We start from the raw sequence: 109345 nt of genomic DNA, 5'->3' as shown, positions 1-109345 counted from the left end.
GCGTGATTGGCTGCAATTGCTGAGCTTTGAGATCGAAGCCGTGCAATTTGGCTGTTATCGTCCTGCCACGCAAAGTGCGCAGTGGCTGAGCCGCTGGCAGTTTATGGAAAGTGTGGGTCACCGTTGCTGGCCAGTGCTGGGTGGTGTGTATTGCGTGGTTGCGGTCAAGCGTGTGCCGGGCACGCGGATGATGAGCCCCAGCTGGCGCAATCGCAGCGCGCCTGCAGGCATGAAAGCACCGGTAACCAATAAGCAGCCGCCAGATACCATCTGGCGCAACAAGGAAAAAAATTGAATCAAGTTGTGATCTACACCGATGGTGCCTGCAAGGGCAACCCCGGCCCTGGCGGCTGGGGCGCATTGCTGCAGGCCGGATCGGCACAGAAAGAATTATTTGGCGGCGAACTGGGCACTACCAACAACCGCATGGAATTGATGGCAGTGATTCAGGCGCTGGCCGCCCTCAAGCGCCCATGCGACGTGGTGCTTTACCTTGATAGCCAGTACGTGCGCAAAGGCATTACCGAGTGGATTCATGGCTGGAAGGCCAAGGGCTGGGTGACGGCGTCCAAAGAACCCGTGAAGAACGCCGATTTGTGGAAGCAGCTGGATGCACTGGTGCAGGGTAGCGGCCACCGCATTGACTGGCGCTGGGTCAAGGGCCATGCTGGCGACCCCGGCAATGAGCATGCCGACTCGCTGGCCAACAAGGGCGTGGAGCTTGCGCTGAAAAATGGTTGACAGGAGTGATGAGCCAGGCGGATGTGCCATCTGCGCTGGCTTGTGCTGAATTGGCTGACTCAAGCGAGAGACACCCAGCAAAGGCGGCCCCACGGCAAAGCCACTCACAGGGGGTTCAACGACCTCAGGGGATGATTTGAGCCAGTGCTTCAGCGATCTGTTGTTCTGACTGGGGTCGTACCACTCGCGCTACTTCTTTGCCGTCGCGCAGGAAGATCAGCGTAGGCCAGAGTTTGATGCGGTAGCTGCGGCCCAGCGGGCGGCCTGGGCCGTCTTCCACCTTGATGTGCGGCAGGTCGGGGTGGGCCGCCAGAGCAGCCTGCAGCAGAGGCTGAGCGCCCTGGCAATGGCCGCACCAGGGTGTGCCAAATTCCAGCAAGTTCGCACCCTTGAGTGCATCGATGGCCTGCCTTGTGGGTTCTGTGGCCCAGTGGGTGGCTTGGTATGACATGAAGTCTCTTCCTGAAGTGATCGTGGGCGTAATTTGGAGAGGCTAGCGAGTCTGATCTTTAGATCAGGCCCTGCAAAAGCAGAACGTTGACGCTTTCTCCGGGCTGCACATCGCCGCACGCATCGCTTAGCACGATGATGCAGTTGGCCGCTACCATGGAGCTGAGTACGCCCGATCCCTGAGGGCCGGTAGTGCGTACCGTGGCCTGTCCCTGCACATTGAGCTCAATCACGCCGCGCAGATATTCGGTGCGGCCGGGGCGCTTGCGCAGGCGCTCGCTGCTGATGGCCTGCAACTGCGGCACAGGCTCAGCGCGCTCACCGGCCAGGAGAGCCAGCGCCGGACGCACAAACATCAAAAAGCTGACCATGGCGGCCACCGGATTGCCAGGCAGACCCAGCAGCACGGCGGGGCGCAGAGTCGATGTATTACTGCTCTGCTTTTGAGAGCTTCTTGCGCTTATCTTGCCTGCGTCAAAGGCTGATTTTTCGGATAAATTGGCAGCAGCTGGAGTGAGCAGGCCCACTGCCAGTGGCCGGCCGGGGCGCATGGCGATGTGCCAGAACTCCACGCACCCCATGCTCTGTAGCATGGCGCGGGTGTGGTCGGCCTCGCCAGCGCTGATGCCGCCGCTGGTCAGCACCACATCGGCCAGCGATGAGGCTTGGCTCAGGCGCTCTTGCAATGCGGCAGGCTCATCGGGGATGGCTCCAAGATCAAGCACCTTGGCGCCCATGCGGCGCAGCAGCGCCTGCAGGCTGAAACGGTTGCTGTCGTAGATTGCGCCTTCTCGCGGTGCGTCGCCGGGGCTCAGTAGCTCATCGCCGGTTGAAAAATAGGCCACGCACAGGCGGCGGCGCACGCTGACTTGGCCCAGTCCAAGACTGGCCAGCAGGCCTAAAGCGGCGGGCGTGAGGCGCTGACCCGCGGGCAGAGCGACTGAGTCTTGCTGCAAATCTTCACCGCGCAGGCGGCGGTTGGCACCGGCGCGCACAGTGCTGGCATCCAGTTCAATCAAGGCATCGCCGGCCGTCACCTGCTCATGCGGTACGACAGTATCCAGCCCGGCAGGCATGACAGCTCCGGTCATGATTTTTACGCATTCACCTGCTGCCAGATGGCCATGGCAGGGCGCACCGGCCAGCGCTGTGCCCACGACGCGCAGAGTGAGGTGCTGGTCGGGCTGGGCATTTTTCAGCTCGCTGCCTGCAAAGGCATAGCCGTCCATGGCGCTGTTGTCGTGGGGCGGTACGTTGACGGGGCAGATTACATCGGCTGCCAGCACGCGGTCCAGCGCGTCGGGCAGGGCCACGGTTTCTACTTCGGCGACAGCGCCCAGCGGTTGCAGCAACGTCTGCAGTTTCTGGTGCACCTGTGTGGTGGTCAGCGTCTGGGCGTTGGCGGTGGCGGCAGGTTGAAAAATCGCGGTCATAGCAGCATCCAAAGAAAAAACCTCATAGCGGGTGCCGCCATGGGGCTGTCACCGTACTTTACGCGTTTGGCTTGCGGGCTAAGGGTTCCGGGCTTGTGCGCCTGCAGCGACTTGCTCCAGATCATGCAACTGGGCCAATGTGTTGGCGTTGGTAAAGGCCTGTTCATCACCGGGGCGGTCAAACATGGCTTTCGCGCAGTGGTGCTTGATGGTCCATGCGTCAATTTTGCGGCCACCGCTGGTGATGAAGGCTTCAAGGCTGTGTTTGAGGCTGGCCCTGATCAGGCAGAACACGGGCTGGGCACGCAGCTCGGGCGACTGGCCGGGCTGGGTGCGTTCGCTATCTCCATTGTCCCAGCCGTGGGCGATGATGATTTCGGTGCTCGCATCCCCGTGCGCAGCAATCATCTTTGCGGCCAGATCCATCGGGAACAAGGGAGTGTCACAAGGCACGCACAGCAGCCAAGGTGTCTGGCACTGGGCAAGACCTGCCATAAAGCCTGCCAGTGGGCCTGGGTAGTCGGGCAGGGCATCGGCACAGACCTTGGCGTTCAGCGGCTGGCCCAGTGCGGCGTATTGATCGGTATTGCGGTTAGCGTTGATGAGCAGGGCGCCGACCTGCGGTGCCAGGCGCTGCAGCGCATGCAGCGCCAGTGGCAGGCCTTGAAAGGGCTGCAAGCCTTTGTCCACACCGCCCATGCGCGCACCGCGCCCACCGGCCAATATGCAGCCGGTGATCTGGTCAGCGGTGATGGGTGAATCAGCCACCGATGTAGCTCATTTCGATGCGACGGCCGCTGCTGGCGGGCGTTGCATCGGGTGGCATTTCGCTTCTCATCTGTGAGTAGCGGTCATCGCGCTGCTGCCAGATGGGGGCAATGGCTGCCGCAATTTCGGCATTGCTGGCACCGCTGCGCAGCAGGCTGCGCAAGTCCCAGCCCTGGCTGGCAAACAGGCACAGGTACAGCTTGCCTTCGGTGGACAGGCGTGCGCGGTTGCAGTCGCCGCAAAAAGCGTGGGTCACGCTGCTGATGACGCCCACTTCGCCCAGTTGAGGGTCGTGCTGGCCAGCAGCATCCGCATAACCCCAGCGTACGGCGGTTTCGCCTCGCGAGCTGGGCTCCAGCGGGATCAATGGCAACTCAGTGCGCAGGCGGGCGATGACGTCATCGGACGGCAGCACCTCATTCATGCGCCAGCCGTTCGTGGCACCCACATCCATGTATTCGATAAAACGCAGCGTCACGCCTGTGCCACGGAAGTGGCGGGCCATGGGCAGAATCTGATCATCGTTGGTGCCGCGTTTGACGACCATGTTGACCTTGATGTCCGAAAGGCCCACGGCGCGCGCCGCTTCAATGCCTTCAAGCACATCGGCCACAGGAAAGTCCACATCGTTCATGCGGCGGAAGACTTCGTCGTTCAGCCCATCGAGGCTGACGGTGACGCGGTTCAGGCCAGCATCTTTCAAGGCCTGTGCCTTGCGCGCCAGCAGCGATGCGTTGGTGGTCAGCGTCAGATCAAGCGGCTGGCCATCGGGTGTGCGCAGCTCGGCCAGTTGGGCGATGAGCACTTCGAGGTTCTTGCGCAGCAGTGGCTCGCCGCCGGTCAGGCGCAGTTTGCGCACGCCGTGCTGCACAAACAGCTGTGCCAGGCGCGTAATTTCCTCAAAGCTCAGCAGGGAGCTGTGGGGGAGGTACTGGTAGTTTTTATCAAAAACCTCCTTGGGCATGCAGTAGTTGCAGCGGAAGTTGCAGCGGTCGGTGACGCTGATGCGCAGGTCGCGCAAAGGCCGTCCCCATTGGTCTTGCAGCAACCCGGTGGGGGCTTGCAAGACGCTGGGGACGACAGCGCTGCGGGAAGCCGCACGCTCATCGACCAAGGGAATCACTCGTTCTGCCATGGGGTTGATTGTGCCGCAAGCGCGATGTCCGGGCCGCCAGCGGGCTTGTTGTGGGTCATCAAATTTGATAGCTGGTTGCGCTTGATGGCATTGCGAGTCAGCCTTGTTTGATATTTTCCTGGGGCTGCTGCGTCAGCGGCTTCCAGCCCTTGAACTCGGGGTAAAACTCGGCCACGCCGGGGCCGTTGAAATCCCAGCCAAGGCACTGGCCCAGGTGGCGCGGCGGCTCGCCAGAGTCGTTGGTGTTGAACTGGTTGAGCACGGTGTGGAAGGCGGGCGTGGCCATGTTGAACAGCAACTCGCGCAGGTGGGTACAGCCAGCCACGCCGCCCAGATTGTCTGCAATGGCGCGGCGCCAGCCGCGGGCGATGCAGCAGCCCACCATTTTTTGCATGGATTTTGTGGCTTCGGGGCAGTGGCCCAGCGGGTGGTCGTCCATGACGGCTTCTATGCCATGCACGACCATGTCGGCGTCAATGGTCAGGCGAATCCACATATGGTGAATCGGCTTGCCGGCAGGCACTTTGCGGTGGCCATGCAGTTCGATGTCATAAGTCTTCTGGTCGACCATTTCGGCCTCTATATCCCACATGCCGTCATGACGGGTGTAGCCCCGGTATTTGACGTCGCGCATATGAATGGGCAGTGGCTTGCGATTGGCACTGGGGGACAGGGGCATGGGGGTATCCGTTGTAATGGCAGGCGATAACGGATGGGTGTTCTGTCTATAGCTCTATCGCCCGCGATGATTTTTGAATGAACGCCGTGGGGGCGTTGTTTTCATTATCAAAGAGATAGCAGGCTTGTCCAGCAAGAAGCGGACAGCGGGCGAAATGAGGGTAAGAAACAGGGCGCTGACAGGGCTTGGCGTCAGCGCGCTTTCAGCAACCTGTTCTGCAATTGGCACTGGTTCGCCCTGTCAGAGCGGCGGCCTTGAGAGCGGGGAGATCCAGCACCTCCAGCTTGCCGCGTCTCAGTTGCAGCCAGCCTGCCAGTTGCAGCTCTTGCAGGATCTGGTTGGTGGTCTGGCGCGACAGGCCCAGCATGCGGGCCAGTTGCTCTTGCGATACGGCCAGCTCGCGGTGGGTGCGGGTGCTGTCTGCCCATTGTTCGTGGCCCATGGCCATTTGCACCAGTCTGCAAATGACGCGCTGGGGGGCGGGTAGCACGGTCTGCTCTTCGAGCGCTATCAAGCTGGCGCGCAGCTTGTGCGTCAGCAGCAAGGCCATGGGGTGCCAGTGCTGGGGGTTGGCATCCAGCCATTCGCGTAGCGGCGCTATAGGAATTTGCAGCAGGGCACAGGCGGTATTGGCGCAGGCGTCATGGGTACGGGGCGCGCCATCAAACAAGGCAATTTCGCCCAGCCAACTGGGCGCTTCGATCAAGGTGAGCAGGGCGGTGCGGGTGTTTTCCTGCAGCGCGGCGGTGCCTGAGATGCTGAGCGAGCCGCGTGCAACGGCATACAGGCCACAGGGCGCATCACCCCGGCGAAACAGCCATTCACCGGGCGACAGCAGGCGGGGTTGGGCCATGTGCTGCATGTGCGCTGCCAGCTCTGGCGGCAGACCGCGAAACCAGCGCCCGGCCTGCACGATGGCCCAGAGGTCGTTCGTGCCCACATGCTCAAAGCTGCGCTTGCGCGCCGGCGGTGCGGGGGCCAGGGCGGGCTTGGGCGATGGTATGAGGTCTTGTGTCGGCGGCATGACAGACTGCAAGGTTGATACTGCGTCACCATGCTCGGACAAGCGACCAGGAGATACAGCGATGAAAACCCTAATCGATCAGTTGTCCAACTACGCCGATTACCACCGCGACCCGCGCAATATCGTCACCCATTACATCGGTGTGCCTATGATCATGCTGGCCGTGGTCATCTTGCTGGCCCGGCTGCAATGGGGTGAGCTGGCCGGGGTGCCGCTGTCGCTGGCCTTGCTGGGGGCCGTAGCCGCTGCGGTTTATTACTGCATGCTGGATATGCGCTATGGCCTGTTCATGGCAGCGCTGCTGGCCGCCATGCTGGCCCTGGCCACGCCGATTGCGGCGCAGTCCACCACGCTATGGCTGGCGTGGGGTGTGGGACTGTTTGCGGTGGGCTGGGTGATTCAGTTCATCGGTCATTACTACGAAGGCCGCAAGCCCGCGTTTTTTGACGATGTGATGGGCCTCATCGTCGGCCCGTTGTTCGTGGTTGCCGAGCTGGGTTTTGCTCTGGGCCTGCGCAAGTCGGTACAGAACGCTGTGGAGCTGCGCAGCGGCCCGGTGCGCCGCAGGCAATCAGTTCACGCTTGATTGACTATGATTTGTATAGCTGCTTGCGTATACGAATATTGGGCTTGATGCAGTTTTTCTTGAAATTGGCGGGATCTGCACATGGTGATGCCGCTCTAAGCCCCGCATCTTTCAAACATGTAATGCCCGCGTTAGGGTCATGCGCCTAGAATTACGGGGTGGCCCGCAGGCGCTGACGCTTCATCAGCCCCGACGGGGCTTTTTTGTATTACTTCCTCCCAACCATCATGTCTCTGAACAATGTGACCCCCGGCTCCAAGACTCCTGACGTCTTCAACGTCATCATCGAAATCTCGGCCAACTCCGCTCCCGTGAAGTACGAAGTGGACAAGGAAACCGGCTGCCTGTTTGTGGATCGTTTCATGGGCACAGCCATGCACTACCCCGTGAACTACGGTTATGTGCCCAAGACTCTGGCTGGCGACGGTGACCCAGTGGACGTCCTGGTCATGACTCCCTTCCCCCTGCCTGCCGGTGTGGTCGTGGCTTGCCGCGCCATCGGTATCCTGCACATGGAAGACGAAGGCGGCGTCGACGGCAAGGTGCTGGCTGTGCCTACACAAAAGCTGCTGCCCAGCTACGACAAGATCAACCACCTGAGCGACATTCACGATCTGGTGCTGCAGCAAATCTCGCACTTCTTCGAGCACTACAAGGACCTGGAAAAGGGCAAGTGGGTCAAGGTTCTAGGCTGGAAGGGCGTGGACGAGGCACACAAGGAAATCGTTGACGGCATCGCCGCATACAAGGGTTAATCCAAAGCAGTAAAGGCTCTCTAACCTTTACGCGCAGCAGGCTTTGACCTGAGTCGCCGATACAATTTGAAACGCACCTGGTAGCAAACGCCGGGTGCGTTTTTTATTGCCTGAATCGGCAGACACGAGGGGATCGCATGAGTTGGAAGATTTCGGACTGGCGCGTGGGAACCAAGCTGGGTATCAGCTTTCTGACGCTGGTATTTTTCTCTGCCCTTCTGGGGTTTGTGGCCTGGCTTCAGCTGACCAATATTCATTCTGCGGGGCGCGCCATCTCAGAAGTGGCCTTGCCCAGCGTATACAACGCGGCCTCCATGCGCTCTGAGTACAACCGGTTGCGCCGCCATGAGGCCGGTATCTCAACCGCACGTACGCTGGTCGAGCTCGAAGGCTACGAGCAGCAGGTTCAGCAGCGCCTAAAGACGATTGCAGAACAGGAAAAAATCATAGCCAGCCTGATTGACAGCGATGTGCTGCGCCAAGCCTACAGCAGCTATCAGGCTAGTAAGGCGGAGTTTTTGAAGCTGCACGAGCAATTGCTGGCGCAGGCCCGCGATGGCGACTACAGCACCGTAGAAAGCCAGGCCGCCATGGGCGATGAGCTGGGCTTGTTCTTCGCAGGCCAGTCTGAACAGGCATTCGGCCAACTGGCCGAGAGCACGGGCAAGTTCATGAATCTGCAGCTGGAGAGCGCCGCCAGCGCCCAGCAGGCCGAAAAATCCAGCTTTGAGTTGGCCCGCTATTGGCTGCTGGGCACGCTGGCGCTGGTGGTGTTGATTGCTGCTGCGGTGGGCATTGCCATGACGCGAGCCATCACCACCCCGGTTGCGAAGGCCGTAGAGCTGGCCCAGGCCGTGGCCGCAGGCCAGCTGGGCATGGAGGTGCACAGCGAGCGCCGCGATGAAATGGGTTTGCTGCTCAATGCGCTGGAGGAGATGCGCCGCCAGCTGGCATCGGTGGTGCAGGACGTGCGTGGCAACGCCCATGGCGTGGCCCTGGCATCCAGTGAAATTGCGCAGGGTAATGCGGACTTGTCTGCTCGAACCGAGAGCCAGGCCAGTGCTTTGGAGGAAACAGCGGCATCCATGGAGCAACTGGGTTCCACCGTGCGCCAGAACGCCGACAACGCACAGACAGCCAACCAGATGGCCAAGAATGCATCCGATGTTGCCGGCCGTGGCGGCGCAGTCGTGGCGCAGGTGGTGGACACCATGAAGGGCATCAACGACAGCAGTCACCAGATTGCCGACATCATCGGCGTCATCGACTCTATCGCCTTCCAGACCAATATTCTGGCGCTGAACGCAGCGGTGGAAGCCGCCCGCGCGGGTGAGCAAGGCCGTGGTTTTGCCGTGGTGGCTGGCGAGGTGCGTACTCTGGCGCAGCGCAGCGCTGAGGCTGCCAAAGAAATCAAGCAGCTCATCAATGCCAGTGTGGAGCGCGTAGAGCAGGGCTCACAGCTGGTGGATAAAGCCGGCACCACCATGGCCGAGATCGTCAGCGCCATTGGCCGTGTGACCGACATCATGGGCGAGATCAGCGCTGCCAGTCGTGAGCAAAGCCAGGGCGTTGCGCAGGTGGGCGAGGCGGTCACACAGATGGACCAGGCCACGCAGCAAAATGCGGCACTGGTGGAAGAAAGCGCTGCGGCCGCCGACTCCCTGCAACGCCAAGCCAAGGCTCTGGTGGATTCTGTAGCGATCTTTCAGCTAGGCCAGCAGGCGCATGGCTTTGCTGGCGCTGCGCTGAAAACCAAGGCAGAACAGGCTGCAAAGGTCAGCTTCGCTACCTCTTCTCAAGCGCGAGCCGTTCCTGCGCCGCAGCGCACAAGCGTCAAAACGGCCCAGACCGCTCAGCCGGCTTTGACGAATGATCAGAATTGGGAGCAGTTCTGATGCGCGGCCCGAGTGCGGGCTGATCCATTCGCCTCTGTAAAAAGCCCCGGCAATGCTTGCGCAGCCGGGGCTTTTTACATGGTTTCTGACTTGGCTTGTTGATGTGCATCAAGAAAGTGAATAACTTCGCTTTTTTAAGACACTGTGCTGGGTAACAAGGCAGAGAATCGCGCCGGCTGTTTGACCGTGTTTACGAGCTGTCGATCACATGAATGTAGGAACTCTCTTACCTGTGCGTAGTCATTTCTAGCTATGCAAAAACACGCGACTGGAAACAATTAAAAACAAATTAGACTGTTTCAGGATTGTTTCCAGGTCGATGCGGCCTGACTGAAGATTTTTAGTTGCGTACAAGGAAGAGGCTAATTCTCTTTGTGTGTGCGCCAAAACATAAAAAAGTGGTTATCAAAACTTAACCGAAAGAGAGCGGTGCAATATATGAAGAGCATCAAAATTTCCACGCGCATTCTGGGCACTTTCGGGGTTCTGCTCGTGCTGCTGCTGGCCGTGGTTTCAATGGCACTGCTGCAGCTGGGCTCCATGCGCTCCAGTGCGGAAACAATCACCGGCAATGCGCTGCCGAGCGTGGAGGTGATCAACACCCTCAATACCGATCTGGCGCGTACGCGCCTGCTGGAGCTGCGGCATGTCAATAATGACGAGCCTGCCTATATGGCTCAGGTGGAAACCCAGTTTGAGCAGTTGCAAAAGCATCTGGCCCAGGCGAAAAAGCTCTACGAGCCCTTGATTATTACCAATCAGGAGCGCGAGCTATACACCCAGTTTCTGCACGAGCGTGAGCGCTATGTAGAGGCAAACAAGCAGCTGTTCGACGTTTCGCGACGTGGAGACAAAGAGCAGGCCAAGCAACTGCTGGGTGGTGAGTCTCTCAAGCTCTACGACGAATCAACGGCCACTCTGCAAAAACTCATTCAGTTCAACAGCGATGTGGCCAGGAACGAAACGCGCGCTTCGGAGACGGTTTACGACCGCGCCGTGACCATGCTTGCCGTCGCTGCCGTCATTGCAGTGCTGGTGGCGGTCGGCGCAGGTCTATGGCTGGTGCGCTCCATTCGCACACCGCTGCAGCAGGCAGTTCAGGCGGCTGACCGTGTGGCCAACGGTGATCTGAGCGGAGCCATTCATGTGGAGCGCCAGGATGAAACCGGCCAGCTGCTCAATGCGCTGGAACGCATGCAGAACAGCCTGGTGCAGACCGTGCGCAGTGTGCGCCAGAATGCAGAAGGCGTGGCATCGGCCAGCTCGCAAATTGCATCGGGCAATGCCGATCTTTCCAGTCGTACTGAAGAGCAGGCCAGCGCGCTGGAAGAAACTGCGGCGTCCATGGAGCAACTGGGCTCCACCGTGCGCCAGAACGCCGATAACGCCCGTGCAGCCAACCAGATGGCGGTGAATGCTTCGCAAGTGGCTGCCCAAGGCGGAGCGGTGGTGGCTGAAGTGGTTGAGACCATGAAGGGCATCAACAACAGCAGCCATCAGATTGCAGACATCATCTCGGTCATCGACTCCATCGCTTTCCAGACCAATATTCTGGCGCTGAACGCAGCGGTTGAAGCCGCCCGCGCCGGTGAGCAAGGCCGCGGCTTTGCCGTGGTAGCCGGCGAGGTGCGTACGCTGGCCCAGCGCAGCGCCGAGGCCGCCAAGGAGATCAAGGGGCTGATTACGACCAGCGTGCAGCGTGTGGAGCAAGGCACCCAGTTGGTGGACAAGGCAGGCACCACCATGGCGGACATTGTTTCGGCTATTCGCCGCGTGACGGACTTGATGGCCGAGATCAGCGCCGCCAGCCAGGAGCAAAGCCAGGGCGTGGCTCAGGTGGGCGAGGCAGTCACGCAGATGGATCAGACCACGCAGCAAAATGCCGCTCTGGTCGAGGAAAGCGCTGCCGCCGCTGGTGCGCTGCGCAAGCAGGCACAAGATCTGGTGCAGGCTGTGGCCGTGTTCCAGCTGCCCGCCAGCGCCATGTATGAGCAGGCTGCCAAGGTGACGGCGCGTGCGGCGGCCACTTCCGCTGCGGCCTCGGGCACTCACTCACGCCTGGCGTCCACTCCCCGTGTGGGGGCTCGCCCTGCACCCATACAAACCGCCCCCCAGTCTTTGATGGGCAGAGCGGCCACTGAATCGGCTTCCAATCGCAATCAGCGCAAATCGTCGCTCAACGAAGATGATTGGGAAACTTTCTGAATGTCTCCTAAGGTCTGAACTTTAAGGTCGCTGCAAGGCGACCTTTTTTTGATGCCCGTGGGGGCGCAGACATTGCCTGAAATCACGCTTTGCGCAGAGGGCTGTGTGTCTTGAGGTCTTGCACATAGTCGGCCATGCCTTCGCCTTCGCGCTGCAAAAAGCGGGCGATGGCATCGGCAAAAGCCGGGTGGGCCACCCAGTGGGCACTGGGCGTTTCTATCGGCAGCAGGGCGCGGGCCATCTTGTGCTCACCCTGCGCGCCGCCTTCAAAGCGCGTAATGCCGTTGGCAATACACCATTCAATGGGCTGGTAGTAGCAGGCTTCAAAGTGCAGACTGTCCACGCGCTGCAGTGCGCCCCAGTAGCGGCCATAGGCCACTCTGTTATTGATAGCTGTTTGCGCATTATCTGCATCGTTAATTGAATGGTTTGATGCTGAAGTTGTTGCACTACTGGCGCTGACAGCTATCAAACTTGAGGCAATGGCTTGGCCTTCGTACTCGGCAACAAACATCACCCAGTTCTCAGGCATGGCACCCGCCATGGCTTCAAAAAATGCGGGCGACAGATAGGGGGCGTTGCCATGCTCCAGATAAGTGCGCTCGTAGCAGCGGTAGAAAAAATTCCAGTCCTCCGTGCTGATGTTGTCGCCCTCCATGACTCTGAAGCTCACGCCGGCATCGCGCACCTTGCGGCGTTCTTGCCGAATTTTTTTGCGCTTTTCCTGATTGAGCGAGGCCAGGAAGTCGTCAAAGTCACGCCAGACAATGCTTTCTCTGGAGGCCGTATTTGTCAATTCTTCGGGGCGCGTGGAGGCCTTGTTCGTCCAGTGAAACTGCACCGTGCTGCGCTGCATCCAGCCTGCTGCGGTGCAGGCAGCCAGGTCATCCGTATCTCCAAACAGCAGGTGCAGTGATGACAGTTGCAGTGACTCTGCCCATTCCTGTATGGCCTGCACCAGCGCCACGCGCAGCGCCTGCGTGCGCGCCAGCAGGCGCGAGCCGGGTGCGGGCGTAAAAGGCACGGCCATCACTGCCTTGGGGTAGTAGGGCAGGCCATGCTGCTCGTAAGCGCGGGCCCAGGCCCAGTCAAAAACATACTCGCCGTAAGAATGGGTCTTGATGTAGAGGGGGCAGGCGGCCAGTAATTCGCCTTGATCCCAGATGGTGATGACCCGGATGACCCAGCCCGTTTCAGGCGTGGCGCTGCCGCTTTGCTCCATCGCGGCCAGGTATTCGTGCCGCATGAAAGGTGTGGGCGTGGACTGAGAGGCCAGCAGCGCATTCCAGTTTTGTGCGTCCAGCTGCTGCACGCTGGTGAGCACGCGAGTGATAATTGTGTTTTCGGCCATGCCCTGATTGTCGCGGGCGCCGGTAGCCTCACCGCCTAGCTTGCTTTTCATGACGCTTTCTATCTGCTGTGCCCAACGCAATTTTGTCGTGGGTGACCTCTCTGGCAATGTCCAGAAAATCATTGCCACCGCTGCTGAAGCTTATGCCAACGGTGCCCGCCTGTTGCTGACTCCCGAGCTGGCTCTGTGCGGCTATGCGGCTGAAGACCTTTATTTGCGCCCCGCCTTCCTTGATGCCTGTGATGCGGCGCTGCTAGAACTGCAGGCGGCCAGCGCCCAATGGCCGGGTCTGGCGCTGGTCATCGGTCACCCGCTGCGTGATGGGGGCCAACTGTTCAACGCTGCCAGCGTGCTGCGTGATGGTCAGCAGATTGCCCATTATTTCAAGCAGCTGCTGCCTAATTTTGGTGTGTTTGACGAGCAGCGCTACTTCTCCGCAGGCAATACGCCTTGCGTGGTGGATGTCGCGGGCATTCAGGTTGGCTTGCTGATTTGCGAAGACGCCTGGCATGTCGGCCCGGCTCAAGCTGCCGTGGCCGCTGGCGCGCAGTTGCTGGTGGTCATCAATGCATCGCCATTCCACAGCGGAAAACCGGCTGAACGCGAGGCAGTGATTGCGCAACGTGCTATTGAAAATGCGGTGCCTGTCGTGTATTCCCACTTGGTGGGGGGGCAAGACGAGATTGTTTTTGACGGTTGCTCGTTTGCCGTAGAAGCCAATGGCCAACTGGCCGCACGCGCTGCGGCTTTTGAAGAAGACTTGCCACTGTTGGCTGCCCACCTGGTGGACGGCCGTGTCAGCCTGATGGGCGAAGTCAAACCATCGCTCAGCCATCACCACGCTTTGTGGTCGGCGCTGGTGCTGGCCGTGCGCGACTATGTGGGAAAGAATCGCTTTCCCGGTGCGCTCATTGGCCTGTCGGGCGGTATGGATTCGGCGCTGGTGCTGTCTATTGCGGTAGATGCGCTGGGCGCGGACAAGGTGCGCACGGTGATGATGCCTTCGCCCTACACCGCCGACATCAGCTGGCTGGATGCCCGTGAAATGTCTGAGCGTGTGGGCGTGCAGCACGAAGAAATTGATATTGCGCCGCAGTTCGAGACCTTCAAGGCCGCGCTGGCCAACACATTTGCGGGCCGTGCTGAAGACACGACCGAAGAAAACCTGCAGGCACGCATTCGCGGCACGCTGCTCATGGCCATGAGCAACAAGTTTGGCCATATGGTGCTGACTACGGGCAACAAGAGCGAAATGTCGACTGGCTATTGCACGCTGTATGGCGATATGGCTGGCGGTTTTGCTGCCATCAAGGATGTGCTCAAGACCGAAGTTTTTGCGCTGGCGCGCTGGCGCAATGCCCATGACCCGTTTGGCACAGGGCTCGATCCCATTCCTGATCGCATCATTACGCGCCCTCCCAGCGCCGAGTTGCGCCCGGACCAGAAAGATCAGGACAGCCTGCCTGACTACGAGGTGCTGGACGCCATCGTTACGCACTACATGGAAAATAATGAGAGCGTAAGCTCCATCGTGGCCAAGGGTTTTGCAGCCGCTGATGTGGAGCGCGTCACGCGTCTGATACAAATCAATGAACACAAGCGTCGCCAGGCACCCGTCGGTCCACGTGTAACGGTGCGCAGTTTTGGCAAAGACTGGCGCTACCCGATAACCAACAAATTCCGTGCCTGAGGCCAAGCCTCTGGCGCGTTGCCGATTTCAATCTATTGAGGAGTAAGCCCCATGAAAATGATTACCGCCGTCATCAAGCCTTTCAAACTTGAGGAAGTGCGCGAGGCCTTGGCCGAGTGTGGGGTGAATGGTCTGACCGTGACAGAAGTCAAGGGTTTTGGCCGCCAGAAAGGCCACACCGAGCTGTACCGCGGTGCAGAGTATGTGGTGGACTTTCTGCCCAAAGTGAAGATTGAAGTTGTTGTGAAGGACGAAGATGTGGACCGCTGCGTGGATGCCATCGTCAGCGTGGCACGCACAGGCAAGATTGGTGACGGCAAGATCTTCATCACTCCCGTGGAGCGCGTGGTGCGCATTCGCACCGGTGAGCTGGACGACACCGCTGTCTAAGCAGCCATGCCGCCCACCCAGCAAAAAGCCAGACCTTGAGTCTGGCTTTTTTGTTCAGGGTCGTTAAAGAGGGCGAGAGCTAATCATAGAGGTGGCCTCTAAGGTGAATCACCGCGCAGCCAAGGCTGTCGTCTTCCTCGGGCCAGCAGCATAGCCGTTCAGGGGTTAAATGACCGAACGCAGCGGCGGCGTATCTAGTCGATTGCCCGCGTTCTGCACCAGATTTTGTAGCAGTGCGTCTGTGTCAGAGCTGGTCTCGATGAGTCCCATCTGCCATTCACCCATAAATTCGTTGCTGACGCAGGACTGCAGAAATTGCAGCATGCTGTCGTAGTAGCCATCCACGTTGAGGATGCCGATGGGCTTGTCGTGATAGCCCAGCTGGCGCCAGGTCCAGACTTCAAACAGCTCTTCAAAGGTACCAATACCGCCAGGCAGGGCCACAAAGACATCGCTGCGCTCGGCCATCATGGCCTTGCGCTCGTGCATGTTCTTGACGACATGCAGCTCGTCGCAGGCCTGATTGGCCAGTTCTTTATTGACCAAGGCCTGAGGAATGATGCCGATCACACGGCCGCCTGCCTGCTGCGTAGCTTCAGCCACTACGCCCATCAGGCCGCTGCGCCCGCCGCCATAGACAAGCTGACCGCCGCGCTCGCCAATCCAGCGGCCGACGGCTTTGGCGACTTCGGTAAATTGAGGGTTGGTACCGGGGCGCGAGCCGCAGTACACGCAGATGGAGAAAGCTGGAGTAGTCATGCGATAAATCGGTGATAAATGGCGGCAGCCCAGACGGCGCCGCAAAGGCATAGCGACAATAAGACAGCGGCGCTGCCCATGTCTTTGGCTTTTTTGGACAGCTCATGCCACTCGGGGCCAATGCGGTCAATGGCGGCTTCAATGCCGGTGTTGAGCAGCTCGACGATGAGAACCAGTGTGACTGTTGCGGCCAGCAGGGCGACCTGCTCCCAGCTTGTGCCCAGCCAGAAGGCCGCAGGAATCATGATAAAAGCGCAGATAGCCTCTTGCTGAAAGGCTTTTTCGTGCCAGCCTGCCTTGAGGCCCTCCAGCGAATAGGCGCCTGCATGCAGCACGCGAGAAAGGCCGGTGCGGCTTTTCTGGGGATTGACGGGGTCGGGTGTTGAAGAGGTCATGCGGAACAATATCAGCGGATGCGTTTAGGTGCGGGGGCTTGATGCACCAGCTGGGTGCCAGCCCAGGCGTCATGCCAAAACTGTTTTTTAGGGTGAAAGCGGCTGAGCAGAGCCCAGATCAGAATCCAGCCCAGCATTAGCACCATTACTTCAAGAGGCGGAAGGCCGAAGGGATAGAGCACCGCCAGAGGCGGCAGCCACCACATCCAGCTGGCGGCATAGCGCAGCAGGGCGCGGGTCTGGGTCAGAGGGCGGCCTTGTGCATCCGCCACGCGGATATGCCAGGTCTTCATGGCCAGCGTCTGGCCCTTGCTCCAGAACCAGACAAAGTAAATGCCCAGCACCACCATCATGAAAGCTTGCAGCAAGTGGCGGTTGTCGAGTGCGTTACGGGTCTGGGACAGCGTGCTGAACAGATAGCCTGCAATAAACACCACGCCAAACAGCAGCATGCCTTCATAAAGCCAGCAAGCCATTCTGCGGCGAAGGCTGGGAGCTATGAAATCAGGAGTGTTTGAGGGTGTTGAGCTGCCATCATCAATCGAAATATCTTGCTGCATGAAGGCATTGTAGGTGGCGACTCAGCGACCTTGATGCTCTGATTGCTGCATCAGCGCTAGATCAGTGCAAGTCTTGAGCTGGCGCATCCAGCGGCGGCAGCGTGATGGGCGTGGCGCGTGGAATATCCACCGGCGCGGTCTCCACAATGATGGAGGGCGTGCGCACAGGGTGCGTTTCCACCATCGCGGGTGTGGCAGGTACGGCTGGCGGCGGGTGATGAATGGTGGCTGGAGGAATCTTGGGCAGATTCGGCACCGTATTGGGCGTGGCTGTGGCTGCAGGAATGCGCGCCAGCTTCTTGGGTGCCACGGGCTTGATAGCCGGGGCGGCTGTCACCACTTTGGGCGCGGCGCGGGAAGCAAGCAAGCGCTTTTCTTCATCACTCAGGGCTTGATAAGCTTCCCACTGTGCCTGCTTGTCTGTCGCCAGTCGGTTGGTGATAGCAAAGTTCAGGCGCGCCTGATTGCGCTGAGCTGCGCTCAGGCCAGACCATGATTCCATACGGTCGCGCAATTTTTCCTGCTCGCGCTCGCTGAGCTTGTCAAAACCATCAGCCAGCGCAATCCAGCGGCGCTTTTGTACCGAACCAACCATAGGCCAGCGCTCTTCCAGCGGCGAAAGCACTTGACGCTGATGGCTGCTGAGTTCTGCCCAGCGCGGGCCAGAGGCTTGTGCCGTGGCTCGCTGGCGCATGGATGGATCCACGTGCATGGTCTTGGATGCAGCCATGGTCGCAGGTGGCACAGCACTTGGAGCGAGTCTGACTTGCTGCACCACATTGCATCCTGTCCAGGATAGAGTCATCAACAACACCGCCGCCATGACGGCGGCGGTGTTGTTAGGACTCAGGATGGAGCGCTTTTCAGTAGGCATCAATGCAGGGTGCGGCGGGCTGTTTAGTGTTCTGAGGCGGAGGCTGAAGTCTTGAGGTACTGAATAAAGCCCGGATCCGCGTATGCAGCGGGTGGCAAGTCGTCAGTCAGCAAAGCGGTATCGACTGCGGTGACTTCGCTCAGCATACTTTGTTCAGTGTCTGCGTTGTAAATCACCAAGCCGACAATCAGCGCAAACACAGGGATGGCAGAGATCAGTGCGCGCCACCAGCCAGCGCCTTCACTGGGGCTGCCCATGGTCATGGTGCTGCCCTGGGAAGATGCTGCAGCACTGGTTTGCGCGTGCAGCACTGTCGCTTCGCGGCGGCGTTCAGAGACGGCACGCTCGCGCGAAGCACGCAGGCGCTCGGTCACTTCGTAGGGGAGTAAAGCCTCGCCTTCACTCAAACGGGCCGTGATATGACGGGCGAAGCGGTCGGCAGCCTGTTCTTGCAGGAATGTGGGCGCGGATTTCATAACTCGATTCCTTTGGCCTTGAGTGCCTTGCTCAATGTTTGGATGGCGCGGAAGCAATGTGTTTTAACACTACCTTCAGAGCAGCCCATGGCTGCAGCGGTCTCCGCAACATCCATCTCTTCCCAATAACGCATGAGGAATGCTTCGCGTTGACGCGTTGGAAGCTCTTGTATTTCTTTTTCGATACTTTGCAGCGTCTGCTTGCGCTCAGTCAGGCTTTCCACATTGTGGGCAGCGGCCTCGTCGGCATTGGTGGCGTAGGTCTCCAGCCAGTCAAAGCCACCGTCATCGTCTGATGAGGATTCCAGATCACTGAAATGTGTGAAAAGGGCTTTTTGCGTCTTCTGGCGCCTGAACCAGTCTAGCGTGCTGTTCGAGAGAATGCGCTGGAACAGCATGGGCAGCTCATTGATTGGCTTGTCCCCATAGTGCTGGGACAGCTTGAGCATGCTGTCCTGCACGATATCCAGGGCGGCCTCCTCATCGCGGACGTGAAAATAGCTGCGCTTGAATGCGCGCTTTTCTACGCCTTTGAGGAATGCAGACAGTTCTTGTTCTGTGGCCAAGAGAGAGTAACCCTGGAAAAAATCGGGGGAGTGCCCGTGGGAAAGCTGTCGATTATCGCATCCACTGATGTTTTTTTGTGTACTGCATTTGAAGGTCTTGTTGCAGTGCGATAATGTTCTCAACTTAAAGAAGCAAACGGATCACGGTCCGGCGTACACACAAACGCCCATGGCTTGTGGTCTTAAGTCCTAAACCGGCCTCACAAGGGCTTCAGGCTAAGGGCACCGAAGGTTTTTCGTTAGAGAAATTCACAAAGGTTGATCATGGAAATCTCCAAAGCCGAGCTGGCCTCTGCAGCCGCAGCATCGTCCCCCAAGGGCGCCCAGGAATTGATGGGCTCCGAAATCCTCATCAAGTCTCTTCAGGCTGAAGGTGTTAAGCACCTGTGGGGTTACCCAGGCGGGGCAGTTCTCTATATTTACGACGCGCTGTACAAGCAAGACAGCATTCAGCATGTGCTGGTGCGCCATGAGCAGGCCGCTGTGCACGCTGCCGATGGCTTTGCACGTGCAACCGGTGAAGTGGGCGTGGCGCTGGTGACATCCGGCCCCGGCCTGACTAATGCGGTCACCGGCATTGCTACAGCGTATACGGACTCCATCCCCATGGTGGTGGTGGCCGGTCAGACTTCGACCAACTACATTGGTACCGACGCCTTCCAGGAATGCGACACCGTGGGCATTACGCGTCCCATCGTCAAGCACAACTTCCTGGTCAAGGACGTTCGCGATCTGGCCGAGACCATGAAGAAGGCCTTCCACATCGCCCGCACTGGCCGTCCCGGCCCCGTGGTGGTGGATATTCCAAAAGACGTGTCCTTCAAGAAGGCGCTGTACACGGGCTATCCTGAAAAAGTGGAAATGCGCTCGTACAACCCCGTCAAAAAGGGTCATGCAGGCCAGATTCGCAAGGCACTGCAACTGCTGCTGACGGCAAAGCGTCCCTATATCTATACCGGTGGCGGTGTGTTGCTGGGCAATGCAACGAATGAGCTGCGCACGCTGGTCGACATGCTGGGCTACCCCATCACCAGCACCTTGATGGGTCTGGGCGCATATCCAGCCAGTGACAAGAAATTCCTCGGCATGCTTGGCATGCACGGCACCATTGAAGCCAACAACGCTATGCAAAATAGCGATGTGCTGCTGGCTGTAGGTGCCCGCTTTGACGACCGCGTGATTGGCAACCCCAAGCACTTCATGTCGGTAGAGCGCAAGATCATCCATATCGACGTGGATCCCTCCTCCATCTCCAAGCGAGTGAAGGTGGATGTGCCTATCGTGGGCGATGTCAAGGATGTGCTGGTCGAGTTGATCGCCATGCTGCGCGAATCTGCTCAGCGCCCCGACGAAGGTGCTCTGAGCCAGTGGTGGAGCAGCATCGAAGGCTGGCGCAGCCGCGATTGCCTGGCCTACGACATGTCCAACCCCGACGTGATCAAACCCCAGTACGTGGTCGACACGCTGTGGAAGATGACCAAGGATGCGGACACTTATGTGACTTCTGACGTCGGCCAGCACCAGATGTGGGCTGCCCAGTACTACCGCTTTGATGAACCCCGTCGCTGGATCAACTCTGGCGGTCTGGGCACCATGGGTGTGGGTCTGCCTTACGCCATGGGCATCAAGCTAGCCAAGCCTGACTCTGAAGTGTTCTGTATCACGGGCGAAGGCTCGATTCAGATGAACATTCAGGAGCTGGCCACCTGCAAGCAGTACAACACGCCGGTGGTGATCTGTGCGCTGAACAACCGCTTCTTGGGCATGGTGCGCCAGTGGCAGGAAATTGAGTACTCGGGCCGCTACTCCAGCAGCTACATGGACTCCCTGCCTGACTTTGTGAAGCTGGCTGAAGCCTATGGCCACCGCGGCCTGCTGATCGAAAAGCCTGCGGATGTGGAAGGCGCGCTGCGCGAGGCGCGTCGTATCGTGCGTGAAGAGAGCAAGACCGTCTTCCTCGACTTCCGCACCGATCCCACCGAAAACGTGTTCCCCATGGTGCAGGCTGGCCGTGGTATCACGGAAATGCTGCTGGGCGCCGACGATCTGTAATGCGTGAGCCGGTTTTGAATGAAATCGGCCTCTAGCCATTAACTATCAAGCGCAAGCAGCTATATTTTAAATAGCGTTTTTTTGACGAATCTATTGCTCGCCGAGCCTGGTACTTACCGGTGTCAGGGGAGGGCGACGAAAAGAGGAATCTGGGTATGAAACACATTATTGCCGTCCTGCTCGAAAACGAGCCCGGAGCACTGTCGCGCGTCGTGGGCCTGTTCTCGGCCCGTGGCTACAACATCGAATCTCTGACTGTGGCGCCGACGGAAGACCCGTCACTGTCGCGCATGACCATACTGACCACGGGTTCAGATGATGTGATTGAGCAAATCACAAAGCACCTGAATCGCCTGATTGAAGTGGTTAAAGTGGTGGACCTGACAGAGGGTTCTTACACCGAGCGTGAGCTGATGATGGTCAAGGTGAGAGCTGTGGGCAAGGAGCGCGAAGAAATGAAGCGCATGGCCGACATCTTCCGCGGGCGCATCATTGACGTGACCGAAAAGAGCTACACCGTAGAGCTGACCGGTGACCAGTCCAAGAACGACGCCTTCCTGCAAGCGATTGACCGTACTGCCATTTTGGAGACAGTGCGTACAGGTGCTTCGGGTATTGGCCGCGGCGAACGCATTCTGCGTGTCTAATTGACCCTTTTTCGAACCTGTTCAAACCTTTTAAACCCCCTCAAGATAAGAGACCTGGAGCCGACATGAAAGTTTTCTACGACAAAGACTGTGACCTGAGCCTGATCAAGGGAAAGACCATTGCCATCATTGGTTACGGTAGCCAAGGCCACGCACATGCACAAAATCTGAACGACAGCGGCGTGAAGGTCGTGGTTGGTCTGCGCAAGGGTGGCGCTTCGTGGGACAAGGTTGGCAAGGCCGGCCTGACTGTCATGGAAGTCAACGACGCCGTGAAGGCTGCTGACGTGGTCATGATGTTGTTGCCTGACGAAAACATCCCTGATGTTTACAACAACAACGTCGCTCCCAACATCAAGGCTGGCGCTGTGCTGGCTTTTGCCCACGGCTTCAACGTGCATTACAACCAGGTCGTGCCCCGCGCTGACGTGGACGTGATCATGGTCGCCCCCAAGGGCCCTGGCCACACCGTGCGTTCCGAGTACCTGAAGGGCGGCGGCGTGCCTTCCCTGATCGCTGTGTACCAGGATGTGTCCGGCAAGGCTCGTGACATCGCTCTGTCCTACGCTTCTGCCAATGGCGGCGGCAAGGGTGGCATCATCGAAACCAACTTCAAGGAAGAAACCGAGACTGACCTGTTCGGCGAACAGGCTGTGCTGTGCGGTGGCGCCGTTGAACTGGTGAAGATGGGCTTCGAAACCCTGACCGAAGCTGGTTACGCTCCTGAAATGGCTTACTTCGAGTGCCTGCATGAGCTGAAGCTGATCGTTGATCTGATGTATGAAGGCGGTATCGCCAACATGAACTACTCCATCTCGAACAACGCCGAGTATGGTGAGTACGTGACAGGTACCGAAGTCATCAACGACAAGTCCCGCGAAGCCATGCGCAACGCCCTGAAGCGCATCCAGAGCGGTGAATACGCCAAGATGTTCATCAGCGAAGGTCGCCTGAACTACCCATCGATGACTGCACGTCGTCGCCAGAACGCTGAGCACGCCATCGAGCAAGTGGGCGGCCAGCTGCGCGCCATGATGCCTTGGATCTCCAAGAACAAGCTGGTTGATCAAACCCGCAACTAATGCACGCGAGTCATTCAGCGAAAGCTGGATGACCTTGTGCCAGCAAGAGGCCACCGTTTAGGTGGCCTTTTTCATTCTGGGCGCAGTGTGTGCGGCGGGTACACTGGGGGCAGGGCATTGCTATGATGGTTTTGCTTGAAATACTATGGTTTTAATAGCTGCATGCGCATGACATGCAAGCACTGGAGGTCTGTTTAATGCAAAACAGCAATGATTCTGCCGACGCAGGCGGCGCTCAGCGCAAGATGCGCAAAGGCATTTATGTGCTGCCCAATTTGTTCACGCTGGCAGCGCTGTTTGGAGGTTTTTACTCCATCGTCATGGCCATGAACAACAAGTTCGAACTGGCGGCTGTGGGCGTTTTTTGCGCCATGGTGCTCGACAGTCTGGACGGTCGCGTGGCCCGCATGACGCACACGCAAAGTGCCTTTGGCGAGCAGATGGATTCGCTGTCGGATATGGTTTCTTTTGGCGCGGCTCCCGCACTGATTGCCTACGAATGGGCGCTGCGCCCGCTGGGTCGCTGGGGCTGGCTAGCCGCTTTTGTGTACTGTGCCTGCGCTGCACTGCGTCTGGCCCGTTTCAATGTGAACACGGCCGTTGTTGATAAGCGTTACTTTCAGGGCATGCCTTCGCCTGCGGCGGCGGCCTTGGTGGCAGGTTTTATCTGGCTGACCAGTGCCTTGCTGGTGTCTCACCGCGATGTGCCAATTTTTGGCGATGTGATGTCTTGGTTTGGTGGCTACGCCACAGACCGAGCTGATCTGTCCTGGATCATGTTTGCCATCACGCTGTTTGCGGGCCTGACCATGGTCACCAATATTCCGTATTACAGCTTCAAGGACATTGGCGGTGCCAAGAGCATGCCTTTTGTCTCGCTGGTGGTCGTGGCATTGCTGATGGCGCTGGTGAGCATCGAGCCTGCAACCATGCTGTTCCTGGTGTTCGTCGGCTACTCGATCTCTGGCTATGTGATCTACGTCTGGCGCCGCGCCAAGGGCGAGCATGTGAGCATTGTGTCCACATCAAAAGATGAGCCCGACGAGCGTGGGCTGCACGACGATTGATGCAGTTGCACAAAAAGTGCTGGCATTGTCAACTTTTCCTGTGTTAAAGTCATTCGCATGAAAAACCTGTCGCTAGCTCTACTACTAATGTCCATCGGGCAGAGAAAGTAGCGCGCGCGTACAAACACACCTACTTCACGGCCCGTAGCTTCAGCGACGGGCCGTTTTTGTTTTTGGGCGTCGCTGGAGCTGGGTTTAAATTCTTCTAATTCGACAAAAGAGACTCACCATGTTGCAAAACCCTTCCACCAAATACCGCGCCTTCGCCCCTGTTCGTTTGACCGACCGCACCTGGCCCGATGCAGTTATCACCAAGCCCCCGGTATGGTGCAGTGTGGATTTGCGTGATGGCAATCAGGCCCTGATTGAGCCGATGGACATTGAGCGCAAGGTGCAGATGTTTGAGCAACTGGTGAAGATCGGCTTCAAGGAAATTGAAGTGGGCTTCCCTTCCGCATCGCAGGTCGAGTTTGACTTCATGCGCAAGCTCATCGAAGAAAACCGCATTCCCGATGACGTAACAGTCCAAGTGCTGACACAGGCGCGTGAGCACCTGATCCGCCGCACCTTTGAAGCCTTGCAAGGCGTGCCCCGTGCGATTGTTCATCTCTACAACGCAACCGCCCCTGTGATGCGTCGTGTGGTCCTGAACATGAGCGAAGACGAGATTGTGGCGCTGGCTGCCACTAATGCCCAGATGTTCAAGGATATCGCTGCGCAGAACCCTGGCACCAAGTGGACCTTCCAGTACTCGCCCGAAATGTATTCAGATACCGAGCTGGAATTCTCCAAGCGCGTGATTGATGCGGTGACCGATGTGTGGCAGCCCACACCCGAGAACAAGTGCATCATCAACTTGCCCACCACGGTGGAGCACTCCACCCCCAATATCTTTGCCGACATGGTGGAGTGGACGCACCGTAATATCAAGCGCCGCGACAGCGTGGTGATCTCGGTTCACCCCCACAACGATCGCGGCACAGGCACGGCGGCTGCCGAGCTGTCTTTGATGGCCGGTGCTGACCGTCTGGAAGGCTGTTTATTTGGTAACGGCGAGCGTACCGGTAACCTCGATGTGGTGAACGTTGCCCTCAATATGTATATCCAGGGCGTGAACCCCGGTCTGGACTTCTCCAATATCGATGAAATCCGCGCAACGGTTGAGCATTGCAACCAGTTGCCCGTGCATCCTCGCCACCCTTACGTGGGTGACTTGGTCTACACCTCCTTCTCTGGCTCTCATCAGGACGCCATCAAGAAGGCATTCGCCGCTCACAAGGATGGCGATATTTGGGATATGCCTTATTTGCCTATCGATCCCAAGGATCTGGGTCGTAGCTATGAGGCCGTGATTCGCGTCAACAGCCAGTCGGGCAAGGGCGGTATTGCCTATCTGCTCGAAAGCGAATATGGCTTGCAATTGCCCCGCCGCCTGCAGATCGAATTCAGCCAGGTGGTCCAGCGCGAGATGGATGCTAGCGGAAAGGAATTGTCTGCAGCGGCTCTGTGGGAGCTGTTCCAGCGCGAATATGGCGTCAACACTGTCAAGGCACCTCAGTACCGCCTGAGTGAAGCTGATGGCGTGGTCAGCATGAGCGCCGAAATTGAAGTGGAAGGCCTGAAGTATTTTTTGGAGAGCGAAGGTACGGGCCCCATTGATGCCTTTGTACAGGCCTTGTCGGCTGCAGTGGGGCGCAACGTGCGCGTGCTGAACTACTCTGAGCACGCCATTGGCGAAGGAGCGAACGCCAAGGCCATTGCCTATGTAGAGCTGCGCGTCGACGACAGCCAAGTTTGCTACGGTGTTGGGGTGGATGCCAATATCGTCTCTGCCTCACTTCGCGCCATTATTTCGGGAGTGCAACGTGTCCCAGTCGCCGCTGAAGAAGCGGTCGCTGCCTAAAAGACCTGTGAGCCGGTGCCGCCAAAAGCGCACCGGCTTTTTTATCGGCAATCCTCCAATAAAAACCGGCGTTATCCGCGCCACAACCCAGAGAGTCCCCACCATGTCCGATCAGCTCATTATTTTTGACACCACCTTGCGTGACGGCGAGCAGTCGCCCGGTGCTTCGATGACGCGCGATGAAAAGCTGCGCATTGCCCGCCAACTTGAACGACTGAAGGTGGACGTGATCGAGGCAGGGTTTGCGGCAGCCTCCAATGGAGATTTCGAATCCATCCAGACGATTGCCCGCAGCATCAAGGATTCGACCATCTGCTCGCTCTCTCGCGCTAATGATCGCGATATTGCGCGGGCTGCCGAAGCATTGAAGGATGCAAACCGTGGCCGTATCCACACCTTTATTGCGACCAGTCCACTGCACATGGAAAAAAAGCTGCGCATGACGCCCGAGCAGGTGCTGGAGCAGGCCAAGCAAGCCGTGCGTTTTGGGCGCAACCTGATGGATGACATCGAGTTCAGCGCCGAAGACGGCTACCGCAGTGAGCCCGACTTTTTGGCCCGCGTGATTGAAGCGGTCATCAACGAAGGTGCAACGACCATCAACGTGCCCGATACCGTGGGCTATGCCATTCCTGAGCTGTATGGCGAGTTCATCCGCAATCTGCGCGAGCGCGTGCCCAATAGCGACAAGGCTGTGTGGTCCGTGCACTGCCACAACGATCTGGGTATGGCTGTGGCCAATTCGCTGGCTGGTGTGAAGATCGGCGGCGCACGCCAGATTGAGTGCACTATCAATGGCCTGGGTGAGCGCGCAGGTAACTGCTCACTTGAGGAGGTCGTCATGGCCATCAAGACCCGCAAGGATTACTTTGGACTGGATGTGAATATCGACACCCAGCACATCGTGGCGGCCAGTCGACTGGTCAGCCAGACCACAGGTTTTATCGTGCAGCCCAACAAGGCGGTGGTGGGGGCCAATGCGTTTGCTCATGCCTCTGGCATTCACCAGGACGGTGTGCTCAAGGCGCGTGACACCTATGAAATCATGCGGGCTGAAGATGTGGGCTGGGCCGCCAACAAAATAGTGCTGGGCAAGCTCAGCGGCCGTAACGCCTTCAAGCAGCGCCTGCAGGAACTGGGTGTGGAGCTGGATAGCGAAGCCGCTATCAATCAGGCTTTCACACGCTTCAAGGAGTTGGCCGATCGCAAGAGCGAAATTTTTGACGAAGACATTCTGGCGCTGGTCAATGTCGATGGTGGTCAGGGTCAGGAGAGCCAGTTTCAGTTCATCTCGCTGGCTCAGCAAAGCGAAACAGGTGAGCGCCCACATGCGTCAGTTGTGTTCAGCAATGCAGGTCAGGAAATCAAGGCCAGCTCTGAGGGCAATGGTCCGGTCGATGCCTCATTCAAGGCCATCGAGTCTGAGGTCAAGAGCGGAGCCGAGATGGTGCTCTATTCCGTCAATGCCATCAGCGGCTCTACTGAGAGCCAGGGCGAAGTAACAGTGCGTTTGCAACGCAATGGCCGGGTGGTCAATGGTGTGGGTGCAGATCCCGATATTGTGGTCGCGTCTGCCAAGGCTTATCTGAGCGCTTTGAACAAATTGCATAGCAATCATGAAGTTGTAGCAGCACAAGGTTGAGTACAGGATTTATAATTTCACTCAGATTATCGAGAAAGTTGTGCAAGTGCTTGTCACTGCACAATTTTTTTGGTTGAATTAAATCCTTACACCTTGTTGTCTGGAGTATCGCATGCCGCTGCTGCGTTCTTTTCGCCTTGCAAAACTAACTCAGGTGTTGTCTTTGGCTCTGTTGAGCTGTGCTCTGGCCGTGCCCGCAGCACAGGCTGCGCCCAAAAAAGACGCTAAAAAGCCCATTGCGGCTGCCTCTGCTTCCTCCAAAAAAGCAGCTAAAGAACCCGCAGGCAAAGCACGGGTGGCTGCTGAGCCTAAAGTTAAGGGTGCCAAAGTTGCCAAGGGCAAGCAAGACAAGACTGAAGCCAAGGTTGCCGGTAAAAAAGGCAGCAAGGCTGCTGTAGTTGCCAAGGCTGAAAAATCAGAAAAAGCCTCTGGTAAGAAGCGCCTGGCCAAGGCTGGTGCGGCCAGCGCAGCGGCTGTTGCAACGTCTGTAGAGCCTGCTCGCCAGTCCTATGGCCAGATGGCAGGTCTGCATTCGGTGTCTGATCCGCTGGCTCTGCAAAGCAGTGTGGCTTATGTGATCGACCAAGACACGCACGAGGTTCTGCTCAGCAAGAACGATCAGGCTGTGCTGCCGATTGCCTCGCTGACCAAGCTCATGACCGGTTTGCTGGTTTCTCAGGCTCGCTTGCCCATGGATGAGATGATCACCATCACGCAAGACGATGTGGATACCGAAAAGCACAGCAGCTCGCGTCTGCGCGTGGGTACGACCTTGACGCGCTCCGAGATGATGCACCTGGCACTGATGTCCAGCGAGAACCGTGCAGCCCATGCTCTGGGTCGCACCTATCCCGGTGGTCTGGGGCAGTTTGTGCAGCAGATGAATTCCAAGGCTTTGCAGCTGGGCATGAAGGACACGCGCTATGTGGAACCCACAGGCCTGTCCAGCAGCAACCAGTCCAGCGCACGGGATCTGGCCCGCCTGGTCGCTGTTGCACACGCAGACCCTTTGATGCGCGAGTACTCTACATCGCATGGCTACGAAGTCGCGGTGGGGCGTCGCACTTTGCAGTTCAACAACACCAACCGTCTGGTCAAGAGCGACAACTGGGATATCGGCCTGCAAAAGACCGGCTATATCTCTGAAGCAGGTCGTTGCCTGGTGATGCAGGCTCAGGTTTCAGGTCGCAAGCTGATCATGGTGTTTCTGGATTCTGCCGGTAAGTTCAGCCGTCTGGCCGATGCCGAGCGAGTGCGCCACTGGATTGAAGCCATGCCCACTGCAAGCAACTCTATTGGACAACGTATTCGCGGGTAACCGTCCTGAATAAGCATCTGGCCTTTGAAGGAGGCCACAAAAAAAGCGCTACTCAAGGTGGCGCTTTTTTATTGCTGTTTGATAAGGAAATAAGGCTCTAGCCCTTGCAGAGATTGCGCTGGCAGCTCATAAATATGAAGCAGGCCGGTAATTAGCCCTGCTGGTGGCTGCGGCTGTAAGTATCAGCAGCGGGCTGCGTGTTTGGCGTGCGTGCACTGGCACAGCCAAGCGCGGAAGAAATCTCCTGCACAGTCGCCTGCAGTCTCGGTGCCCAGCTTTCATCCAAACGATCTGCTGGGGCTGAGATGGACAGGCCGGCAATCAGCTTGCCTTGGTCGTCATAAATGCCAGCGGCCATACAGCGCACGCCTAGCTCCAGCTCTTCGTTGTCGCGTGCAATGCCGTACTGGCGCACTTTGGCCAGTTCATGCTCCAGCTCACCCAGCTGGGTAATGCTGAAGTGGGTCTTGCCGGGCAGGCCGGTGCGTGTGGCATAGGCGCGCACTTGCTGGGAATCATCGGCGGCCAGAAACAGCTTGCCGTTAGAGGTTAAATGCAGCGGCGCATGACCGCCAATGGCGCGAACCACCTGCATGCCGGAGCGCTCGCTGTATGCGCGCTCCACATACACAATTTCATCGCCCTGGCGCACAGAGAGGCTGATAGGCTGCTGAATCTGCTTGTAGAGCTGGCGCATAGGCGTCAGCGCTACCTCGCGCACATTCAGGCGGGCCTTCACCAGATTGCCAAGCTCCAGAAAACGCATGCCCAGGCGATAGCTGCCGGATTCGGGGCGATCCACAAAGCGGCCCAGAGCCAGATCGTTGAGGATGCGGTGCGTTGTCGAGGGATGCAGGCCTGTGCGTTCGCTGATCTCCTTCAAAGAAACCGCTTCCTCACGCGATGCCAGCACGTCGATCAACGTGAACATGCGTTCCAGAACCTGGACGCTGGGCTTTGCGGAGGCCGATAGGTCGTCTTTTTTCATGCGTTGGAGATACTTTGCGGGATGAAGGCATTCTAGCGGTGCTATAGCCGCGCAGGCATGTCATCTGCTCATATATCCATGTGCCGAGTTTTTCCGCAACATCAATCAATTTGTGAGCGCGTAATGCTTTGCCTGTCAACGCGGCACCATTGTTCACCTTGACGAATTTCATGCGGTAAAAAGCTGGCTTTGTAGCGCATCTTCTGGCTGTCCGAGATCCAGTAGCCGAGGTATACATAAGGCAGGCTCATGGCCTTGGCTTGCTGAATTTGCCATAGCACATTGAAGGTGCCGTAGCTGGCGTGATCTTCCGGGTCATAGAAGGTGTAGACCGCAGACAGGCCATCTTCCAGTACATCCAGAATCGAGAGCATCTTGAGCACGCCGGGTGCCCCGGTGTCGGTCGGCTCACGAAACTCTACCAAACGAGAATTGACGCGGCTTTGCAGCAAAAACTGTGTGTACTGGTCAACGCTGTCGTTGTCCATGCCGCCACCGCTGTGGCGGTGTTGCTGGTATCGCAAATAAAGCTGGTAGTGCTCGTCAGAGTAGTGCAGCCGCTTTATAGAGGTAATCAGTTGACCGTGCTGAGTGGCCGAGCGCCGCTGGCTGCGGTTAGGGCGAAACTCATTGCTGATGATGCGCAGCGGAACGCAGGCCTGGCAGCCGTCGCAATAAGGGCGGTACGTGAACATGCCGCTGCGACGAAACCCCATGGTGACCAGCTCTGAATAAACAGCATTCTGGATTTGGTGGCTGGGGGTTGCGACCTGGGAACGGGCCAGTCGCCCCGGCAGATAGCTGCAGGGGTAGGCTGCCGTGGCATAAAACTGCAGGGCATGTAGCGGTAGGTCGTTTGGGTGCGTCATGGTCAGGCTGGTGCTGCAGATGCGGTGCGTCAAACTTCAGGAGGTGCTCAGCAATTGATCCCAGTATATGGGGGCAAACTGCCAGTGCATATCGGGCAACTGAGCCTGCGCTCTGACGGTCTGTGCAAATTGTTCTCTAGGGATTTCGCGACCGCCCATGAATGACAGGTGGGCAGTGGCTTGCTGGCAGTCAATTTGCGCAACCTGATGGGCGCGGCACAGCGCAACCAGCGCAGACAGGGCAATCTTTGACGCATCGGTTTGTAGCGCAAACATGGATTCGCCAAACACGGCCTTGCCCAGTGCCACGCAGTAAAGGCCGCCCACAAGCTTGCCATTCACCCAGGTCTCTACGCTGTGTGCTGCGCCTTGCTGGTGCAGCTCGGTGTAGGCGTCGATGATGTTTTGAACAATCCAGGTGCCGTTTTGCCCATCGCGCGGGGCTTGGGCGCAGTGCTGCATCACAGCTGAGAAGGCGCTGTCGATGCGAATCTCGCAGTCGTGGGTGTCGCGAAATTTTTGTAGCGTCTTGCGCAGACTGCGGCGGAGCCGGAACTCGTCAGGGTGAAGAGTCATGCGCGGGTTGGGGGACCACCAGAGCACCGGTTGCCCCTCGCTGAACCAGGGGAAAATTCCCTGACTGTAGGCCGAGCGCAGGTGTGCTGCATCCAGTCTGCCGCCTGCTGCCAGTAGGCCGGGAATCGGATCCTGCTCGCCCCAAGTCTGATCGATCGGTGGAAAGTCTTGTTCAGGCTGCAGCCAAGGCAGGGAATGCGTCATTTGCCGATGGGGTTGATGGAGAGTCTTTAGTCTTGCACAGACTTGGCGCATTTTGTGAATATGTGCTGAGCGGGGTGACTGCTGGCTGACTGTCTGGTGTGCGGGCTTAACTCGCCTATTTTTCAGCGGCAACAAAAAAGGCTTCCTCCTGGAAGCCTTTTTGATGAGGTAGCAGCTGCAAGAGCTGCAGCCGCATTACACACGCTTGCGGTATTCGCCGGTGCGGGTGTCGATTTCGATCTTGTCTTCTTGAGCCACGAACAAAGGCACGGCCACTTCGAAGCCAGTAGCGATCTTGGCAGGCTTCAGCACCTTACCGGATGTGTCGCCCTTGACGGCTGGCTCAGTCCAGGTGATTTCGCGCACGATGGTGGTGGGCAGTTCGCAGGAGATAGCCTTGCCGTCATAGAACACCACTTCGGCAGTCATGCCATCTTCCAGGTAGTTCAGTGCGTCAGCCATGTTTTCGGCTTCGACTTCGTACTGGTTGAACTCTTCGTCCATCCACACGTACATGGGGTCTGCGAAGTAGGAGTAGGTGCACTCCTTCTTGTCCAGAATCACGTTGTCGATCTTGTCGTCGGCCTTGAACACGTTTTCAGTGCCGAAGTTGCCGATCAGGCTCTTGAGCTTCATGCGCACGGTAGCAGCGCCACGGCCGCCACGAGCGTATTCGGTCTTCAGAACGATCATGGGGTCCTTGCCGAACATGATCACATTGCCTGCGCGGATTTCTTGAGCGATTTTCATGGCTTGCTTGCGTTTGAAAGGTTGGAGCCGCTCTACACGGCAGGCAAGCTGTTCGCAATGGTTGCTGAGACAGCAACGCATCAATAGTGCGGCGGCGGGGCCTGCCGCGTGTACCGCGGCGGGGCGCGACCCTGATAAGCAAGATCGCTCGGCGGGCCGGGTACGCTTGCCCTCAGAGAGGCAAAACGTGGATTTTAGCTTTTTTCGGCGACAAAAGCTTGAAGCTGCTCAATCAAGTCAGCCTGAGGCGCTAATTTCTCTCGTGCAGCCCTTACGCACAAGGCCCATTCAGCCAACATTTCACGACTCAGTAAAGGCAATGCTTGCGGTACGGTCATGCCGTTCCAGGCGTGATGAAAGTGCACCAGGCTTTCGGGTGCGCCCAGCCAGTCAAGAAAGGCGTTGAGCTTGTCGTGGTGGGCATTGTCATGCTGAGGATAGATATGCCAGACAAAAGGCTGACCCGCCCAGATGGCGCGAACCAGAGAATCTTCACCGCGCACTAGATTCAGGTCGCAGGCCCAGAGCATTTCATCAAACTGAGGCTGCGGGCAGGGTTGCAGATATTGCATGTTCAATGACTGTGCGGCTGGCAGTGTCTGAACAGCTGCCGTAGCGCGGCCTGGGGTGATCAGCAGTCTGGCGTTGAGTTTGGGTATTTGCTCAAGTAACTGCTGCAGGGCTGTTGGCTCATAGCAAAACAGCGAGGCAGCATATTCATCGGCTTGAACGCCTTGCGCAGCGCGCCATTGAAGGCGGTCACCCGCAAAACGACTCTGGCGCTGGCTCAGATTCAGCTCTCGCACCAGTGCGCCTGTGGCGCTGGTAAAGCCAGGGTAGAAAAACCAGCGAGTCAGCCCTGCTGCCGGGCCGGACATGATGCGCGACGGCAGGCGGTGGCAGCGTTCTACGTAATCTTCGGCAGACAGGTATTCTAGGTTGATCCAGGCTGGAGGCCGACCTTGCTCTGCCTTGCGTGCAATGGCGGAGACAAACGGCTGGGGGATCTCGCAGCCAAAGGCTTCAACAACCACGTCGCCGATCACAGCGGGGATGTCGGCCGCCAGCGCAGGCCATGTATGGACGCTCAGACCCTGTGGCCAGGGCTGCGGGGCCATCCACTGCAAGGCGCTGGCATCGTCCATCCACAGGCGTACCTGCTGTCCGCGTGCAACCAGTTCTGCTGCAGTGCGCCAGCACACGCCCACATCGCCAAAGTTATCAATGACCTGGCAAAAAATATCCCAGGTCAGAGATGGATGTTGGGTCGTCACATTCGCTTCTGGCAGCGGTAAAAAATCCAGCATGGCTTCTAGTCTTTATGAGTTTCTTCGGGCTGGCATAGATGCTTGGTTAGCAATTGCGCCACAGGGGAGAGGGCGTCTTGCGAGCGCACGCAAAGCATCAACTGACGCTCGGCCCAGCTTTCATCCAGCCGGATGCAGCGCAGCGGCAGCGTGCCCATGTAAATACGTGCGCTGCCCTCGGGCAGGATGCCTATGCCCAGGCCTGATGCCACCATCAGGCACAGCGCGTCATAGCCCGTCACCTTCATGCGAAGGCGCGGCTGCAAGCCTTGGTCTGCGGCTGCACGGGTAATGAGGTGGTTGAGAGCGCTGTCGGCGTGCATGCCAATCAGGTCATGCTTCACAACTTGTTCCAGTCGCAGGCTGCGTTTGCGCGATAGCGGATGGGATTGCGGCATGACGACGGCCAGCCGGTCGCGCCGGTAGGGGTGCAGGCTGATTTTATTGCCGTAGCTGCCGTTGTTGAGCAGGCCGATATCGGCTTCGTTATCCGCCACGGCGCGCGCAATATCGGTGCTCACGCGCTCTTGCAGGCGTACATCTACATGGGGGTGCTGGCTTAAAAAACGCTGCAACTGCGCTGGCAGAAACTGCGTGATGCTGGAGATATTGGCCATCACTCGCACATGGCCGCGCAGGCCTTCTTGGCCGCCTTGCGCATAGTCCTTCATCTGCGTGGCAATGCCATCCATGTCATTGAGCACGCCGCGTGCCATGTTCAGCAGCGCATAGGCGGCCGCCGTAGGCACGCTGCCGCGGTTGCTGCGGGTAAAAAGTTCTACCTGCAGCTGATCTTCCAGCTCTGCCAGGCGGCGGCTGGCGGCGGAGGGAGCAATGTGCTCGCGTGCAGCGGCGCGGGCGATGGCGCTTTCTTCCATCACGGCAACAAAAAGGCTCAGGGTGGTTGGGTCCAGCTTCATGAGATGACCATTATCCCAGCTATGCCCAGATGCGATGGCAGCCTCGCATAACAGCGTTTTGCAGGAACCAATCTAAAGGGCAAGATGATTCAAAAGCTGCTCTGGGCAACGCAAAGCGGCATAGCAAGAGACAAACAATGACAATGATGAATATCAAAGACCCTGCGACGCAAACTGCCACGCCGCGTGCGCTTGAGGGCGTGAAGGTCGTGGAAATGGGGCAACTGATCGCCGGTCCGTTCTGCGGCAAGACGCTGGGTGAGTTTGGCGCTGACGTGATCAAGATTGAGGCCCCCGGTGCGGGCGATCCACTGCGCAACTGGCGTCTGATTAAAGAAGGTACATCGGTCTGGTGGCAGGTGCAGTCGCGCAACAAGCGATCTGTAGCGCTGGATTTGCGCCAGAAAGAGGCGCAGGACGTGGCCCGCAAATTGATTGCCGAGGCCGATGTGCTGGTCGAGAACTTCCGCCCCGGCACGCTGGAGGGCTGGGGTATGTCGCCCGAAGAGCTGCATACCATCAACCCCGGGTTGGTGATTTTGCGCATCTCCGGCTACGGCCAGACCGGCCCTTACCGTGACCTGCCGGGTTTTGGCGTGATTGGTGAGGCCATGGGCGGCCTGCGCCACCTGACGGCTGAGCCGGGTCGCGTGCCAGTGCGCGTGGGTGTCTCGATTGGAGACACGCTGGCGGCTTTGCACGGCGTGGTGGGCGTGATGATGGCTCTGTACCACCGCAAGGTGAATGGCGGCCCCGGTCAGGTGATTGATGTGGCCCTGCATGAGGCCGTGTTCAACATCATGGAAAGTCTGCTGCCCGAATACAGCGCCTTTGGTGCTGTGCGTGAGGCCGCAGGCAGCGCGCTGCCGGGTATTGCCCCGTCGAATGCTTATCCTTGTCTGGATGGCTGGGTGCTGGTGGCGGGCAATGGAGATTCCATCTTCAAGCGGCTGATGACTGCGATTGACCGCCAGGACTTGGCCGATGCGCCAGATTTGGCCGATAACGCAGGCCGCGTGGTCCGTGTGGCAGAAATTGATGGCGCGATTGGCGACTGGACGAGAGTCCGCACCGTGCAGGCTGTGATGGAGGAGTTGGGCAATGCCCGCGTGCCCGCAGGCAAGGTCTACACCGCCAAAGATATCGCAGAAGACCCGCACTATCATGCCCGCGAGATGATCTTGACCCAGCGTACCCGCGATGGTTTTGAGGTGAAAGTTCCCGGCGTGGTGCCCAAGCTCTCGCTGACGCCCGGCACCGTGCGCAGCAGTGCGCCGCATGTGGGTGACGACACCGACGCCGTACTGGCCGAAGTGGGCCTGAGCGCCGAGCAGATTGCGCAACTGCGCGCCAAGGGGATCATTCAATGAATAGCTTGAATGTCTGGAATGGTGCGGGTCGCCGTATCTATATCAACGAAGTCGGCACGCGTGATGGCTTGCAGATGGAGGCCGCGTTTGTAGCGACTGAGGACAAGATTGCGCTGGTCAATGCGCTGTCGCAAGCCGGGCTGTCCAAGATTGAAGTGACGGCTTTTGTCTCGCCCAAGGCCATCCCCGCACTGCGCGATGGCGAGATTGTGATGTGCGAGATCGAGCGCCATCCGGGGACCATCTATACGGCGCTGGTGCCCAATGTGCGTGGCGCGGAGCGCGCCATCGATGCGCATACCGATGAGTTGAACCTGGTGATGTCCGTCAGCGAAACGCATAACCTCTGCAATCTGCGCATGCAGCGCAGTCAGTCGTTTGAAGCGCTCAAACAGGTCATCGCTGTGGCGCAGCAAGCGGCAACGCCCGTCAATGTCTCGCTGTCTTGCTGCTTTGGCTGTCCTATGGAGGGCGATGTGCCTGAGGCCGAAGTGCTGAGCTGGGTGCAGCGCTTTGCGGATCTGGGTGTGCAGGGCATCACCCTGTGCGACACCACGGGCATGGCCTACCCGAGTCAGGTGCACGCCATGGTGCAGGCCTTTAAGGCACGCTGGCCGCAGCTGGGTGTGACGCTGCACTTTCACAACACGCGCGGCATGGCGCTTGCAAATGTGCTGGCTTCCATTGATGCCGGTGCTGACAGGTTTGATGCATCCATTGGCGGGCTGGGCGGCTGCCCTTATGCGCCCGGTGCTTCGGGCAATGCCTGTACCGAAGAGATCGTGCATGCACTGCAGCTCATGGGCTATGACACCGGTACAGATCTGGCGCAGATCGTGGCGGCGGCACGGGCCTTGCCCGCGCTGATCGGGCATGAGACACCCAGCCAGATCGTCAAAGCCGGCACACGCTGGGATTTGCACCAGCCGCCCGCAGATTTTGCAGACATCAAAGAGCGTTCTCTGGCCAAGGCCTGAGTCTGCTTAGATGCAATACCGTGCCAGCGCTTTCGGGGGAAAGGGCTGGCGCTGTCAGATATACCAACAAGGAGACAACATGACATTTCAACGTCAACGCCTAACTTTTGTGCTTGCTGTGGCGGCTGCCGCTGCAGGCCTTTCTGCCGCGCCAGCTATGGCGCAGGGCGCTTACCCCAGCAAGCCCGTGCTGCTGATCGTCCCCACAGCTGCGGGCGGAACGACGGATCTTTCCGGTCGCATGGCAGCGCAGGCACTGGCCCCGGTGCTTGGTCAATCGGTGGTGGTGGATAACAAAGGCGGTGGCAACGGTGCCATTGCCGCCAATCTGGTCAAGCGTGCCGATGCCGATGGCTACACGCTGTTGATGCAGTACTCGGGCTATCACGTCATCTCGCCCCATCTGGTCAAGGCCAAGAGCTGGGAGCAGGGCGACTTTGCGCCTGTGGCCAATGTGCTGTCCGCTCCGCAGATCATCGTGGTGCGTGCTGATTTGCCGGTGAAAACGCTGACCGAGCTGGTCAGCTATGCCAAGGCCAACCCCGGCAAGCTTAATTACGCATCGTCGGGCAATGGCTCGTTGCAGCATGTGACGGGAGCCATGCTGGAGCAGCAGGCCGGTGCCAAGATGACCCACGTGCCGTACAAGGGGACAGGCCCGGCTTTGCAGGATTTGCTGGGTGGTCAGGTAGACCTGACTTTTGGCACCGCGCCGCCCTTTATGCCCCATGTGCAAAGCGGCAAGCTGCGTGTGCTGGCAGTGACGGGCAAGCAGCGTCTGCCCAGCTTGCCTGCGGTGCCGACCACGGCTGAAGCCGGTTATGCGGGCGTTAATGCCACATCATGGTTTGCCATTTTTGCGCCCAAGGCCACGCCCCAGCCTGTGATTGACAAGCTGACCGCAGACATCAAAAAAGTGGTGGAAGACCCCGCTTTTAAGAAAAAAGCCGAAGAGCAGGGTGCTCGCGCTGACTATATGAACCCGCAGCAGCTGGGTGCCATGGTCAAGACCGAATACGCCAGCTGGGCGCAGGTGGTGAAGTCTTCCAAAATCGAAGCGGAATAAGTCGCTGCTTCAGCGGTAACCCACATTCAAGGCCTGATTCGTCAGGCCTTTTCTTAATGAAACAAGGCTGTAGCGCTTATAGATAAGGCGTTATAAGCTATCAAAAGCATAGTTTTTATTTTGATGAAATTTGGCAGGCAAAGCGAATGAAAATAGCGCTTATGTCTTCCACGCACTCTGCTGAACTGCTGGCCCAGGTGGCTGCGCTGCCGCCACTGCCCGGTGTCTATCGCTATTTCGATGCTGCAGATGTCTTGCTCTATGTAGGCAAGGCCATCAACCTCAAGCGCCGCGTCTCCAGCTATTTCCAGAAAGACCATGGCGGGACGCGCATAGGCCATATGGTCAGCAAGATTGTGCGCATGGAGACAACGGTGGTGCGCTCTGAGGCAGAGGCGCTGCTGCTGGAAAACAACCTCATCAAGACGCTGCACCCCAAGTACAACATCCTGTTCAGGGATGACAAAAGCTACCCCTATCTCAAGATCACCGGTGTGGCGCATCGGGATGGAAAAGAGGGTGAGCCGGCGTTTCAGGAATTCCCCCGCATCGCCTACTACCGCGGTGCAGTGGACAAAAAACACCGCTACTTTGGCCCTTACCCGAGTGCATGGGCGGTCAAAGAAAGCATTCAGCTGCTGCAAAAAGTCTTTCGCCTGCGCACCTGCGAAGACACGGTTTATGCCAACCGCACGCGGCCTTGTCTGCTTTATCAAATCAAGCGCTGCAGCGGCCCCTGCGTGGATTTGATCTCGCCCGAAGCCTACGCGCTCGATGTGCGTAACGCCGAAGCCATGCTGCGCGGCGAAACCAGCGAACTGCTCAAGCAGCTGGAAGTGCGCATGATGTCTCACTCCGACCAGCTGGAGTTTGAGCAGGCTGCCGAAGTGCGCAACCAGATCACAGCGCTATCGCGCGTGCTGCATCAGCAGGTGATTGAAACGGCGGACGATAAGGATGTGGACATACTCGCGGTGAAGGTCCAAGGTGGCCGCGCCTGTGTCAACCTTGCCATGGTGCGCGGCGGGCGGCATCTGGGTGATCGGCCTTACTTTCCAGTCAATCTGGGTGATGCCACCTCGGTCTATTTCAGCGAGGAAGAGGTTGATGTCGCTGCGCAAGAGCGCCCTGTGGAAGAGTTGGTGCTGGAAGCCTTTATTGCGCAGCACTATGTAGATGTTGCCGTGCCGCCCACCCTGATCGTCAGCCACTTCGTGGATAAAAAACTGATTGGACTGCTGACTGAGCAGACAGGCGTGCGCATCACAGTGGTGCAGCAGCCGCGCGAGCAGCGCCGTATCTGGCTGGAGATGGCGCAAAAAAATGCGGATATTCAGCTGGCGCGTTTGCTGGCCGAGGAGGGCTCGCAACAGGCCCGCACACGTGCACTGGTTGAAGCGCTGGATCTGCCGGTTGAGAATCTTGATACGTTGACCATTGAATGCTTTGACATCTCGCACACCAGCGGCGAAAGCACCAAGGCTTCATGCGTAGTGTTTCATCACCACAAGATGCAGAGCAGCGAATACCGCCGATTCAATATTGAAGGCATTACCGGCGGCGACGACTATGCGGCCATGCGCCAGGTTTTGACGCGCCGCTACAAACCTGTGGCCGATGCGCAGCGAGAAGCGGGCGGTGCCGAGCTGACCGGCAAGCAGCCCCATCTGCCTGACCTGGTGCTGGTCGATGGCGGCAAGGGCCAGGTCAGCATGGCGCGCGAAGTGTTTACCGAGCTGGGGCTTGATCTGTCACGCATCGTGGGTGTGGAAAAAGGCGAGGGCCGCAAGGTCGGTCTGGAAGAGCTGGTGTTTGCCGATGGGCGCGACAAGGTCTACCTGGGCCACGACTCTGCCGCGCTGATGCTGGTGGCGCAGATTCGGGACGAAGCCCACCGCTTTGCCATCACCGGCATGCGCGCGGCGCGAGCCAAGGTGCGCATGGGCTCCAGCAGTCTGGAAGAAATTCCGGGTGTGGGCCCTAAAAAACGTGCGCGTCTGTTGCAGCGTTTTGGCGGTGTGCGCGGCGTGGGCGACGCGAGTGTGGAAGATCTCATGACGGTTGAAGGCATATCTGCCACATTGGCCGAAGAAATTTACCGCGCGCTGCACTGAGTGACAGCAGTGCATCTAGCGGGATATGCCGCTGTGCGCTGCTGCGCGTGACACAATGGCGCTCATGTTCTTGACCATCCCAACCTTGCTGACCTGTACGCGGATAGTGGCGATTCCGCTCATCGTCGGGGTGTTTTATGCGCCGCTGGATATGCAGACTCGCAACCTCATTGCGACCATCATGTTCATCGTGTTCGCTGCCACCGACTGGTTTGACGGTTATCTGGCCCGCAAGCTCAATCAGACATCGGCCTTTGGTGCATTTCTTGACCCGGTAGCCGACAAATTTTTGGTCTGTGCAGCCTTGCTGGTGCTGGTTCATCTGCAGCGCACCGACGTGTTTGTCGCGTTGATCATCATCGGCCGCGAAATAGCGATCTCTGCGCTGCGCGAATGGATGGCTCATCTGGGAGCCAGCAAAAGTGTTGCGGTTCATATGATTGGCAAGCTCAAGACCATGGCGCAGATGGTTGCCATTCCCTTTCTTCTCTACGACGGCGTAGCCTTTGGCGTGATGGATACAGGCGTCTGGGGTCAGTGGCTGATCTGGATTGCCGCCGTCCTCACCGTATGGTCCATGGTTTATTACCTGAAAAAAGCATTGCCAGAAATCAGGGATCGACTCTGAATTTAGACTCTAATCACCTCAAAGCGCTTGTCTATCAAGCGCTTTTTGCTATCTATTTCGTGGTTTTAGATGTGTTTGATGTGATTTGGTTACCGATGTCAGATCGTTGCTGGCTGCAGGCTTTATGGCTGCTTGTCAATCGGTGAAGCCGACACGAAGCTATCGTTTAAAAAAGCCGCTCTGAATGGCAGAACCGGCTCAAAAACCGCATAGAATCTGGTCCTGTCGCTGGAATGCGCAGCGTGAACTGACATCAAGAACGTCAGCCGCTTCAAGTAAAAATGAGTGCAAAAATACTCAAAATTGAAGTGCTGAATTTTGTCTTCATCACGACTGGTTTCTTGCTGTGCAAGGTTTGCGCTAAAAGAGACATTCCATTTACTGATTTCTCGAGAGGCATCTTGTGAATAAAACCGAACTGATTGAGCACATCGCTAACAACGCCGATATTTCCAAGGCAGCCGCAGCGCGCGCATTGGACTCTACGATCGACGCAGTGAAGAAAACACTGAAAAAAGGTGGTACAGTATCGCTTGTTGGTTTTGGAACATTTGCGGTTGGCAAACGAGCAGCACGCACCGGTCGTAATCCACGTACTGGCGAGTCCATCAAAATCAAAGCGGCCAAAGTGCCAAAATTCCGTCCGGGCAAAGCATTGAAAGATGCTCTGAACTGACAAAAAAGTTTAAGTGGGTCCTTAGCTCAGTTGGTAGAGCGGCTCCTTTACACGGAGTAGGTCGGCGGTTCGAGACCGTCAGGACCCACCACTTAAAAGCAAAAGAAATCAAGGGCTTAGAGCAATCTAAGCCCTTTTTCTTTACCCGTTTACCCTTCAATGAAGTCGCCGTAAGTCGTCCTTACCAACCGTAAAACGTTGCTTACCAACAAGCCTTGGCGTAGCATGGCGCTCGATTTAGGAGTGGTTATGGCAGGTAAGAAGCGGTTGCACTGAACGACTCGGGCCGACGCGCAAGCAGTTGAGACAGTCGTTGAAGACCTGCCTGCAAGCGTTCACGGTCCTTGATGCTGCCCAAAGAGATTCGAATCGCATTCACGGATCCGCTGTCGGATCGGTTATCGGTAGCGAATGCCTCCGCCGGCGTGATGGCGATACCCTCGCGGTCGGCTGCACGCGCAAGCTGTGAGGAGTTCCAATACCCCGGCAACTCGAGCCATACATGCAGGCCATCTCCAGCGCCGCTGTATCGACCCGCCAGAATATCCCTAGCCATCCAGTGGCGCAGACTCGCCTCCTTGCGTATGCCCTCCATTAATCTGGCGGCCGAGCCGTCGAGGATCCACAGCGTGGCCAGTGCGGCTGTCAGAGGAGTTGTCATCAGCGCAAAGGATCTGAGTGCGGCCAGAAAACGTTCGCGTTCATGCGGGTTACGTATGAGTACGAACGCGACACGCAGGCCGGGGGTCAGGCATTTCGACAGGGTTGAGACGTAGACCACCTGTTCCGGGGCAAACGCGGCAATAGGTGGCGGTGGGGCATCTGCAAGCAACCAGTAGGGGTCGTCCTCAATGATGCGTACATTGCCGCGCTTCGCGATGCTGGCGAGCTCCTTGCGTCGGCGTTGCGGAATGGTGATGGCAGTCGGGTTCTGTAATGTCGGATTAAGGTAGATCAGCCCAGGCTTGTGCTGGAGGCACGCTTGGCTGAGCATCTGAGGAATCATCCCGTGCTTATCCGCCTCCACCGCAATGATGCGTCGGCCCAACTGGGTCGTTGCGACACGCAGGCCGGGATAACTGGTTGGCTCTGCCAGGATCACATCGCCAGGCTGTGTCAGTGCAAGAATCAATGCGGCGATCGCGGCTTGTGCGCCTGGGCAAACAACAACCTGCTCTGGTTCCAGATCTCCAAACATCGGCTCAAGCCATTGGGCTCCAGCCTTGCGGTCAGAGTTGCTTCCCCCGCCCAGGTGGTAAGTCATCAGCAATTCGGCATCTGTCCGCATCAATACTTGAGACAAACCTTGCTTCAACATGTCGTCGAAGTCCACGCCATCCGGCGGTGGTGGGGTATTCATGCTCAGATCGAGGATGGAGGTCAATTCGACTTTCGGCGCTGCGACATAAGTGCCACGGGCGCCGCGCCCTTCCAGCAAGTGGCGGCGTCTGGCCTCATCGTACGCGCGCGTGATCGTCGTCAGATCGACATCCAGTTGTGCTGCCAACCGGCGCTGAGGAGGTAGGCGGTCACCCGGGTTCAACGACCCGTCTGCCACTGCCGTCTGAATCGCATCCGCGATCTGCAAAAAACGGGGTCCACCCTGCGCGGCCAATCGCGGCAGCCAGAGTGGCAAATCTTCATCTTGTATGGGTTTTGACTGGGACAATTTGTCTCAATGTATGGAAATTGCTTTTGAGTAGTATGTCCCTGAACGTTCAGCAGCACGCATTCTTGTGTGGCAGTCGCTGACGTTTTTGTCTATCTCATCTGTGAGGTAGTGCTCCTCACGATAGACAGTGTCAAGTCACAGGCTGGAAATTTTCAAATGATCGATTGGATCCCCGTAGTCTTCGTTGTATTCAAGGTTCTCATATTCGGCGCGTGCATGTTCTTTGCCATCAAGTGGCATTACGATCAAGGCAAGAAGGGGATGGACAAGCGCGCGCTGCTACGCACGGGCAGCAAGCTGGTGGCCATCTTCCTGCTGGCACTTATGGCTGTGCTGCTTTTTACCTTTGGCCTTGCCAAGATGCTCGGCATGGACTTGAGTCTCCCATGATGACTAAGGTTGGCCTGCAGATCTCCGGAAGTGAGCGTTTCTTAATGGATCGCTGACTGGGTTGCAGCTGTTTTCCGTTCCAAGACCCATGCAACGCATTCATCCATGCGTACTTGGTGATCGCCGTTCAGCTCATCCATTGCCTTAATGTTGTGGTTGTCTGAGCGGACTTCCACACTCTATATTGGTCATGAAGCCGTCATCTGATGCCGCAAGACTTGGCAGAAAAGGTGCTGCTATGACATATCTTGTGATCGCGATGGGGGTGTTTGCTGTTCTTGTCGTGCGCTCTGCCGTGCAGGACATGGTAGACGCAGACATAGAGATCTAGGCCGCCGCTCGCCAGCCCTACACCAGAGGCCGGTGCACCAGCACTGGTACTTTGCTGTTGACCAGCACGCGCTGGGTTTCGCTGCCCAGCAGAATGCCGGCGATACCCTTGCGCCCGTGAGAGGCCATGCAGATCAGGTCGCACTGACTGTCTTGCGCCCCCTGCACGATCGCCTGGTTGACGGATATATTCATCACCCGCGCCGTCTTGCATTCCACGCCTTCGGCTTTGGCAATGTCGATTGCAAACTGCAGCACCTTGTCGGCGTCCTTCTGGGTGCTTTTCTCGAACTCTGCAGCGTTGTATGTCATTAACGCATCAGCGCTATAGATCATGGCAGAGTAGTCAGGCATCACGTACAGCGCCGTCACCTGAGCGCCTTGCTCCTTAGCCAGTTGAATGCCTGAGCGCACTGCAGCCTCAGAGAGTTTTGATCCGTCTGTAGGAATAAGAATGTGCTTGAACATATCCAGCCTCTTTGCGCGATGAAACAAAGCGATTGTGCCGAGTCCATGGTCACATCCTGGCACTGTGAATGCAACACCTCGTTGCGCGCATTTTTGCAGGTTTAAATGGATATTCCAAACCATTCACTCAAGTAAAAAGCCGTTAGCCTTTATTAAATAAGCGCTGACAGCTATCAAAAGTAGATTGTTTGAGCGCCTCTCCTTTGGTCAGGAATGGCTGGTGTGGCTTTCTACTCATACAACCAGGTGCTGGCATCTGCGTTGCATGTCAGATGCCCTGAGCGACTGTGAGCGTAAAGCGTGCGCTTTCGCCGCGCTGAGCGGCCTCGGGTGTCAGGCTGACAAGCACTCGGTAATTTGCATCTGGCTCTGTACGAAAGCTGCAGGTGTTTTGGGTGGCGGAGCTTTGGCACAGCGGTTTTGCAGAGCCGTCCTTGATGACATTGATGCGGCTGCTGGGGTTGTTGGTGTTGAGCTGAACGGTCAGTTGCTGGTGCGGCCGAGTATCCAGCCCGTATTGCACGACACCATTGCCGGTGATCTGGCCGCTGTAGCTGCTCGTGGGGGTGCCAAGTGTGCTGTAGTTTGAGTGCGCCTGTGTCATGGCGTTGCCAAGCAATGGGCTGATAAGGCCGAGGAGGATGGCTGTTGCAAGCATCGGTTGGAAGCGCTTCATACGACTCTCCCATTTGTGATGATCAGGGTGTGCTTCTCGCAGGGCGGCTTACTGTTGATTCCCAGAGGACCTGTTTAGCCAGTGTGCGCAGTTCGTGCTGTTCACCCATACCCTGTTTGCTTGGTGATCTCCGATGTCTGGGTCAGAAGGCGCATGCACGGCATGCGCCCAATCCCTAGCTATCACCTGTTGCATCCTCCAAGGGGTCAAACTTGCACCAAGTGGGTGAGTTGGGTTGGCGTTCTCCGTAAGGTGTTGATTTGTAAAAATCTTATAAACTTTTACACGGAATAGACGGGCGTTTCGAGGCCGTCAGTGCCCACCACTAAAACGCAAAAAGGCTTAGAGTTTTCTAAGCCTTTTTGCGTTTGGCTCTTGCATTCGCGCCCTTTGGGGCTGGTTGAGGGTATTTCTGCGCACGATGCACTTGCACGACTGCAGCAATTGAAAAGTGCGCAGTTAGAATGAGTGAGATTAGCCTAACCCTGTTGGTGGAGGTTGGATGGCAGTTCTGTAGTGCTTCAATGCCCTGTAGAGGCCCGGTCGATAGCGCACTCGGGTTGCACGGCTTTCACCATTCTTAATGAGGCGAACGCAAGTTCGCCTTTATTTTTGCTGCCGCAGAAAGATTGACCATGTTCGAATCCATCCGCAAGCATTCCAAGTTCATCATGATCTTGTTGTTCTTGCTGATTATTCCCTCTTTCATTTTTGTCGGGGTCAACCAGAACTACTTCACCGAATCCAGCCAGGCTGTGGCTCGTGTGGATGGTCATGACATTACCCAGCAAGATTGGGACAACGCTCACCGGGCTGAAAGTGATCGACTGCGTGCGCAGAATCCGGCCATGGATGCCAAGTTGCTTGATTCGCCAGAGGCGCGCTATGCGACGCTGGAGAAGCTGGTGCGTGATCGCGTGCTGGCGGCTGCTGCCAACAAGATGCACTTGACCACACCGGATGCGCAATTGGTGCGTACCTTGCGTGAGATTCCTGCGATTGCCGCTTTGCAAAAGCCCGATGGCTCTCTCGATGCAGAAGCCTATAAGGCCTTGGTGGGCTCGCAAGGCATGACACCCGAAGGCTTTGAGGCGAACCTGCGCCGTGAGCTGGCTCTCAACCAGGTGCTGGGCGGCGTGACGTCGAGCAGCTTTGCGACGGATGCACAGCTTCAGCAAGCGATGAACGCTCTGTATCAGCGTCGCGAAATTCAGGTGGCGCGCTTTGATGCTGCCGCCTATGCGAGCAAGGTGCAGCCTACCGAAGCTGAACTCAAGGCCTTCTACGACGCACACACAAGCCAGTTCAAGCAAGCAGAAGCAGCCACTGTGGAATACCTGCAGCTGGATCTGGCTGCAGTGCAGCAAGGCATTGTGCTCAGCGAAGACGATCTGCGCACCTATTACAAGGAAAACGCAGCGCGTCTGGCCGGCCCTGAAGAACGCCGTGCCAGCCACATCTTGATCAACGCTAGCAAGGATATGCATGCTGCTGAGCGTGAAAAAGCCAAAGCCAAGGCTGCGCAATTGCTGGCTGAAGTGCGTAAAGATCCCAAGAGCTTTGCACAGCTTGCAAAGGCTAACTCGCAGGATCCGGGCTCGGCAGCCAATGGCGGTGATCTGGGCTACTTTGGTCGCGATGCGATGGTCAAGCCGTTTGAGGAAGCTGTTTTCAAGATGAAGGAAGGCGAAATCAGCGATGTGATTGAGTCTGATTTTGGCTTTCACATCATCAAGCTCACAGGCATCAAGCAACCCAAGGTGCCATCGTTTGAAGAAATGCGTCCTAAGCTGGAAGCAGATCTCAAGCAGCAGCAGGCGCAGCGCAAGTTTGCAGAAGCTGCTGAAGCCTTCACCAATGGTGTGTATGAGCAGTCTGACAGCCTCAAGCCTGTGGCTGAGAAATTCAAGCTGACCATTCATAAGGCAGAAAATGTGACGCGAGAGCCTGCCCCTGGTGCGCAAGGACCCTTGGCAAACAAGCGTTTCCTGGAAGCATTGTTCTCGGCTGATTCGCTGGAAAACAAGCGCAATACCGATGCTGTGGAGCTGGCCCCAAGCACGCTGGTGGCCGGTCGTGTGCTGAACTACTCCCCTGCGCATACCCAATCTATGGATGAAGTGGGTGAGAAGCTCAAGCAACTCTATGTGGTTCATCAGTCTGCAGAACTGGCCAAGCAAGATGCCAAGGCCAAGATGGCCGAGTGGAAGGCTAAGCCTGAAACGGCTCAACTTCCTGCTGCGGTAGAAGTGGGGCGCGATCAGGCCAAGGGCCTGCCCCGTGAAGTGCTGGATGCAGCGCTGCGCGCTCCAACCAATGCGTTGCCTGCGTGGGAAGGTGTTGATCTGGGTAATGCTGGCTATGCCATCATCAAGATCAATCGCATTGCCGAGCGCCCAGCCCAAGATGCCCAGGTGATCGAGCAGCAGAAGTCGCAGTTCACGCAGTGGGCTTCCATGGCGGAAGTCATGGCCTACTATGAACAGTTGAAGAAGGACTTCAAGGTTCAGATCAAGGTGCCGCGTCCACAGTAAGGCAGATAAATCAGGTTTGAATTATTCCGGGCCTGATTTCTGCATTACAATAGATGCTTCTACGGTGGCTGTAGCTCAGTTGGTAGAGTCCAGGATTGTGATTCCTGTTGTCGTGGGTTCGAGCCCCATCAGCCACCCCAGATTTTTAAAGCACTTTGCCAAACAAAGTGCTTTAAATGACTCAAGGTACACGCCTTGAAATCATTTAAACATCAGTGTTTATTGCTCTCAAATTTGATTTAAGAGTACTAAACCTGAAGTAGAATAAGAACTTCTACGGTGGCTGTAGCTCAGTTGGTAGAGTCCAGGATTGTGATTCCTGTTGTCGTGGGTTCGAGCCCCATCAGCCACCCCAAATTTAAAACGCCCTGCAATAATTTGCAGGGCGTTTTTGTTTGTGGGACTTCTTTGAAGTGATGCGTAATTGCCAGGGGCGTTGAAGGCGCTTGAGGTGTCCGAGGAGCGTGATCGATTAAAAAGGCCGCAACGTACTTGGCTGCCTTGATCGCTATTAAATATCGCAGGCGTTGCCAGCAGGCAATAACCTCTTGCATGGCATCCAGGCAAAACTGCAAAAATCCTTTTTCGGGCGAGTTGGTCAACCCTGCTATGCAGATCCTTCAAGCTCACAATATGGGCGACAGCGTTAAGGCTGCGCCAGCCCGGCAACAAGGCACTCACCGCGCACCGCCTTCAATGTCATTTCGCATTTGACCAATGCTATAGCTGTAGCTGCTGCGCAGCCAGCCTTCAGTTGAAGGTGAAGGTGAAGGTGAAGGTGAAGGTGAAGGATACGATGAATGTGCAAGCGCAAGAGTGGCTGCGCAAGCAGCATGCGCTGATGGCGTTTGCTGGAGGCAATGCGCTCTGACAAAAAAGGGGTGCTGATGGCACCCCTTTTTTTTCTGGATTACGTGTGTGGCACTTCAAGCGCCAATGGCTGTGTCCTCTGTGTTTTCCTCGGTGCTTTGTGGTCGCTGGGCATAGCGCTGGGCCAGTGCAGCGCAGACCATTAGCTGAATTTGGTGGAATAGCATCAGCGGCAGCACAATTGCACCAACCGATGCGGCGGGGAATAGCACGTTGGCCATGGGGATGCCACTGACCATGCTCTTTTTGGAGCCGCAAAACACCAGCGTGATCTCATCTTCTTTGTTAAAGCCAAGGCGACGTGCACCCCAGGTCGTGACGACCAGCACCACTGCCAGCAAAATGCAACACACCAGGGTCAGGCCGATGAGCGCGGGAATGGGGGTTTGTTTCCACAAGCCGCTAATGACGGCAGCGCTGAATGCGGCGTAGACCACAAACAGAATCGAGCCCTGATCTACCAGCTTGATGATGGACGCGCGGCGCTGCAAAAAGCCGCCAATCAAGGGGCGCATCAAGTGACCAATGACAAAGGGCAGCAGCAGCGTCATCGCAATCTTGCCAACGGCGTGCAGCGCATCGCCGCCTTCGGCATTTTTATTGAGCAGCAAGCTGACCAGAATGGGTGTAACCAGAATGCCTAGCAAGGTTGAGGCCGAAGCGCTACAGACCGCCGCCGGCACATTGCCGCGCGCCATGGATGTAAAGGCAATGGCAGATTGCACTGTGGCGGGCAGGGTGCAGAGGAAGATGATGCCGATATACATCTCGGTAGTGACCAAGGGCGAGAGCAGCGGGCGCAGCGCCAGACCCAGAACTGGGAACATGACAAAGGTGGCGATGAAGATGCACAGATGCAGTCGCCAGTGGCCTATGCCTGCCAGAATCGCCTGGCGCGAAAGCTTGGCACCGTGCAGAAAGAACAGCAGGCTGACGATGGCTGTGGTGACCAGTTCTACATACTCGGCTATCTTGCCCGAGGCAGGTAAAAAGCTGGCGATGATGACGGTGGCAATCAATGCCAGCGTGAAGTTATCGGGGATAAAACGAGGGCGCGACATATTTCGAATTCAGACCATTCATGCAAAGCACCAATTGGGTGCGTGATGGCTGCGTATTGGATACGTAATACATTCAAAAGAGAAATGGATTTATTCGATAGATCTATAATTTTTTGATATGAATGTAAGCCTGCGTCAATTGCGTGTTTTTGTGGCCGTTGCTGAAAGCAGCAGCTTCAGTCGTGCGGCGGATGCATTGGCCCTGACGCAACCGGCGGTAAGTCGCAATGTGACGGATCTGGAGCAAGCTATGGGCCTGCAACTGCTGCACCGCACTACGCGCGAGGTGGAGTTGACCGAGGCGGGTCGTCTGTTGCTGGGTAGTGTGTCACGTGTGCTTGAAGATCTGGATGCCTGCTTGCAGGAGGTGCAGGGACTGGCCACGCAGCGCAAGGGGAAGGTAAAAGTGGCCAGCAGCCCCACCTTGTCGGCCCATTTGCTGCCGCAGTGCATTGCGCGTGGCAAGCAGCAGATGCCGGACGTCAACATCCAATTGCTGGATCGCATTCAAAGCGATGTCTTGCTCAGCGTGCGCAGCGGTGAAGTGGATTTTGGCGTGGTGATTGACCCGTCAGAAAAGCAGGATCTATATGCGCAGACCATTGTGGCTGAGCCCTTTTGTCTGGTCTGCCTCTCATCGCACCGGCTGGCGCGCAAGAAAGAGGTGCACTGGTCTGATCTGGCGGGCGAATCGCTGGTACTGCTCGATCATGCTTCAGGCAGCCGCCGCCTGATTGATGCCGCGTTGCAGGCGCATGGGGCTGCCGCATCGGTGGTGCAGGATGTGGGGCATACGGCCACGATCTACAGCATGGTGCAGCAGGGGCTGGGCCTGAGCGTGGTGCCGCGGCTGGCCATTCCTATGGGCTGGGGCAAGCAGGCTGCAACACCGGCGAAATCAGGGGACAGCGCCGTGCTGCTCAGTCGGCGCTTGGTGCCCAAGGTGCAGCGCAGCATCATGCTGGCCAAGCGCCAGCAACGCGAGCTTTCGCCCGTCGCGCACCTGGTCTGGGACTTGATCGCTGCCGAAGCGTTGAATTTGCTGGATGAGTAAAAGCGCGCTCAGGGCCTGAGCACAATGCGCGAGTCAATCACCAGACCCTGAGGTTGGGGAGTGACATATACGGGCTGGGGCGGCGCCATATAAACGGGGTGAGGTGCGTGGTGGTGGGGGCGGTTTTTGCACTTGCGCTTTTCCTTGTACTCGCCATTGCTCTTCCACTTGTGCTCCACCTTGCACTGGCCGTCCCAATACTCTTCTTTGTGCTCGCGCTTGTGATGGTGGTGATGTCGATGATCGTGCGCCTGGCTGGTCAGGGGCGTGGCGATCAACGCAATGGGCAGGCAAATAGAGGCGAGGGCAAGGATGCGTTTCATGGTGAGTGGGGGCAGCGCAGTAGGCGGGTTGTGCCAGGCGCAGAGTTTCAAAATGCTGCGAGCTTAAGCCCAATGCGCCAAAGATGCTGTATCAATTCATGAGCAGCGGCCGCAGTACTCATAAAGGCTGCAGGCCAGTTGATGATGAAGCTATCAAAAATATGAGCAGATTGCGCTTGTTGTCATTGAATTCTTAAGCGCTTGATAAATTAAAAGAAGACGAGGTAAGCGCAAGCAGCTATTTTCTTGATAGCGACTTTGGCGCTGCAAAGAATTCAGAAAAATGAATCTGAAGGAGACATTTTTATGCCCGGTACAACGATGACTGACGTGACCAAGGCATTGGGCTGGCAGCCCAGACGCCTGACGCAGTCGCGACATGGAGAAGCTTCGCGCATGGTTGCGCTGATGTCTTCCATGCCTTACGCAGTCGCCGGAGGCCCGTCGCGTCTGGGCTTCATGATGGAAGTGGCATCTGTCGCTGCGGGCTGCGCACTGGAGCAGGGCATGGCCATGGTGCTGGTGCCGCCGCTGGAGTCAGGTCAGCGTTCGCTGGACTTCATGAGTGTGGATGGCGTGGTGCTGATTGAGCCAGCGGCCAATGACAAACTGCTCATGGAATTGACGGCGCGTGGCTTGCCCGTCGTCTCCATTGGAAAGCCTGGCGGCCACCGCTTCAATACCGTGCCCTATGTCGATTTGCGCCCCGGTGATTCGGTACAGCATTTGCTGGAGCACTTGCAGGCGCAAGGCGCACGGCAAATCGCCATGATTCTGGGTGCGGCGGAACGAGACTCTTACGCGCAGGCGGAAGTGGCCTATCAGCACATGGCCCATGCCATGGAAATGGAGCACATGGTGCTGCGTGTGGATGAAGCCCTGGGCGAAGCTGGCGGCGGCGATGCGGCTCGCCATCTGCTGGCAAGTTATCCGCAGATTGACGCATTACTGGTCTTGGTCGATGTGCTTGCCGTCGGCGTGATGCAGCATGTGCATCAAATCGGCTTGAGAATACCGCAGGACATCAAGATTGCCACGCGCTACGCATGGAATGCGAGCGCGGACTTGCGAGCCCGCGCTGACAGCCGTGAATTTGCATCTGGATCAGGTCGCCGGTCTGGCGGTTGATCTGCTGGCTGAGCACCTCAGGGGTGTCAGCGTCCGGCAGGTGGCGCAAGCCCCCATGCCGGAGTTGGTGGCCAGAGCCTCCACCAAGTCGCTTGCTCGCTGATTAGCGCTTGCGCTGCTGACCTTGAGGCGCAGGGCCGCTGCCCGAACGCTCGATGTGACGGAAAGTCAGGCGACCCTTGTTTAGGTCATAGGGAGACATTTCCAGAGTGACCTTGTCACCGGCCAGCACGCGAATGCGGTGCTTGCGCATCTTGCCGCCGGAGTAGGCGATCAACTGGTGGCCGTTATCCAGCGTTACACGAAAACGGGCATCGGGCAACACTTCGTCGACTCTGCCTTGCATCTCAATCAATTCTTCTTTGGCCAAAACAATTCCTTTTTAGAAAGACTCAGTTCAACTGGTTTTCCAGCACCATGCAACGCCCTTCGGCGAGTGCATATTTGCTGGCCATATCCGGTGTATCAAACTGTCGAATAAAGCTGAAAATCCGGTCATATTCACCACGGCGGATGGAAACCGCTGCAGCTACTTTGCCGGAATGGGTGATGTTGGTGAGGGCAGTCACAATGTAGTTGCCGACACGCTCTGTAATTTGTTCTTTGTGCATATCGTGTCAGCGGTGGCGAAAACCCAGACATGGGCCATGCCATCCACTGAAAAAATGAAAAAGATCCTGCTTGAGTGAGCTTGGATCAAGTGAGCCAGCCGCTTGAGGGTGGCTTTGCTTCTTGCCGAAGAGAAACACTCAGGCTGACGGAGCCGAGCATGAGGCAACGTGAGATCTGCCGTTGATGCTGCATGAGGCAAGTTCCATGCTGCAAACCTGAGGATTATAAAGCATTGCCCCTTGATAGGCAAACTCCAAGGGTGTTGGAGCGATGGTGAGCGTTTGCCCTGCGGTGAGGCTTCCATTAGCTCTCGCATCGCAGATGTCCATACGGGCGGCGAAAAGCAAAAAGCCTCAATTGCGTGAGCAATCAAGGCTTTTATATGTTCTGGCAGGGGAAGAAGGACTCGAACCTTCGCATGCTGGAATCAAAATCCAGTGCCTTAACCAACTTGGCGACTCCCCTAGAAGATGCGTATTGTATAGCAGTTTTGCTATGAATTTAGAAAATTCTGACGATGAATGCAATCACGGCTCAATTCTGGCTCCTGCCGGGGCAGAGGTGTTGATGAAATGAGCGTGATGAAGGCGGCTGTTTTGCCGCTGCTCCTTCAATGTTTGCTTTGATGCACGCCACTTTTTCTGGGTAGCTCTTCCCGCTGCTGGATGAAGCCGCTGCTGCAAAGGCGCCGAACAGTAGCCCCCGACTCAGGCCGTTGCTACGATATACTGCGCGGCGATTTGAAGAAGAATTCCGGCGTATTGGATGCGTTCGGTGCTCCCGCTTCAATTTCATGTTACAGGTGCTCGGGTTCAATCCCGGGTTAAACGGGAACAGGGTGTAAAGCCCTGGCTGCCCCCGCAACGGTAAGCAGATCAAACCGACTCAAGGCTTTTGCAGCGCAAGAGCCAGTCACTGATGTTTTACGTGGCCTCTCATGAGGTGCGCGGAAACATCGGGAAGGCGAGTCGGCAGGCATCAAGCCATCTGCCAGCCCGGATACCGGCCTGTAAAGCGCTGCGCGTTGCGGGGTCAGACCCTGCTGCCAGCATTTGCAACGACCGTCTGCGGGGAGCAGCGTGACGGCAACAAGCCTGCGGCAGGTTCGTTCAACGCGAGCCCATGCACTTGGCATGATATCGTCACCAGCAGGCAGGCGGTCAGCATCGACTGACACGAATGAATCACTTCACCTTGCCTGCCGCACTGATCGGCCTGGTACCTGCTGCACTGGCCATGGCCGCAGAACCCGTGGCCCAACCCACGCAGACCTCAGCCACCCGTGCTGCTAGCGCTGTCGCTGCGGCGCAACTTCCAACCGTTCAAGTCACCGACACTGCCGAAGGTGGCTTAGGCCTTTCATTGCCCACGGTCTCTGGCAGCCGCACCGGCATTGCCACGCTTGATTTGCCAGCCAGTCTGGATCATGTGGATGAGCAGACCTGGCAGGAGCGCGGCGACAGCCGCATGGCCGACATCATTGGCCGCACCGTGGGCATGACGCCGCTGTCTGCGACCAGCTACAGCAGCCTGTCCTTCAGCACACGTGGTTTTACGGGCACCAACTCCGTGGGCATTGCGGAGGACGGCGTGCGCCTGGGTGTGGCGTCTTCCACCACACCTTACCCTGCCAATAGCTGGGGCTATGAGCGTGTGGAAGTGCTGCGCGGACCAGCTTCCATTGTTTATGGCTCAGGTACTGTGGGAGCCACCGCCAATGTGGTGCGCAAGCAGCCCACGCGCGAGACGGTACGCGAGGTGCTGGTCGGTGCTGGCTCGCATGGCTCGGCCAAGCTGGGACTGGGCATGGGCGGTGCACTCAGCGATACCCTCAGCTACCGGGTGGATGCCTACGGGCACTACACCAACGGCGAGCACGACATGAGCCGTGCCAGCGGCAGCAAGCTGATGAGCACTCTGCGCTGGCAGCCCACGGCCGCGTTGCGCGTGGAGCTGCTGGCCGATATCAGTGATGAAAAGCCCGCGCGCTACTTTGGCACGCCCACCGTCAATGGCGCCATCGTTCCTGAGCTGCTGGGCCGCAACTTCAACACCGACGACAGCGATATCCGCATCAAGGACAAGCGCGTGCGTGCCCGGGTGCAGTACCAGATCAACGACCGGTGGAGTGTGAGCAACGAGCTCTATCACTTCAAGGCCGACCGCTACTGGCGCAATATCGAAGCCTATAGCTACAACCCCAGCAAGCAGCAAGTCACGCTGGGGATTATCTGGAGCTGGCCCATGATCTGGAGCAGACCGGCAACCGTCTGGAGACTACCCTGCAAGCCGGCGCACACAAGCTGGTCGCAGGCTGGGAGGTGAGTCGCGCACGGTTCAACTTTGCGCGCAACGACTACGCCGGCAGCGCAACGATCGGTGTGAACGAGCCTTCACTGAGCTACTGGCCCAATAGCTCACCCATGCTGCCCAACTATCGCACTCAGGCCACCACGCATGACTTCTATGTCGAGGACGCCTGGACGCTTAGCGACCGTTGGCTGTTGCTGGCCGGCATTCGCCGCGATCTGACGGACTTTGACCGCAAGGACCTGATTGGCAGCGGCACGTTTGACAAAAGCCTGGGCGGCACCGCCTGGCGTCTGGGCCTGACGCATAAGCTCAACGCACAGACCAGCCTCTACGGCCAGCTCTCTCAAGGTCATGACCCGGTCACCAACATCCTGACCCTGAACCTCGCCAATCGAGATTTCAAGCTGACCACGGCGCGCCAGATCGAAATCGGCCTGAAGCAGCAGTTCGCCCAAGGCCAGGGCGAGTGGACGGCCGCCGCCTACCGCATCGAGAAAAAAGACATCATCACCCGCGACCCGAACAATAGCCAGCTGTCGGTGCAAGGCGGCAAGCAAAGCTCGCAGGGACTGGAGTTGAGCGCGGTGATGCGCCTCTCGCCCAGCTGGCGCCTGGAAGGCAATTACGCCTTTGTGGATGCCAAATACGACCAGTTGATCGAAGCCGGCGGTGCCGACCGATCGGGCAATCGCCCAAGCAATGTGGCGCGCAATACTGCCAATCTGTGGGCCCACTACACCACGCATAGCAGCATCGGTCGCTGGCAGGCATCACTGGGTGCGCGCGCAGTGGGCAGCCGCTTTGCCGATAACGCCAACACCGCTCTCAGCGGCGGCTACACCGTCTGGGATGCCGCTTTGAGCTGGCGCCCGCAGGCCCGCAGCACTTACCGCCTGTCTGTGCGCAATCTCACCGACAAGCTCTACACCTACTCGGCAGTCTCCAGTGCGAAGGCGGCTCAGGCCTATCCGGGTGAAGGTCGCCGTGTGGATCTGACAGCAGAGTTCTCGTTCTAAAACGCGTACTTCAGAAGTTCAAAAACAGTAGCAATTAGCGCATGTATTTACTTGAATTCAGACATGAAACGCCATGAAATCCAATAGATACATGCGCAAGCAGCTCCTGTTTTCTGGCTTCTTGAAACGGTCTGTCGTGACGGTGATGACCGGTCTGGTGCTTGGCGCTTGCTCTGACCATCGCTCCATCGATGCCGTTGTTTCGCCTGCCAAGGCAGCGCGCGTGCCTCTATCCATAGCGGTATGCGACCAGCCCGTGGCCTACGACAAAGTGCCGCAGCGCGCCGTTGTTCACGGCATCAATCTGCTGGAGATGTTTCTGGCGCTAGGGCTGCAGGATCGCCTCGTCGGTTACGGCGGCCTGCGCGATATCCAGCGCCTCCCCAAAGCCATGCAGCCGCTGCTGGCTCAAGTGCCAGATCTTTCCAGCCAGGGCATGAACCTTGAGACCTTGCTGAATGCCGAGCCCGATTTTGTCTTCAGCGGCTGGTCCTATGGCTTCAGGCAAGGGCAGATCACGCCTGCCAGCTTGCAGGAGCTGGGCATTGCCAGCTATGTGCTCAGCGAATCCTGCATCCGCCAGGTCGCACGCGAGCGCGTGTCGCTGGAGGACACCTTTAACGACCTGCTCAACCTGGGTCGTATTTTTGATATCGAAGCGCGGGCTGCTGCACTGGTCAACAGCCAGCGCGCCGAACTGCAGCGCATCACTGATGCACTCAAAGGCTTGACGGAAAAACCCAAGGTGTTTGTGTTTGACAGCGGCACCGATATTCCTGTGACGACGGGCCGCTACGCCATGCCACATGCCATGATCGAAGCGGCGGGCGGCAGCAATATTTTTGACGACCTCAGCAGCAGCTGGATGCGCGGCAACTGGGAAGACGTGATTGCGCGCGACCCGGACTGGATTGTCATCGTCGACAACGACAGGCCCGTGGCCGACGGTAAGCGCCAGTTTCTGCTCGGCAAGCCCGAGCTGTCCCAACTCAAGGCCATACGTGAGCAGAAATTCGTGCTGATGGAGTTCTCCGAAGCCACGCCAGGGCCACGCAATGTGGAGGCCACACGCAGGCTGGCACACGCTTTGCACCCCGAGAAGATCACGCAGCCATGAACATGCCTTCCACCTTGGCCTTTGCGATGCAGCGCCGCCGCCTGTCGCTGTGGCTGGCGGCCCTGCTGCTGGTGTCGCTCACGCTGGCCATCACGCTGGGGCCGGTGCGCATTTCGCCGCAGCAGGCTTGGCTGATCACGGCGCATGAGATCGGTGTGCGTCTGGGCATGAATTTGCAGCCCGGCGACTGGACATCGGCCCAATTTCAAATCGTCTGGCGCGTGCGCATGCCGCGCGTGCTGCTTGCGGCCCTCGTCGGCGCGGGCCTAGCACTGGTGGGCGTCGCCATGCAGGCTATGGTGCGCAACCCGCTGGCCGATCCGTATTTGCTGGGCGTGTCGTCCGGCGCATCGGTGGGAGCGGTCAGCGTGATTGCCTTTGGTGCACTGGCTTTTGCGGGCGAGCTGGCCCTGCCGCTGGGCGCTTTTGGCGGCGCGCTGGCTGCGTGCACGGCTGTGTATTTTCTGGCCTATGCCAATGGGCGTTTGCAGGCCTCGCGCCTGATTCTGGGTGGCGTGGCGATTGCGTATTGCCTGGGCGGTATCACCAGTCTCATCGTACTCACGGCCGATCAGCGCGAGCTGGCCAACTCGGTGCTGACCTGGACGCTGGGCAGCCTGGCCGGCACGCGCTGGGATGAACTGGGCCTGCCTGCAGCACTGCTGGTGATTGGCGCAGCCTTGCTTCTGACACAGGCACGCTCGCTTAACGCCTTGCTGTCCGGAGAGGAAAGCGCCGCGACGCTGGGCGTGGACACCACGCGCACGCGGCGCTGGCTGTTTGTGCTGGTTTCGCTGGTCACTGGCGTGCTTGTAGCCCTGACCGGGCCAATCGGCTTTGTGGGCCTGATCGTGCCCCATGTCACGCGCATGCTGGTGGGTGCCGAGCACCGCAGCGTGCTGCCTGTGGCCGCTCTGACAGGTGCCATTTTTCTGGTCTGGGTGGATGTGTTTTCGCGCATCACCTTTGCCCCTGCAGAGGTGCCGGTGGGCGTCATCACCTCGCTGCTGGGCGGCCCCTTCTTTGTCTGGATGCTGTGCCGCAAGAACGCACGCGAAAGGCTGGTGGCATGAACGCATCAGCTGCAACCGCACATCTGCAGACCAGCCATCTGAGCTGGCAGGCTGCGGCCACTCACATCGTGCGCGACGTCAGCCTGCATGTGGCGCAAGGCGAGCTGGTCGGCCTGCTCGGGCCCAATGGCAGCGGAAAATCCACGCTGCTGCGCATGATTTACCGCATCCTCAAGCCCGCCAGTGGCAGCGTGCAAGTGAATGGCAGCGATGTCTGGCGCAGCAGTGCCCGCGACAACGCCCGCGTCATGGCTGTACTGGCGCAGGAAAATACCAGTGAGTTCGAGCTGCTGGTGCGCGACGTGGTGCTGATGGGCCGAACCCCCCATCAGTCGCCTTTTGCCCGCGATAGCGCGGAGGACTTTCATATCGTCGCTCAGGCGCTGGAGCGGGTGGATGCCAAAAGCCTTTCGGCGCGAATGTTCTCCACCCTTTCTGGCGGCGAAAAGCAGCGCGTGCTCATGGCCCGCGCGCTGGCCCAGAAGGCACCGCTACTGGTGCTGGATGAGCCCACCAATCATCTCGATGTTCGACACCAGTTTGAGCTGATGAACCTGATCCGGAGCCTGGGCTTGACGGCATTGGCGGCGCTGCACGAGCTGCCTCTGGCAGCGCATTATTGCGACCGGCTGTACCTGCTCAAAGACGGTGTACTGGTTGCAGAGGGCACACCGTCAGAGGTGCTAACACCCGAAATCATTGCCGATGTCTATGGCGTGCGCACCCTGGTGCGCCCCAGCCCGCGCAGCGGTAAGCCACTGATTGAATTTCTGCCGGACGAGTTGTTATGACGTCACTGACTCAAGGCTTCACCACAAGCGATGCCGCCACGGCCATCATCCTTCTGAGCCGTGGCGCGGCTTATGCCAACGGAGCCACTGAATTGACGGTGCTGGCAGATCGCCTGCATGCCACTTTGACGGAACAAGGAAGGCCACCCTTGCTGGTGCAGCCTGCCTTTGTGGACCGCTCTCAACCCGCATTGCCCGAAGCACTTGATCTGTGTGCAAAAGCGCAGACTATCATCATTGTTCCGGTGATGGTGCCTGACGAGCCTTCGCTGCGCCGCTGGTTGCACAAACTCATCATGCGCTGGTGGGCTCATCAAATGCAGAGCATGGAAGGTGCACATTGCCCGCGCGTTGTCTTTGCCGAGCCACTGCTGCACACACCGTATCTGGCCGATGTGCTGGCGCGTACCGTGGAAGATGCCTTGACTCAGCCCGATGTGCCTGCCGTTGTAGGCGACGACCGCTGGGAGAACGATCCCGCGGGTTGGTCTGTTGTGCCAGAGCATCAGCACCATGTGCTCTGGTGCGTGGGGCCGCGTTGCGCAGCCAAGGGCTCGGTGCAGCTCTGGCCGCAGCTTGTCAAAACGATACGCGATACGCCCGGCCTGAAAAATAGCGTGATACCGCTGCAAACCAGCTGTCAGTTTCCCTGCAACCATGGCCCGCTGATGATTGTCTACCCCGCTGGCGCGTGGTATGGGCCGGTTGCTGAATCTGATATTGAGCGGGTATTAACCCAGCATGTGCTGCAGGGCCGGGTGGATGAAGACTTGTGTGTTCATGGCCCGCAAGCGTAACTGCCGCTGCATCAAAGAATCTGGTGCAGTAACACTGCTTCGCCTTTCCCTATGTTGCGTGAGTACGCTTCTATAATCTGGCCACGCGATCAGGAGACTTGGCCTTTCAGTGGGCCAGTTGAAACGGGAAGTCCGGTGCAGTGAAGCTTGTTCTTCATGATTCCGGCGCAGCCCCCGCTGCTGTAAGCCTGACAGCCACATCGAAATACCACTGGTTTGAAAAACCGGGAAGGTGATGTGAGCTGGATGACGGCGAGCCAGAATACCGACCTGTTCGTTCTCGGTCTTGTTCCACGGGGCGTGGTGTTCGCGGGCGAAGCTATGTGTACTCTGATGCGCTTCATAGTTTTGCTGGCTGTCGTTCGCTCCTCGGAATGGGTTTTATCGCCTTTAGCTCGGGGAGAGCATGGACGAACAGTTCATTCAAGCGCATGCGCAATGCATGACGCATCCAAACAAGCCAGCCGGCAAACCGCCTGCAGACAACCTGTCTGCAAAGCGCTGCATGACGTCCATTTTCAATGGCGTCTGGGCAAAGCCCATCCCACTGCGTTTTCTGCGAGATCTGCGGCGTACCTCTGCGTCTGCTGATGGTCACCCCATGACTTTGGCCCGCATAGGCAGCGCAGCACTCATCCATACCTTGTAGCGCAAGCCATCAAAGGCTTTGCGGCAGAGCTGCGCGCCTTTGACGACAAGCCACGTGGCTCCTCAAGAGCGCATGAGCCTGAGTGAGTCACATGCACTGCAAGCCGGTACTGCCGCTGAGACAACGAGCAAGAACCAGCGGCTTCGTCTCAAACTGAATTTCAGGAGTAGAGCTTTGAAGAACAGCCAAAAAATCCCCGCCACCATCGTGACTGGCTTTCTGGGTAGCGGCAAAACGACTTTGTTGCGCCATATTTTGCAAAACGCCAACGGTCGCCGCATTGCCGTGATCGTTAATGAGTTTGGCGAGCTGGGCATTGACGGCGATATTTTGCGCGCCTGTGGCATTGGATGCGAGGATGAATTGAGCGAGGCCGGCGAGCAGGGCGGCAAGCTCTATGAGCTGGCCAATGGCTGCCTGTGCTGCACGGTGCAGGAAGAGTTCTACCCTGTCATGCGCGAGCTGATCGAGCGACGCGGTGAGATCGACCATATCCTCATCGAGACCAGTGGTCTGGCTTTGCCCAAGCCGCTGGTCCAGGCCTTTAACTGGCCCGAGATCAAGAACGCCTGCACGGTGGATGCCGTGATTACCGTGGTCGATGTTCCCGCCACCGCAGCTGGCCAGTTTGCCGCCAACCCGGCAGCGGTGGATGCGCAGCGCAAGCAGGACCCGAATCTCGATCACGAATCGCCGCTGCATGAGTTGTTTGAAGACCAGTTGATCTCTGCCGACCTGGTGGTGCTGACCAAGCTGGATCAGGCCAGCGCCGAAGATCGCGCCCGGGTCGAAGAAATCGTGCGCGAGGAAGTGCCCGCGCAGGTCAAGATTGTGGCCGCCGACCATGGCCGTATTGATCTGGATGTGGTGCTGGGTCTGTCCAGCGCATCAGAAGATACGATTGACCAGCGCATAGGCCACCATGAGCACGAAGAAGGTCATGCCCATGATGAACATGACCACGACGACTTTGACTCCATCGTCATCAAGCTGCCCGAGCTTGAGCGCGAAGCCTTGTTTCAGGCCATGGAAAAGATCGTGGCTGAGCACACGGTCTACCGCATCAAAGGCTTTGTGGCTTTGCCCGGCAAGGCTATGCGGCTGGTGGTGCATGGAGTGGGCAAGCGCTTTGACAGCTACTTTGACCGCATGTGGCGTGCAGACGAAGAGCGTCAGACCTATCTGGTCTTCATCGGTCATGACTTTGATGAAAGCGCCATCAATGCCGAGTTGAACGCCCTGTCGGTCGGAGCGATCTGATGCATCTGCTTGCCGTTCAACCCGGTGGCTTTGTCGATGATGAAGCCTTTGTCGCCAGCATGGAGCAGACGCCCGGCCAGATCGTGATTCTGAGCGCGGCGGATACCACGCTGGCGCTGCTGGCCGATGCGTATGCGCAGCTGCAATCGGGAGTGAACGGCGAGCAGTTGCCTACGGTGCGCCTGGCCAATCTGATGTATTTGCGCCAGCCTGCCTCGGTCGATCTGTATGTCGACGAGGTGCTGCAGCATGCCAAAGTCATTGTGATTGACCATCTGGGCGGTGAAAGCTACTGGCCTTATGGCACGGATCGCGTGCGCGAAATTTGCCGCGGCAAAGGCATTGCGCTGGTGATGTTCTCGGGCGATACCACCGAAGACCTGAATTTGCTGCAAAAAAGCACGGCCAGCAAGGAGCAATGTCGCACGTTGTGGCGCTATCTGCGTGAGGGCGGTGTGGCCAATGCGCGTGAGCTGTTCTGTTATCTGTGGCACGAATTCCTGCAGGGGCAGCAGCAGCCATTGCCGCCAAGACCGCTGCCTGCAGTCTCGGTGTATCACCCGGATGGGCGCGCTTCGGTGCAGGACTGGCAGCAAGGCACGGGCACGGACAGGGGCATACGCTGGCAAGCTGGCGCACCCGTGGTGCTGGTGGTCTTCTACCGCGCGCATTTGCAGTCTGGCAACACCCAGGTTTTTGATGCTTTGTGCGCGCAACTGCTGGCCAATGGCTTGAACCCCTTGCCATTGGCGTTGCTGTCACTCAAGGATGCGGCCTGTCTGGAAATGCTGCATGGCCTTTGCGCCGAGCATCAGGTGGCGCTAATTCTCAATACAACTGCGTTTTCCCAGTCTTCTCTAGAGGCCCCGGGCGATCATGCGCTGGCTGGCGATATTCCGGTGCTGCAACTGATTCTGTCGGGCGGCAACGAGCAAAGCTGGCTCAATGATGCGCATGGTCTGCAGCCACGCGACATTGCCATGCATGTCGCCATGCCCGAGGTGGATGGGCGCATCATCACGCGGGCCATCAGTTTCAAGGGGTTGTCGCACCGCAGCGAACTCACGCAGTCCGATGTGGTGCAGTACCAGGCGCATGCAGAACGCATGGGCTTTGTGGTGGAGCTGGCCAAGCGCTGGTGCGACCTGCGAGCCAAGTCCAATGCCGACAAACGCCTGGCGTTGATTCTGGCCAACTACCCGACCAAGGAAGGGCGCATCGGCAATGGCGTGGGGCTGGATACACCGGCCTCGGTCATTCAAATCCTGCAGGAGCTGGAGCGCCAGGGTTATGCGCTGGATGCCTTGCCTGCCGATGGCGATGCGCTGATGGAATCGCTGCAGCATGGTGTTACCAACGATCCGGATTCCTGGCAGCTGCGGCCTGCTTGGCAAAGTCTGGATCTGGAGAGCTATCAACGCTTTTTTGATGGCCTACCCGATGAAAACCGGCAGGCCATCTTGCAACGCTGGGGAATGCCCCAGCAAGACCCCATGCTGCGCAACAGCCGCTTCATGATTGCGGGCCTGCGTCTGGGGCAGGTGTTTGTGGGCATACAGCCCGCGCGTGGCTACCAGCTCGATGCCATGGCCAGCTACCACGACCCCGATCTGGTGCCGCCGCACTACTACCTGGCGTTTTACTTCTGGCTGCGCAGCGCATGGGCCGCAGATGCTTTTGTGCATGTGGGCAAGCACGGCAATATGGAATGGCTGCCGGGCAAAAGCGTGGCGCTGTCACAGACCTGCTGGCCTGACCTGGTCTTTGGGCCCATGCCGCATCTGTATCCCTTCATCGTCAACGATCCGGGTGAGGGAACGCAGGCCAAGCGCCGTGCCCAGGCCGTCATCATCGATCACCTGATGCCGCCGCTGACGCGCGCCGAAAGCTATGGCGCGACGCGTGATCTGGAGCGCATGGTGGACGAGTACTACGAAGCCGTGACGCTGGATGGGCGGCGTGCCAAGCTCCTGCGCAAGCAGATTCTGGAGCATATCGTGACGCACGACCTGCACCAGGATCTGGGGCTGGCTGCGCCGCGATCGGAAGAGGACGAGCAGCTTTTGCTCAACAAGACCGATGCCTATCTGTGCGAGCTCAAGGAAAGCCAGATACGCGACGGGCTGCATATCTTTGGCTGTTCGCCGCAGGACCGGCTGGAGCGCGACACCTTGCTGGCGCTGGCGCGCCACCCCGTGGGCAATGGCAAGGGCAGCCATGCCAGCCTGATTCGCGCCCTGGCGCAGGATTTGAAGCTGGGTGCTGACTTTGATCCGCTGGATGCCGACTGGGCGCAGCCATGGACTGGTAATCGCCCAGCATTGCTGGTGCAGATGGATGAGCAAAGCTGGCGCAATACCGGCGATACGCGCGAGCGACTGGAGCTGCTTGCGCTATCGATACTGGAGCGTGATGCGCCTGTCCATAAAGCGCTAGAGCCTTATTTCGTTCAAACCCATGCGGTGCTGCAGCGCGTGGAGCAAGACCTGCGCCCGCGTCTCAATCAATGCGGTCCGCAGGAGTTGCTGCAGCTGATGCGCGGTCTGGCCGGGCGCTTTGTTCCGGCGGGCCCCAGCGGTGCCCCCACGCGTGGCAGGCCCGATGTGCTGCCCACTGGGCGCAATTTTTTCTCGGTCAATACGCGCTCGGTCCCCACACCTACGAGCTGGACGCTGGGGTTGAAATCCGCCAATTTGCTGGTGGAGAAATATGCGCAAGAGCATGGCGAATATCCGAAGTCCATCGGCCTGTCGGTCTGGGGCACTGCCACCATGCGCACCGGCGGCGACGATATCGCCCAGGCCCTGGCCTTGCTGGGTGTGCGCCCGACCTGGGCGGACGGCAGCTGGCGTGTCAGTGATTTCGAAGTACTGCCCATGTCGGTGGTGGGGCGTCCGCGCGTGGATGTGACGCTGCGTGTGTCCGGCTTTTTTCGCGATGCGTTCACCAATGTCATTCGCCTGTTTGATGCCGCCGTGCAGAAGGTCGCGGCGCTGGAGGACGAGGACGAGTTCACCAACCCCATACGGGCGCGCGTGCTGCGTGAGGCTCAGTTGCTGAGCGCGCAGGGCATGGAGCAGGCAGATGCCCGCCATCAGGCCGGTATGCGTGTCTTTGGTGCCAAGCCCGGCAGCTATGGCGCGGGTTTGCAGGGTCTGATAGACGGGCGCAACTGGGACAGCGATGAAGACCTGGCCACGGCCTATCGCAACTGGGGCGCCTATGCCTATGGGCAAAAGGATGACGGCACGGCCGTGCCGGAGACCTTTGTGCGCAGGCTCTCCGATATGCAGCTGGTGGTGCACAACCAGGACAACCGCGAGCATGATCTGCTGGACTCTGACGATTACTACCAGTTTCAGGGCGGCATGGCGGCGGCGGTGCGTCATTTCAGCGGCCAGCAGCCGGCCCTGTACTTTGGGGATCACAGCAACCCCGAATCGCCGCGCATGCGCACCTTGCAGGAGGAGATCAGCCGCGTGGTGCGCTCTCGCGTGACCAATCCCAAGTGGATAGATGGCGTCAAGCGCCATGGCTACAAAGGTGCGTTTGAGATCGCGGCCACCGTGGACTATCTGTTTGCCTTTGACGCCACGGCCCGTGTGGTGCGCGATGACCAATATGCCCGCGTCACCGATGCTTTTGTGAGCGATGAGCACACCCGGGCCTTCATGCAAAAGCACAACCCGCAGGCCTTTCAAGGCATGTGTGAGCGCCTGCTGGAAGCCATTCAGCGTGGCTTGTGGCAAGACGCCGCTGACTATCAACCCATGCTGGAGCAGCATTTGCTGCAGACCGAGCAGATGCTGGAGATGCGATGAGCGCTGCACCCAAAAACGAGATGCCGTGTTTCCCGTTCACGGCGATTGAAGGCCAGCCTCAGTTGCAGCTGGCTTTGCTGCTGCTGGCGGTAGACCCGTTATTGGGCGGTGTGCTGGTAGAAGGGCCGCGCGGCACCGCCAAGTCCACGGCGGCCCGTGCGTTGGCCGATCTGCTGCCCGCAGGCCGCTTTGTGAACCTGCCGCTGGGTACGACCGAAGAGCAGCTGCAGGGCTCGCTGGATTTGCAGGCCGTGCTCAAGCATTCCGAAGTGCAGTTCAGGCCCGGTTTGCTGGCTCAGGCGCATCAGGGCCTGCTGTATGTGGACGAGGTGAATCTGCTGCCCGATGGCTTGGTGGATCTGCTGCTGGATGTCAGTGCCAGCGGCATCAATCGCGTCGAACGCGATGGTGTATCGCATCAGCATGCGGCCCGGATGGCTTTGGTGGGCACCATGAACCCGGAAGAGGGCCAGCTACGCCCGCAACTGCTGGACCGATTCGGCCTTTTTGTGCGTCTGGCTAACGTGCCTGATGCACAAGCCCGCAAGCGCATTGTGCGCACCCGCATGGCGTTTGATGCGGATCCGACCTTGTTTGTCGCCCGTCATGCCGATGCACAAGCACAGCTGGCCGCTAATGTTGTTCAGGCCAGAGCAAGGCTTGATGTGGTGAGCTGGCCTGAATCGGTGTTCGATCAGGTGGCCGATCTCTGCCAGCAGGCGCAAGTCGAGGGGGTGCGCGCCGATCTGGTCATGCTGCGTGCCGCTCGTGCACATGCGGCTTTGCAGGGCCGCGCCGAGGTGGCCGGTTCTGATGTGACCAAGGTGGCAGAGCTGGCCCTGGCTCATCGCCGTCATCCTCAGGTTCACCCACCGGTTCCGCCTGCTGAAAAGCCGCAGTCGCAGCCCGAAGATTCGCAAGCCCAGAGCCAACCCGAGCCGCCTGCAGCGTCGGTCGATGCTGCACAGGGTAGTGGCGGTGCTGCGAACTCCGATGGCTGGGGCGGCATGGCCGCGCCGCAGCAAGTTGGGATTCAATCCATCAAAGAGCTAAGGCCGCTACACACAAAAAAAGCCTGACGCGTCCTGTTCATCCCGGTAAAACCAGAACAGGGCGCGGACTGAGCCCTGTCTTGAAAGGGCGGTCGCAAGCCATCAATCATCAGCGTATGGACTGGGTCAGGACTCTGGCGTGCAAAGGTGCGCAATCCTTGGCTTCAGAGCATTTTCGCTATCGCAGGCATGGCACCGGCTCTGCCGTTGTGCATCTGGTGCTGCTCGATATGTCGGCTTCCATGCTGCTTGCCGGTAAGCTGGCCCGGGCCAAGGGCTGTTTGCTGGCCCTGATGCAGCAGGCGTATCGCGATCGCGAGCATGTCGGGGTGATCAGCTTTGGCGGCCAGGGCGCTTATTGGCTGGCCAAGCCCGGTAAGGCTCAGGCCTTTAATGACCGCTGGATTGCGCCTTTGGGCGGCAGCGGCGGAACGCCTCTGGAGTCTGGGTTGAAATTGCTCGCGCCAGCCATCCAGAAAACCGATCGTTTGACCCATGTCTGGCTGTTGACCGATGGGCGTTTTGCGCAATTACCCGAAAAGCCGCAGGGTATGGATCGTTGCACGATTGTTGATCTGGAGCTCGATAAGCTGCGGCTGCAGCGTTGTCAGGCGCTGGCCGAACATTGGCAGGCACAGAGAATTAGTCTGGGCGAGGGCATCTATGTCTAAGAGTGCCGCCATCAAAGTACAGGGTTGGTGCCCGACGGTATGGGCCCCCATGCAGGCGCAGGACGGCTGGATTGTGCGCGTGCGCCCGCATTGTGCATCCATCAGCGCCCAGCAATGGACGGTGCTGGCCGAGCTGTCGCTGTCCTGTGCCCATCCCGAGATTGAGATGACCAGGCTGGGTAACGTGCAGTTGCGCGGCGTTAGCCAAGCGCAACTGCCCTTGGTTCACTCAAGACTGGTTGAGGCGCAACTGGTTCCTGCAGACGCCGATGCCGATCAGGCTCCGGCCGTGCATTGCACGCCTTTTTATCAGCGTGCGGATTTGACCCATGCCCTGGCCTTGTTGCTGTCGCAGGCAGTGATTACTCAACTCTCGCCGAATGCCCTGAAAAGTCAGGGAGTGCAGGCTTTGCCCAGCAAATTTGGCCTGGCGGTGGATGATGCACAGCGCCGCATGCGGGGTATTGCCGCCGATATATCCGTCTGGGTGACGGCGGACGAGCGCTACGGACTGGCGCTGGGCGAGCAATCTGGCTGGTATGCGTTTGACGGCGCATCCGAAGTGGTCGCGGCGGCATTGGCGGTGGCGCTGTGGTTTGCCAAAGAGCGCACAGCTATTGCGCCCATGCCCACCCCCACTTTCACTCGTTTGCGCCAGCTGCTGCCGCTGCGTGCGTTGAATTTGCCGTGTCTGCAACGTGCAGAGTTCAAGGCTGGCTGCATGGTTGCAGGTGCTGCGGCCCTGCCTGGTCGATTGAAGCAGGCCGGTCGTGTGATCGGCGTGCCCATGGGCCGAATCAGCGCGGCGGCTTTGCTTGAGGCCGTGAAAGCCATGTCGCCACAGACGGAGGTACGCGTGACGCCATGGCGTTCCTTGTTCTGCGAGGACGAGGCCATTGCCGCCCAGTTTTCCTCGCCCGCGCACTGGATCACTGAGGCAAGCGATTCCCGTTTGCGGGTTTCCGCCTGCGCTGGGGCACCGCAATGCACTCAGGCATTGCTTGCGGCGCGGGAGCTGGCGCTGATGCTGGCACCCCATGTACCGACTCAGGCCCATGTTCATGTCAGCGGCTGTGCCAAGTGCTGTGCGCTTTCGCCGGAGGCCACGGCAGTCTTGATTGCAACCGAGGCACCAGCCGGTGACTCAGGGCAAGCGCTGCTGAATCTGAGCTGGCCGAACCTGCCCCGGCAACCGTTTTCTCAAATTTCGACTCAGGCATTGCGTCAAGAGCCGAGCCATATTTCGACCCTCATTCATGACCTACACATACGAAACCCAAGGTGAAGAGATTTACCGGCAGTCCTTTGCCATCATTCGCCGCGAAGCCGATCTGAAGCGCTTTACCGCACTTGAAGAACGTGTGGCCTGCCGCATGATTCATGCCGCAGGCATGGTCGAGCTGGCTGCGCATATCCGCTTCTCGCCCGACTTTGCGGTGGTGGCTGAGGCGGCGCTGCAGCGTGGTGCTCCCGTTCTTTGCGATGCCCGCATGGTCAGCGAAGGCATCACGCGCAAGCGCATGCCCGCCAGCAATCCCATCATCTGCACCTTGAACGATGGCGCGGTGCCCGAGCTGGCGCAGCAGATGGGCAACACCCGCAGCGCTGCCGCATTGGAGCTGTGGCGGCCGCATCTGGCCGGGGCTGTTGTGGCCATTGGTAACGCCCCCACTGCGCTGTTTCATCTGCTCAATATGCTGCAAGACCCTGACTGCCCGCGTCCGGCGGCCATCATCGGCTGCCCCGTGGGCTTTGTGGGTGCAGCAGAGTCCAAGGATGCGCTGGAACAATGGGGAGGCATTCCCTTTGCCGTGGTGAAGGGCAGGTTGGGAGGCTCTGCCATCACGGTGGCTGCCGTCAACGCGCTGGCCAGCGTGATCGAGTGAAGGGGGCTGCCATGAATAGCGGAAAAATCATCTGCGTGGGACTGGGCCCCGGTGATCCGGAACTCATGAGCGTCAAGGCCGACCGGCTGCTGCGCAATGCGCGGCATGTGGCCTTCTTTCGCAAGCGTGGTCACCCTGGCAAGGCGCGGCAACTGGTCAATGGCATGCTGCATGCCGAGGTGACCGAGTACCCGATGGAGTACCCGGTGACCACCGAAATTCCGCACGACGATCCGCGCTACATCGCGCAGCTCTCGGATTTCTATCTAGGCTGGCAATCCAGGCTGACGGAACTCACGCGCAGCGAAGATGTGGTGGTGCTCTGCGAAGGCGACCCGTTTTTCTACGGCTCCTTCATGCATTTGTATGTGCGTCTGCGTCAGGCCGGCGTGGTGCCTGTCGAGGTTCTGCCGGGCATTCCTGGCATGGTGGGGTGCTGGCATGCGACGGGGATTCCTGTCACCTGGGGCGACGACGTCATGAGCGTGCTGCCTGCTACCTTGCCCGACGCGCAGCTTCGTCAGCACATGGAGCGATCTGACGCCTTGGTCATCATGAAAGTGGGGCGGCACCTGGGCCGTATTCGCGGACTGCTGACCGAGCTGGGCAAGCTTGACCAGGGCTGGCTGGTGATCAACGGCACCATGGCGGATCAGCAAGTCATGCCCTTGCGCGATGCGCCCGAGCGTTGCCCGTACTTTGCCATCGTGATTGTTCATGGGCAGGGGCGACGCCCGGCCAATGACATGTAAGGGCCGTCTATGGAAAACCTTGCAACACAACGCGGTAGCCTTTGCGTCGTAGGCCTGGGGCCCGGAGCCGATACGCTGCTGACGGATAGCGTGCGCACTGCTATTGCTGGCGCTACAGATGCGTTTGGCTATTTTCCCTATGTAGAGCGTCTGTCGGGTCTCGGCCATCTGACCCTGCATGGCAGTGACAACCGTGAAGAGCTTGGGCGTGCACGCAGCGCCTTGAATCTGGCAGCAGAAGGCCGGAAAGTGCTGATGCTTTCATCGGGCGACCCGGGTGTCTTTGCCATGGCCAGCGCGGTGTTCGAGGTGCTGGATGATGCAGGACCCGAAGAGCTGGAACGCTGGGTGGCCGTAGATATTGATGTGCAACCTGGCATCACAGCCATGCTGGCAGCGGCTGCAAGACTGGGTGCCCCGCTGGGCCATGATTTTTGCACCATCAACCTGTCAGACAACCTCAAGCCTGAGGCGGTGATCGAGCGCCGCATCAGGCTGGCAGCGCAAGCCGACTTTGCCATGGCCTTCTATAACCCCTGCTCGAAATCTCGGCCCGAGGGCTTTGAGAGGGCACTGCGGGTTCTAAGAGATGAATGCGAGCCCCAGCGCCTGGTCTGCTTTGCGCGCAATGTCAGTCATGCCGATGAAACGCTGCGCGTGCTGCCGCTGCAGGATGTGCGGGCCGAGATGGCCGATATGCGCACCGTGGTCATTGTGGGCAACAGCCAGACGCGGCAGGTGGGCCGTTATGTTTATACGCCGCGCAGCTATGGAGTGGCGGACAGCCGCTGACGCTCAGTGCCAACGCTTCAACCATTCCATGGCTTGCTGCGGAGTCTCGCATTTCTCGCGCGCCGGCAAGCGGGGGCGCTCGACCATGATGACGGGAATCTGCAGCTGCCTTGCTGCTTCGAGCTTGGCATAGGTGTCTGTGCCGCCCGCATTTTTGCTGACCACGCAGGCTATGGCGTGCTGCCGCAGCAGAGCCAGTTCGTCTTCCAGCTGAAACGGGCCACGCGCAATCAACAACGTGCAGCTGGATGCAGGCAGAGCCACATCCACCGGGTCAATGACGCGCAGCAAAAAGTGATGCAGTGCGGCCTTGCCCTCAAAGGCCGACAACTGCTTGCGACCAATGGCCAGGAAAACATTTTTGTGCCCGGGGGGCAGCGCTGCAGCGGCGGCGGCCATATCGGGCACATGCGTCCATTGATCACCGGTTTGGGCTTGCCAGGCCGGGCGCTCCATGGACAGCAGCGGAACACCCAGCGCCTCGCAGGCGGAAATGGCATTACGACTCATCTGCGCGGCAAACGGATGGGTGGCATCAATCACATGGCTGATTTGCTGCTCCCGAAGATAGGTCATCAAGCCTTCGACGCCGCCAAACCCGCCCACCCGGCTGGGCAGGGCGGGTTGACGGCGAGTCTGCGTGGCACCGGCATACGAATAAATGGCTTGGATACCGGCTTCATGCAGGCGGGTGGACAAGAGATAGGCATCAAACGTGCCGCCTAACAGGAGAACTTGGGTCATGGCCAATCCGTGGCTTTCGATAATCGGTATACATCCATCCGGGCGCGATGCTTTGAGTGCAGCCGCCCGGCAGGCGCTTGATGATGCCAGCGTGGTGTTCGGCAGTCCACGTCATCTGGCACTGGGGCAGGTCGGATTGCGGGGCCGTCGCTGGCCCGTGCCCTTTGATGTGGAGCCCGTACTGCAGTTGCGTCACCAGGAAAAAGTGTCTGTCCTTGTTTCAGGCGATCCCTTTCATTTCGGCGCGGGCGCATCGCTGTCCAAGCATCTTGAAGTGGGCGAGTGGCGCAATTATCCGCAGCCTTCGACGTTTTCCTGGATTGCCGGAGATCTGGGCTGGTCACAAGAACATACCCATTGTCTGGGACTGCACGCGCGGCCTCTGGATACATTGACTACCTTGCTGGCAGAGGGCCAGCGTTTTATCTGCTTGCTGCGAGACGGCCCGGCGGCTCGGCAACTGGCGCTCTGGCTGGTAGAGCAAGGCTGGGGTGATAGCCCCATGTGGCTTGTTTCTCATGCGGGCAGCGAGGTGCAGCAGATTCGTCAAGGCCTTGCCAGTCAGCTCGCTCAGCAACTGGGCGACGATCCTGTTTCGGCCCCGGTTGCTGCGGCCTTCGAAGCACGCGGTGGCCATGGTTTTGTCCAGGTGGCGGGCCGCAGCACCGACCAGTTTGTGCATGACGGCCAGATCACCAAGAGCCCCGTGCGCGCCATGACTCTGGCAGCGCTGGCACCGCGCCGGGGTGAATGTCTGTGGGATCTGGGCGCGGGTTCCGGCTCGGTCTCGGTGGAGTGGTGTCTGGCCGGTGGTCGGGCAGTTTGCGTGGAGCAGCATGCGGCGCGGGTGGCGGGCATTGAGCAAAATGCCGAGCGCTATGCGGTGCCGCTGCAGGTGGTTCATGGCGATTCCTTGAGTCTGCTGGATAAGCTTGATCCGCAGCCACAGGCGGTCTTTGTTGGTGGCGGTTTCGATCTGAATTTGTTCAACGCCTTGCGCAAGCGTTTGCATGCTCCATGGCGACTGGTCGTGAATGCCGTGGCACTGGAAACGCAGGCGCTGCTCATGGAACTGCATCGCCAGCACGGCGGGCAACTGCTGCAGCTGCAATGGAGCGAAGCCGTGCCGCTAGGGCGCATGCAGTCCTGGCAAGCTGCCAGACCCGTGGTGCAGTGGGTATGGCAGACATGATGGGATTGGTCGCTGGCTGGGGCTTCCAATCCAGTGCGGTGCAGCAGTCTTTTGCCAGTTGCTGGTCGCAGGCGTTGCAGACGCTTTCTGCGGCAGAGCTTAGGCCTGGGCCATGGGCTCATGCCTTGCTGGAGACCAGAGCGCAGACTCCGGCCTGGGCCGAGTTTGCGGCCTGGGCGGCTGAGCAAACGCCTGACGCCGAGTTGCTGCGGTGCAAGGAAACCGATATTCAACTGGTCACCACGCCGACCGCGTCTGCACGCGTGCAGCAGCGTTTTGGCTGCGGTAGCGTCTCTGAGGCTTTGAGCTTAATTGGGGTTGAAACGTTTATGCAGCAAGGGCTATGTGCACCTGAATATGTAGCAGATGCCTTGCCTGTGCCGCCAAACATTCAGTTTGTTTTGCCGCGCGTTGTGTCCTCAGATCGACAGGCCACGCTGGCGATTGCCTGTGTGACGGGCTTTGCGCCGGCTTCCCCTTCCTTTGAAACAGGAGTTATTTCTTGACAGTTCACTTTATTGGCGCAGGCCCCGGCGCTGCGGACCTGATCACGGTGCGAGGGCGCGATTTACTGGCTTCCTGCCCCGTGTGTTTGTACGCAGGCTCTCTGGTGCCCGCCGAGCTGCTCGCGCATTGCCCAGTAGGCGTGCGCTTGATCAACACCGCGCCGATGTCGCTGCAAGACATCGTGGCCGAGATGGCCGCAGCCCATGCACAAGGTCTGGATGTGGCTCGCCTGCATTCGGGCGATCTCAGCATCTGGTCAGCCATGGGCGAGCAATTGCGCAGCCTGCGCGAGCTAAAGATTCCGTATTCGGTGACGCCGGGTGTGCCCTCGTTCAGCGCAGCAGCTGCAGCGCTGGAGGCGGAGCTGACCTTGCCCGGATCCTGCCAGTCGGTGGTGCTGACGCGCACATCTGGGCGAGCTTCCAGCATGCCCGATGGTGAAACTCTGGCCGCTTTTGCCGCGACAGGGGCGGTGCTGGCCATTCACCTGTCGGTCCATGTGGCGCAACAGGTGCAGCAGGAGTTACTGGTCCACTACGGGGCCGATTGCCCTGCGGCAATTGTCTGGCGTGCCTCTTGGCCCGATGAGCGGGTGGTACGCACCTCGGTGGGGGAGATTGCTGCAGCGGCTCAGGCCAATGCATTGCAGCGCAGCGCCTTGATTCTGGTGGGACGTACGCTGAGTCAGGAGGGTTTTGGCCTGAGTCGCCTCTATGCCGATGACTATGACCGCCGCTACCGCCCGCGTGGCGACGAGCCCAGATTTCCCTCTGGAACCGAGGCTAACTGATGCTGGAGCTGTTTCTCATTGGCATCGGGACTGGCAACCCCGATCACATCACGCGGCAGGCCGAAAAGGCCATCGGGCAGGCGGATCTGGTGCTGCTGCCGCACAAGGAAGACAGCAAGGCCGAGCTGGCGCAGGTGCGCCTGACGCTTTTGCAGAGCCTGGGCGTACAGGAGCAGCGCATCGCGCATTTCGATATGCCTGTGCGCCGTCAGCAGGGCGATGACTACGACCAGCAGGTCGATGAATGGCATGACGCTATTGCCCAGCGCTGGAATGAATGCCTGCAGGCGCATCTACCTGTCGGCTCGGGCCGCGTTGCGCTGCTGGTGTGGGGCGATCCTGCTCTCTACGACAGCACCTTGCGCATTGCCTCGCGACTGGGCTTGAACAAGGCCCAGGTACACGTGGTGCCGGGCATTACCTCCATGCAGGTACTGTGTAGCGCGCATGGCATTGCGCTCAATGAAATCGGCGCTCCATTCCTGGTGACAACGGGGCGGCAACTGCGCGAATCTGGCTGGCCGCAGGGCATTAATACGCTGGTAGTAATGCTTGATGGACAGTCTTCTTACGAGCAGTTAACAGAGCCTGATATCGATATTTTCTGGGGTGCCTATTTGGGCATGCCGCAGCAAATATTGATGCAGGGGCGACTGGCAGAGATTAAGGACAGCATCAGCGCCAAGCGCCAGCAGGCCCGCCAGTTGCACAGCTGGATCATGGATATTTATCTGCTGCGCAGGAGCTAGGGTGTCCCCCTCACCATGTGCTTTCGCAGGATTTCCAAGTGTGAAGAAGCTCCAAGTTCCTAAAGCGATGTGCTGCTTGTTGCATGGTGGGGCGTTGTTGCATAAATCCGTCTGAGGCTGAGTTATGCCCTGACCCCAGACGCAGCTAGCCACGACTATCGTCTGCGGACGTCCTAGTTCAGTGAACCGATTGAGGACGAGTACGCGGATGTGCAGTTCATTGACTTGCCGCTCAAAGGTTCTGGATGTCACCCGCTCGCTCAGTCTTTGATGCAGTTCATCTTGGTCTCTACCAAGCTGCGTTGGTGGTAACCACTCCACACTTTCCATATCCTTCGGCCCAAGTGTCTGCATGCGGCGATAGCCGCATTCCGATACGCAAAGGCGATGCCTTTGCGTATTCGTGCGTTCTTTCTCGGGAGAACGATGGGAACGGAACCTCTTTGGAGGGCTGCTTCATAAATCGGCTAGGTGTCACAGGCTCCATCACCGGTAAGGCTGAGTACAGCTTCGCTACCAGGGACATGCTCCAACATCTGGGCAACCATTGCTGGCCACGCAAATCGCACGTATCTGCAACGTTTGAGCGTCAATGCCGATATGCAGCTTGCGCCACTGACGTCGGCGCTCAGGGCCGTGTTTTTGCACTTCCACTCGCCTTCACCCGGCGTTGTTGCACAAATACATTTTGGTGCGAGACACCCCAAGCCCCAGCCGTGGCTATGCCACGGCTGCCGTCTGAGGACGGCCCAGCTCTGTGAATCGATTCAATATGGCTGCTCGGATATGCAGCTCATTCACTTGGCGCTCAACGGTGCGGGACATCACACGCTCAGGATGCACATGACAGTTCGCTTCGACGTAAGCCTCATCGATTAGTCACGGGAGTAGACCATCGGCACGAATACCAAACCATTGGACTTCTGCGGAGAAGTCTTGGCAACGAAGCCAAGATGTTCGTATACCGGAACTGCAAAAAGGGATGAGTTGACAGTGAACGTCGAATGTTTCGACTGTGCCTTGGCATAGTGCCAAAGTGCGCGAGAGACGCCCTGTCCTTGGGCATCTGCTCTAACAAAGAGATGGTACAGATGCGACTCATCGCGAAGTGCAATAACACCACAAAGACCCACTGAGTCCTCTGCAATGTAGTGATTGAATTGCGTGGAACTGAGCCGCTCAGCGTAAGAGGATGGTGTGAGCCTCGCCATGAAAGGACGGACCCCCGCAGAATTCGGATCGGAGAGGAAGTAATGAGCCAAACCGGTGACAAGGCGGCTTGCCGCTTCTGCATCGGATGCTCTCGCTTGGCGAATGACAAAATTCATTGATTGGTAGAACTCACAAAACAAGAAGAGTCTCGCATACGCCTAAATCTACCTAGACAACGTCTACTTGTGGCCGGCAGCAGCAGTTCCTGGACCTCGCTTACAGCTGACTTCTCCGGCTAAGCTCGCGTATCGGGGTGTCTGCTTCCTGGGACACCCAGCCCACGGAGTGCTCTCGTGTGGCGCCGCACTCGGCAAAGACTGTCTTTTGCAGTGCATCAGCCAGCACCAGCAGATCGTTTTACCAGCTCTCGGCAATGCGGTAAATGATCATGCTCTTGAACATTGGAGCTCCAGAAAAACAAAGTCCGCTTGAGTGCGGGCAGTTATACGAATTGTGTAGGCAAGGGGATAAGCAACAAGCACTTACAGGCGGGGGGTTCAGCAGGAGTAGCCTGCAGGACTCCACTTTCTGAAGGAGTTGCTATGAAAGCGCTACTTTTAATTGCGGCAGTTGCCAGCATGCTGGCGGGTTGTTCGATGATGCCGGGGCGTAGTTCTGGGTCGATGCCGGATCAGGGTTCGAGCCAGTCTTCCAGTCAGTCCATGGGCTCAATGAACATGGGTGGGGACCGATATGGCTGGATGGTTGACGACAATGGGCGTCGCTGGACTAACGGTGACGGTGCTTTTTATGGCGTTCAGAACAGGTAGGTGAGCAGCAAGGCGTCAGGGCTTTTCTTTGAGGCACTGGACCGTCTTGCTATCCAGCCACTCGGCATGCGTGCCGGGGCAGGCAAAGGCATCGCGGGCAGCTAGGCGGACAGTGCCAGCGAGCGAGGGTGAATCGCTGGGTTCCTCTTCAGCCTGCGTCGGGGAGGTGACCCACAGAAGGAGCTGCGTGACAGAGAGGACCGCCAGAGCGATTGCGTAAAAGGCTTTAGTCATCGTTTTCGCTCTCTTCGTTCTGGCCTTGCACGCCAGACTGGTGAATGAGGACTCTGTGCCCCGCTGCGACACCGTGCAAGACCTATGCCGAAGAGGCGGCTTGCGCTGCCTTCACCCACATTTCAGCGCATGGAGGTGCCCATCAAGCCCCGCGGCGACGGCAAAGCATCAGACCTCAACTTACCTGAAACGAATGAATCGCCTACAAGTTGGCTTCAAAGTGTCTTACAAGGAGGATTGCCTGATGGGCTTAGATTGGGGTTCCTTTAGGAGTAACTTAGGAGTCTAGCTGTCCATTAAAGCAATTGTGGCCGTTAGTTTTTCGGGTGTGTTGATATCCACCGTAGGGTTGACATCTGCCATGGCACAGCCAGTCGCGGGTACTGCAGTCTTAGGGGTCACAGTGAGTGAAGTTCAAGCGGTCGCCACAGGCTGAAGCTTGAAGAAGTCGGTTTTGGGCAAGCCTGTCTATAATGACGAGAACCAAGCAGTGGGCAAGATTGATGATGTGATCGTTGCGCCAGACAACGCTATTTCCTATGCAATCGTTGGTGTTGGTGGCTTTTTGGGAATGGGAAGGTATGAAGTAGCAATCCCAGTCAGTCAGTTCAAGGTCAATGCGAAGAAGATCACACTTTATGGTGCAACGAAGGATGCTTTAAAGGCGCTACCAAAGTTTGAATACGCTAAGCAATAAATAGTCTTTCCATAACCAGAGTATTCTGAGAAATAGTCGGGCTCATCAGCAGTAGGGCATGGGTTGAAATACAGCCCTCCAACCAATAAGGCCTTGATCGGAAACGGTCAGGGCTTTTTCGTATGCCGAGAGAGATTGCTGAATCTGTGAGCTCTGTTGTGCCCAGCCGTCTATTGCCCTTAGATGTTGGGAATTGCTAATGTGTAAGAGAGCGCACCACAAAGAGCGGCCGTCTACACTGACGGCCTTGCTTGGGCACATGGCTTATCTTTCATGGGTCGCCGCATTTCGCGGCTTCTCACACAAGGAGCTCAAGATGAACACTGATCAAGTTAAAGGTACTCTCAAGGATGCAGCCGGCAAGGTGCAGGAGAATTTCGGTGAACTGATTGATAGCCCTGAGCAGGAAGCCAAAGGTATTGCCAAGCAGGTCGAAGGTACTGCTCAGAAGAAAGTCGGGGACTTGAAAGAAGCGATTCACGACGCGTCGGAAAAGTAATTCGCACCATGCGTATTCAGCAAGGCCCGTCAGGGTCGCCAGCGGGCTTTGCTAATTTCGCTTTGAGCGAATTGGTTGATTACTGGATTTTTGTACATACTGTGAATTTGTTCATGTATGCTACAATTCACTGGTCGGGGAAGAAGCTGGCACCTAGGAATGGTGGCCTGCCCCCGACGCGAAATATCGCGAGGTGGAGCAGTCTGGTAGCTCGTCGGGCTCATAACCCGAAGGTCGTTGGTTCAAATCCGGCCCTCGCAACCAATAAAGCCCTGATCGGAATCGGTCGGGGCTTTTTGCCATCTAGCTGTCATATTGCAGAGGCAAGATACGCATCGCTGGGTCAGGTCGTAGCACTGAAAGATGTCTTAATCCCTGGCGCGAATTCCAAAGCCCTGGCCTCAATCGCTGGGGCTTTTCCCTTTGTCTGCTGTCAGCCGAGATGGCATGGACACCGCCCGCTTTTTCTTGCTGTCGCCAGTTCAAACAGCAGTGCAGCACCACATTTCGGGCCACGTGTCACAGTAGCGTTTCCATCTGATCTTTCGACTGGGGTCTGACATGAATACGATTATTTATGGGCTGGATATCGCCAAGCACATGTGTCAGTTGTATTGGGTTGAACCTGACACCGGCGAGATCATGAACCGTCGATTTACCCGAGAAGAGCTTATTAAATTCTTGGTCAACCGGATGCCGGGGCGCGTAGCTCTGGAGGCTTGTGGGAGCAGCCATTGGTGGGCACGCAAGATCAGGACGCTAGGTCATGAAGCTGTATTGCTTCACGCTAAATTCATTCGACCTTTTGTGCAAACCAACAAGACCGACGCAGCAGATGCGCACGCGATCTGGACTGCGGTGCAGCAGCCGGGCATGCGCACAGTGGCAGTGAAGTCTGAAGAACAACAAGCAGCTCTGAGCCTTCATCGCGTGCGTACGTTGCTGCTGAAGGTCAGAACCATGCAAGTGAATCAACTGCGCGGATTGCTCTACGAGTTTGGAGCCACATTCAGAGCGGGGCGTGTCGCTGGATTGAAAGAGATTCAAACCCGTATGCAAGAGCTTGAAAGCACGTTGCCCGGTACGCTGATTATCTGTTTACATGAGCAACTCGCCCGCATCGATAGGTTGCAACAAGATATTGATCAGATCGAAGCGCGAATAGCCGTCTGGCAAAAGCAAGACCAGGCCTGTCGCGCGATTGCGGATGTGCCCGGCATCGGAAAGCTGACCGCAACTGCGCTGGTGGCAACGATAGGCGACGCGAAGACGTTCAAGTCAGGACGGGAGTTTGCAGCGTTCCTGGGTCTGGTGCCGAGGCAAAACGGCACAGGAGGCAAAGTGCGAATGGGCTCAATCTCCAAGCGCGGAGATCCGTACTTACGCACCTTGCTAATTCATGGGGCGAGATCGGTGATGTATCACTCCAAGGAGCCGACGTCATGGCAACAGGAGATACAAGCGCGGAGACCAGCCAATGTCGTCGCCGTTGCCATCGCGGCCAAGATTGCTCGTACCGCTTGGGCGATTCTGGCGCGAGGGCAAGCATATCAACGGGATTTTGTGAGCGTGAAGCCCGCGTAGGGAGTAGATGCACAAAGCATCGGTTGGTTGCGAAGGTCGATTCAATGTGATGGCAAGACAGGTCGGACCGCAAGAACACAAACCTGAACACAGCCGTGCGCCTCAAAGCGCGTGACCGAGATGAGGATGTTCTTGGCGAATTCCATCAGGGCCCGCAGCCCTCGGACTGCATAACAAGGCCGGATATAAGACTGCAGCCGATTGTTATGGCGTCACATGAAATGAAGACCTTGCGTTCGGGGCGGTGTCCATATAAGGGCCCGCAGCCCTCGGACTGCATAACAAGGCCGGATATAAGACTGCAGCCGATTGTTATGGCGTCACATGAAATGAAGACCTTGCGTTCGGGGCGGTGTCCATATAAGGCTGTGTGAAAACACTGCCTTGACGATTGCTCAAATTTAAAATCTTGGCATCTGTATTGGGGTCGATGCCATATGAAGCGCTTCATCGAAGGTGAATGTCGAGATCAGGTCACGCTGCTGCCAGAGTGCCTGGATGACTTCATTGGTGAAGACAATCCCGTGCGAGTCGTAGATGCCTTCGTTGATGAGCTGGACTTGCGGGCTCTCGGATTCAACAGGGTTGCGCCTGCAAGCACAGGTCGTCCGGCATACCACCCTGCAGTTCTTCTCAAACTTTATATCTACGGGTACCTCAACCGCATCCAGTCCAGCCGTAGGCTGGAGCGGGAGGCTCAGCGCAATGTGGAGTTGATGTGGCTGACAGGGCGCTTGGCACCAGACTTCAAAACGATTGCGGACTTCCGCCATCACAACGGGGTTGGCATTCGCAAGGTCTGCAGCCACTTCATTGGTCTTTGCAGAGAGCTCAAGCTCTTTAGCCAGGCGATCGTTGCGATTGATGGAAGTAAATTCAAAGCGGTTAATAACGGCGACAACAACTTCAGCAACGGCAAGATTGAAGGTCGTAAACGTCAGATTGAGCAAAGCATTCAGCGTTACCTGGATGCGCTAGAAACTGCAGACCGCACACAACCTGCAGAGGTCGATGTTAAAACCAAGGGCCTGAAAGAAAAGATTGAGCTATTGCGCTTGCAGATGCAAAAACTGGAGCAAGTACAAGAGCAACTCAAGCAGCAGCCTGATGGACAAATATCCACGGTGGACCCTGATTCACGCGTCATGATCTCCAAAGGTCAAGGGGTTGTGGGGTACAACGTGCAAGCTGCTGTTGATACGCAAAACCATCTGATCGTGGCCCACGAAGTGACCAACATTGGCAATGACCGTGCGCAGTTGAGCAAGATGGCACAAGCTGCCAAGCAGGAAATGGCTGTAAAAAACCTGCAGGCACTGGCAGACCGCGGATACTTCAGTGGCTCTGAGATCAAAGCCTGTGAGGATGCTGGCATTGAGGCGTTTGTGCCCAAGTCGCTGACATCGAATGCCAAGGCGGATGGCCGCTTCGATAAGTCTGACTTTGTCTATTTATCTGAAACAGATGAATACCGCTGCCCTGCTGGCGAGATTGCGATTCACCGCTTCAACACGGTAGAGCGCAGTGGCATGAATGTGGGGGTGTATTGGAGCAGTGCCTGCATTGGCTGTCCTCGAAAGAACGAATGCACCACGAGCCAATACAGACGCATTCGCCGCTGGGAGCATGAAGATGTTCTGGAGCGCATGCAGGAGCGGCTAAATACGAGAACAGATGCCATGACAGTGCGCAGGCGCACGGTGGAACACGTGTTTGGAACGCTCAAGCACTGGATGGGCTCTACCCACTTCTTGACCAAAACATTGGCCCATGTGGGTACTGAAATGAGCCTGCATGTGCTGGCCTACAACTTCAAAAGTGTGATGCGCATCTTGGGTGCGAAAAACATGATGCAAGCGGTGAGATCTGTGCCGGCGTAAGCCTTTGTGGCTCATTTTTTAGCTGCAAAGCGGCACAGATTGGCTCCCAAGCGGCTTGGTGCAGCCACGTTCCCAAAATAGGGATGCCATTCAAAGACCGGCTGTGGTGTAGTGGCGTACCGAGAGCTGACTCGGCAAAAATGCGTTTCCACACAGCCTCAGCCGAAAGCTGTCAATTGCCGCTTTGGTTCGCTGCGGCGGCTTTTTTGTTTCCTCCCCCACTGAGCACGCCCGATGATCAGGCACCTTGCACAAGGGGCGCATCACTCTGGGCGGCGCTTGGCACGATTCGCACTGAGCCCGTATCGGTGCGCGTAGCTTGATATGGATTCGTACGCCCAAAGAAAAGCCCGCAAGGTTCGTCTGTGATTTTTAGTTTTTGGCTATGCGTCTGATGTTTTTCATTCAAGATTTTTGACAATCATGAAATATTCTTCTTGGCGTCCGCTTCTACGCTCGGTCTTGTCAAAAAAGGAGGGGGTATGCAAGTAAGCATTATTTACGATGTTGTTGATCGTCAGCATCCAGCAATAGAAGTAGGCCACTTCCACAACGGGCGCTTTTTCAATGCTGTGAAGAGCCCGCCTTTTTACGATGGTGACATCACTGGCAACGAACTCAGATCACTGTCCAGTGGTGGTAGCACCGTTTTGGGAACTATTGAAGGCTTGGTGATGATCCGCAATGGCGGTGGAAGAGTATTCGATCTCATTCCTCGCAAGTAAGTTTGCTTTTTACCGGCTATTGGCCAGCACATACCGCCTAGGTCCGCTTCGAAGGCTTTTTTGCTTCCGCCGACACCGAACACGCCCAACGAGAAGTGGTCCCAGTGGTTTGAACAACTCAACCCAGTGCCTAAGCGAGACCCTCGGGGCTATGCAGCTTGCATTGGTGCAAACGGCAATGCTGCAAAGTACGCTTCATCAGGGGTGGCTTGGTTGTGCGCCTGATGAGGGCGGTTTGAATTGTAGAACTGCACGTATTTCGCAATTCCACAGCGTGCGGCACGCACGCTGTCATAGGCTTTAAGGTAGACTTCTTCGTACTTGATGGAACGCCACAGGCGCTCCACAAAGACGTTGTCACGCCAAGCCCCCTTGCCATCCATGGAGATGCGTATGCCATGGCGCCCGAGCTGTGCGGTGAAGGCATCACTGGTGAATTGGCTACCTTGATCCGTGTTGAAGATGGCAAGTGTTCCCCAGCGGGAATGGCCTCTTGCACTTGCTGCACGCAAAACTCCACATCCATGGTGTTGGACAGCCGCCAGGCAAGCACCTTGCGGCTGTACCAATCGATCACGGCGCACAGGTAGAGCCAGCCTTTATGCATGCGCACATAGGTGATGTCCATGGCCCAGACTTAATTGACATGCGTGACCGTCTTGTTGCGCAGCAGATAGGGATAGACCTTGTGCTGCGGATGACGCGCACTGGTGCGGGGCTTGCAATACAGCGGTGTCATGCACATGCGTTTCATCAGCGTCCGTATATGCCTGCGGCCCACTCAATGCCCCTGACGCTGCAGCAGCCCTTTGAGCATGCGGGAGCCTGCAAAGGGATGGGCCACATGCAAAGCATCCAAGCTGTGCATCAACTGCACTTGGCCATCACATGGTGGCTTGCGGCGGTAATAGACAGAGCCTCGGCTGATGCGCATGAGCTGTGCCTGGCGACTGATTGGCAGGCCATGGCGACGGTCAATCATCGCTTGTCGCTGAGCAATCCCGCCTTGCTCAGCGCACCGTGCAAAAAATCCTTCTCCAAGGTCAGCTGTCCAATTTTGGCATGCAGCTTTTTGAGATCCACCGCAGGTGCTGCGGGAGCCAGCGCTGCACCGAAGACATCGGCAGCCAGCTCCTGCAGTAGCCGCTTCCAATCTGCAATCTGGCTGGGGTGGACTTCACTCAGCCACGGTGCGCTCACCGCGCACCGCCTCGAGTGCGACCTTGGCTTTGAAGGTAGCGCTGTGTTTACGTCTTGATTTGATGCTCATAGATCTTTCCAAATTCGGCCCTGTCCCAGGGCCATTTTTACGGAAAGATCTCGCTTGCCCGGCTGGCGCAGCTCGCGTGGTGCCCGAATTGAACATGGGCTGGCGCTGGATTTTGACTTGGAGGCGGTGGACTTTGCGGAGGCTACATGCTGATGCGCCGTACCCCCATGAACCCCGGAAAGGGCTTCAAGTCTCGCGGCACCGGGCGCCATGACGAGCAGGGCGAGGGCCACCACTGTGAGCCAAGCCAAGCTGCAAGCGGTGATGTGCGACTGCATGAGCGCGCCCAGCGCCAGCTCGACAGCGCTCGCGCAACGGTCGGGATGCTGACGGCCAATGTTTCGATGGCCCCGCGCCCCGGCACCACGGGTATTACGGTGCTTAAAGAGAAGGTTGTCGAGAGCGAACCTTACCGGCGGCTGGTGGCAGAACTGCCATGCCTGTGGTGCGGTGTGGAGGGCTATAGCCAGCACGCGCACTTGAACCTTGGCAAGGGTTTTGGCATGGAGACCGATGACCGCACGGGCTTCCCGCTTTGCTGCAGCCGCCCAGGCATTGAGGGCTGCCATGTGTGGCCTATGGCCGATCACGCCAGCGATGACGGCATTCAAGGAGTTGCGGTGGATTCCAAGACGCTGAGACAACTGAGCCCGGGTGAGGCGTGAGGCGGATCAAACGCCACCAGCTTGAAGGCTCCATCCGGGAAGGTCAGCGCGCGGAAGTCCATCAGGCAGTCGGGATCGATGCGCAGCACGCGCTGGCCAGACGCATTGTCGCGTGAGTTGTCGGTGACGGTGATGGTTTCGCGGCGCTGGTCTACAAACACGGCGCGTGGGTCTGCTTTGTCGAACCACATCATTCGACCGCCGCAGCAGGCATCAAGAACCGCTGGGTTCATGCGTAGCTCCAAAAAAGAACCCCGCTCAGTGGCGGGGCTCGGGGTTGTGCTGTTTTTGATCGTCTTCACGCGCGGCGCCATGTTTGAAATAGAACACCGCGTGCGTATGCGACGCGCGCCCATTGAGGCCAATCGCGTTGCTCGTGTTGGGTGATGCGTGAAAGGCGTGCGTACTTGGCATGGCTACGTCCCAATGCTTCAAACCAGCGCTTTCCTGCCATTCGCTTAGACATGCTCGCCTCCTTGTGTCTGCTGGGTTGCCTGGGCGGTAGTGGCAAGCGCGATCAAGTCCTGAACTAAGGCTTCAAACTGATGCTGCTCGGCCTGGACTGCGCGAAGTTCGCGCGGTGGCTCGTCATCCTCGAACAGTGTGGAGTGCTCAATCCAAATCCGATGCTTCCGCATCAGCGCTTTGATTTGTGCTTCATCTGGCACTGCCACGGCCGATGCCCCAGCTTCACCCATGGCGAGAATCGCCTGTTGACTGTAGTGCGCAAGCGCCTCTGTCTTTGTGGGCGGCTCCTGGATCTGGTGGAGACGCTGGCGGGGGATGGCGTCAAGTGCAGTGGCTACGGCCATGTGTTCGTCATAGACGGCTTTGACCTCGCCTTCGCATGTCGACCATTCACTAGGGTGTGGGCCTGCTTCAATTCTTCGGCGTTGTCGCGCAGCAGGCGTGCGGCTGTAGCAATCGTGGTGCTTGTCATATGGATCTCCAGAAAGCAAAAAGCCCACGGCAGTGGGCTGGGGGGTGGTCAGTGGCCGCAGGGCAGCGCTTGTCCCTGGCCTTCTTTGAAATCTGGCGGTACCAGCGCGCCGCAACTGCCACAGCGCTTTGGCGGTTGTGTGTGATTCATAGGGCTCCAGAAAGCAAAAAGCCCGCTCAGTGGCGGGCAGATATAAGTAGCGCAAAAGGTTAGTTGCGCGCTCTTACTGCTTGTGAATACTTTTCAAGTTGGTCCAGCAGGTGCTCATATAGCGCATCAGTTGCCATTGAGTTCAAGACGTCGGCCTTCACTGATTCAGCGCGCTGATGGAAGTTGGCTTGCAAAGTGCTTAACTGCTTGTCATCCAGCGTTTCGATCATTGCAACAATAAGCGCGTCTTGCGCCAAAAGTTGTACCTTCATCGCTCTCAATTGAGCACTTTGATTGCCTAGGAACTCCATTAGATCTCTCTTATGTCGTGATTTGAATCAAGCTTCAGAGATTATGTTGAGCGCAACTGTCGTGAAGTTGACACTCCCCTTTTTTAGGATTCCACAAAAGCTGCCTTTAAGTGTGCAAAGAGTGCAGTTGTGGGTTCAGTGTTGTGGTCCACGAAAGCAATGCTGCCGGAAGTCTCCAATGAAAAATCCCGATCATTAAGGACAGGTAGTTGATGGGGGAATTTCACTGCAATAAAAAACATATTGTTACATTTGCTGATTCGCTCGGTTCACTTCACAACGGATTAGGTATGGCACTCGATGATCGAACACGCAGAATGCTAGAGCAATGGGAGGTAAAGCACGGGCTGTCAGTTATTGAGAAGAGACTAGATACTGGCTTGTTTGTGTACAACATTGAAAAGCAAAAAGATTGCTATTTATGGCTTAGAGCACGACGAGCCACCTCGTGGACTCACATTGTTGGAGTACTTGTTTTAGGCCGTGCAGGAGCTGTTATGGCTGCTGCTTTGATATCAACGCTGAGTTGATACGTGGCCGCTGGCGCTGAGTAGCTCTCGCGGCAAACGTGATCATGCTCTTGAACATCTGAGCTCCAGAAATAGAAAAAGCCCGCAGAGGCGGGCGTGTTGTTGAGTCGACGATTACCTGTAAGGGGAACATCGCCTTACACAGATATTTTTTGACAGGAATAGGCTGTCAGCAGCACTTGTTGAAAGAGCTGCTATGAAAGAGCTAATTGCACTGGCTGCGGTTGCTTTGATGTTGGCTGGATGTGCGATGCAACCGGCAGTTAACGAGGAAGGGATCGACCCGGATCTCAACCAGATAGAAAAGAATGCGGATCAGGATCTAAGAAACGAGAAGATCCAACAACAAGATCGCTCATGCGGATTGCGCCGGCGGGCACTGGGGGCTTGCTCGGTTCCTCATTGGCCTGCGCCGGGGAAGTGACCCACAGCAGGAGCAGCGTCACAGAGAGGATTGCCAGAGCGATTGCGTAAAGGGCTTTAGTCATCGTTGTCCTCATCTTCATGGCCTTGCACGCCAGATTGGTGAATGAGCAGGGAGCGATAGCCGGGGCTGTCTCCGGCCTTGGATAAATCAATGCGGTGGACCGTCCCACCGCGCCATGCTCGGCTTTCGGTGAAGTTGGGCAGGCCTGGCAGGTGCTCAATCCCTGCGATGGGCTCTATGGATGTGCGCAGGGTGATGCCGCTCTCTGTCGCCAAGCGGGTTAGGGTGCGAGCAGAAATGCCGGTTGTTCTGCTAAGGGTGCTTGCGGTTGCGCGCGGCCCGAAGACCTTCACCAATTCATAAGCGTCTTGAAAGTGCATAAATTTGTTTCTAACGCTTATGAATAAAGCGCGAGTAGCTATAAAAGTTGATTGATTTTCAGAGGAGCCAAGCGCTTGGAGTCGAGGCCATCAGCAGCGCTGCCGCGCCGGTGAGGCCGAAGATGCCGACCGCGACAAGCGCCCAATGCAGGGCGGTCAGCAGCTTTGTTGCAGGGCTGGCGCGACGGGCATGGTGCGGATGTGCGGCCATTTCACAGGCCTCCTTTTTCGCGTAGGCGCCGCACGAGGTCGTCGTCAATGGGCTGGTGGTCGGTGGTGAGGTGCATGCAATCTCCGATGGGCAAAGAAAAAGCCCGCTAGCGGTTGCTGCGGGCTTGAATAAAGAGCCGGTGCCCTTTCGGGGCATACCTGGGGAAGTAATAGTGAGGGAGGGAGGAGATTTCCCAGGCCCGGCAAGAAAAGGCGATGACGCAGCAGTTTGCCTGATGAGGGTCAGGCAAGCAATGCGCACTTATGGTTAAAGAATAGGTGCTGCGCCATCTGGTGTGACCACTTTCGCCAACGACGCGGAGGCCGCGCCGAAGTCCATGAATCGCCGCTTGCTCTGGCTAATTCCAAAGATCAAACGACCTCGCTAGAGTGGTCATGCCGGATGGCCCCGCTAAAGCCCTGCGGGGGAAGGCACATGCATGCCGCATGCTGGCTAAACGCTCACATTTCAAAATCTCCGGGCGCAAAAAAGCCACCGCAGAGGGTGGCTAGGAAAGAAAAGCCCGCAATGGGCGGGCAAGGGCGATTCAATAAATCTGCGAACGCTGGCCATCGTTGACCGTCATACCGCTCGCAGCTGACTTTCATGCTTGAGTTGACCAGCGGCTGCAATCGACCCGTAGTTGTCGTTCGGGCCTCGGCGCCCAATGTCTCTGCTGCCGACGCAAGCAGTCGTTCCCTGGTGCCAGATTCTGTGCGTCAACGCTACAAGGCTAAGTTTCCCGCCAGCGGTCGTTCGCGTAGGCCAGCAACGACCCATTTGGGTCGTTCAGGACTCAATACGTCTGACCGTTCTTGTGCTCAAAGGACCACTGACCTTTTGCATCCATTACGGCGTCCAAATCATCATCAGGGTAGCTGACTTGATCAGCTTCAACTCGGCTACCGACTTCGAGAATTGTTGCGTCTGTCTGTGAGCAGTTGTGAAGATGATGCGCTTTCCCATTGGCCTTGAAGCCAGCACACATACCGGACTTCAAAACGTGCTCTTTAGTACCTATATGGAGCACGACCTCCCCAGACAACACATAAATAAACTCATCTTGTAGTGAGTGTTGGTGGTGAAGTGCCGAGACTGCACCAGGGTGCAATGTTGTCAAGTTGACTCCGAACTGAGTCAACCCAAATAGCTCACCAATTGGCCGCTTATCGCGTCCACCCATGCGTCGCGCAAATTCTTCTGGATAGTTGGAGGGCTTTACTCTGAGTGGGGCCATGTCAGCCAACACGAAATCAAGTGTTTTATTCATTTAAGTGACTCCATAAATGATTCAGGCTATAGAAATTTTCATTATCTCGGCATGGAAAATCAATTTCTTGAACAAGCGACTACTCAATCGAGAGCTGCGAAAGACCGATAGTGACCGAATCCGGGCCTAGCTACTTGTGAGCGCAGCACCGCAAAGCTGACCTTCGGGGCTGCGCCTTGAGCGTCCGGTTCAGGACAGGCAGTCGACGGGTGCGGGGTGTCATCTGTCGGCCAAGATCCGACGTTCGATCGTCGGTGTCCAGTTTGCTGCGGACCTGCCGTTCGAGGCCTAAGAATTGAGGAACGATTCTCAGAAGGTTCTGTGGCCGGCATCAGCAAGCGAAAAAACGTACGCCAAGCATGTGCTGGGACAGGCTCCCAGCGGCACGGCGTCGGAATGGACGCGCCGATTTTTTCTAGCCACATCCTGGGGAAGCATCACTGCTTCGTGGCCGACTCGTTCTTGCTGTCGGTCAGCTTCGGCTTGCCACCGCCCCGAAGAGCGCGGCTTCAACTCGATCCAACAACCGAGGAAATTCGTGTTTTTGATCCATTTTTTGCTCGATGGTGCAACATGCCTGTGCTACATCGTGGCAGACAAGCAAATGGGCCAGTCGCGTTTGCATTCGCCGGACAGACAAACGCTTTGCCAGTAGTACGTTGGCGACACCCAGTCGCTTGGCACGAAGACCGTTGTCGAACTGATCGTAGGCGAATGGCACGATCAGTTGAGGAGTTCCTGCACGAAAGGCGTCAGCAGTTGTGCCAATACCACCGTGGTGCACCACCACTGCTGCGCGTGGTAGCAGCGAAGCGAAAGGCACATGTGCTTGCCACATGACGCTGGATGGCAGTGAATCGGGCAGTTGCGCAGCATGGGGGGTGACAAAGAGTCCCCGCCGACCAAGCCGCTTCAACGTCTTCAGCGCGGTATTGAAATACCGCGCTGCGTGCTGATGCCCAGTACCAGGGGTGAAAACAATCGGTGAGGCGCCGCTGGACAGAAACTCCTCCAACTCAGGCGACAGCACCGCCTTGCTCTGCGCAGCGGTACCAACAAACTCACCTTCCGAGAAAGATTCCGGCCAATCTGGCTGAACGGACGCGTACCAGTTTGGAAACAATCCAAGCGAAGCACTTGGCGCCGTCAATATGTGCTCAAAAAAATGCGGTACGGGAGGCAGCCCGATTTGACCTCGCGCGGCATTGAGGCTGGGCAAGGTGACCGGATCAATCCAGCCCTTGTGGACCAGTTTCCACAGCGCCTGCCGCCAACTGATCGGAATCCAACCGGGTATGCACAACGATCCAGCGGCCAGCATGTCGTGACTGCTGCACAGATTGGATGGAGCCAGGTGGCAGGCAACAATGTGCAAGTCTGGACGAACAGACCTTGCCAACGCTACCATCGGAATCAAAATCGGGTGGCTCAACACCACGCAAGAGTCATTGGCGGGAAACTGCTGCAGGAACTGACGCAGGGCGCCAAGGTGAGGCACCAGTCCACGCCAGATCACACCCCAACACTTGCGTTCATCCCAAAGGTCTGGGTCATTCAGCAGTACTTGCCATTCGCCATGGGTTCCGAAGGTTCGGTAAGGCAATCCTGCCCCCAGAACGACGGACTCATGAAATTTTGGCACCAGCATCAACACGCGGTGTCCGCGTTCCATGAGACCCTGGCCAAGCGTAATGAAGGGCAATATGTCTCCACCTGTTCCGCTGGTAGCGACGACGATGAGCGGGTCGGGAGCCTGATTGAGGGCGCCATGCGGCAAGGTGAATGTCGGAGGCTTCCTGCGGTCAGTCATGGTTCCATCCCAATCCCATAGTCGTTGCGGTCTTCATCGTAGGCATCCTGGCGCACTGCGGGCAGTCGCTAGAGAAAATCTGGTAGTGCTGCCTGCATGTTATGCGACACACATCGAGGTTGATGCCGAAGTAGCCGTGGACGTTGCGATCGCGCGTCGAGCGTATTGCCTGCACGTTCCCGATGGCGATTCCACTCGCCGGGAATGGCCGCCTCCAAGAAGTACGACCGTCTCTTGTGGGTCGATTGTTGGCCGACACGAAGGGCCGCTGATGGATACCCTCGGTTTGTCGCGCTGCCCCATCATGTCTGCCATCATGCGACAGACCGCTCATAAAGCCCGAAGCAGTCGTTCGGAGGCGCACGGCAACTGTCCACTACTGGCCGATTGCTGCCTGTCACAACAAGCGGGCTGGTCAATGATGGCAGGCACAGGCGGTCAGCTCAACCGGAATACTCATCGGGGAGCCATTGCCAGAAGGTATCAAACCTGAGCCATGTACGCAAAGCTCAGGTTTGGCCCCTGATGTCGCTTAGGGGCTAGCGCTGCTTGCGCAGAGGGCTTTTCTGCTTTCGGAAATCCCAGTTTTCCTCGGTCTGCCGACCTTGCTCCGTGTACCCACTTTGGGGGCTGGAGACGCTGCACTGCGCGCCGGATTTCTCCGGCTATTGCTTCTATATAGGCTGATGTGATTGTGGGAGGGGACTGGGCTACCTTCACCTCTATGTAAGGACGTGCTCCGTCTGAGTAACGAGCTGGCACAGATCGAGCGTGAGATTGCCGAGGCCGAGGAAGTGCTACGCAAGCTGCGCCAGGCTGCCCGTGCCGTTAACGCCGCAGGCAAGCCTGCTGGAATCGCGAGGTCTGAACGATGAGCAAGCTCCCATGGTTCCGCACCTATGCGCGGATGGTCGATGACGACAAGCTCAAGCTGCTGGCCTTTGAGGATCGTTGGCACTTTGTGGCCTTGCTGTGCCTGAAGGGCGAGGGCTTGCTGGACAAGGGTGATGCCCCTGCCTTGCTGATGCGCAAGGTCGCTGTGAAGCTGGGCCTGGATGTTCGCAGCCTGGAAGAGGTTGCCCGCCGCCTGGCCGAAGTTGGGCTGATCGAACAGGCCACCTTGCAGCCCTCCAAGTGGGCAACGTTGCAGATGCGCAGCGATGTCGACACCACAGCAGCTGATCGTAAACGCCGCCAGCGCCAGCGCAAAAAAGACGCTGGCTCAGAGGGAGAAGAAGGTGGTCACGAGCAAGTCACGGGTGAGTCACGCGTGACGGGTACAGATGTCACGCGTACAGATACAGATATAGATAAAGAAGAGACAGTTAACAATTTAAAGGCTGTAGGTGGTGCTGACCGTGACACTTCGCCTGCGGCTCCGCCAAGCCAAGCGAGGACGACCGGTAAAACCGCGACTGGAACACGCTTGCCCGATGACTGGAAGCTGCCCAAGAGCTGGGGTGAGTGGGCCATTGCCGAACATCCGGCCTTGACCGAGGACGAGATTCGCCGCCAAGCCGCGATGTTTGCTGACCACTGGCACGGAAAGGCCGGCAAGGACGGGCGCAAGGCCGACTGGGGCGCGACCTGGCGCAACTGGATCCGCCGTGCAACCGAAATGCCGGCAACCCGCCGTCCAGCCATGGCGCCTACCGCTGCAGCTGGTGGCAAGCACGCTGGTGCGATGGCCGCCATCCTGGGAGGCCTGCAATGAAATCCATCGGACAACTGGCCCACGTGGCCGCATCACCGCGTCGCGAAGAGTCTCAGGCTGTGAGCAGCGTTGTTGCCAAGCTGTTCCTGCTGATGCAGGGCTCTTACGGCACTGCCTTTCTGAGCAAGTTTGGCTCTGGCGCTCTGGATGGGCAGGGCCAGGACGTTGGCATGCTGGCCGCGCTCAAGGTCTGGGGCGCTTCCTTGCGCAAGTACGCGCCGGACGTGATCGAAGCTGCTGCCGACCGCATTGCGGACTTTCACCCCGAGTTTCCGCCCAGCCTGCCGCAGTTCGAGGCTCTGTGCAAAGCAGCCACCCCCCGCAAGACCTACGCCGAAGAAGCTGGCCTGCTGGCGCTGCCCGCACCCACATTTCAGCGCATGGAGGTGCCCATCAAGCCCCACGGTGATGGCAAAGACTGGGCTCGCAAGATCATGACCCGCTCGGATGCAGGGGACAAGACCGTGAGCTACCGCGCCCTGAAAGATGCCAAGGAGGCCTTGGGCCTGAACACACGCCGTCAGCAGGAGGGTGCACATTGATGTTCGCAAAGCAAGCCGTCCCCAAGTACGGCAACAAAAAGTCTGTGGCCGCGGACGGCACCGAATTCGATAGCCGCGCCGAGCATCGCCGCTGGGTTCATCTGTGCCATTTGCAGGCTGCAGGTCTGATCAGCGGCCTGCGCCGCCAAGTGGCCTATGAGCTGGTGAAGTCGGTCAAGTTCCATGACGCCAGCCGTGCCAAGCCTGCCATTCGCTACGTCGCAGATTTCGTCTACGTGGAGAAAGGTGTAGAGGTCATCGAGGACGTGAAGGGCGTGCTGACCCCCGAGTTCAAGCTCAAGCGCCACTTGATGAAGGCCATGCTGGGTCTGGAAGTGAGGATCGTCAAATGACCCGGGCATTGAATCCTGCATTCTTTGGCGCGGTCGTGCCGCTGGCTGGCCAGCGCAAGCAGCAAACCCCATTGGCACCGATGAGAACCTTGCTCCCCGACTTGGAGCGACTGCCGGACGGTCGCTATTTGCAGACCATCTGGATGCGCGACCGTTGCGAGAACCTGGTGGAGGTTGGCGCACGCACTGTTTACGTGGTTAACGACTACGGCTTTCTGGTGCCTGTAGAGGACAGGGGGCGCGCATGGTGGTGAAGCGTATCTATCTCGCCGGGCCCATGAGCGGCCTGCCGGATTTCAACTACCCGGCCTTTCATGCCGCCGCCGCTGTGCTGCGTGCTCAGGGCCATCAAGTTGAAAACCCTGCCGAGAACCCGTCACCGGCCTGTGGCACGTGGCAGGGCTACATGCGCATGTCGCTTCGCCAGATCTCGGCTTGCGACTGCCTCTACATGCTGCCCGGCTGGCGCAGCTCGCGGGGTGCCCGCATTGAGCACGGGCTGGCGCTGGATTTAGGCCTGGACGTGCAGGACTTCAAGGAGGGCGCTGGATGCTGAATCGACTAAACGACAAAGAGCGCGCGCACCTGTCAGCGGTCAAGGAGCTGCCCTGCAGTGTCTGCGATCAACCTGGGCCCAGCGAGGCCCACCACATCGAGCAGCGCCAGCAATACACGGCCGTGGCCTTGTGCGAGAGCTGTCACCGTGGCCCGTTGATGGGTTGGCATGGTCAGCGCCGGATGTGGGCAATCAAAAAGATGGGAGAACTCGACGCACTGAATGTGACTGTGCGGAGGCTGCTGGGAAGCTGAGAGTGTCGATCGTGGAAAAAAGGCTTGGCTAGTAGGAGAGGGCCGATGGCTAGCTAAAACGCTTCAGGCCCTTGCCTGTCAGCGCCCCACGATGAAGAGCTGGAACAGCAATTTGCTGCACCATGGGATGAATGATAAACGCAATTGAGAATCGTTCGCAAATAACCATTTGGAACGTAAGACTACAGAAGGAGAGGGGCTGATGAAGTGAGACCTGAATTTGAATGTGCCCTCTGAGCTGCGGCTAGCTGATGAGCTGCTGGAGAAGTACGGACGCTGGGCTCAAGACCGTTATCACAAACAGCGCTGCGCCAGCGCCGAGGGGAAGTACCGCTCGCCACAAGTGGCTAGCCGCAACGACGAGCCAATCATTCCATTTATTGCCGACTGGAATGCGCGTCAAGTACAGCTGACGCTGCAAGTCGTACCTATGCAGTTTCGCCGAGTCCTGTTCGCGATCTACATCCCTCAAAAGGAGCATCCGAACTCAGCGCGCCGCCGCCTACGAGTGTCAAACCGCGATTGGAATGAAGGGCGGGTACATGGACTGCGGGCCTTCTGGTCGATTTATTCCGCACGGTACTTGCAGCACTTGACATAGCGTGCCACAACCGCGACTAATTACCACGACACTGAGTCGTGCGCCCTGGTTGCCTGATGGTAGCCAGAGGCGTGACCAAATACAAAAAAGCCCGCTAGGTTCGCCTGAGGGCTTTGTTGATTTCGACCTTGACCGACTTGGTTGCGTACTGTAATTTTGCACATGCTGTGAATTTATTCATGTGTGCGACAATAGACTAGTCGGGGAAAGACGCTGGCGCCTAGGAATGGTGGCCGGCCCCCGACGCGAAATATCGCGAGGTGGAGCAGTCTGGTAGCTCGTCGGGCTCATAACCCGAAGGTCGTTGGTTCAAATCCGGCCCTCGCAACCAATAAGCCCTGATCGGAAACGGTCGGGGCTTTTTGCCATCTAGCTGTCATATTGCAGAGGCAAGATGCTTATCGCTGGGTCAGGTTGTAGCACTGAAAGATGGCTTAACCCCTGGCGCCAATTCCAAAGCCCCAGCCTCAAGTGCTGGGGCTTTTCGTTAGCTGCTTGTAAGAGACGGCCTACCTTGATCCGGGTTTTCAGCTGATGCTTCCAATGTCTCGTTTCTAAATATGGTTAGTGTTCCTTTTCAGTCGCAATTGCGACTCAATTCTTAAGGAGTTGTGATGAACAAGAATCAGGTTGAAGGTGTTGTCAAAGAGGTTGCTGGCAAAGTTCAGCAAAAAGTTGGAGAAGTCATCGATAGCCCTACTCAACAGGTCAAAGGCGTTGCAAAGCAAGTTGCGGGTAAAACTCAGAAGGCGGTCGGTGATCTTCAACAGGCTGCTCACGACGTCGTCAAGAAGAAATAAGGGGTGCTACATGATTAGTAAATCCGGAATTTTGGCTTGCGCAATGGCGACAGCAGTTTTCAGTGGTGCTGCATTTGCTCAACCAGTAGCGGGGACGGCCACTATCGGCATCACAGCGACCGAAGTCCAAGTAGTTGCGACTGGCTGGAGCCTTAAGAAATCGGTGTTGGGCAAAAGCGTTTACAACGAAGAAGGCAAAACGATTGGCAAGATTGATGACGTCATCGTTGCCCCAGATAGCTCAATTTCGTATGCGATCGTGGGTGCAGGAGGATTCTTAGGTTTGGGTAAGCATGACGTTGCCATCCCAGTGAAGAATTTCAAAGTTGAAAACAAGAAAATTACGCTTCCTGGTGCGACAAAGGATGCGTTGAAGGCCTTGCCTAAGTTCGAATACGCAAAGCAGTAGCGTTCTTATCCCGCCTCTCCCGATGAGCCGCCTTGGTTATGCCTTGGTGGCTTTTTTATTCCCGGTTCGCTGCCATCGAGCATGCCCGACGATTACGCACATTGCATTAGGGACGGATCACTCCCGTGGCTGCACCTATGCCAGTGACAAAAACAGAAAGGGCCTACTAGGTAGGCCCTTCACTCACTGAAACTTACCGATAGTAGAGGGTGTAAATGGACTTCAGTCTTGATCTCTCTCTGGATGGAGCTTCTTGTGAGTGATTCCAGTCTGATCTTCGCGCACCAGAGGTTAATAGGTGTTAACCCTTGTTCGTACTTTGGGGTTTCCGTTCCCGCAATGGCGGAGCGCATGTCGACTCCATGGCCAAGCTCAAAACCCTGAAGTCATCGCTGCCAGTGCTCGACACCAGGCGCGTGCCCACGATGCAGGCTGGGAGCTAGCGCACCAGTGACCAGACGGCTGCCCAGCGCGGTTACGGCTACAAGTGGCAGCAGGCCCGGGCCGGGTTCCTGCGCTCCCACCCCTTGTGCGTGATGTGCGAGGCAGAGGGTCGTGTGACAGCAGCCACGGTGGTTGACCACGTCATCCCACACCGTGGCGATCAGTCGCTGTTCTGGCGGCGCAGCAATTGGAAGCCTTTGTGTGCGATTCACCACAGCAGGGACAAGCAGCGCGAAGAGTCGAGGCTATGAGGCTGCGATCTGGCGCACTTGGGACAGGCTGAATTCGTGGCCTTCATCTTCAAAGTCTTGATAGATATGCTCGCCTTTGGAGAGCAGGTCGTCAAGTGATGTCACTTCTTGGTCTGTCAGTTGATACACCACGATGAATGGTTCTGATGGGTCTTGTTCATCGTTGTCGTACTCATCGGACTCAGCATGCAGTTCCCTTATCGCTGCCATTGGGTCAGCAGCCTCCCCCATCCATTGGAGGAAGCCGGGGCCAGTATCGAAGATCGCGTATTGCATGTGCGCTCCTTGGTTGCGTTGGGAGAATGATAGAGCTATAGAGCTCAAAGGCTTGGAGCTATTCCAATGGAGCAGCCTGAGCCCGTCCGACGGCAATTGAGGGCAGTGGCAAAGGGGAGGGGGGATCAAAACCTTGGAGCCCTCCTGCCTCTAGACCGCTCTGTTCCGCACGCGCAGAAAATTTCCCCCTGTATGAATAAATTCTGGGGTGGAATTCAAAGAAATCAAAGAATTCAAAGGAGCCGCTTATGCCTAGAGGTGGCGCGTGGCCCGGGGCTGGCCGTCCAAAAAAGCAGCCTGAAGAGGTGAAGTCAAGTGCACCAAAAGCTGCGCCTCCACAGGTTGACGCAAACGGATACAAGGATGATCCCAAGTGGCCATTCGGCAAACAGCCGCCTGCTGAACCAGAGTCGCCGCCAGATCTCAGCTACCTCATGCCGCTGGATTACTTACTTGAGGTGATGCGCGATCACACTGAGGAACGCGGTCGCCGGATTCAGGCTGCCACGCTGGCGGCGCCGTACTGCCGCCCAAAAAAGGGTGAGTCAGGCAAGAAGGAAGAGAAGGCTGCAGCAGCCAAGAAGATCGCCAGCCGGTTTTCACCGGCTGCTCCGCCGAAATTGGCGGCCGCAAACGGTAAGAAAGTTTAGATATGGATTGGACAACTGCATGTACCGACTGGGAGGCTCGGTTGGTTCAGCGGAAGTCCATCATTCCGCTGCCTATCTTCCGAGACCAGGCCGAGCAGGCTCTGGTCATCTTCAGGGAGTTGAAGGTCGTTGACTTGGCGAAGGTGTGGGATGACGAGATCGAGGAATGGCGCGCACCCACTTTTGGAGAGTGCTCCGAAGAGTGGGTTTTGACTTTGGCGTTGGGAGCAAATTCGGATTGAGGCAATCACTACGAAACAGCCTAAATGGCCAGGCGCTATGTGTCCGGCGACGATGAGATTGCGCAGCATCTGGGCCGCGAACTGGTCGATTTCGTTGTAGTACGCAGGTTTCATGGCTCCAGAAAGCAAAAAGCCCGCTCAGTGGCGGGCCGTTTAGGTATGGAAGTGAGGTGAGGGGGTATAGAGACGCTTTGTGCGTGTGCTTTTGCGCCTGTGATGGCACTTAGAGACATAGTGTCTGGCAACGGATCTCTTTGCACCGGTAGGCTAGTTGCTGTACCGTTATGAACGGCAGTGTTGACCTGCTCTTTTCTCAAGGAGACGGGCTTCTCATACTGATTAACCAGATTCGCAAGGCAGTGTGCTGACTGCAAGGAGGCCGTGATGGAAACGATAGAGCAGATGGCTGAAAGACACATTCGCGAGTCTGAAGCGGAATTGGTTCATATCGATGTGCTGATGAAGCGTGTGCAGAAAATGAGTGCGAACGCTGCTGATCAAGCAGAAGCTGAGAGGCTATTGGATCAGGTAGTGAGGCAGCGCGAAAAGTTAGAGCTGTATCTCGCGGCCCTCAAGAGCAAGCAAGACGCTGATTACGAGAAACTGGCTGAGGAGGGCAAGCGCTTCAAAGCGACGCTTGCAAAGATGCGGTCGAATATTGAAGTGATGCTAGCTTCCTGGCTTTGATTGCTAAGCTGTCGCGAGGATGGGCAACCTCTGAGCGCTTCTGTGTGGCGTCGCACTCGGCAAAGACAGTCGGTTTTCGAACATCCTCCTGCACCTGTAGATCGCCTTGCCGGTACATGGCCAGTTGGTAAATGAGCATGTTATTGAGCGTGGGGATCCAGAAAGCAAAAAGCCCGCTCAGTGGCGGGCTAGTCTAGGTTTCAGGTGAGAACGGTCTTCTTCCAAGCCGTTCTTCCTGGAAATAGGAGCTTGGATCTTTGTCAGAATACGCCGTACCGGTGAGCAAAGTACGCAGCGGCTACAACGCCAATAACAGCAAGTGTGGTCATTACGTTGTTCAAAGGCCGTCTTGACCTATAGGACTCACTTGGCTCATATTTTCTCTCCTTTTTGGGTAGTTCCTTATTCATCTCAGGTGTTAATGGAACTACTTTTACCCAAGGGAAAAATATGTATTTGAGGTTTTCCCAGAAGCCGTGAACTTTGCGTAGAGAAAGTTCATACATAAAAACTCCTTACGTCATCCGATCTGGATATACATCCCAACCATGCTCTGCCTCCAGCTGCATGACATTGGAGGATTGCGTTGACCTTGCATCCGGATTGTTGATGTCCACATCGCTATTTTTCATAGTCATATTCGGCGTCCGTGCATGGTCATCGTGAGAAATCGAGTGACTGTTGATATCTGGTTGAAGCGCCTGTGGCGCTGGCGCAATAGTGATTGCTTGATCTTTACGTTGCATTAAATCTCCGGTCTTGTTCGTTTTACAATCCTCAAGGAGCGGCTTTGCTTCAGTGGAAAAGAAAGCAGTTCAGAAAAGGGGCTAAGCCTAAGCAAGCACAAAAGGCAGAAAGCTCGCTTAAATGGTCAGTTGACTGCGCCACGTTTTTGCCTATCTTTTATTTCGCGCGATTTCCGGCTGCACCTGAAATCTGGAAAATTCATGCCACTCAATCGATTTGAGCGCTGTAGGTTTCGGATCTATACAGGCAGGTTACTTGACCAATTGCCTTGTCCCTACGTTACGCCAATCTCATAGGGAAAACCGGTTTAACGCAAACATTTACATAGTAAATACCAACAATCTGTAGGTTTTAACCTGCCTCCTGGAACTGAACATCCAGCTTTGAATGCCAATCCTTTGGATTGCTGGGTGAGTAGAAAGCGCCTATTTTTTTGCGGCTGAATCGGCTTTACCTCTACTGAGTACAAATCCGAGTAGCGTACCTGCAGCCAAAGCTCCGCCGACTACCCGCCAAGGAGACGCATGAACATAGGAGTCGGTCGCCAGAGCTAGGGCTTTTGATTGACCAATGGCGTTGGCAGAAGCTGCCTTCACCTTTTCCAAGGTGGATGCAGCCTTGCTGAAAAGCAATGATGTTGCTGGATCTGCATCATGCCCATTTGAGACCAGAACGTCCCGCAAATCATCAAGTATTCGGCTTATATCACTTGGAGGCTCTGCAGCACTTGCTTTTTGAACTCTCATAAGAAATCCTTATTGAACAAGGGAGAGTACAGAGTAAGCGACGTAAATTTCATGAGCTGTAGTCAAAGCTCGAGCGTTCAGATATGAAGTGTGACGGTCGGCTACAGTGCGCTATCAATTTGAACGAAATAAAAGCGTCTTCTGCTTCGATTTTGTTATTCCTCAAAGTGTTGCCCGTTGCTGTTTTCCAGCTGGTTGACGCCTATTTCGGTTGCCAAAGTGAATGTATTAAATCCACATCTACATAAATACAAGTTGAATTTTCGTTGACCTAAGCAAACATGCAGCCTCGAATGCCGCAGACCTGAGGCCCGAAAATCACTATGGAACGGGTGCGCATAGCGGTTTCTCTTTACAAATTTCATAGCGCGCTGCGCTTGCTGCAGATCGGCTTGGAAGTAGTTTTGTGTAGAAGTCGAAGGGGCTGCGGTGCTCGCTGCTTCGTTCTGCATGGCGCGCAGCAGGCGGCTGCGGTGCTGCAGCAGATGCAGGCAAGTGCTGTGGTCTTTCAAAATAGAAAACCCGCGTGATGCGGGTCTTCTAATTGATAGTCATGGGTCAGTGCATTTGCTCATTAATTTGCGTCAAGGGTTGTGAGCCTGGTTGGCGCTTATTGCATTTGCATTGCTGCTGACTGAGATTTGGATTTTTTAGCTGCTGCCCCATTTGCATGGGCCAGTAGAGGTTCCAAGAACGAAGCACGTTGATCGTTTTGGTTGTCTCAGGCTCTGTTGAGAGCAGAGAAACAGTTGTCACCCCTGCTGTGCAGGCTTTTTCTGTTCTTGCACAGGAGTCTGGCCAGGCTGTTGCTGGTTTGGGGCTTGCTGCTGTGCTTGCTTGTCTTTTTGGTGTTGATCTGCTGGGGATTGGCCTTGTTGGGTTGCTGTGCTTTGTGGATTGGTTTGCTGAGTCATGGTGAATACTCCTTGAGGTTGAGAGCAAATCGGAAAGACCTGCTATGGATCCAGGTGTCACTTTGAAAGGAGCCACGGTGTGGGTATTCTTTGTGGAGCGATGTCCTGGTGGTAGTGCTCACGACAGACCGTCTGTTAGCACCGTTGATGCAACATCACTTTTAAGTGACGTTGCTGTGAAGCTCCCGTTGTTTTTGGATCAAGATTGGCTTTTCAAGCTTCTGATCTTTTTTTTCTTCGTCTGTGGGAGTTTTCTTTTCCTGATTCTTTGGAAGGATGTCTCTATTGTTGATACCGTAAAAAGTTTTCTTAATTGAGCACCAAAAACCTTGACATTGAGAGTTTATGTAAGACATGAGGCCTCCTGTATTTAGTTGGTTCCTTAATTAACTACTCGTTTGAAGGTTTTATTATTTTTTTTGGAATTTGTGATCTTTTTACGGTACCTATAGATAATTTATCAAATTCTGGTGATTCACTCATTGGATCGTCATTTGACGGTGAAGTGAAATATTTGTCTGTAATAAGGTAGTTGTCTATATCAAAAAGATGTGGTCTACGTACCTTGAAAAAAATCGTATTTCTATTAATGAAGGACATAAAGACCTCCGATTTTTTAGGGCTGTCGTAATTGACTCCCATGGTTGAAGAATACGCCTGATTAAAAATTAAAACCTTTTTCACACAAAAAATTACGTTAGTTGGAGCTGTATCGAATTGGAGCTGACCTGCTTTTAACTAGCCTGAGAAAGCTTTGTTTGCTATCACTATGTGAGTGATTTAAACAAAGTGTTATCGTGAAATTTTATAAATATGGTTTTTATCGGAACAGTTAATTTTCAGAAATGATCTGAAATAAAGCTATGCAGTCAGGTGAAAAACTATCTTGGAAGAACTTTTGAAGACATGCAGCATTCGTTGTTCGGGTGCTTGAATAGAGCTGCTATGTGAGCAAGAAATTGACGTAACAGGAGAAGCAAGGATCTGCAGGCCGAGCTTAAAGGTGGAGAGTGACAGACGAACGGGCTCGGTAGTCTTCTTCAGTCGCTTTGCTACGTAGCGCTAGGCGAGATTTCTTGATGCGCACTTGCGGCTCTTTATGATCACTTTTAGGGCATCTGGCTTCGTATATTTCTGGGCAATAAACGAAGTCGCCAGTAGGCACTGTAGTGCTATCAATTTCTTTGGAATCAGGATTTTTATCGGATGATTGTTTTTTCGATACGGGTAACATATAAACCTCTAATTTAGCAAGGGGATTGTTGAAATCTCTGCTTTCCATAGTACGCCTTTTACGTTTTAAAGCCACCCGTAGGTGGCTTATTTATCGCTTGTGAGACGAAATGATCTAATTATCTTGCGCATCACAATTAATTTGATGGTCTTTCTCTACCACGACCTCATCCAATTTAACATTCGTTTCTTCCTCTTCTGGAAGGCTTGGAAAAGCTATCGCCCAAGGGAATAGCGTATGCATCAGATTCGACCAAAGATTGTGGGCCCTGGATAGTGGTATTGAAAACATACAAATTTCCTTCCGCTTATTCGCTCAGAAATTTCTTCCCCACGATTTTCATCCCTACTTGAGAGGCTTTAGGTGATGGGATATTATTTGTAACAAGATCACTCAAAATAAAGCGGCCCTTTTGGATAGGGTGATCAGGCGTATGGGAGTAGTCATCATGAGAGACTGAATGGCTATCGACGTCTGGATGCCCGGCTTTGCGAGTGCGGGCATTGAAATTCTTGTTAACTGTGGCTTTCATACAAGCCTCCGATCCAATAAGCACTCAGAAATGACTGCTTACTTCACGATACTCTCTTTTTGAAACAAAAACCGCTTTAGAACCAACACTTACAGCATTGAGGCTGCACAGAAAATAACTGCAATTGCATGGCTCGTTGAGTTGGCATCTGCTTATTTTATTTCCTTCGATAGCAGGTAGCACGCGCTGTGTTGGTGGCTGTAGCGCTACAGCTCCTGCAGCAGGGTGTCGATGAGGTGCTTGGCTGGTAGCGACTCAGGGCTTTTCGCGTAGGCATTGGATGGTGTGATCATCCAGCCACTCGGCATGCATGCCGGGGCAGACAAAGGCATCGCGGGCGGCCATGCGGATCGCGCCAAGCGGTGCATTCGGTCCATCGGGCTCGGTGTCTGCATTAGCTGTGCTGGTGCACCACATCAGGAGCAGCGTCACAGAGAGGATCGCCAGAGCGATTGCGTAAAGGGCTTTAGTCATCGTTGTCGTCCTCATCTTCATGGCCTTGCACGCCAGATTGGTGAATGAGCAGGGAGCGATAGCCGGGGCTGTCTCCGGCCTTGGATAAATCAATGCGGTGGACAGTCCCGCCGCGCCATGCACGGCTTTCGGTGAAGTTAGGCAGGCCTGGCAGGTGCTCAATTCCTGTGATGGGTTCTATGGATGTGCGCAGGGTGATGCCGCTCTCTGTCGCCAAGCGGTTCAAGGTGCGAGCAGAAATTCCGGTTGCTCTGCTCAGGGTGCTTGCGGTTGCGCGCGGCCCGAAGACCTTCACCAATTCATAAGCGTCTTTAAAGTGCATAAATTTGCCTCTAACGCTTATGAATAAAGCGTGAGTAGCTATAGAAATTGATTGATGCTCAGAGCGGCCAAGCTTCAGGGGTGGTCGCGATGATCACGGCCGCGCCGACCAGGCAGAAGAGGCCGAATCCAGTGAGCGCCCATTGCGCTGCGAGCAGCAGCTTGGGTGCAGGGGTGGTCGTGGGTGGTGAGTGCATGGAATCTCCTGTGGGCAAAGAAAAAGCCCGCGAGCGTTTGCTGCGGGCTTGAATAAAGAGTCGATGCCCTTTCGGGGCATGCCTGGGGAAGTAATAGAGGGAGGAGGAAGCCCCCTGGCTCGGCAAAAGGTTGGGTCAGTTTGAGATTTCCGCCGCGTTTCCAGCGGGGCAATTTTGCGCGGAAATCAACACCTCAAATAGCATCGGCACTGTGTTCGGAGTCTGGCATGAGCGCAGCACGCAAAGCTTCGGGCGGGAGTGGGATGGGGAAGAGGCAGTAGATGTACGCCTTGAGGCAGTCAACCTGGGCCTGAAGCTCCAGAAGCTTGAACTCAGCGCATGCAGGGTGTGCTGCGATTGCGGCGATAGGTGTCATTGAAGATCCCTCAGGAAATCAAGATAAATAACTAGCGGCGGCTGCTTGGCAAGCCAAACAGTCATGTATTGCTGCAGCTTCCGAGCCTAAGGGCAGGTCACCAGCTCGAAAAAGGCGCTTAGAGAATCGTCATCCTCTGCACCAAGGGCGCTGTACGGCGTTTAGTTGCCTATCCCGGCAGTGCCTTGCTGACCAGCCTCCAAGCTTGCTGATGGCCTGAAGCTTGGGCTGGATGATTAGAGGCGCTTGGCGCTCGGCCTCTTGTTGCAGTTCATCGGCGCGGTCGCAATCATCTTCTCAGATTTACGCATCCGCAATAGGGTTGTCCGTCGACCGCTTGTATAGCGGAACTTGTGCATTCATGACAAACCTCCAAAAATAATCGTCCCTTCTGGACCCGGTGGGCATAGACTGGGTGCAACCACTAACAAGGGGTTGCTATGAAAAAGCTATTTGCTCTCGCGGCAGTTGCCGCCATCGTTGCATCACTTTGTGGATGTGTGGTTCCTCCATATGGAGATCGAGGACATGACCACGGTGGTCGCTACGACAATGATCGCGGCGGCCGGTATGACAACAACCAAGACCGCAGGGATAACAATCGAGGCCAGCCAGATCGGCGCTCCGATGACCGATGGAATTCGCGGTACTAACTGCTTCACCTGAGAAAAAAGCCAGCGCGAGGCTGGCGAACTCACTGCGAAGTGAGTGGAAGTAAGGGTAGATGGCGCAGCTTATTTCTGCCCGATGAGGGTCAAGCAGAAAAAATGCGCACTTAGGTTAATAAAAGGTGCTGCGCCATCTGGTGTGACCACTTTCGCCAACGACGCGGAGGCCGCGCCGAAGTCCATGAATCGCCGCTTGCTCTGGCTAATTCCAAAGATCAAACGACCTCGCTAGAGTGGTCACGCCGGATGGCCCTGGCAGCCGCGCCAGGGAGTTTCTTGATTTGTTAGTGGAAGTCGACGGCACCGTTATCAGCCGCCATCTCGAAAGCCTTGCGCCACTCGTTGTAGCTTTCGAGAAAGCGCAGATCGGTATGTGCATCAGCTTTTTCTTGGTGATCCGCGAAGTCCTTGGCTAACTTGGCGGCAACCTCAGCGCCGATCACGCCCTCACAATCGCTGAAGTTGATCAGCTCCCAGAATGGACCAGAGTCAGCCTCCCATGCGCCCTGGTCATGCCTCTGCTGAACATCACCCGTTTTGTAGCGGTCAAATGGCTTCGCAGGGTACGCAGCCAGCTTCGCAAGTTCGTTCCGCCATGCGTTGTAGCCACCATATCCACCGGCGCGAAAGCCGAAGCTGTCGCCAGCGCGGTAGATTGCGAGGTTCTCTATCGATCCGTTACGACCAGGGAAGTCTGGGTTTACATGTGCACGGAAGTCGTAATCCAGCGCTTCGCGCGTTTCAGGGTGGATGGGTTCGCCCTCAGCATCAAAGACACAATCAATCTTGGTCAGCTGTTTGAAGGCGGAAATATCGAGTCCCATGCTTTGGCTCCTTGTAAAAAACAAAAGCGCCCTCGACTGAAGACGCTTTTGTTTTGGCCCCGCTAAAGCCCTGCGGGGGGAAGGCACATGCATGCCGCATGCAGGCAACTCACTCACATTTCAGGATCTCCAGGCGCAAAAAAGCCACCTCAAGGGGTGGCAGGAAAAGGAAGACCCTTACTGGGCCGGGCGTGTTTGAGCTGCAGCTACTTTTTCTTGGTGGGTTTGTCGAGCTTGCCCATGGCCTTTGCGGTTTGCTTCAGTCCGCGTTTAACGTTTCGAATATCCTCGGCTGGTGGCAACGCCTCTGGGGCGATGCCACTGTTATTTATCATTATTCTTCGCACGTCTGCGCCAACTGTCTGAGCTGTATTTTTTGCTGTTGGTAGGCCAACATTTGGTTGTGTTCGCAGCTTTTCGGATGTTTGCGTTACCCGGAAAAGGTTACCGGCAAGCTCAGTAAGCCCCATATGGTCGTAGGGCGTATCTTTGTCGCTCAAGCCGCGCAATGCCTTTAGATCTCTTAGGCTGCGGTTGTACATACCGCGAATACCTGCATCCCTTAAGAGTCCGTAGTCCCCGTTTTGAACCCCGGCAAACTTTGCGGCAGCACTCATTCCAAGCTCCGCCGCCTTCAAATCTTCACGCGCTTCAATTCGGCCAACATTCTGCTGACTGATCTGAGCTGCAATTACTTGATCAACCAATCCAGCAAGCGCCACTTTGGCTGCGGCAACTGGAGGCTTACGCTCGTCCGCATGTAGCGTTGTCAGCAGGCAAGCAAAACGGGTCAGTTTGTATGTTTTAACTTGTTGACCGTCTTCAATGATGGTCGATGGAATAAAGGCCTCGGACGGGCTTAACTCTAGTCGAGCGCACGTCGCTTGGGCTTTGAGCAATACGCCTTGGAAGGCTGGCCACGAGTCGTATCCAAGTTCAGACATGAACTGGTGGGCTAACCAATGACGGCCGCCGTCCTCGTGACAGTTCTTTTCAAAATTATCCAAATCAAAACTCATAAGCTCAGCCAGCGATGGTAGTGAAGACGTCATGGTTATAAGCTCCCCGCTCGTCTATGGCAACAAGCTAACAAGATTCTGCATTCCCAAACAAATGGGGGCGTAAGTGTAGTTCCTAATTTATGACTAAGACCAAACCGCAACCATACGCACAAGGCTCTGGTTTGTGCCCCTGATGTCGCTTAGGGGCTAGCGCTGCTTGCGCAGAGGGCTTTTCTGCTCTCGGAAATCCCAGTTTTCCTCGGTCTGCCGACCTTGCTCCGTGTACCCGCTTTGGGGGCTGGAGACGCTGCACTGCGCGCCGGATTTCTCCGGCTCTTGCTTCTATATAGGCTGATGTGATTGGAGGAGGGGTCTGGGCTACCTTCACCGCTATGTAAGGACGCGCTCCGTCTGAGTAAGCAATGCAGCTCTCGGGCAACGAATCCAGTGACAGGCCGGGTACTAGCCGGCCAGATCCAGTCATGCAGACCGCCTCCCTCAATCACACCAGCTGATTTTTAAAGACCCGTGGCGCGCGGCTCGATCACTTGGCACCCACCGCAGCGGTTTGTTGCTGCGATGGGTGAAGTATCGGCATTCCGATAAATTGAGTCAAGCGGTTTTCCGATAATATTAATCGGCTGTGCAATAATTTCTTCATGACCACACACCACACAGACGAAAAAAAGCCCGCTGATGGCGGGCTTGCTGCGAGCAATAAGGCGTTGCTGCCTTCTACTCAATGTTGCGTATGGGTCGGCCCTGAGACTGAACATGAGCGCTGGGCTGTAAAGAATAAATTGGAAGAAGTGCTGGGCCGCTTAGACGCAATAATCTGGGTCTTGCATCGCGTTGACGCTGAGGTGTCGGCAGATCGTCGCCTAGAGTCACTGAAGCACTTCGCTGCCACAGGAATGCAGAACGCAATTGCGCTCGAGTCGCTACTATTTGAGCGCAATCCACAGGATGCGCCTCGTCAATCGGCCACGGCGTACTTTGACAGTCGATCCAGTCGATAGGACACCTCGTCTAGGGAATTGTGCAGACAGCGCGTGATTTCTTCTGGTGAGTCACTTACTTTGGCTGTCAGTGCGGAAAGCACATCTCCGCCAGCGCGATCGCAGAAGTTGCGACCCTCCTCCGTTCCGAAAGCATGGATTGCAAGTCCTCTCAGCTTCGATTTGAGGTTTTCGTAGCCGTAGCGAACCTGCTCCTTGTCCCCGGGCGAGAACTTTTGACGGCCGCCGCATATTGCTATGAGTGCATTGATGTCTTCTGCCACGTCGGCAAGGCGCTGCTCGATGAATTGCTTGTCGTAAGGAGTCATGCTTGAAATGTTGGATAGCGAGAGCTAAGAATTAAATTAGACCGCCAAGAGACGCATCAACGACAACTCCGCACCACGCATCACCTGGCATGAGCTTTAAATACTTTTCGTCCTTGGGCCAATCTGGGTTGATGGCTTCCAGATAGGGTGCCCCTTCAATAAGGAGGTAGCGCTTGAACGTCGTCTCGTCAGTAGCGCTGCGACGGACAACGACGAAGTGACCAGGTAGAGGGTCAATGTCTGGATTGATGTGAAGAATCATTCCTTCGGTAAAGCTCGGGGAGCCTCCAGGGTTCTCCATCGACCTGCCTCGAACTCGCAGCATGAATCCGCAAGGGCCAAGATTCTTGGTGGATGGGCGCCAGTCTTGAGCGTCAGACGACTGGAATCCTGTGCACAGCTCAGTCCATCTTCCCGCCTGAACTTCTGAAAGGAGTGGATACATGCCTTTCATTTCCGGTCCTGGTGATGTATTTGCCTCCGAGAGCATGGAACCCTTACCGTCTGCAAGCCAGAACGGGGAAACGCCACAGGCGACTGCGATGGCGGTGACGTGACTGGAGCCAAGTCCAGAGCGCTCAAGCTCAGCAATGGTTGACTGCCCGATGCCAACTTTCCTTGCCAGTTGTTGCTGAGTCAAGCCAGCGTGCTTCCTAGCCTCCTTGAGACGTTTTCCAAAGTCGGTGTTCATGTTTGTGAGCATACGGAATTCCGATATTGGCAAACCGCTTTATAAAGAATCGGCAAACCGATATGACTGATATTCACTCGATACGCGAAATGCCTGCTGGCGAGTTCGACAAGCGAGTAGCGACCACGTTCGCGAGCGGCTTCTTCCAGTTTTCGCAGTTTCTCGCTGGCTTTGAAGTACTCGTCCTGGAGCTGCAAAAGAGCGGTGTTGTGAGCAAGAAGACCCTCCTGAGCCTTGAGCAATTGCTCCAAAAGGGCGGAGGTTTTTTCGTTGATGAGGTTGGCGTCGCGGGTTGCGCTCAATCCCTTGGCAATGTCTCGAGCTGCGGAGATTGACGCAGTAATGCCTCCAATAGCTGTCCAGTCCATTTTCTTGTCCGCCCTCCCAGAGGCTGGTTGTGTAGGAGCTTCCAGCATAGCCCAGGGTGCGGCGGGCACCTTTTCCTCTCGTCTGGCCTGTTTTTGTTTGCATGCAGGCAGTGTCTTTTCGAGCGGCCCAGCCCGCAACGTCCTTTTTTCGGAGATCCGGACATGAGCATTCTTGATGCCCTGCGCCGCAGCGTAGATAACTTTCCCGGTGGCCGCGAAGTGGTTGCCATCCGTATTGGCAAGACTGGCGAAGTGTTGCGCAAGGAGCTATCCGGTGCGGCCTCCCACAAGCTGGGTGCTGTTGATGCCTTGGTCATTGCTCGCTTGACTTGCGAAGTCGGCATGGCGCATTGCCATGACTACGCCGCGCTGGTTGCCCAGGAGTGCGGTGGTCGCTTTGAGCTGGTGACTGAGCCTGCTGGCGAAGCGCCAAGCCCGGTGGCTAAGGTTTCCAAGCTGGTGGTGGAAACCTCCCACATCACCACGGCCGTGATTGAAGCCATGCAGGACGGAGTGATTTCGGATAACGAGCTGGCTCAGATCGAGCGCGAGATTGCCGAGGCTGAAGAGGTGCTGCGCAAGCTGCGCCAGGCTGCCCGTGCCGTGAACGCCGCAGGCAAGCCCGCTGGAATCGCGAGGTCTGAACGATGAGCGCAATCACCATACAAACCTGCTGGTCCCTACAGAACATGAGCACATCGCAGCAGGCGGTGTTGACAAAAGTCAGCGATGACGAGGTGCCCGGTCGTGAGCTGCGTTATGTGCCTGTGTTCAAGAGTTCTTCTTGTGCATACCAGTTGGCGAACATTTTTCGAGAGCTTGCGTCGAAGTTTAAGTGGCGAGACTTGCACCAACTCTTGAACTCTTTTGGGTGGATGGTGGCGCGTATCAACCTATGCCCAGCTCGACGTTGGTGTTGCTCTCCCAGGCGAGCCGATTTCAACCAATCGGCATATGACGTGAATGCTGTCTTCCCGTCGGTCATCAAGAGCTTCATTGCGTCGAATTCAGCTTCGCGAAACCAGATGACGCTTACGACTGATGCCGGTAATGAATGGTGGTCCATATCGACCCCCTTTGGTTTGGTGTATGTCCAGACATTCAGCATAGACCTTTGCAAGGCGTTGTCCTTTTTTTCCGGGGAGGCCGCATGAGCATCAAGGTGATGACCGCTGTGTTTGAGCGTTACCCCAATGGCGGCGGAGAGATGCTGCTTGCGCTGGCGCTGGCCGACCATGCCAGTGATGACGGCGCCCGTGTGTTCCCCAGCATCAAGGCTCTGGCCGAGAAGACCCGCCAGTCCGAGCGTTCCGTCCAATACCAGCTGCGCCGTATGCAAGAGACCAGTTGGTTGATCCTGGTGAATGCTGGGAATGGTGGCCGCGCCTTCGGCTGGAGTGATCAGGGCTGGCTGAGCGGGCGCTGGTCCTTGCTTCTTGGCAGGCGATGGCTTTGAGCCCGTAGCAGTAGCCAGGGATGGTGCCTTTTCAGGGCGTTGCCATTCCTCTGCTGCAGCTCTTTTTGCAATCGCTGTGTGTGAGACGCCGTGGGCGCGCGCAATCTGGCGCGCCGAATCCAAGGTGCCGCAGTACGCGCGCTTGAT

At 57.0% G+C, this 109345-nt stretch carries 119 protein-coding genes, 6 tRNA genes, 4 pseudogenes and 2 riboswitches (1 of these 131 cut by a window edge); of the genes and pseudogenes, 74 read left to right on the top strand and 55 right to left on the bottom strand.

What is annotated here, in order from left to right; translation table 11 throughout:
* Together CLU84_RS12390 and rnhA are read left to right on the top strand one after the other, a co-directional pair.
* Positions 1–295: the end of a class I SAM-dependent methyltransferase gene (locus CLU84_RS12390; RefSeq protein ID WP_099737427.1), read on the top strand. 542 nt of this gene lie to the left of the window's left edge; 295 of the gene's 837 nt are visible here — the last part of the coding sequence; its start codon lies beyond the left edge, outside the window; its stop codon occupies positions 293–295.
* Positions 292–741 carry a ribonuclease HI gene (gene rnhA, locus CLU84_RS12385; protein WP_099737426.1) on the top strand — a complete coding sequence of 150 codons (450 nt, stop codon included), beginning with the start codon at positions 292–294 and terminating at the stop codon, positions 739–741. The genes CLU84_RS12390 and rnhA overlap by 4 nt, the downstream gene beginning before the upstream one ends.
* A 124-nt stretch (positions 742–865) precedes the next feature.
* On the opposite strand, the gene CLU84_RS12380 is transcribed toward rnhA, so the two are convergent.
* The 6 genes from CLU84_RS12380 to CLU84_RS12355 form a co-directional block, all read right to left on the bottom strand.
* The gene (locus tag CLU84_RS12380) at positions 866–1192 is read right to left on the bottom strand and encodes a thioredoxin family protein (RefSeq protein ID WP_099737425.1); all 327 of its coding nucleotides are present in this window, start codon (positions 1190–1192) and stop codon (positions 866–868) included.
* A gap of 58 nt (positions 1193–1250) precedes the next feature.
* Positions 1251–2624 (bottom strand): gephyrin-like molybdotransferase Glp, encoded by a 1374-nt coding sequence (glp, locus tag CLU84_RS12375; RefSeq protein ID WP_099737424.1) that lies wholly within the window; start codon positions 2622–2624, stop codon positions 1251–1253.
* A 78-nt stretch (positions 2625–2702) separates the two neighbouring features.
* A complete protein-coding gene (gene mobA, locus CLU84_RS12370) occupies positions 2703–3392 on the bottom strand; it encodes a molybdenum cofactor guanylyltransferase MobA (RefSeq protein WP_099737423.1) in 690 nt (229 codons plus the stop codon).
* On the bottom strand, positions 3385–4527 hold the full coding sequence (gene moaA, locus CLU84_RS12365) for a GTP 3',8-cyclase MoaA (protein ID WP_099737422.1): 1143 nt from the start codon (positions 4525–4527) through the stop codon (positions 3385–3387). The genes mobA and moaA overlap by 8 nt, the downstream gene beginning before the upstream one ends.
* Positions 4528–4624: 97 nt before the next feature.
* Complete coding sequence (locus CLU84_RS12360) at positions 4625–5206, bottom strand: DUF2889 domain-containing protein (protein WP_099737421.1); 582 nt, start codon at positions 5204–5206, stop codon at positions 4625–4627.
* Positions 5207–5408: 202 nt separating this feature from the next.
* On the bottom strand, positions 5409–6230 hold the full coding sequence (locus tag CLU84_RS12355) for a Crp/Fnr family transcriptional regulator (RefSeq protein ID WP_099737420.1): 822 nt from the start codon (positions 6228–6230) through the stop codon (positions 5409–5411).
* A 61-nt stretch (positions 6231–6291) separates the two neighbouring features.
* Between CLU84_RS12355 and CLU84_RS12350 the strand changes: the two genes are divergently transcribed.
* The 4 genes from CLU84_RS12350 to CLU84_RS12335 all read left to right on the top strand — a co-directional run bounded on the left by CLU84_RS12350 (position 6292) and on the right by CLU84_RS12335 (position 11671).
* Positions 6292–6816, top strand: coding sequence for a DUF962 domain-containing protein (locus CLU84_RS12350; protein WP_099737419.1), 525 nt, complete (start codon positions 6292–6294; stop codon positions 6814–6816).
* 227 nt (positions 6817–7043) lie between these two features.
* Positions 7044–7571, top strand: coding sequence for an inorganic diphosphatase (gene ppa / locus CLU84_RS12345; protein ID WP_099737418.1), 528 nt, complete (start codon positions 7044–7046; stop codon positions 7569–7571).
* Between the two features lie 137 nt (positions 7572–7708).
* The gene (locus CLU84_RS12340; protein ID WP_099737417.1) at positions 7709–9466 is read left to right on the top strand and encodes a methyl-accepting chemotaxis protein; all 1758 of its coding nucleotides are present in this window, start codon (positions 7709–7711) and stop codon (positions 9464–9466) included.
* Between the two features lie 438 nt (positions 9467–9904).
* Positions 9905–11671 (top strand): methyl-accepting chemotaxis protein, encoded by a 1767-nt coding sequence (locus tag CLU84_RS12335; RefSeq protein WP_099737416.1) that lies wholly within the window; start codon positions 9905–9907, stop codon positions 11669–11671.
* Positions 11672–11753: 82 nt separating this feature from the next.
* Here CLU84_RS12335 and CLU84_RS12330 read toward each other — a convergent pair whose 3' ends face one another.
* Positions 11754–13073 carry a GNAT family N-acetyltransferase gene (locus tag CLU84_RS12330; RefSeq protein WP_233210030.1) on the bottom strand — a complete coding sequence of 440 codons (1320 nt, stop codon included), beginning with the start codon at positions 13071–13073 and terminating at the stop codon, positions 11754–11756.
* Here CLU84_RS12330 and CLU84_RS12325 point away from each other — a divergent pair.
* Positions 13072–14712, top strand: a complete 1641-nt coding sequence (locus CLU84_RS12325) for an NAD+ synthase (RefSeq protein WP_099737415.1) — start codon at positions 13072–13074, stop codon at positions 14710–14712. The two genes, CLU84_RS12330 and CLU84_RS12325, sit on opposite strands and share 2 nt — an antisense overlap.
* A gap of 51 nt (positions 14713–14763) precedes the next feature.
* A complete protein-coding gene (locus CLU84_RS12320) occupies positions 14764–15102 on the top strand; it encodes a P-II family nitrogen regulator (protein ID WP_099737414.1) in 339 nt (112 codons plus the stop codon).
* A 165-nt stretch (positions 15103–15267) separates the two neighbouring features.
* On the opposite strand, the gene CLU84_RS12315 is transcribed toward CLU84_RS12320, so the two are convergent.
* The 6 genes from CLU84_RS12315 to CLU84_RS12290 all read right to left on the bottom strand — a co-directional run bounded on the left by CLU84_RS12315 (position 15268) and on the right by CLU84_RS12290 (position 18732).
* The gene (locus CLU84_RS12315) at positions 15268–15861 is read right to left on the bottom strand and encodes a TIGR00730 family Rossman fold protein (protein WP_099737413.1); all 594 of its coding nucleotides are present in this window, start codon (positions 15859–15861) and stop codon (positions 15268–15270) included.
* Complete coding sequence (locus tag CLU84_RS12310; protein WP_099738003.1) at positions 15858–16256, bottom strand: diacylglycerol kinase; 399 nt, start codon at positions 16254–16256, stop codon at positions 15858–15860. The genes CLU84_RS12315 and CLU84_RS12310 overlap by 4 nt, the downstream gene beginning before the upstream one ends.
* An 11-nt stretch (positions 16257–16267) precedes the next feature.
* On the bottom strand, positions 16268–16816 hold the full coding sequence (locus tag CLU84_RS12305) for an RDD family protein (protein WP_099737412.1): 549 nt from the start codon (positions 16814–16816) through the stop codon (positions 16268–16270).
* A gap of 61 nt (positions 16817–16877) precedes the next feature.
* Entirely contained in the window at positions 16878–17690 is an 813-nt protein-coding gene (locus CLU84_RS12300) for a DUF3106 domain-containing protein (RefSeq protein ID WP_099737411.1), read from the bottom strand.
* A 23-nt stretch (positions 17691–17713) separates the two neighbouring features.
* Complete coding sequence (locus tag CLU84_RS12295) at positions 17714–18166, bottom strand: DUF3619 family protein (protein WP_099737410.1); 453 nt, start codon at positions 18164–18166, stop codon at positions 17714–17716.
* Positions 18163–18732 (bottom strand): RNA polymerase sigma factor, encoded by a 570-nt coding sequence (locus CLU84_RS12290; protein WP_099737409.1) that lies wholly within the window; start codon positions 18730–18732, stop codon positions 18163–18165. Before CLU84_RS12290 ends, CLU84_RS12295 begins: the two co-directional genes overlap by 4 nt.
* 264 nt (positions 18733–18996) lie before the next feature.
* Here CLU84_RS12290 and CLU84_RS12285 point away from each other — a divergent pair, with 264 nt between their 5' ends.
* From CLU84_RS12285 to pbpG, 7 genes are all read left to right on the top strand, one after another.
* Positions 18997–20784, top strand: coding sequence for an acetolactate synthase 3 catalytic subunit (locus tag CLU84_RS12285; protein ID WP_099737408.1), 1788 nt, complete (start codon positions 18997–18999; stop codon positions 20782–20784).
* A 155-nt stretch (positions 20785–20939) separates the two neighbouring features.
* Positions 20940–21431 carry an acetolactate synthase small subunit gene (gene ilvN / locus CLU84_RS12280; protein ID WP_099737407.1) on the top strand — a complete coding sequence of 164 codons (492 nt, stop codon included), beginning with the start codon at positions 20940–20942 and terminating at the stop codon, positions 21429–21431.
* Positions 21432–21496: 65 nt separating this feature from the next.
* Positions 21497–22513 (top strand): ketol-acid reductoisomerase, encoded by a 1017-nt coding sequence (gene ilvC / locus CLU84_RS12275; protein ID WP_099737406.1) that lies wholly within the window; start codon positions 21497–21499, stop codon positions 22511–22513.
* A 197-nt stretch (positions 22514–22710) separates the two neighbouring features.
* On the top strand, positions 22711–23580 hold the full coding sequence (gene pssA / locus CLU84_RS12270; protein ID WP_099738002.1) for a CDP-diacylglycerol--serine O-phosphatidyltransferase: 870 nt from the start codon (positions 22711–22713) through the stop codon (positions 23578–23580).
* A 229-nt stretch (positions 23581–23809) separates the two neighbouring features.
* Positions 23810–25483, top strand: a complete 1674-nt coding sequence (gene leuA, locus CLU84_RS12265) for a 2-isopropylmalate synthase (protein ID WP_099737405.1) — start codon at positions 23810–23812, stop codon at positions 25481–25483.
* A 103-nt stretch (positions 25484–25586) separates the two neighbouring features.
* Positions 25587–27125, top strand: a complete 1539-nt coding sequence (locus CLU84_RS12260; protein WP_099737404.1) for a 2-isopropylmalate synthase — start codon at positions 25587–25589, stop codon at positions 27123–27125.
* 112 nt (positions 27126–27237) lie between these two features.
* Positions 27238–28443, top strand: a complete 1206-nt coding sequence (pbpG, locus tag CLU84_RS12255) for a D-alanyl-D-alanine endopeptidase (RefSeq protein ID WP_099737403.1) — start codon at positions 27238–27240, stop codon at positions 28441–28443.
* 151 nt (positions 28444–28594) lie between these two features.
* On the opposite strand, the gene CLU84_RS12250 is transcribed toward pbpG, so the two are convergent.
* The 6 genes from CLU84_RS12250 to CLU84_RS12225 all read right to left on the bottom strand — a co-directional run bounded on the left by CLU84_RS12250 (position 28595) and on the right by CLU84_RS12225 (position 34057).
* Entirely contained in the window at positions 28595–29431 is an 837-nt protein-coding gene (locus CLU84_RS12250; protein WP_233210029.1) for an IclR family transcriptional regulator, read from the bottom strand.
* Between the two features lie 101 nt (positions 29432–29532).
* Complete coding sequence (locus CLU84_RS12245) at positions 29533–30300, bottom strand: arginyltransferase (protein WP_099738001.1); 768 nt, start codon at positions 30298–30300, stop codon at positions 29533–29535.
* A 36-nt stretch (positions 30301–30336) separates the two neighbouring features.
* On the bottom strand, positions 30337–31080 hold the full coding sequence (gene aat / locus CLU84_RS12240; protein WP_099737402.1) for a leucyl/phenylalanyl-tRNA--protein transferase: 744 nt from the start codon (positions 31078–31080) through the stop codon (positions 30337–30339).
* A 195-nt stretch (positions 31081–31275) separates the two neighbouring features.
* Positions 31276–31830, bottom strand: a complete 555-nt coding sequence (efp, locus tag CLU84_RS12235) for an elongation factor P (RefSeq protein ID WP_099737401.1) — start codon at positions 31828–31830, stop codon at positions 31276–31278.
* A 194-nt stretch (positions 31831–32024) separates the two neighbouring features.
* Positions 32025–33137 (bottom strand): elongation factor P maturation arginine rhamnosyltransferase EarP, encoded by a 1113-nt coding sequence (earP, locus tag CLU84_RS12230; protein WP_099737400.1) that lies wholly within the window; start codon positions 33135–33137, stop codon positions 32025–32027.
* Positions 33138–33142: 5 nt separating this feature from the next.
* Positions 33143–34057: a LysR family transcriptional regulator gene (locus CLU84_RS12225; RefSeq protein WP_099737399.1), complete on the bottom strand. Its 915-nt coding sequence runs from the start codon at positions 34055–34057 to the stop codon at positions 33143–33145.
* Positions 34058–34194: 137 nt separating this feature from the next.
* On the opposite strand from CLU84_RS12225, the gene CLU84_RS12220 reads away from it, so the two are divergent.
* The 7 genes from CLU84_RS12220 to CLU84_RS12190 all read left to right on the top strand — a co-directional run bounded on the left by CLU84_RS12220 (position 34195) and on the right by CLU84_RS12190 (position 40979).
* Complete coding sequence (locus CLU84_RS12220) at positions 34195–35427, top strand: CaiB/BaiF CoA-transferase family protein (RefSeq protein WP_099737398.1); 1233 nt, start codon at positions 34195–34197, stop codon at positions 35425–35427.
* A complete protein-coding gene (locus CLU84_RS12215) occupies positions 35424–36404 on the top strand; it encodes a hydroxymethylglutaryl-CoA lyase (RefSeq protein WP_099737397.1) in 981 nt (326 codons plus the stop codon). Before CLU84_RS12220 ends, CLU84_RS12215 begins: the two co-directional genes overlap by 4 nt.
* 79 nt (positions 36405–36483) lie before the next feature.
* Positions 36484–37470 (top strand): tripartite tricarboxylate transporter substrate binding protein, encoded by a 987-nt coding sequence (locus CLU84_RS12210; RefSeq protein ID WP_099737396.1) that lies wholly within the window; start codon positions 36484–36486, stop codon positions 37468–37470.
* Positions 37471–37631: 161 nt separating this feature from the next.
* Complete coding sequence (gene uvrC / locus CLU84_RS12205; protein WP_099737395.1) at positions 37632–39584, top strand: excinuclease ABC subunit UvrC; 1953 nt, start codon at positions 37632–37634, stop codon at positions 39582–39584.
* A gap of 64 nt (positions 39585–39648) precedes the next feature.
* A complete protein-coding gene (pgsA, locus tag CLU84_RS12200; protein WP_099738000.1) occupies positions 39649–40212 on the top strand; it encodes a CDP-diacylglycerol--glycerol-3-phosphate 3-phosphatidyltransferase in 564 nt (187 codons plus the stop codon).
* Between the two features lie 403 nt (positions 40213–40615).
* Positions 40616–40888, top strand: coding sequence for an HU family DNA-binding protein (locus tag CLU84_RS12195; RefSeq protein ID WP_099737394.1), 273 nt, complete (start codon positions 40616–40618; stop codon positions 40886–40888).
* 15 nt (positions 40889–40903) lie between these two features.
* Positions 40904–40979, top strand: a tRNA-Val gene (locus tag CLU84_RS12190).
* Positions 40980–41135: 156 nt separating this feature from the next.
* Here the strand turns inward: CLU84_RS12190 and CLU84_RS12185 are convergent.
* Positions 41136–42539 carry a PLP-dependent aminotransferase family protein gene (locus CLU84_RS12185; protein WP_099737999.1) on the bottom strand — a complete coding sequence of 468 codons (1404 nt, stop codon included), beginning with the start codon at positions 42537–42539 and terminating at the stop codon, positions 41136–41138.
* A gap of 177 nt (positions 42540–42716) precedes the next feature.
* Between CLU84_RS12185 and CLU84_RS12180 the strand changes: the two genes are divergently transcribed.
* A complete protein-coding gene (locus tag CLU84_RS12180) occupies positions 42717–42950 on the top strand; it encodes a hypothetical protein (RefSeq protein WP_099737998.1) in 234 nt (77 codons plus the stop codon).
* Positions 42951–43298: 348 nt separating this feature from the next.
* Here CLU84_RS12180 and CLU84_RS12175 read toward each other — a convergent pair whose 3' ends face one another.
* Together CLU84_RS12175 and CLU84_RS12170 are read right to left on the bottom strand one after the other, a co-directional pair.
* Positions 43299–43748: a universal stress protein gene (locus CLU84_RS12175; RefSeq protein WP_099737393.1), complete on the bottom strand. Its 450-nt coding sequence runs from the start codon at positions 43746–43748 to the stop codon at positions 43299–43301.
* Positions 43749–44016: 268 nt separating this feature from the next.
* Positions 44017–44352: a DNA breaking-rejoining protein gene (locus tag CLU84_RS12170; protein ID WP_233210028.1), complete on the bottom strand. Its 336-nt coding sequence runs from the start codon at positions 44350–44352 to the stop codon at positions 44017–44019.
* A gap of 707 nt (positions 44353–45059) precedes the next feature.
* On the opposite strand from CLU84_RS12170, the gene CLU84_RS12165 reads away from it, so the two are divergent.
* The 3 genes from CLU84_RS12165 (at position 45060) to CLU84_RS12155 (ending at position 47313) form a co-directional block, all read left to right on the top strand.
* The gene (locus tag CLU84_RS12165) at positions 45060–46958 is read left to right on the top strand and encodes a SurA N-terminal domain-containing protein (protein ID WP_099737391.1); all 1899 of its coding nucleotides are present in this window, start codon (positions 45060–45062) and stop codon (positions 46956–46958) included.
* A gap of 64 nt (positions 46959–47022) precedes the next feature.
* Positions 47023–47098 (top strand) — tRNA-His (locus CLU84_RS12160).
* Positions 47099–47237: 139 nt separating this feature from the next.
* A tRNA-His gene (locus CLU84_RS12155) sits at positions 47238–47313 on the top strand.
* A gap of 571 nt (positions 47314–47884) precedes the next feature.
* On the opposite strand, the gene CLU84_RS12150 is transcribed toward CLU84_RS12155, so the two are convergent.
* Positions 47885–48889, bottom strand: a complete 1005-nt coding sequence (locus tag CLU84_RS12150) for a bile acid:sodium symporter family protein (protein ID WP_099737390.1) — start codon at positions 48887–48889, stop codon at positions 47885–47887.
* A gap of 118 nt (positions 48890–49007) precedes the next feature.
* Here CLU84_RS12150 and CLU84_RS12145 point away from each other — a divergent pair, with 118 nt between their 5' ends.
* Positions 49008–49943 carry a LysR family transcriptional regulator gene (locus CLU84_RS12145; RefSeq protein WP_099737389.1) on the top strand — a complete coding sequence of 312 codons (936 nt, stop codon included), beginning with the start codon at positions 49008–49010 and terminating at the stop codon, positions 49941–49943.
* Between the two features lie 8 nt (positions 49944–49951).
* On the opposite strand, the gene CLU84_RS12140 is transcribed toward CLU84_RS12145, so the two are convergent.
* Entirely contained in the window at positions 49952–50266 is a 315-nt protein-coding gene (locus tag CLU84_RS12140; protein WP_099737388.1) for a hypothetical protein, read from the bottom strand.
* A gap of 306 nt (positions 50267–50572) precedes the next feature.
* Between CLU84_RS12140 and CLU84_RS12135 the strand changes: the two genes are divergently transcribed.
* Positions 50573–51394, top strand: coding sequence for a substrate-binding domain-containing protein (locus CLU84_RS12135; protein WP_144445458.1), 822 nt, complete (start codon positions 50573–50575; stop codon positions 51392–51394).
* Between the two features lie 103 nt (positions 51395–51497).
* Here CLU84_RS12135 and infA read toward each other — a convergent pair whose 3' ends face one another.
* The 3 genes from infA to CLU84_RS12120 form a co-directional block, all read right to left on the bottom strand.
* On the bottom strand, positions 51498–51764 hold the full coding sequence (gene infA / locus CLU84_RS12130) for a translation initiation factor IF-1 (protein WP_099737386.1): 267 nt from the start codon (positions 51762–51764) through the stop codon (positions 51498–51500).
* Between the two features lie 22 nt (positions 51765–51786).
* The gene (locus CLU84_RS12125) at positions 51787–52005 is read right to left on the bottom strand and encodes a hypothetical protein (RefSeq protein ID WP_099737385.1); all 219 of its coding nucleotides are present in this window, start codon (positions 52003–52005) and stop codon (positions 51787–51789) included.
* 389 nt (positions 52006–52394) lie between these two features.
* Positions 52395–52471: transfer RNA gene (locus CLU84_RS12120), tRNA-Gln, on the bottom strand.
* A 318-nt stretch (positions 52472–52789) separates the two neighbouring features.
* Positions 52790–53032, top strand: a riboswitch (cobalamin riboswitch).
* Between the two features lie 153 nt (positions 53033–53185).
* Between CLU84_RS12120 and CLU84_RS22435 the strand changes: the two genes are divergently transcribed.
* The 14 genes from CLU84_RS22435 (at position 53186) to cobJ (ending at position 69996) form a co-directional block, all read left to right on the top strand.
* A complete protein-coding gene (locus CLU84_RS22435) occupies positions 53186–54331 on the top strand; it encodes a TonB-dependent receptor plug domain-containing protein (protein ID WP_233210027.1) in 1146 nt (381 codons plus the stop codon).
* The gene (locus CLU84_RS22430; RefSeq protein WP_369826861.1) at positions 54238–55335 is read left to right on the top strand and encodes a TonB-dependent receptor; all 1098 of its coding nucleotides are present in this window, start codon (positions 54238–54240) and stop codon (positions 55333–55335) included. The genes CLU84_RS22435 and CLU84_RS22430 overlap by 94 nt, the downstream gene beginning before the upstream one ends.
* Positions 55336–55408: 73 nt before the next feature.
* Positions 55409–56452 carry an ABC transporter substrate-binding protein gene (locus CLU84_RS12110; RefSeq protein ID WP_099737384.1) on the top strand — a complete coding sequence of 348 codons (1044 nt, stop codon included), beginning with the start codon at positions 55409–55411 and terminating at the stop codon, positions 56450–56452.
* Positions 56449–57525, top strand: coding sequence for an iron ABC transporter permease (locus tag CLU84_RS12105; RefSeq protein WP_099737383.1), 1077 nt, complete (start codon positions 56449–56451; stop codon positions 57523–57525). The genes CLU84_RS12110 and CLU84_RS12105 overlap by 4 nt, the downstream gene beginning before the upstream one ends.
* Positions 57522–58316, top strand: a complete 795-nt coding sequence (locus CLU84_RS12100) for an ABC transporter ATP-binding protein (RefSeq protein WP_099737382.1) — start codon at positions 57522–57524, stop codon at positions 58314–58316. The genes CLU84_RS12105 and CLU84_RS12100 overlap by 4 nt, the downstream gene beginning before the upstream one ends.
* Positions 58313–59113: a (2Fe-2S) ferredoxin domain-containing protein gene (locus tag CLU84_RS12095; protein ID WP_099737381.1), complete on the top strand. Its 801-nt coding sequence runs from the start codon at positions 58313–58315 to the stop codon at positions 59111–59113. Before CLU84_RS12100 ends, CLU84_RS12095 begins: the two co-directional genes overlap by 4 nt.
* 74 nt (positions 59114–59187) lie before the next feature.
* Positions 59188–59402, top strand: a riboswitch (cobalamin riboswitch).
* 534 nt (positions 59403–59936) lie between these two features.
* Complete coding sequence (cobW, locus tag CLU84_RS12085) at positions 59937–61022, top strand: cobalamin biosynthesis protein CobW (protein WP_233210025.1); 1086 nt, start codon at positions 59937–59939, stop codon at positions 61020–61022.
* Entirely contained in the window at positions 61022–64843 is a 3822-nt protein-coding gene (gene cobN, locus CLU84_RS12080; RefSeq protein ID WP_099737378.1) for a cobaltochelatase subunit CobN, read from the top strand. The genes cobW and cobN overlap by 1 nt, the downstream gene beginning before the upstream one ends.
* A complete protein-coding gene (locus CLU84_RS12075) occupies positions 64840–65922 on the top strand; it encodes an ATP-binding protein (protein ID WP_099737377.1) in 1083 nt (360 codons plus the stop codon). The genes cobN and CLU84_RS12075 overlap by 4 nt, the downstream gene beginning before the upstream one ends.
* A gap of 131 nt (positions 65923–66053) precedes the next feature.
* Positions 66054–66566 (top strand): VWA domain-containing protein, encoded by a 513-nt coding sequence (locus CLU84_RS12070; protein ID WP_158235209.1) that lies wholly within the window; start codon positions 66054–66056, stop codon positions 66564–66566.
* Positions 66559–67851: a nitrite reductase gene (locus CLU84_RS12065; RefSeq protein WP_158235207.1), complete on the top strand. Its 1293-nt coding sequence runs from the start codon at positions 66559–66561 to the stop codon at positions 67849–67851. Before CLU84_RS12070 ends, CLU84_RS12065 begins: the two co-directional genes overlap by 8 nt.
* The gene (locus CLU84_RS12060; RefSeq protein ID WP_099737374.1) at positions 67823–68452 is read left to right on the top strand and encodes a precorrin-8X methylmutase; all 630 of its coding nucleotides are present in this window, start codon (positions 67823–67825) and stop codon (positions 68450–68452) included. Before CLU84_RS12065 ends, CLU84_RS12060 begins: the two co-directional genes overlap by 29 nt.
* 11 nt (positions 68453–68463) lie before the next feature.
* Positions 68464–69204 carry a precorrin-2 C(20)-methyltransferase gene (gene cobI / locus CLU84_RS12055; protein ID WP_099737373.1) on the top strand — a complete coding sequence of 247 codons (741 nt, stop codon included), beginning with the start codon at positions 68464–68466 and terminating at the stop codon, positions 69202–69204.
* Between the two features lie 9 nt (positions 69205–69213).
* Positions 69214–69996: a precorrin-3B C(17)-methyltransferase gene (cobJ, locus tag CLU84_RS12050; protein WP_099737372.1), complete on the top strand. Its 783-nt coding sequence runs from the start codon at positions 69214–69216 to the stop codon at positions 69994–69996.
* Positions 69997–69999: 3 nt separating this feature from the next.
* Here the strand turns inward: cobJ and CLU84_RS12045 are convergent, their stop codons facing one another.
* The gene (locus tag CLU84_RS12045) at positions 70000–70740 is read right to left on the bottom strand and encodes a cobalt-precorrin-6A reductase (protein ID WP_099737371.1); all 741 of its coding nucleotides are present in this window, start codon (positions 70738–70740) and stop codon (positions 70000–70002) included.
* Between CLU84_RS12045 and cbiT the strand changes: the two genes are divergently transcribed.
* The 4 genes from cbiT to cobF are packed head-to-tail and all read left to right on the top strand — an operon-like array spanning position 70739 to position 73978.
* Positions 70739–71932: a precorrin-6Y C5,15-methyltransferase (decarboxylating) subunit CbiT gene (gene cbiT / locus CLU84_RS12040; RefSeq protein ID WP_099737370.1), complete on the top strand. Its 1194-nt coding sequence runs from the start codon at positions 70739–70741 to the stop codon at positions 71930–71932. The genes CLU84_RS12045 and cbiT overlap by 2 nt on opposite strands.
* Positions 71920–72438, top strand: a complete 519-nt coding sequence (locus CLU84_RS12035) for a cobalamin biosynthesis protein (protein WP_158235205.1) — start codon at positions 71920–71922, stop codon at positions 72436–72438. Before cbiT ends, CLU84_RS12035 begins: the two co-directional genes overlap by 13 nt.
* Positions 72435–73229, top strand: coding sequence for a precorrin-4 C(11)-methyltransferase (gene cobM, locus CLU84_RS12030; RefSeq protein WP_099737368.1), 795 nt, complete (start codon positions 72435–72437; stop codon positions 73227–73229). Before CLU84_RS12035 ends, cobM begins: the two co-directional genes overlap by 4 nt.
* On the top strand, positions 73229–73978 hold the full coding sequence (gene cobF, locus CLU84_RS12025; RefSeq protein ID WP_099737367.1) for a precorrin-6A synthase (deacetylating): 750 nt from the start codon (positions 73229–73231) through the stop codon (positions 73976–73978). The genes cobM and cobF overlap by 1 nt, the downstream gene beginning before the upstream one ends.
* Positions 73979–74125: 147 nt before the next feature.
* Here the strand turns inward: cobF and CLU84_RS12020 are convergent.
* The 4 genes and pseudogenes from CLU84_RS12020 to CLU84_RS11995 form a co-directional block, all read right to left on the bottom strand.
* Positions 74126–74643 (bottom strand): annotated as a pseudogene (locus CLU84_RS12020) (IS5 family transposase); the annotation flags it as partial.
* A 210-nt stretch (positions 74644–74853) separates the two neighbouring features.
* Positions 74854–75306 (bottom strand): GNAT family N-acetyltransferase, encoded by a 453-nt coding sequence (locus CLU84_RS12010; protein ID WP_099737366.1) that lies wholly within the window; start codon positions 75304–75306, stop codon positions 74854–74856.
* Between the two features lie 139 nt (positions 75307–75445).
* Positions 75446–75592 (bottom strand): annotated as a pseudogene (gene rdgC, locus CLU84_RS22425) (recombination-associated protein RdgC); the annotation flags it as partial.
* A gap of 383 nt (positions 75593–75975) precedes the next feature.
* Positions 75976–76194, bottom strand: a complete 219-nt coding sequence (locus tag CLU84_RS11995) for a hypothetical protein (protein ID WP_099737364.1) — start codon at positions 76192–76194, stop codon at positions 75976–75978.
* A gap of 361 nt (positions 76195–76555) precedes the next feature.
* On the opposite strand from CLU84_RS11995, the pseudogene CLU84_RS11990 reads away from it, so the two are divergent.
* The 6 genes and pseudogenes from CLU84_RS11990 to CLU84_RS21925 all read left to right on the top strand — a co-directional run bounded on the left by CLU84_RS11990 (position 76556) and on the right by CLU84_RS21925 (position 81579).
* Positions 76556–76891, top strand: a pseudogene (locus tag CLU84_RS11990) (PRC-barrel domain-containing protein).
* A gap of 316 nt (positions 76892–77207) precedes the next feature.
* Entirely contained in the window at positions 77208–77390 is a 183-nt protein-coding gene (locus CLU84_RS11985) for a CsbD family protein (protein WP_099737363.1), read from the top strand.
* Between the two features lie 187 nt (positions 77391–77577).
* Positions 77578–77654, top strand: a tRNA-Met gene (locus CLU84_RS11980).
* Between the two features lie 297 nt (positions 77655–77951).
* Positions 77952–78974 carry an IS110 family transposase gene (locus CLU84_RS11975; RefSeq protein WP_099737362.1) on the top strand — a complete coding sequence of 341 codons (1023 nt, stop codon included), beginning with the start codon at positions 77952–77954 and terminating at the stop codon, positions 78972–78974.
* Between the two features lie 437 nt (positions 78975–79411).
* The gene (locus CLU84_RS11970; RefSeq protein WP_099737361.1) at positions 79412–80854 is read left to right on the top strand and encodes an IS1182 family transposase; all 1443 of its coding nucleotides are present in this window, start codon (positions 79412–79414) and stop codon (positions 80852–80854) included.
* A 482-nt stretch (positions 80855–81336) separates the two neighbouring features.
* On the top strand, positions 81337–81579 hold the full coding sequence (locus tag CLU84_RS21925; RefSeq protein WP_144445457.1) for a hypothetical protein: 243 nt from the start codon (positions 81337–81339) through the stop codon (positions 81577–81579).
* 149 nt (positions 81580–81728) lie between these two features.
* On the opposite strand, the pseudogene CLU84_RS11965 reads toward CLU84_RS21925, so the two are convergent.
* Positions 81729–82849: pseudogene (locus CLU84_RS11965) on the bottom strand (IS3 family transposase).
* 146 nt (positions 82850–82995) lie between these two features.
* Between CLU84_RS11965 and CLU84_RS11960 the strand changes: the two are divergent.
* Positions 82996–83514, top strand: a complete 519-nt coding sequence (locus CLU84_RS11960) for a hypothetical protein (protein ID WP_233210024.1) — start codon at positions 82996–82998, stop codon at positions 83512–83514.
* On the opposite strand, the gene CLU84_RS11955 is transcribed toward CLU84_RS11960, so the two are convergent.
* The 3 genes from CLU84_RS11955 to CLU84_RS11945 form a co-directional block, all read right to left on the bottom strand.
* On the bottom strand, positions 83457–83747 hold the full coding sequence (locus CLU84_RS11955; RefSeq protein WP_233210023.1) for a hypothetical protein: 291 nt from the start codon (positions 83745–83747) through the stop codon (positions 83457–83459). The two genes, CLU84_RS11960 and CLU84_RS11955, sit on opposite strands and share 58 nt — an antisense overlap.
* Positions 83748–83972: 225 nt before the next feature.
* Positions 83973–84326 carry a hypothetical protein gene (locus CLU84_RS11950; protein ID WP_099737360.1) on the bottom strand — a complete coding sequence of 118 codons (354 nt, stop codon included), beginning with the start codon at positions 84324–84326 and terminating at the stop codon, positions 83973–83975.
* Positions 84327–84663: 337 nt separating this feature from the next.
* Positions 84664–84915 (bottom strand): hypothetical protein, encoded by a 252-nt coding sequence (locus CLU84_RS11945; RefSeq protein ID WP_099737359.1) that lies wholly within the window; start codon positions 84913–84915, stop codon positions 84664–84666.
* Between the two features lie 212 nt (positions 84916–85127).
* Between CLU84_RS11945 and CLU84_RS21920 the strand changes: the two genes are divergently transcribed.
* Positions 85128–85445, top strand: a complete 318-nt coding sequence (locus CLU84_RS21920; RefSeq protein ID WP_158235204.1) for a hypothetical protein — start codon at positions 85128–85130, stop codon at positions 85443–85445.
* A 196-nt stretch (positions 85446–85641) separates the two neighbouring features.
* Complete coding sequence (locus CLU84_RS11940; RefSeq protein ID WP_099737358.1) at positions 85642–85869, top strand: hypothetical protein; 228 nt, start codon at positions 85642–85644, stop codon at positions 85867–85869.
* Between the two features lie 56 nt (positions 85870–85925).
* On the opposite strand, the gene CLU84_RS11935 is transcribed toward CLU84_RS11940, so the two are convergent.
* From CLU84_RS11935 to CLU84_RS11925, 4 genes are all read right to left on the bottom strand, one after another.
* Positions 85926–86147 carry a hypothetical protein gene (locus CLU84_RS11935; RefSeq protein WP_099737357.1) on the bottom strand — a complete coding sequence of 74 codons (222 nt, stop codon included), beginning with the start codon at positions 86145–86147 and terminating at the stop codon, positions 85926–85928.
* A gap of 163 nt (positions 86148–86310) precedes the next feature.
* Positions 86311–86511, bottom strand: a complete 201-nt coding sequence (locus CLU84_RS22055; RefSeq protein ID WP_158235202.1) for a hypothetical protein — start codon at positions 86509–86511, stop codon at positions 86311–86313.
* Between the two features lie 748 nt (positions 86512–87259).
* Positions 87260–87733: a cupin domain-containing protein gene (locus CLU84_RS11930; RefSeq protein WP_099737356.1), complete on the bottom strand. Its 474-nt coding sequence runs from the start codon at positions 87731–87733 to the stop codon at positions 87260–87262.
* 472 nt (positions 87734–88205) lie between these two features.
* Entirely contained in the window at positions 88206–89543 is a 1338-nt protein-coding gene (locus CLU84_RS11925) for a glycosyltransferase (protein WP_099737355.1), read from the bottom strand.
* A 734-nt stretch (positions 89544–90277) separates the two neighbouring features.
* On the opposite strand from CLU84_RS11925, the gene CLU84_RS11920 reads away from it, so the two are divergent.
* The 11 genes from CLU84_RS11920 to CLU84_RS11870 all read left to right on the top strand — a co-directional run bounded on the left by CLU84_RS11920 (position 90278) and on the right by CLU84_RS11870 (position 94772).
* Complete coding sequence (locus CLU84_RS11920; RefSeq protein ID WP_233210022.1) at positions 90278–90418, top strand: hypothetical protein; 141 nt, start codon at positions 90278–90280, stop codon at positions 90416–90418.
* Positions 90415–91257, top strand: a complete 843-nt coding sequence (locus CLU84_RS11915) for a hypothetical protein (protein ID WP_099737354.1) — start codon at positions 90415–90417, stop codon at positions 91255–91257. The genes CLU84_RS11920 and CLU84_RS11915 overlap by 4 nt, the downstream gene beginning before the upstream one ends.
* Positions 91254–91799, top strand: a complete 546-nt coding sequence (locus tag CLU84_RS11910; protein WP_099737353.1) for a hypothetical protein — start codon at positions 91254–91256, stop codon at positions 91797–91799. Before CLU84_RS11915 ends, CLU84_RS11910 begins: the two co-directional genes overlap by 4 nt.
* A complete protein-coding gene (locus tag CLU84_RS11905; RefSeq protein WP_099737352.1) occupies positions 91799–92152 on the top strand; it encodes a DUF1064 domain-containing protein in 354 nt (117 codons plus the stop codon). Before CLU84_RS11910 ends, CLU84_RS11905 begins: the two co-directional genes overlap by 1 nt.
* Positions 92149–92406: a hypothetical protein gene (locus CLU84_RS11900; RefSeq protein ID WP_099737351.1), complete on the top strand. Its 258-nt coding sequence runs from the start codon at positions 92149–92151 to the stop codon at positions 92404–92406. Before CLU84_RS11905 ends, CLU84_RS11900 begins: the two co-directional genes overlap by 4 nt.
* Positions 92397–92708: a DUF4406 domain-containing protein gene (locus CLU84_RS11895; protein ID WP_099737350.1), complete on the top strand. Its 312-nt coding sequence runs from the start codon at positions 92397–92399 to the stop codon at positions 92706–92708. The genes CLU84_RS11900 and CLU84_RS11895 overlap by 10 nt, the downstream gene beginning before the upstream one ends.
* Positions 92702–92962, top strand: a complete 261-nt coding sequence (locus CLU84_RS11890; RefSeq protein ID WP_099737349.1) for a hypothetical protein — start codon at positions 92702–92704, stop codon at positions 92960–92962. Before CLU84_RS11895 ends, CLU84_RS11890 begins: the two co-directional genes overlap by 7 nt.
* Before the next feature lie 226 nt (positions 92963–93188).
* Positions 93189–93563, top strand: coding sequence for a hypothetical protein (locus CLU84_RS11885; RefSeq protein WP_233210021.1), 375 nt, complete (start codon positions 93189–93191; stop codon positions 93561–93563).
* A 254-nt stretch (positions 93564–93817) separates the two neighbouring features.
* A tRNA-Met gene (locus CLU84_RS11880) sits at positions 93818–93894 on the top strand.
* Positions 93895–94177: 283 nt separating this feature from the next.
* A complete protein-coding gene (locus tag CLU84_RS11875; protein WP_099737348.1) occupies positions 94178–94363 on the top strand; it encodes a CsbD family protein in 186 nt (61 codons plus the stop codon).
* A 10-nt stretch (positions 94364–94373) separates the two neighbouring features.
* The gene (locus tag CLU84_RS11870; RefSeq protein WP_099737347.1) at positions 94374–94772 is read left to right on the top strand and encodes a PRC-barrel domain-containing protein; all 399 of its coding nucleotides are present in this window, start codon (positions 94374–94376) and stop codon (positions 94770–94772) included.
* A gap of 386 nt (positions 94773–95158) precedes the next feature.
* Here the strand turns inward: CLU84_RS11870 and CLU84_RS22690 are convergent, their stop codons facing one another.
* A complete protein-coding gene (locus CLU84_RS22690) occupies positions 95159–95428 on the bottom strand; it encodes a hypothetical protein (protein WP_369826841.1) in 270 nt (89 codons plus the stop codon).
* A gap of 33 nt (positions 95429–95461) precedes the next feature.
* Entirely contained in the window at positions 95462–95743 is a 282-nt protein-coding gene (locus CLU84_RS11860; RefSeq protein WP_099737346.1) for a hypothetical protein, read from the bottom strand.
* A gap of 305 nt (positions 95744–96048) precedes the next feature.
* Between CLU84_RS11860 and CLU84_RS22230 the strand changes: the two genes are divergently transcribed.
* The 3 genes from CLU84_RS22230 (at position 96049) to CLU84_RS11845 (ending at position 97322) form a co-directional block, all read left to right on the top strand.
* On the top strand, positions 96049–96393 hold the full coding sequence (locus CLU84_RS22230; RefSeq protein WP_199173727.1) for a terminase small subunit: 345 nt from the start codon (positions 96049–96051) through the stop codon (positions 96391–96393).
* Positions 96394–96395: 2 nt separating this feature from the next.
* Complete coding sequence (locus CLU84_RS11850; RefSeq protein WP_099737345.1) at positions 96396–96635, top strand: hypothetical protein; 240 nt, start codon at positions 96396–96398, stop codon at positions 96633–96635.
* 384 nt (positions 96636–97019) lie between these two features.
* Positions 97020–97322 (top strand): hypothetical protein, encoded by a 303-nt coding sequence (locus CLU84_RS11845; protein ID WP_099737344.1) that lies wholly within the window; start codon positions 97020–97022, stop codon positions 97320–97322.
* Between the two features lie 515 nt (positions 97323–97837).
* Here CLU84_RS11845 and CLU84_RS21915 read toward each other — a convergent pair.
* From CLU84_RS21915 to CLU84_RS21910, 3 genes are all read right to left on the bottom strand, one after another.
* The gene (locus tag CLU84_RS21915) at positions 97838–98068 is read right to left on the bottom strand and encodes a hypothetical protein (protein WP_144445454.1); all 231 of its coding nucleotides are present in this window, start codon (positions 98066–98068) and stop codon (positions 97838–97840) included.
* Positions 98069–98494: 426 nt separating this feature from the next.
* Positions 98495–98815 (bottom strand): YqjD family protein, encoded by a 321-nt coding sequence (locus CLU84_RS11835; protein ID WP_099737342.1) that lies wholly within the window; start codon positions 98813–98815, stop codon positions 98495–98497.
* Between the two features lie 155 nt (positions 98816–98970).
* Positions 98971–99327 (bottom strand): hypothetical protein, encoded by a 357-nt coding sequence (locus CLU84_RS21910; protein WP_144445453.1) that lies wholly within the window; start codon positions 99325–99327, stop codon positions 98971–98973.
* Positions 99328–99518: 191 nt separating this feature from the next.
* Between CLU84_RS21910 and CLU84_RS22050 the strand changes: the two genes are divergently transcribed.
* Entirely contained in the window at positions 99519–99734 is a 216-nt protein-coding gene (locus tag CLU84_RS22050) for a hypothetical protein (RefSeq protein WP_158235200.1), read from the top strand.
* Positions 99735–99773: 39 nt separating this feature from the next.
* Positions 99774–100046 carry a hypothetical protein gene (locus tag CLU84_RS21900; RefSeq protein ID WP_144445451.1) on the top strand — a complete coding sequence of 91 codons (273 nt, stop codon included), beginning with the start codon at positions 99774–99776 and terminating at the stop codon, positions 100044–100046.
* 680 nt (positions 100047–100726) lie between these two features.
* Here the strand turns inward: CLU84_RS21900 and CLU84_RS21895 are convergent.
* The 5 genes from CLU84_RS21895 to CLU84_RS22225 form a co-directional block, all read right to left on the bottom strand.
* Positions 100727–101011: a hypothetical protein gene (locus CLU84_RS21895; protein ID WP_144445450.1), complete on the bottom strand. Its 285-nt coding sequence runs from the start codon at positions 101009–101011 to the stop codon at positions 100727–100729.
* A gap of 259 nt (positions 101012–101270) precedes the next feature.
* Positions 101271–101495 (bottom strand): hypothetical protein, encoded by a 225-nt coding sequence (locus tag CLU84_RS21890; RefSeq protein ID WP_144445449.1) that lies wholly within the window; start codon positions 101493–101495, stop codon positions 101271–101273.
* A 255-nt stretch (positions 101496–101750) separates the two neighbouring features.
* On the bottom strand, positions 101751–101969 hold the full coding sequence (locus tag CLU84_RS11820; RefSeq protein WP_099737339.1) for a hypothetical protein: 219 nt from the start codon (positions 101967–101969) through the stop codon (positions 101751–101753).
* Positions 101962–102195: a hypothetical protein gene (locus CLU84_RS11815; RefSeq protein WP_158235198.1), complete on the bottom strand. Its 234-nt coding sequence runs from the start codon at positions 102193–102195 to the stop codon at positions 101962–101964. Before CLU84_RS11815 ends, CLU84_RS11820 begins: the two co-directional genes overlap by 8 nt.
* Before the next feature lie 154 nt (positions 102196–102349).
* The gene (locus CLU84_RS22225; protein ID WP_199173726.1) at positions 102350–102487 is read right to left on the bottom strand and encodes a hypothetical protein; all 138 of its coding nucleotides are present in this window, start codon (positions 102485–102487) and stop codon (positions 102350–102352) included.
* 889 nt (positions 102488–103376) lie between these two features.
* Here CLU84_RS22225 and CLU84_RS11805 point away from each other — a divergent pair.
* Complete coding sequence (locus tag CLU84_RS11805) at positions 103377–103529, top strand: hypothetical protein (RefSeq protein ID WP_158235196.1); 153 nt, start codon at positions 103377–103379, stop codon at positions 103527–103529.
* Between the two features lie 286 nt (positions 103530–103815).
* On the opposite strand, the gene CLU84_RS11800 is transcribed toward CLU84_RS11805, so the two are convergent.
* The 5 genes from CLU84_RS11800 to CLU84_RS11780 all read right to left on the bottom strand — a co-directional run bounded on the left by CLU84_RS11800 (position 103816) and on the right by CLU84_RS11780 (position 107742).
* On the bottom strand, positions 103816–104355 hold the full coding sequence (locus tag CLU84_RS11800) for a hypothetical protein (protein ID WP_099737335.1): 540 nt from the start codon (positions 104353–104355) through the stop codon (positions 103816–103818).
* Positions 104356–104561: 206 nt separating this feature from the next.
* Positions 104562–105407: a damage-inducible protein D gene (locus CLU84_RS11795; protein WP_144445448.1), complete on the bottom strand. Its 846-nt coding sequence runs from the start codon at positions 105405–105407 to the stop codon at positions 104562–104564.
* 925 nt (positions 105408–106332) lie between these two features.
* Complete coding sequence (locus CLU84_RS11790) at positions 106333–106683, bottom strand: hypothetical protein (RefSeq protein ID WP_099737333.1); 351 nt, start codon at positions 106681–106683, stop codon at positions 106333–106335.
* Positions 106684–106714: 31 nt separating this feature from the next.
* Positions 106715–107374 carry a LexA family transcriptional regulator gene (locus CLU84_RS11785; RefSeq protein ID WP_158235194.1) on the bottom strand — a complete coding sequence of 220 codons (660 nt, stop codon included), beginning with the start codon at positions 107372–107374 and terminating at the stop codon, positions 106715–106717.
* Positions 107371–107742 carry a hypothetical protein gene (locus CLU84_RS11780; protein WP_199173725.1) on the bottom strand — a complete coding sequence of 124 codons (372 nt, stop codon included), beginning with the start codon at positions 107740–107742 and terminating at the stop codon, positions 107371–107373. The genes CLU84_RS11785 and CLU84_RS11780 overlap by 4 nt, the downstream gene beginning before the upstream one ends.
* Before the next feature lie 162 nt (positions 107743–107904).
* Between CLU84_RS11780 and CLU84_RS11775 the strand changes: the two genes are divergently transcribed.
* Together CLU84_RS11775 and CLU84_RS22685 are read left to right on the top strand one after the other, a co-directional pair.
* Positions 107905–108393 carry a phage regulatory CII family protein gene (locus tag CLU84_RS11775; protein WP_099737331.1) on the top strand — a complete coding sequence of 163 codons (489 nt, stop codon included), beginning with the start codon at positions 107905–107907 and terminating at the stop codon, positions 108391–108393.
* Between the two features lie 403 nt (positions 108394–108796).
* Positions 108797–109198, top strand: a complete 402-nt coding sequence (locus CLU84_RS22685) for a helix-turn-helix domain-containing protein (RefSeq protein WP_369826840.1) — start codon at positions 108797–108799, stop codon at positions 109196–109198.
* Positions 109199–109345: the final 147 nt, after the last annotated feature.

Origin of the sequence: Comamonas sp. 26 (genome assembly GCF_002754475.1) — a bacterium.
Lineage (GTDB): Bacteria > Pseudomonadota > Gammaproteobacteria > Burkholderiales > Burkholderiaceae_C > Comamonas.
The sequence above is the reverse complement of the archived record's forward strand: the minus strand, read 5'-3'. Positions and strand labels throughout refer to the sequence as shown.

Coding starts and splice junctions, on each gene's coding strand:
- efp (WP_099737401.1), bottom strand. CDS start 31,830: ATGAAAATCGCTCAAGAAATCCGCGCAGGCAATGTGATCATGTTCGGC.
- CLU84_RS12335 (WP_099737416.1), top strand. CDS start 9,905: ATGAAGAGCATCAAAATTTCCACGCGCATTCTGGGCACTTTCGGGGTT.
- CLU84_RS12355 (WP_099737420.1), bottom strand. CDS start 6,230: ATGCCGCCGACACAAGACCTCATACCATCGCCCAAGCCCGCCCTGGCC.
- CLU84_RS12065 (WP_158235207.1), top strand. CDS start 66,559: ATGTCTAAGAGTGCCGCCATCAAAGTACAGGGTTGGTGCCCGACGGTA.
- CLU84_RS11870 (WP_099737347.1), top strand. CDS start 94,374: ATGATTAGTAAATCCGGAATTTTGGCTTGCGCAATGGCGACAGCAGTT.
- CLU84_RS12140 (WP_099737388.1), bottom strand. CDS start 50,266: ATGAAACGCATCCTTGCCCTCGCCTCTATTTGCCTGCCCATTGCGTTG.
- CLU84_RS11845 (WP_099737344.1), top strand. CDS start 97,020: ATGGAAACGATAGAGCAGATGGCTGAAAGACACATTCGCGAGTCTGAA.
- CLU84_RS12260 (WP_099737404.1), top strand. CDS start 25,587: ATGTCCGATCAGCTCATTATTTTTGACACCACCTTGCGTGACGGCGAG.
- CLU84_RS21890 (WP_144445449.1), bottom strand. CDS start 101,495: ATGAAAGCCACAGTTAACAAGAATTTCAATGCCCGCACTCGCAAAGCC.
- leuA (WP_099737405.1), top strand. CDS start 23,810: ATGTTGCAAAACCCTTCCACCAAATACCGCGCCTTCGCCCCTGTTCGT.
- cobF (WP_099737367.1), top strand. CDS start 73,229: ATGCTGGAGCTGTTTCTCATTGGCATCGGGACTGGCAACCCCGATCAC.
- moaA (WP_099737422.1), bottom strand. CDS start 4,527: ATGGCAGAACGAGTGATTCCCTTGGTCGATGAGCGTGCGGCTTCCCGC.
- CLU84_RS11950 (WP_099737360.1), bottom strand. CDS start 84,326: ATGGCCGTAGCCACTGCACTTGACGCCATCCCCCGCCAGCGTCTCCAC.
- CLU84_RS21895 (WP_144445450.1), bottom strand. CDS start 101,011: ATGGAAAGCAGAGATTTCAACAATCCCCTTGCTAAATTAGAGGTTTAT.
- CLU84_RS12320 (WP_099737414.1), top strand. CDS start 14,764: ATGAAAATGATTACCGCCGTCATCAAGCCTTTCAAACTTGAGGAAGTG.
- CLU84_RS12165 (WP_099737391.1), top strand. CDS start 45,060: ATGTTCGAATCCATCCGCAAGCATTCCAAGTTCATCATGATCTTGTTG.
- CLU84_RS12105 (WP_099737383.1), top strand. CDS start 56,449: ATGAACATGCCTTCCACCTTGGCCTTTGCGATGCAGCGCCGCCGCCTG.
- CLU84_RS12150 (WP_099737390.1), bottom strand. CDS start 48,889: ATGTCGCGCCCTCGTTTTATCCCCGATAACTTCACGCTGGCATTGATT.
- CLU84_RS12060 (WP_099737374.1), top strand. CDS start 67,823: ATGACCTACACATACGAAACCCAAGGTGAAGAGATTTACCGGCAGTCC.
- CLU84_RS12010 (WP_099737366.1), bottom strand. CDS start 75,306: ATGAATTTTGTCATTCGCCAAGCGAGAGCATCCGATGCAGAAGCGGCA.
- CLU84_RS11975 (WP_099737362.1), top strand. CDS start 77,952: ATGAATACGATTATTTATGGGCTGGATATCGCCAAGCACATGTGTCAG.
- CLU84_RS22685 (WP_369826840.1), top strand. CDS start 108,797: ATGGTGGTCCATATCGACCCCCTTTGGTTTGGTGTATGTCCAGACATT.
- CLU84_RS11890 (WP_099737349.1), top strand. CDS start 92,702: ATGCTGAATCGACTAAACGACAAAGAGCGCGCGCACCTGTCAGCGGTC.
- pbpG (WP_099737403.1), top strand. CDS start 27,238: ATGCCGCTGCTGCGTTCTTTTCGCCTTGCAAAACTAACTCAGGTGTTG.
- CLU84_RS21900 (WP_144445451.1), top strand. CDS start 99,774: ATGGATCCAGGTGTCACTTTGAAAGGAGCCACGGTGTGGGTATTCTTT.
- cobN (WP_099737378.1), top strand. CDS start 61,022: ATGCATCTGCTTGCCGTTCAACCCGGTGGCTTTGTCGATGATGAAGCC.
- CLU84_RS21920 (WP_158235204.1), top strand. CDS start 85,128: ATGGGGGAATTTCACTGCAATAAAAAACATATTGTTACATTTGCTGAT.
- CLU84_RS11960 (WP_233210024.1), top strand. CDS start 82,996: ATGCTGATGCGCCGTACCCCCATGAACCCCGGAAAGGGCTTCAAGTCT.
- CLU84_RS12315 (WP_099737413.1), bottom strand. CDS start 15,861: ATGACTACTCCAGCTTTCTCCATCTGCGTGTACTGCGGCTCGCGCCCC.
- CLU84_RS12330 (WP_233210030.1), bottom strand. CDS start 13,073: ATGAAAAGCAAGCTAGGCGGTGAGGCTACCGGCGCCCGCGACAATCAG.
- CLU84_RS12295 (WP_099737410.1), bottom strand. CDS start 18,166: ATGAAATCCGCGCCCACATTCCTGCAAGAACAGGCTGCCGACCGCTTC.
- CLU84_RS11910 (WP_099737353.1), top strand. CDS start 91,254: ATGAAATCCATCGGACAACTGGCCCACGTGGCCGCATCACCGCGTCGC.
- CLU84_RS12325 (WP_099737415.1), top strand. CDS start 13,072: ATGACGCTTTCTATCTGCTGTGCCCAACGCAATTTTGTCGTGGGTGAC.
- CLU84_RS11955 (WP_233210023.1), bottom strand. CDS start 83,747: ATGAACCCAGCGGTTCTTGATGCCTGCTGCGGCGGTCGAATGATGTGG.
- earP (WP_099737400.1), bottom strand. CDS start 33,137: ATGCTGGATTTTTTACCGCTGCCAGAAGCGAATGTGACGACCCAACAT.
- CLU84_RS12110 (WP_099737384.1), top strand. CDS start 55,409: ATGAAATCCAATAGATACATGCGCAAGCAGCTCCTGTTTTCTGGCTTC.
- CLU84_RS12245 (WP_099738001.1), bottom strand. CDS start 30,300: ATGACGCACCCAAACGACCTACCGCTACATGCCCTGCAGTTTTATGCC.
- CLU84_RS12210 (WP_099737396.1), top strand. CDS start 36,484: ATGACATTTCAACGTCAACGCCTAACTTTTGTGCTTGCTGTGGCGGCT.
- CLU84_RS12135 (WP_144445458.1), top strand. CDS start 50,573: ATGCCCGGTACAACGATGACTGACGTGACCAAGGCATTGGGCTGGCAG.
- CLU84_RS12215 (WP_099737397.1), top strand. CDS start 35,424: ATGAATAGCTTGAATGTCTGGAATGGTGCGGGTCGCCGTATCTATATC.
- CLU84_RS12360 (WP_099737421.1), bottom strand. CDS start 5,206: ATGCCCCTGTCCCCCAGTGCCAATCGCAAGCCACTGCCCATTCATATG.
- CLU84_RS12350 (WP_099737419.1), top strand. CDS start 6,292: ATGAAAACCCTAATCGATCAGTTGTCCAACTACGCCGATTACCACCGC.
- CLU84_RS11800 (WP_099737335.1), bottom strand. CDS start 104,355: ATGGGACTCGATATTTCCGCCTTCAAACAGCTGACCAAGATTGATTGT.
- CLU84_RS12075 (WP_099737377.1), top strand. CDS start 64,840: ATGAGCGCTGCACCCAAAAACGAGATGCCGTGTTTCCCGTTCACGGCG.
- CLU84_RS12250 (WP_233210029.1), bottom strand. CDS start 29,431: ATGAAAAAAGACGACCTATCGGCCTCCGCAAAGCCCAGCGTCCAGGTT.
- CLU84_RS21925 (WP_144445457.1), top strand. CDS start 81,337: ATGCAAGTAAGCATTATTTACGATGTTGTTGATCGTCAGCATCCAGCA.
- CLU84_RS21915 (WP_144445454.1), bottom strand. CDS start 98,068: ATGCAACGTAAAGATCAAGCAATCACTATTGCGCCAGCGCCACAGGCG.
- CLU84_RS11970 (WP_099737361.1), top strand. CDS start 79,412: ATGAAGCGCTTCATCGAAGGTGAATGTCGAGATCAGGTCACGCTGCTG.
- CLU84_RS11775 (WP_099737331.1), top strand. CDS start 107,905: ATGAGCATTCTTGATGCCCTGCGCCGCAGCGTAGATAACTTTCCCGGT.
- pgsA (WP_099738000.1), top strand. CDS start 39,649: ATGTTCTTGACCATCCCAACCTTGCTGACCTGTACGCGGATAGTGGCG.
- pssA (WP_099738002.1), top strand. CDS start 22,711: ATGCAAAACAGCAATGATTCTGCCGACGCAGGCGGCGCTCAGCGCAAG.
- CLU84_RS12305 (WP_099737412.1), bottom strand. CDS start 16,816: ATGCAGCAAGATATTTCGATTGATGATGGCAGCTCAACACCCTCAAAC.
- CLU84_RS11860 (WP_099737346.1), bottom strand. CDS start 95,743: ATGCAATACGCGATCTTCGATACTGGCCCCGGCTTCCTCCAATGGATG.
- CLU84_RS11915 (WP_099737354.1), top strand. CDS start 90,415: ATGAGCAAGCTCCCATGGTTCCGCACCTATGCGCGGATGGTCGATGAC.
- CLU84_RS11995 (WP_099737364.1), bottom strand. CDS start 76,194: ATGACTAAAGCCTTTTACGCAATCGCTCTGGCGGTCCTCTCTGTCACG.
- CLU84_RS12285 (WP_099737408.1), top strand. CDS start 18,997: ATGGAAATCTCCAAAGCCGAGCTGGCCTCTGCAGCCGCAGCATCGTCC.
- CLU84_RS22435 (WP_233210027.1), top strand. CDS start 53,186: ATGAATCACTTCACCTTGCCTGCCGCACTGATCGGCCTGGTACCTGCT.
- CLU84_RS12310 (WP_099738003.1), bottom strand. CDS start 16,256: ATGACCTCTTCAACACCCGACCCCGTCAATCCCCAGAAAAGCCGCACC.
- ppa (WP_099737418.1), top strand. CDS start 7,044: ATGTCTCTGAACAATGTGACCCCCGGCTCCAAGACTCCTGACGTCTTC.
- CLU84_RS11985 (WP_099737363.1), top strand. CDS start 77,208: ATGAACACTGATCAAGTTAAAGGTACTCTCAAGGATGCAGCCGGCAAG.
- uvrC (WP_099737395.1), top strand. CDS start 37,632: ATGTCTTCCACGCACTCTGCTGAACTGCTGGCCCAGGTGGCTGCGCTG.
- cbiT (WP_099737370.1), top strand. CDS start 70,739: ATGGCCAATCCGTGGCTTTCGATAATCGGTATACATCCATCCGGGCGC.
- CLU84_RS12340 (WP_099737417.1), top strand. CDS start 7,709: ATGAGTTGGAAGATTTCGGACTGGCGCGTGGGAACCAAGCTGGGTATC.
- CLU84_RS12380 (WP_099737425.1), bottom strand. CDS start 1,192: ATGTCATACCAAGCCACCCACTGGGCCACAGAACCCACAAGGCAGGCC.
- CLU84_RS11925 (WP_099737355.1), bottom strand. CDS start 89,543: ATGACTGACCGCAGGAAGCCTCCGACATTCACCTTGCCGCATGGCGCC.
- CLU84_RS11900 (WP_099737351.1), top strand. CDS start 92,149: ATGACCCGGGCATTGAATCCTGCATTCTTTGGCGCGGTCGTGCCGCTG.
- ilvC (WP_099737406.1), top strand. CDS start 21,497: ATGAAAGTTTTCTACGACAAAGACTGTGACCTGAGCCTGATCAAGGGA.
- CLU84_RS11835 (WP_099737342.1), bottom strand. CDS start 98,815: ATGAGAGTTCAAAAAGCAAGTGCTGCAGAGCCTCCAAGTGATATAAGC.
- CLU84_RS12170 (WP_233210028.1), bottom strand. CDS start 44,352: ATGACACAGGCGCACTCAAACTACAGCACACTTGGCACCCCCACGAGC.
- CLU84_RS12220 (WP_099737398.1), top strand. CDS start 34,195: ATGACAATGATGAATATCAAAGACCCTGCGACGCAAACTGCCACGCCG.
- CLU84_RS11795 (WP_144445448.1), bottom strand. CDS start 105,407: ATGACGTCTTCACTACCATCGCTGGCTGAGCTTATGAGTTTTGATTTG.
- CLU84_RS11895 (WP_099737350.1), top strand. CDS start 92,397: ATGGTGGTGAAGCGTATCTATCTCGCCGGGCCCATGAGCGGCCTGCCG.
- CLU84_RS22225 (WP_199173726.1), bottom strand. CDS start 102,487: ATGCACTCACCACCCACGACCACCCCTGCACCCAAGCTGCTGCTCGCA.
- CLU84_RS11820 (WP_099737339.1), bottom strand. CDS start 101,969: ATGACTAAAGCCCTTTACGCAATCGCTCTGGCGATCCTCTCTGTGACG.
- cobI (WP_099737373.1), top strand. CDS start 68,464: ATGAATAGCGGAAAAATCATCTGCGTGGGACTGGGCCCCGGTGATCCG.
- CLU84_RS11940 (WP_099737358.1), top strand. CDS start 85,642: ATGAAAGAGCTAATTGCACTGGCTGCGGTTGCTTTGATGTTGGCTGGA.
- CLU84_RS12175 (WP_099737393.1), bottom strand. CDS start 43,748: ATGTTCAAGCACATTCTTATTCCTACAGACGGATCAAAACTCTCTGAG.
- cobJ (WP_099737372.1), top strand. CDS start 69,214: ATGGAAAACCTTGCAACACAACGCGGTAGCCTTTGCGTCGTAGGCCTG.
- CLU84_RS12225 (WP_099737399.1), bottom strand. CDS start 34,057: ATGAAGCTGGACCCAACCACCCTGAGCCTTTTTGTTGCCGTGATGGAA.
- ilvN (WP_099737407.1), top strand. CDS start 20,940: ATGAAACACATTATTGCCGTCCTGCTCGAAAACGAGCCCGGAGCACTG.
- CLU84_RS12100 (WP_099737382.1), top strand. CDS start 57,522: ATGAACGCATCAGCTGCAACCGCACATCTGCAGACCAGCCATCTGAGC.
- CLU84_RS12125 (WP_099737385.1), bottom strand. CDS start 52,005: ATGCACAAAGAACAAATTACAGAGCGTGTCGGCAACTACATTGTGACT.
- glp (WP_099737424.1), bottom strand. CDS start 2,624: ATGACCGCGATTTTTCAACCTGCCGCCACCGCCAACGCCCAGACGCTG.
- CLU84_RS12180 (WP_099737998.1), top strand. CDS start 42,717: ATGATCGATTGGATCCCCGTAGTCTTCGTTGTATTCAAGGTTCTCATA.
- CLU84_RS11785 (WP_158235194.1), bottom strand. CDS start 107,374: ATGAACACCGACTTTGGAAAACGTCTCAAGGAGGCTAGGAAGCACGCT.
- CLU84_RS11790 (WP_099737333.1), bottom strand. CDS start 106,683: ATGACTCCTTACGACAAGCAATTCATCGAGCAGCGCCTTGCCGACGTG.
- CLU84_RS12300 (WP_099737411.1), bottom strand. CDS start 17,690: ATGCCTACTGAAAAGCGCTCCATCCTGAGTCCTAACAACACCGCCGCC.
- CLU84_RS12145 (WP_099737389.1), top strand. CDS start 49,008: ATGAATGTAAGCCTGCGTCAATTGCGTGTTTTTGTGGCCGTTGCTGAA.
- CLU84_RS11905 (WP_099737352.1), top strand. CDS start 91,799: ATGTTCGCAAAGCAAGCCGTCCCCAAGTACGGCAACAAAAAGTCTGTG.
- aat (WP_099737402.1), bottom strand. CDS start 31,080: ATGACGCATTCCCTGCCTTGGCTGCAGCCTGAACAAGACTTTCCACCG.
- CLU84_RS12035 (WP_158235205.1), top strand. CDS start 71,920: ATGGCAGACATGATGGGATTGGTCGCTGGCTGGGGCTTCCAATCCAGT.
- CLU84_RS11945 (WP_099737359.1), bottom strand. CDS start 84,915: ATGGAGTTCCTAGGCAATCAAAGTGCTCAATTGAGAGCGATGAAGGTA.
- CLU84_RS12045 (WP_099737371.1), bottom strand. CDS start 70,740: ATGACCCAAGTTCTCCTGTTAGGCGGCACGTTTGATGCCTATCTCTTG.
- CLU84_RS11875 (WP_099737348.1), top strand. CDS start 94,178: ATGAACAAGAATCAGGTTGAAGGTGTTGTCAAAGAGGTTGCTGGCAAA.
- CLU84_RS11930 (WP_099737356.1), bottom strand. CDS start 87,733: ATGAATAAAACACTTGATTTCGTGTTGGCTGACATGGCCCCACTCAGA.
- CLU84_RS11780 (WP_199173725.1), bottom strand. CDS start 107,742: ATGGACTGGACAGCTATTGGAGGCATTACTGCGTCAATCTCCGCAGCT.
- CLU84_RS11805 (WP_158235196.1), top strand. CDS start 103,377: ATGGAGATCGAGGACATGACCACGGTGGTCGCTACGACAATGATCGCG.
- CLU84_RS12095 (WP_099737381.1), top strand. CDS start 58,313: ATGACGTCACTGACTCAAGGCTTCACCACAAGCGATGCCGCCACGGCC.
- CLU84_RS11850 (WP_099737345.1), top strand. CDS start 96,396: ATGGATTGGACAACTGCATGTACCGACTGGGAGGCTCGGTTGGTTCAG.